Raw genomic sequence first — 113,169 nt, 5'->3', positions numbered from 1 at the left:
CGAGGACGAGCAGGGCGTGAGCCTCTGGAAGGAGGCGTTCCGCCGCCTGCGGCGCAACCCGGCGGCCATCATCGGCATGGTCATCCTGGCGGTCTTCGTCCTGGTCGCGGTGGTCGGGCCGTTCTTCGTCCCGTACAGCCCGACGGACTCGATCGGCATCCGCGAAGGGCTGGTCAAGTCCGGCCAGGGCATCATCCCGGGCGTCTCCGCCGACCACTGGCTGGGCTTCGACCACCAGGGCCGGGACGAGTTCAGCCGGCTGATCGTCGGGGCCCGGCAGACGCTGCTGGTCGGCGTGGTCTCCACCCTGATCGGCCTCGCGGTCGGCGCGCTGATCGGTGGCGTCGCCGGCGCGGCGGCCGGGCTGGGCGGCCGCTGGGGCCGCTGGATCGACACCATCCTGATGCGCTTCATCGACATGCTGCTGGCCATGCCGAGCCTGCTGCTCGCGGTGAGCATCGCGGCGCTGCTCGGCGCCAGCCTCACCACCGTGATGATCGCTGTCGGTGTGGTGTCCGTGCCGATCTTCGCCCGGCTGCTGCGCGGCTCGATGATCGCCCAGTCCAACAGCGACTACGTGCTGGCGGCGACGGCGCTCGGCGTGAAGCGGTCGAAGATCGCCCTCACCCACGTGGTGCCGAACTCGATCGCCCCGGTCATCGTCCAGGCCACGCTGACGCTGGCGACCGCGATCATCGAGGCCGCCGCGCTCTCCTTCCTCGGCCTCGGCAACCCCGACTCGGCCATCCCGGAGTGGGGCGTCATGCTCGCCGACGCGCAGCCGTACCTGGGCATCCGGCCCGGCCTGGCGATCTACCCGGCGCTCGGAATCATCATCACCGCGCTCGGCTTCACCCTGCTCGGCGAGGCGATGCGCGAGGCCCTCGACCCGAAGCTGCGGAAGTAGGTCAGTCAGTCATGGCACTGCTCGAAGTGGACGACCTCTCCGTCACGTTCGCCCGTCGTGGGCAGCGCACCGTGCACGCGGTGGACGGGGTGTCCTTCTCGGTCGACGCCGGTGAGGTGGTCGGCCTGGTCGGCGAGTCCGGCTGCGGCAAGAGCGTCACGTCGCTGGCGATCATGGGGCTGCTGCCCAAGCAGCCGGGCCTGCGGGTCGGCGGCAAGGCGGTCTTCGACGGCACCGACCTGCTCCAGCTCGACGACCGGTCCCGCCGCGACATCCGCGGCCGGGACGTGGCGATGATCTTCCAGGACCCGCTCTCCTCGCTGAACCCGGTCATCCCGATCGGGCTCCAGGTGACCGAGGTGCTGACCCGCCACCGGGGAATGAAGGGCGAGGCGGCCACCAAGGAAGCCGCCGCCCTGCTCGACCGGGTGGGTATCCCGGACCCGCGCCGCCGGCTCAAGGAGTACCCGCACCAGCTCTCCGGCGGCATGCGGCAGCGGGCGCTGATCGCCATGGCGGTCGCCTGCCAGCCCCGGCTGCTGATCGCCGACGAGCCGACCACCGCGCTCGACGTCACCATCCAGGCGCAGATCCTGGAACTGCTGAAGGACCTGGTCCGCGACTCCGGCACCGCGCTGGTGATGATCACCCACGACCTCGGCGTGGTGGCCGGCATGTGCGACACCATCAACGTGCTCTACGCCGGCCGGGTGGTGGAGACGGCCACCCGCCGTCCGCTGTTCCGCCAGCCCCGGCACCCGTACACCGAAGGTCTGCTCGGTTCGGTGCCCCGCCTGGACGCCGGCCGCGGCGAACGGCTCAACCCCATCCCCGGCTCGGTACGCGACGTGCTGCCCTGGCCGGACGGCTGCGCGTTCGCCCCGCGCTGCGCCCGCCGCGTCGACGAGTGCGTGGGCGAGCCGCCGGAGCTGGTGCTCACCCACGACGCGCGCAGCTACCGCTGCGTCAACCCGGTGCCGATCCCCGGCCTGACCCCGGAGGCGGACGTCCGCGCCACCGAGCCGACGCCGGCCGAGCCGGGTACGGTGCCGGCCCAGGCCGAGCCGGCCGACCCGCCCGCGGTGCCCGGCTTCGGACCGGCTCCGCGCGAGGAGGAGACCCCATGAGCGACAACGACATCCTCGTCGAGGTCCGCGACCTGAAGGTGCACTTCCCGATCCGGCGGGGCGTGTTCTTCGACCGGACCGTCGGGCACGTCAAGGCCGTCGACGGGGTCGACCTGAGCATCCCGCGCGGCAAGACGTACGGGCTGGTGGGCGAGTCGGGCTGCGGCAAGTCCACGCTCGGCCGGGCGCTGCTCCAGCTCACCCCGCCGACCGCCGGTGAGGTGAAGTTCGACGGCGTCGAGCTGACCACGCTGCCGGCCGGCAAGCTGCGGACGATGCGCCGCCGGATGCAGATGATCTTCCAGGACCCGATGTCCAGCCTGGACCCCCGGCAGAACGTCGAGTCGATCCTCACCGAGGGCCTCCAGACGCACGGCATCGGCGCCAACCGCGACGACCGGCGACGGATCATCGGCGAGACGCTGGACGCGGTGGGCCTGCCGAAGTGGGCGCTGTCCCGCTACCCGCACGAGTTCTCCGGCGGCCAGCGCCAGCGCATCGGCATCGCCCGCGCGGTGGTCCTCGGCCCGGAGCTGATCGTCGCCGACGAACCGGTCTCCGCGCTCGACGTGTCGATCCAGGCGCAGGTGGTGAACCTGCTGGACGAACTCCAGGAGAGCCTCGGCCTGACCTACCTGGTCATCGCGCACGACCTGGCGGTGGTGCGGCACATCTCCGACATCGTCGGCGTGATGTACCTGGGCGCGCTGGTCGAGGAGGCCCCGAGCGACCGGCTCTACACCGAGCCGCTGCACCCGTACACCCGGGCGCTGATGTCGGCGGTCCCGGTGCCGGACCCGGACGTGGAGGACCGGCGCGAGCGGATCCTGCTCGCCGGGGACCTGCCGTCGCCGGCCAACCCGCCGTCGGGCTGCCGGTTCCACACCCGCTGCCCCTGGGCGCAGCCGACCCGCTGCGCCGACGAGCGGCCGGAACTGCGCCAGATCGGCGCCAGCCGGGTGGCCTGCCACTGGGCCGAGCAGATCGCCGCCGGTGAGCTGCGCCCGCACGAGGTCACCGCGAAGATCACCCGGCCGGAGGGCGAGGGCGAGGAGCCCGGCGTGGTCTCCGCGCCCAGCGAGCCCGGCTCGTACGTCTGACACGACAAGCGCGTCCCCACCCGGGAAAGGTGGGGACGCGCTTGTTTGTCGGTCAGCCCTCGGGGCGGTTGAGCAGGCCCACCGCGATGGTGTGCACCGCGTCAAGCGCGGCCGGGTCGGCCAGCGGCGCGGAGCCGCCGGTGACCGCGTACCACTCGTCGGCGTCCTTGTACTGCACCCGCAGCGTCACCCGGCCGTCGGCGTGCTCGGTGCGCAGTGTCAGCTCGCCGGTCACCACGCCCACCTCGTCGGTCATGACCCCGCCCGGACCGGGGACGATGTCGGTGGTCCGGTCCGCCGGTCCGGCCGGCGCGCCCCCGGCCGGCGCCCCCGGCACCGCGTCGGCGGTCATACCCGCCCCGGCGACGTCGGCGGGCTCCGGCTGCCGCCCGTCCGCCGTCATCCCGGCCGAGGCCGGACCGGCCGCCGCCTCCGGGGCCGGTGTTCCGTCCGACCCGGTCACGGTTTGCTCGCCCATGTGCAGCCCTCCAGCATGTCGGTGAGAGCGGCCTTCTCGGCACTTGTCACAGTCAGCCGCCAGTAGTGCTTGACCGTCACCCAGTCCGCCGCGTACTGACACCAGGACGACCGGTTCGGTGGCTTCCACTGGGACGGATCCTGGTCACCCTTTGCCCGGTTGGACCGCGCCGAAACCGCGATGAGCTGCGGCCGGGTCAGGTCGTTGGCGAAGTCGCCGCGCTTCGAGTCGTCCCACTCGTCCGCCCCGGAACGCCACGCGGCGGCCAGCGGCACAGTGTGGTCGATGTCCACGCCCGACGGGTCGGTCAGCACCACCCCGTCGTAGACGCTCTCCCACCGGCCGCCCACCACGTTGCAGCCGGACAGCTTGATGCCCTCGCCGTCGCGCTGCAGCACGCTGTCGCGTACGTCGCAGTTCTTGCCGGTGCCCCGCCAGTGCGGGAAGCGCGAGCGGCTGTAGCCCTTCATCGAACCGGCGGTGGCCACGGTCAGCTCACTGAGCTGCTTGTTGACGTTCCCGGAGGCGCTCGGCGTCGCCTCCGGCTCGGTGACCGACACCTCGCAGCCGGCCACGCCGAGGGCGAGCACCGCGCTCAGCGCGGCGGCCAGCCCGGCTCGGGCTCCTGATCTCGTACGCACAGACGACACCTCTCCAGCTTGCGTGCTCCGGGCGAGTCCGCACAGTACCCGGCGGCGGTTTCTGCGATTCGTGGCGTCGAGGATGGGCGGCGGGCAGAGTGGTGAGACGTGACCGCACCCGCTCCCGCGCTGCGTACCGGCTCCGCCGCCGGACGCGGCACGCTGCTCGCCGCGATCCTCGCCTCCGGCATGGTGTTCCTGGACAGCACCGTGGTCAACGTCGCGCTGCCACGCCTCGGCGCCGAGCTGGACGCCACAGTCGCCGGTCTCCAGTGGACCGTGAACGGCTACCTGCTCATGCTTGCCGCGTTCGTGCTGCTCGGGGGCGCGCTCGGGGACCGGTTCGGCCGGCGGCGGATCTTCCTGCTCGGCGTGGTCTGGTTCGCGGTGGCGTCGGTGCTCTGCGGGCTGGCCCAGGACACCGGCTGGCTCGTCGCCGCCCGGTTCCTCCAGGGCGCGGGCGGCGCGCTGCTCACCCCCGGTTCGCTGTCGGTGCTCCAGGCCAGCTTCCACCCGGACGACAGGGGCCGGGCCATCGGTACCTGGTCCGGACTGTCCGGGGTGTCCACAGCGCTCGGCCCGCTGCTCGGCGGCTGGCTCATCGACACGCTCTCCTGGCGGTGGATCTTCTTCGTCAACCTGCCGCTGGCGGTCGGCGTGGTGCTCGCCGCGCTGCGGTGGGTGCCGGAGAGCCGCGACGAGGAGGTCTCGCGTACCGGAGGCGGTCGGCGGTTCGACGTGACCGGGGCGCTGCTCGGCGCGCTCGCGCTCGGCGGAGTCACGTACGCGCTGATCGACGCCCCGGCGCAGGGCGCCTCCCCGGCGGTGCTGGTCGCGGCCGTGCTCGGGGTGGTCGCCGTGGTGGCCTTCGTGCTGGTCGAGCGGCGGCGCGGCGACACCGCGATGCTGCCCACCGGGCTGTTCTCCAGCCGGCTGTTCTCCGTGCTGAACGTCTTCACGGTGGTCGTGTACGCCGCGCTCGGCGGGTTCACCTTCTTCCTCGCCGTCTACCTGCAGAACGTGGTCGGCTGGTCGGCGCTGCTCACCGGCCTGGCCACCGTGCCGATGACGGTGCTGCTGCTGGTCGGCTCGCCGCGCGCCGGCGCGCTGTCGGCCCGCATCGGCCCCCGCCTGCCGCTCACCGTCGGCCCGGTGATCGCCGCCGTGGGTCTGCTGCTGCTGCGCCGGGTCGGGCCGGGCGCGTCGTACTGGGTGGACGTGCTGCCGGGCGTGGCGCTGTTCGGCGCCGGGCTCACGCTCGTGGTGGCGCCGCTGACCACGTCGGTGCTCGGCGCGGTCTCCGACCGGTTCGCCGGGGTGGCGAGCGGCTTCAACAACGCCGCGTCCCGGGCCGGCGGCCTGCTCGCGGTGGCCGCGCTGCCGCTGCTGGTCGGGCTGTCGGGCACCGGGTACGAGCAGAAGGGCGCGCTCGCAGTCGCGTACCGGGGGGCGTTGGCGTGGTGCGCGGGGCTGCTGCTCGCCGGCGCGGTGCTCGCCGCCGTGCTCATCCACCGCCCCCGGCGCGGGCGTTAAGAAGGGCCCCCTCCTATGCAGAATGCGTTAAGAAGGGGCCCTTCCTTACACCTCAGGCGCGGGTGCGGTTCACCGCGCTCGTGACCGCCTTGATCGAGGCGGTGACGATGTTCGCGTCCACCCCGACGCCCCACACCGTACGGCCGTCCACCTCGCACTCCACGTACGCGGCGGCCTGCGCGTCCCCACCGGAGGACAGTGCGTGCTCGTGGTAGTCGAGCACCCGTACCGCCACGCCCAGGGACTGCAACGCGTTGACGTACGCGTCGATCGGGCCGTTGCCGACGGCGGTGAGCGCGCGGGTCTCGCCGCCGAAGCCGACGCGTGCGTCGATCTCGACCTTGCCGTCGACGGTGCCGATCGTGTACTCGGCCAGCTTCACGGCCGGGTCCACCTGGTGGTCGACCAGGTAGTTGCGGGCGAAGATCTCCCACATCGCGCCGGGCTCGACCTCGCCGCCGTCGTGGTCGGTGACCTGCTGCACCACGCCGGAGAACTCGATCTGGAGGCGGCGCGGCAGGTCGAACTGGTGCTCGGTCTTCATGATGTACGCGACGCCGCCCTTGCCGGACTGCGAGTTGACCCGGATGACCGCCTCGTAGGTGCGGCCCAGGTCCTTCGGGTCGATCGGCAGGTAGGGCACCGCCCAGGTGAAGTCGTCGACCGGCACCCCGGCCGCCGTCGCGTCGGCGTTCAGCGCGGCGAAGCCCTTGTTGATCGCGTCCTGGTGGGAGCCGGAGAACGCGGTGTAGACCAGGTCGCCCGCGTACGGGTGGCGCTCGTGCACCGGCAGCTGGTTGCAGTACTCGACGGCGCGCTTGATCTCGTCGATGTTCGAGAAGTCGATCATCGGGTCGATGCCCTGGGAGAACATGTTCAGGCCCAGCGTGACCAGGTCGACGTTGCCGGTGCGCTCGCCGTTGCCGAACAGGCAGCCCTCGATCCGGTCGGCGCCGGCCAGCAGGCCCAGCTCGGCGGCGGCCACGCCGGTGCCCCGGTCGTTGTGCGGGTGCAGGCTCAGCACCAGGCTGTCCCGCCGGGGCAGGCGCCGGTGCATCCACTCGATCGAGTCGGCGTAGACGTTCGGCATCGCCATCTCGACGGTGGCCGGCAGGTTGATGATCAGCTTGCGGTCCGGCGTCGGGTCGATCACGTCGATCACCGCCGAGCAGACCTCCAGCGCGTACTCCAGCTCGGTGCCCGTGTACGACTCCGGCGAGTACTCGTAGTGGATGTCGGTGTCCGGGGTGTGGATCTCGGCGTACTTCTGGCACAGCCGCGCGCCCTGGGTGGCGATGTCGGTGATGCCGTCGCGGTCCAGGCCGAAGACCACCCGGCGCTGCAGCGTCGAGGTGGAGTTGTAGAAGTGCACGATGGCCCGGCGGGCGCCGCGCAGCGACTCGAAGGTCCGCTCGATCAGGTGCTCCCGGCACTGGGTCAGCACCTGGATGGTGACGTCCTCGGGGATCAGGTCCTGCTCGATCAGCTGCCGTACGAAGTCGTAGTCGGTCTGGCTCGCCGACGGGAAGCCGACCTCGATCTCCTTGTAGCCCATCTGCACCAGGAGCTGGAACATCCGCCGCTTGCGCTCGGGCGACATCGGGTCGATCAGCGCCTGGTTGCCGTCGCGGAGGTCGACGGCGCACCAGCGGGGCGCGGCCTCGACGCGGCGGGTCGGCCAGGAGCGGTCCGGCAGGTCGATGCCGAACTGCCTGTCGTACGGGACGTAGCGGTGGACCGGCATCCGGCTGGGGCGCTGGCTGGCGAACGGATCGGTGGTGGTGACAGGTTGAGCCATCTCGGAGTGCTCCCTGGAACATGTGGCGTCAGCAGATCGGAAAGGTGTCGGCGGAATGCCGGGCGACGGTGCGCGGCGACGCCGAGAAGAAGATCGGATGTGCTGGACGGCGCGTAGCGACTCCGCGACGAGGTGCCGGCCGGTCAGGCCTCGTCGCGGCAGCCAAGGAGAAGGTACGCGCGCCACATGACAAGGTCACCCTACGTGGTGGGACGGGCGGTGGGAAGGCTGGTCCGGACTATGGGACCAGTGTCACTGATCCGGTGGACGCCGCCACTCCCGGTAGCCGGGGTGTCCGTTCCACCCGGGCCACCGCCGGCACGATCACCAGTCCGACCAGGGTGAAGATCGCCGCGGCCGGGTACCAGCCCCAGCCGCCGGTGCTCACGCCGAGCGCGGTCAGCCCGGCCGGCGCGATCAGGAGCTGCACCTGGGAGCCGAGCCCGAACGCGCCGACGTACGCGCCGCGGTGGGCGGCGGGCGGCAGCGTGGCGGTGAGTCCCCAGGTGCCCGCCGACTCGACCATCTCGGCCATGATGAGCACCGTCGCGGCGGCCACCAGCGCCACCACGGTGAGCGCTCCCCTGGTCGCGCCGGAAACCGGCAGGAGCACGCAGAACGCGGCGATCAGCACCGCGCCCCGGCGGGAGGCCCGGGCCGCGCCCGGCGCGGTGTCCGCGCCCCGGCTGGCCCGCACCTGGAACAGCACGATCAGTACGGTGTTGAGCAGCACCAGCGCGGCGATGATCGTCTTCGGAGCGTCGGTACAGGTGAGGATCCACAGCGGCAGCACCGTCACGTAGAGCGTCTGGTGCGCGCTGAGCAGCCCGGACAGCAGCGCGACAGTCATGAACGGCCGGTCCCGCAGCACCGCGAGCCGGCTCGTCGGCTCGGTCGGGCGGGTCACCTCCGGCAGCCGCGGCAGCCGGCGCACGAAGACGGCGGTCACCAGCAGGACCACGGCGATGAACCAGACCATCCCGCGGTACGCCCAGATCGTGTCGACGGCCAGCACCAGGCCGCTGATCAGCGCGCCCATCCCGAAGCCGACGTTCTTCGAGGAGCGCTGGTAGGCCATCGCGGTGACCCGTTCCTCCGGCCGCAGCACGTTGATCGAGTAGACCTGGCGGGCCACCCCGGTCGCCGCGCCCGTCACGGCCAGCGCCATCACCACGGCGAGGAACCCGGCGAAGCCGCCGGCGAACGGGTACGCCGCGAACAGCCCGGCGTCGAGCAGCAGGCAGACGACCCACACCCGCTGCGGCCCGTACCGGTCGGTGAGCCCGCCCAGCGGCACGGTGCCGAGCAGGGAGGCCCCGGCGGCGAGTGACAGGCCGAGCCCCACCTGGGCCGGACTCAGCCCGAGCGCGCGGGTGAAGAAGACGGTGCTGCCGGCCAGGAAGACGCCGTGACCGACGGCGAACACCATGGCCTGCACGGCCAGGGCGCGGGTCAGACCGGCCGGCGGTACGACGTGACGGACGGCGGTGCGGATGCTCTCTCTGGCCCCCATGACCGGTGAGCACATCGTGTTCCCCGCGCGCGGTCGAACCTTTTAGTCTGAGCCGAATCCCGGGGGGTGCGATGTCCGAGTTGCGGTTCACGCCGGCCGACGTCGCGGGCGTGCGGTTCGGTGTCTCGCCGGCCAACGAGACGGTGATGAGCATGTGGGCGCTCGCCGACCCGGCCCGCTATCCGGTGCACCTGCGGTGGATCGACCGGGCCCGGACGACGCTGCGCCGCCCGGAGGTGGTCGAGCGGGTCCGCCCGCTCGTGGAGCTGGCCTGGCCGCGTCGCTGGCTGCCGGACTTCCTCACCCCCGCCGCCCGGCCCGGGGTGGAGATGGACGGCCAGCTCGACCGGATCGCGGCGACGCCGCCGGACGTGGTGGTCGAGGACCTGCTGGCGACCGTCCCGCGCCGGCCGCTGGGCCGGTACGGGCAGGCGTTGCTCGCCGACCCGGCCGGGCTGCTGCCGCAGCTCGTCGAGGCGGTGCGGGTCTGGTACGACGAGGCGATCGCCCCCGACTGGCCGCGCATGCGGGCACTGCTCGACGCCGACGTGGCGTACCGGGCGGCCCAGCTCGCCGAGGGCGGCGCCGGGCAGCTGTTCGAGCGACTCCACCCCAGCCTGCGGTGGCTCGGTGACCGGGTGGTCAGCGACGACCCGTTCGAGCGGGACTTCGACCTGCGGGGGCGGGGACTGGCGCTGAGCCCGAGCGTGTTCAGCGACCGGCGGGTGCTGTGGAACCTGCTGGAGGATTCGCCACCCGTCGGGGCGTACCCGGTGCGGGCGGTCGGGACGCTGTGGGAGCGCGGACCCGAACCGGCCGGCGACGCGCTGGCCCGGGTGGTCGGCGGCGGCCGGGCCGCGTTGCTGCGCCTGCTCGACGCGGCGTGCACCACCACGGACCTCGCCCGGCTCACCGGGCTGTCCGCCGGGGCCGTGTCCCAGCACCTCTCCGCGCTGCATGCCGCCGGTCTCGTCACCCGCTCCCGGGTGGGGCGGCACGTGCTCTACCGCAACACCGAGGTCGGCGCCGCGCTGCTCCGCGCGGCGCGGGGCGGCTGAGCGCGCGGCGTCACGAGGTCGGCGGCGCGTCCTGCCCCACCGGGTCGCCCTCGGTCACCGCGCCCGCGAGTTCGACGGTGCCGGGCGCCGCGCCGGGCTCGCCGGTCAGCGTCAGCGTGCCGAAGCCGGCCCGGACCGCCGACGGTGTGCCGTCCTCCCGGAAGCAGTAGATGCCGACGTCCAGCGGGGCGTTCAGCGAGGCGGAGGTCGTGTCGACGGAGTAGCACCGGCCGGTGACGCCGGGCAGCGGCGCGGCGGGGGAGACCGCGAGCGGCGCGCGCCTGTCGGTCAGCACCTCCAGCCAGTCGGTGAACGGGTGCTGCACGCGGGGGTCGAGCCGGCGGGGTACCGCGTCGTCGGCGTCGCCGAGCCGGACACAGCTCGCCGCCTGCGTCCAGCCGGCCGAGGGCAGCGCGCACTGGAACAGCCCGTCGGAGGTGGCGGCGAGCGAGACGTCGACCGTGCCGTCCCGTCCCCAGCCGGGCACGTCGACCCGCCAGCTGCCGTCGTTGGCGCTGGTCACCGCCACAGTGCGGGGAGCGCCTTCGGCCGGGGTGAAGGAGTACGCGGCCGTGTGGTGCCGGTCCTGCGCGGCGGCGGCCAGCCCGGCCAGCTCGTCGCGGGCGGCGTCCACCTGCACCGGCACCGGGTCGGCGGAGCCGGTGGGCGCCGCCTCGGGACTGTCGTTCACACAGGCGGTCAGCAGCGTCGGCAGGATGAGCGCGAGCGCGCCGGTCACCCGGCGGGCCGCGCGACGATGAGCGTGCACCGGCTCATTCTGCGTCGTGCGGACGGTTGCGGACAGCCCACCGTACGGCTGTACCGCTTGGCGTGTCGCGTACTTCCGGGCTGGTGAGCCGCCCCACGCCGGGGCCGGATGGTGGGATCACCCGACCCGGCGTCGTGGCCCGCCCGATAGGCTGAGGCGGTCTGACACGCGCCGCCGGACCGAGAAACCCGGCGGCGTCGGCACGCTCAGGGTCGTCGCTGGGAGGGAGTGCACCGTCGTGGCACTCGTGGTGCAGAAGTACGGCGGGTCCTCCGTCGCCAACGCCGAGCGGATCAAGCGGGTGGCCGAGCGCATCGTGGCCGCGCGCAAGGCCGGCGACGACGTGGTCGTGGTGGTGTCCGCCATGGGCGACACCACCGACGAGCTGCTCGACCTCGCCAACCAGGTCAGCCCGCTGCCGCCCGGCCGCGAGCTGGACATGCTGCTCACCGCCGGGGAGCGGATCTCCATGGCGCTGCTCGCCATGGCCATCCACAACCTGGGGTACGAGGCCCGCTCGTTCACCGGTTCCCAGGCGGGCGTGATCACCACCTCGGTGCACGGCCGGGCCCGGATCATCGACGTGACCCCGGGGCGGCTCAAGGGCGCGCTGGACGAGGGCGCGGTGGTCATCGTCGCCGGCTTCCAGGGCGTCTCGCAGGACACCAAGGACGTCACCACGCTCGGGCGGGGCGGCTCGGACACCACCGCCGTGGCGCTCGCCGCCGCGCTGGAGGCGGACGTCTGCGAGATCTACACCGACGTGGACGGCATCTTCACCGCCGACCCGCGGATCGTGCCGAACGCCCGGCACATCACCCGGATCACCTACGAGGAGATGCTGGAGCTGGCCGCCTGCGGCGCGAAGGTGCTGCATCTGCGCAGCGTCGAGTACGCGCGGCGCGCGGGCTTGCCGATCCACGTCCGTTCGTCATACTCGACCAACACCGGCACGATGGTCACCGGATCGATGGAGGACCTTCCTGTGGAACAGGCACTGATCACCGGCGTCGCCCACGACCGCAGCGAAGCGAAGATCACGATCGTCGGCGTGCCCGACGAGCCGGGCGCCGCAGCGAGCATCTTCGACACGGTCGCCGGCGCGGAGATCAACATCGACATGATCGTGCAGAACGTGTCCACCGAGGGCACCGGCCGCACCGACATCTCGTTCACGCTGCCCAAGGCGGACGGCCCGACCGCGATGACCGCGCTCAGCAAGATCCAGGAGACGGTCAAGTTCAAGGGCCTGCTCTACGACGACCACGTCGGCAAGGTCAGCCTGATCGGCGCCGGCATGCGCTCGCACCCGGGCGTGGCCGCCGGCTTCTTCGCCGCCCTCGGCGCGGCCGGCGTCAACATCGAGATGATCTCCACCTCGGAGATCCGGGTCTCCGTGGTCTGCCGGGACACCGACCTGGACAAGGCGGTCCGCGCCATCCACGACGCCTTCGAGCTGGGTGGTGACACCGAAGCCGTCGTCTACGCCGGCACCGGGCGGTAACGCGCCGTGGCGTCGCTGCCCACCCTCGCCGTGGTCGGGGCGACAGGTGCTGTCGGCACGGTGATGTGCCAGATCCTCTCCTCCCGGCGCAACGTCTGGGGCGAGATCCGGCTGCTCGCCTCCGAGCGCTCGGCCGGCCGGCGCGTGCAGTGCCGGGGCGAGGAGCTGAGCGTCCAGGCCCTCACCGCCGACGCCCTCGACGGCGTCGACGTGGCCATGTTCGACGTGCCGGACGACGTATCGGCGCAGTGGGCGCCGGTCGCGGTCTCGCGCGGCGCGGTGGTCGTCGACAACTCCGGCGCGTTCCGGATGGACCGCGACGTGCCGCTCGTCGTCCCCGAGATCAACCCCGACCAGGTACGCAACCGGCCCCGGGGCATCATCGCCAACGCCAACTGCACGACGCTGGCGATGATCGTGGCGATCGCCCCGCTGCACCGCGAGTACGGCCTGCGCGAGCTGGTGCTCGCGTCGTACCAGGCGGTGTCCGGGGCGGGGCAGGCCGGCGTGGACGCGCTGCACCTGCAACTCGGCAAGATCGCCGGGGATCGGGTGCTCGGCTCCCGCGCCGGTGACGTGCGTCAGGCCGTCGGTGACGAGCTGGGCCCGTTCCCGGCGCCGCTGGCACTCAACGTCGTACCGTGGGCGGGCTCGCTGGCCGACGAGGGCTGGTCCACCGAGGAGATGAAGCTCCGCAACGAGTCCCGCAAGATCCTCGGGCTGCCCGACCTCAAGGTCTCCGCCACCTGCGTACGGGTGCCGGTGGTGACCGGCCACTCGGTCGCCGTGCACGCGGTCTTCGCCACCGAGGTGGACGCCGAGAGCGCCCGTGAGGTGCTGCGCAACGCGCCGGGCGTGATCCTGGTCGACGACCCGGCGTCCGGGGAGTTCCCGATGCCGATCGACGCGGTCGGCACCGACCCCTCATGGGTGGGCCGCATCCGACGCGCGGTGGACGACCCCCGGGCCCTGGACCTCTTCGTCACCGGAGACAACCTCCGCAAGGGCGCCGCCCTCAACACCGCCCAGATCGCCGAACTGCTGGCCAAGGATCTGACGCGCCCCTGAGCGGTGTCCGCTCAGGGGCCGGCGCGGTGCGTCAGCACGAACCGTTTACCGGGTTTGCCGATCCGGTGTACAGGTACGCGTCGGGGATCCAGGTGCCGTCGGTGAGCTTGTTCCACAGCGTGCTGGCGCCCCAGCGGCCGGTCACGGAGGTGCCGCTCGACGAGCAGGCGATGGCCGCCGTGGCGCCGTCCGCGATCGAGCCGACGACCCCGTACCCGGTGCCCGGCCCGGACCGCCGGCTGACCGACGTGCCCCCGTAGCTGTCGACGATGCCCTCGGTGAAGCCGAGCGCCCCGTAGTTGTACAGCGATCCGCCGACGTTGACACGTTTCGAGCCGTGCAGCGCGTAGCCCTCGTAGGCCGTGCTGCCCTCTCTCGGCACCCACTTGCCCAGATTGTGGGTGGCGATCGCCACGTACGCGCCGTTCTGCCGGAATCCCAGGTGCACGTGCCGGCTGCTGGCGGAGCCGCCGCAGGTGATGTCGGTGCCGGTGTCGCCGAGGTAGGAGCCCGCGCTGACCGATGCGCCGTCGACGTTGATGTTGTTCCACAGGTGGTAGTAGTCGGTGGTGTAGCCCCGGTCGTGGACCACCCGGATCCAGCCCTTGCACATCGTGTACGCGGTGCCGGCACGCACGGCCAGCACTCGCTGGTCACCGCCGAACAGGTCGATCGAGCTGAACGGTCGCGGGGAGCCGGACCAGCCGTGTGGGCCGCCCCTGAGGGTCCACGACTGGCCGAGGGCGAACGGCAGGCGCATGCCGGTGCGGTAGTCCCCGTTGGCGGACAGCGTGCCAATGGTGGTGAACGCGTCCCGCTCTCCACGGGCGAGGACGGACGCGGGGGCGGCCGTGGCCAGGTCGGCGAAGGTGGCCTCGCCCTCCAGAGCGACCTGCCAGTCGCCGCGTTGCTGGCGGGCGATGAAGATCCAGCCGGACGGGTACAGCCCTTCCTTCTGCGGGGCGACGAGCACAGCGGTGCCGAAGGCCCAGGCCCGGCCGTCGCGGCGGGTGACTGTCACCCGGGTGTCCGCCAACCCGGCAGCGCGGATCTCCTGGTCGGCCGCGGCCGCGGCTTCCTCGATCAGCCTGTGTCGTACGGCGGTGGTGACGTCGTCGGCCGGTGCGGCCTGGGCGCTGTTCGGCACCGTGCCGATCACTGCGGCAACTAGCAGGATCGCGGTGGCGGTGCCGAGTCGGCGTCGCGTGTCGATCATGTCCTCTCCCAGGGGGGTCGAGAGGCTGATGCATGTCCGACGGACGATATCCGAGTGATTTACATGTGTCTATCTTTTGTCAGGCGGCGGAGAGGTGGACGCCGTCTCGGCCGTGGCGCTTGACCGCGTACAGGGCCTGGTCGGCTCGGTGCAGGGTGCGTTCGGGGGACTCGCCGGGCCTCGGCAGCGCGATGCCGACGCTGATCGTCCGGCCGGTACGGCGGGCCGCCTCGGTGAGCCGTTCGGCGATCCGGACCGCCTCCTCCGGGCGGCTCACCTCGATCACGGCCACGAACTCGTCCCCGCCGGTCCGGTACAGCTCGTCGCCCTGGCGCAGCGCGCCTTCGAGGGCTCGGGCCAGCCCCACCAGCAGCCGGTCGCCGGCCTGGTGGCCGTACGTGTCGTTGACGTCCTTGAAGCCGTCCACGTCGATCGCCAGCAGCGCGGTACGCCCCGGCGTGGCGGTGGCGATCCGCTGCCCGAACGGGCCGGTGTGCCGCAGCCCGGTGAGCGGGTCGGAGCTGGCCTGCTCGCGCAGCCGGGCGAGCGTACGCAGCCGGTCCAGGCAGGTCCACGCCTGCCCGGCGAGCAGTTCGATCAGGTTGACAGTGGTCGGGTCGGGGCGCAGCAACCGCTCGTCGGCGACGAGCAGCACGCCACCGGCGGCCGGCGTGCCGACCGGCACCGCCACCAGGGTGCGTGCGCCCGCCCGGGTCAGCGGCAGGTACTCCTCGGTCGGCGGGTGCCCCGCCTCGCCCAGCGTGTACGCCGAGCCGTACCGGTGGGCCCGGTCGATCACGCGGTCCAGCGCGGCCGGGCCCGCCTCGGCCAGCTCGGCGCGGATGCGTGTCTCCAGCTCGCCGGGGGTGTCGGTGGGCGCGCCGAGGCGCGGGCCGCTCCGGCCGGTGAGGACCAGCACGGCGGCGGAGAGTTCGGACACGTCCCGGGCCGCGGCGAGCGCGGCGGTCATCAGGTCCCAGTCGGTCGGGGCGGCGGTGAACGCGGCGGCGTGCCGGAGCAGCTTCTCGCTGCGGCTCTCGGCCGGTGACCCGCCGAGCGCGGCGATCCGCCCGCCGAGGCGGTCGGCCACCAGCTCGGCGGTCTCCCGCCACGCCGCGAGCGGGACGGGCTCGCTCCACTGCAGGTCGAGCACGCCGATGGGCCGGCCGGCCGGGTCGCGTACCGGCACGCAGAGTTCGGCTGTGACGTCCGGCCGGACCGGCAGGTAGTCGGGGTCGGCGGTCACGTCGGGCACGACGGCTGTCACGCCGGAGGCGTAGACCCGCCGCACCACCGAGGGTTCGGGGCGGTGGCGGGCGGGCGCGTCAACTGTCGCCGGGACGTGCGAGAAGACCTGCCACGCGCCGGTGGCGGCCACGCAGCGCAGACGGTCGTGGACGCGGAGCAGGACGGCGGCGGTCGCCGGGGTGTGCCGGGCGAGCGCGGCGACGGTCCACTGGCACGCCTCCGGGACGGTGGACGCCGTGGGCAGGCGCACCGTGATGTCGCGGAGGACTCGCTCGTGATCCACGTCGTTCCTGCTCGGAGGGGGTAGGTCGCGATCAAGCGTACTCAGTGCGACCGCCACCGACCTTCGTACACATGTGCTATCCACAGGCTGTGGACACAGCCTGTGGGCGGGATCGGGCCTGCGCGAGGAGGGCGCGCGGCGATAGCGTGAGGGCCCGGGCACCCGAGGAGGCGCGCGATGCTCATCGCCCAGCTCAGCGACCCGCACGTGACCACCGGCCTGCTCGCGGCCGCCCCGGCGTCGGGGTTGCACCGGGCGCTCGGCGCGGTGCTCGCGCTGCGTCCCCGGCCCGACTGCGTGGTGATCACCGGCGATCTGACCGCCAACGGCCGGCCGGACGAATACCTCGCGCTGCGCGAGATCGTCGGCGCGTTCCCGCTGCCGGTGCACCTGGCCACCGGCAACCACGACGACCGCGAGTCGCTGCTCGACACGTTCGGCGGCACCCCCTACCTGGCCGGCGGTTTCTCGGCGCACTACCACGTCGACCTGCCGGACGCGACGCTCGTGGTGCTCGACTCGCTGACCCCGGGCAGCACCGGCGGGCGGCTCGGCGAGGAGCAGCTCGCCTGGCTCGACGGGGTGCTCGCCGGGCGTACCGACGCGCCCGCCGTCGTGTGCCTGCACCATCCGCCGGTCGCGGTGGGCGTGCCGGGCATGGACGCGATGGGCCTCGCCGACGCCGACGCGCTCGCCGCCGTGGTCAGCCGTCACCCCCATGTCGTACGCGTCGCCGCGGGGCATCTGCACCGCCCGGTGACGAGCGCGTTCGCCGGTACGGTGCTGACCGTCGCGCCGAGCACCTGGATCCAGGTGAGCCTGAGCATGACCGAGGAGGAGGAGCCGGGGTTCGTCGCCGAGCCGACCGCCTTCCTGCTGCACCGGATCGCCGACGGCGGCTGCGTGACGCACACGGTCCAGGTCAGCCACGCCGCCGGGCGCACCTGCTGGTTCTGACGCCGACGCCGATGCTCTGGTACGTCGCGTACGGCTCGAACCTGCACGCCGCCCGGCTCGACTGGTATCTGCGTGGCGGACGCCCACCCGGCGGGCTGCGCACGTACCCCGGCTGCCGGGACTGCCGGCCACCGCGCCGGACCGTCCCGGCGCTGATCCCCGGCGGGGTCTACTTCGCGGGCGAGTCGCGGGCCTGGACCGGCGGCATGGCGTTCTACGACCCGCAGCTGCCCGGCCGGGCGGCGGCGCGCGGCTACCTGGTGACCGTCGAGCAGTTCGCCGACATCGCGGCGCAGGAGATGTACCGGCCGCCGGGCGCCGACCTGGCCGGGATCCGCGCGGCCGCCGAGACCGGGCGGGCGAGGCTCGGGCCGGGCCGCTACGAGACGCTGCTGCGGGTCGGCGTCCGCGAGGGGCTGCCGATGCTCACGTTCACCGCGCCGCACCGTGCGGTGGAGGTGCCGTGGACCCGGCCCGCCCCGCTCTATCTCGGGATGCTGGCGCGCGGTCTGCGGGAGGCGCACGGCTGGGACACCGCGCGGATCGTCGGCTACCTGGCGGGTCGTCCGGGAGTCGCCGGGCGGTGGAGCCGGCGGGCGCTGCGCGGGCTCGTCGCCGCCACCCACAGCGGACTTTCGAACCGGCTCTCCGGGGCTTCGGTCGAATTCGGACAGTCCGTTGCGGATGTCGATCCGTCAGACGTGAACGACCGTTCGGCTCGCGATGGGTGTCCGCCAGGCGCGGATTCCGGTGAGGACGGTTGCCAGCGCAAGGAATTCCGCGTGACATGAGCGTCGGCGCCGGTTCCCTGTCCCTGGGAGCCGGCGCCCTTCACGATGCCAGGCATCGACAGCGTGCGCCGCGCGGAAATTCACCAGACCGTCATGTCCGACTCGTCCGGCGGACCGGTACGGCTCTCCCGCGACGTCGACGATTCCGAATGCCGCCCCGGTCGACCTGAGGGCCGGTGGATGAGAAGCTACCCCGGAGCGGGGTGGCGCCCCCCGACTGCCGCCTCCCACGATCGACCCCTGTCATGGCACGGACCAGGGCCACCGGGCGAACCATCGCCCGGACACCAGCATCGGTATCTCACGAGGAGTTCCATGTCCGTCACCGGGATGCGACGCCGGGCCGTAGTCGGCCTGGCCGCACTCGCCGCGACCGCGTTCACCGCTGTCGCCGTCACCCCCGACCAGGCCGAGGCGCGCCCGAAGCCGGTCGACGTCCAGTTGCTCGCGATCAACGACTTCCACGGCAACCTGGAGCCGCCGAGCGGGTCCAGCGGCACCATCGACGGCCAGCCGGCCGGTGGCGCGGAATACCTGGCCAGCCACCTGAAGGCGATGCGCGCCGCCGCCAAGAAGCAGGGCAAGGGCACCGTCACCGTGGCCGCGGGTGACCTGATCGGCGCCTCGCCGCTGCTCTCCGCCGCGTTCCACGACGAGCCGACCATCGAGGAGATGAACCTCGCCGGGCTGGAGTTCGCGAGCGTCGGCAACCACGAGTTCGACGAGGGCGCGGCCGAGCTGCTGCGCATGCAGCGCGGCGGCTGCCACCCGGTGGACGGCTGCGCCGACGGCACCCCGTTCGGCGGCGCCAAGTTCACGTACCTGTCGGCGAACGCGTTCAAGACCTCCACCGGCCTGCCGCTGATGCAGCCGTTCGGCATCAAGATCGTCAAGGGTGTGCCGATCGGCTTCATCGGGATGACCCTGGAGGGCACCCCGAACATCGTCAGCCAGCAGGGCGTCGCCGGGCTGCGGTTCACCGACGAGGCCGACACCGCCAACAAGTACGCCAAGATCCTGCGCCTGCTCGGGGTGAAGAGCATCGTCGTGCTGCTGCACGAGGGTGGCGTGCAGAACGGCGGCGGCATCAACGACTGCACCGGGTTCAGCGGCCCGATCGTCGACATCGCCAACCGGATGGACCCGTCCATCGACGTGATCGTCAGCGGGCACACCCACGCCGCGTACAACTGCAACATCAACGGCAAGCTGGTCACCAGCGCCAGCTCGTTCGGCCGCCTGGTCACCCAGATCGATCTGAAGATCGACCCGCGTACCCGCGACGTGGTCACCGCGTCCGCGAACAACGTCGTCGTCACCCGGGACGTCGAGAAGGACCCGGCCTCGACCGAGCTGATCAACCGGTACAAGACCGCGCTCGGCCCGGTGGCCGACCGGGTGGTCGGCGAGACCACCGCCGCGATCACCAAGACCCAGGAGAACCTGTACCAGACCGGGGTCGACGCCAACGGCAAGCCGACGTACCAGACCGGTGAGTCGCCGCTGGGCAACCTGATCGCCGACGCCCAGCTCGCCGCCACCGACACCGAGCAGAACGCGGTCGCCGCGTTCATGAACCCCGGTGGCGTACGCGCCGACCTCGACGCCGGCCCGGTCACCTATGCCGAGGCGTTCACCGTGCAGCCGTTCGCCAACAACCTGGTGACGCTCGACCTGACCGGCGCGCAGCTCTACTGCATGCTGGAGCAGCAGTTCACAGTGGCGCGCGTGCTCTACGCGTCCTCGACAGTTAACTACGTCGTGGACGTCGACGGCACCACCGCGCCGGTCGGCACGCCGTGCGCCGGCACCCGGGTGGTCCGGGGCAGCCTCACCATCAACGGCGCCCCGGTGACGGACACCGCCACCTACCGGGTCACCGTGAACAACTTCCTCGCCGGTGGCGGCGACGGCTTCAGCGTCCTGACCGGCGGCACCAACGCGGTGACCGGCCAGATCGACCTGGACGCCTTCACCGCGTACCTGACCGAGAAGTCGCCGGTCTCCCCGCCGGCGCTGGACCGGATCCGTACGACCACCGAGGTGGCCGCCGGCTGACGGCCGACCCGCACCGACGACGGGCCCCGGAGCGATGCTCCGGGGCCCGTTCGCGTGGTCAGGCCACCCGGGCTGGCTCAGAGGGCTTGGCGGCCGTCAGGCGGCCGTCCTGCGCGGCGGTGAGCAGCGGACGCAGCGACAGCGCGAGCACCGAGGCGGCCAGGCAGCCGCCCACCACGACCGCCACCCAGACCCGGCCGTGTGCCGCCCCGATCAGCGGGCCGGCGGTGACCGGGCCGACGACGCCGCTGATCCCGAAGATCATCGAACTCATCGCGTTGTACCGGCCGCGCAGCTCGTCGGTGGCGAGCGCGTTGGTGAGGGCGGGCATGACCGGCGACAGCATCGTCTCGCCGAACCCGAAGATCGCCGAGCAGGCCACCACGCCGAGCGCCGCGAGCAGCGCGTTGCCGCTGCCCACCACGCCCGCCGCGCCGAGCACCAGCCACGCGCCGGCGAAGACCGCGCCGACAGCGGCCAGCGCGCCGGTCCGGCTGCGCCCCTCCAGCCGCCGGATCACCAGCAGTTGGGAGAGCACGATCATCACGGTGTTCGCCGCGAGCGCCCACGCCACCACCCGGGGCGTCACCTCGACCACCCGCACCGAGTACGCCGCGAAGCCCACCTCGATCTGCGCGTACCCGCAGGTGGTGAGCACCAGGCCGAAGATGACCAGACGGCGGAACGGCCGGTCCCGCAGCACCGTGAGATAGCCGCCGGTCCTCTCGGCGGCCTTCGCCCCCGCGGCCGCGACCGGCCGACGCCCGACGTGCGGCAGCGTCAGCAGGATCAGGGCCGGCGTCAGGTAGCTCACCGCGTCCAGCAGGTAGATCGCCTCGAACGTGACCGGACGGGCCACGTCGACCACCGCGCCGGAGATCAGGCCGCCCGTGCCGATGCCGAGGTTGAGCAGCGCGAAGTTGAGGCCGAAGACGCGCTGCCGCTCGCCGTCACCGGTGAGCGAGGCGAGGATCGTGTTCTGCCCCGCCCAGATCGCCGAGCTGCCCACGGCGACCAGCGTCATCACGCCGAACGCCGAGGCGGTCGAGTCGACCAGCGCAAGCGAGCCGGTGCCGATCGCCTCGATCACCAGGCACGGCAACACGACCCGGCGCGCGCCGAACCGGTCGATGAACGTGCCGGCCAGCGGCGAGAGGGCCAGCGTGACCGCGCCGAACCAGCCGATCACCAGCCCGGCCCGGGTGTCGGTCAGGCCGCGTACGTCGGTGAGATAGATGAACAGGAACGGCAGGGTGAGGCCGCGCCCGACAGCGGAGAACAGCGTGCCGAGGAGGATCCGGCGGGCTTCGGGACGGGCGGGCAGGGCGCGGCGCAGCATGGCAGGGATTCTGTGCGGTGGGTACGACTACCGCGACCCGTTTACCCCTTACCGACGTGGACGCCGGGCCGGAAGGTGAGCGAGCACACGCGCTCTGCCATGCTGACCCGGTGACGACCACCTGGCGGCACCTGCCCGCACCGGCCCGCGAGATCGCCGAGACGGCCACCGACGCGGTGAGCGCCGCGCAGGCCCGCGACGCCGGGGCGTACGCCCCGGCCGTCGAGCGGCTGGCCGCCGCCGACCGGTCCGGGCTGGTCCTCGGCGGCGTGGTCCGGCTGCTGCTGGAGGAGGGGCACCCGGACGGGCTGGACGGCGACGACGTACGCCAGGTGCTGGAACAGTGCGTCCGGTCGGCCGCGTCCTGGTGGCCCGACGTCGACCCGCACGTGCTGCTGGTGCTGCTGGCCGGCGCGCTCGGCGTCTACGATCCGGGCGACGACGAGAACCCGCCCGACCCGGCGGCGATCGCCCGGCACGCGCCGCTGCTCGTGGCCGACCTGCTGGCGGTCACCGGACGACCGTTCGCCGAGTACCTGACCGCCGCGTTCGCCGAGGTGGCGCGGACCGAGACACACGACTGACGGCCTTGTTGGCCGGCGGCTTACGGCTGGCGGCTGGCGTGTCGGGCTTACGGGCTCGCGGCCAGGAAGACGAACGCGGCGAGCAGCACCAGGTGCACGCCGCCCTGGAGCACTGTGGCCCGACCCGGCACCACTGTGAGCACCGCTGTCACGGCGGTCAGCGCCAGCAGCGTCATCTGGGTGCCGCCCAGGCCCAGCATCAGCGGACCGTCCAGCCAGATCGAGGCGATCGCGATGGCCGGGATGGTCAGGCCGATGCTGGCCATCGCCGAGCCGAGCGCGAGATTGAGGCTGATCTGCACGCGGTCCCGCCGCGCCGCCCGGGCGGCCGCCAGCGTCTCCGGCAGCAGCACCAGCAGCGCGATGACCACGCCGACGAACGCCTGCGGCAGATTGGCGGCGCTGACCGCGGTCTCGATCGCCGGGGAGATCGTCTTCGCGTCACCGACCACCGCGACGAGCGCCACCACCAGCAGGGCCAGGCTGGCCAGGGCGGTACGCGTGGACGGCGGCTCGGCGTGCCCGTCGCCGGTCTTGTCCTCGGCGAGGATGCTGCCCTCCTGGGTGACCGGGAGGAAGTAGTCGCGGTGCCGACCGGTCTGCACCATCACGAACAGCAGGTAGAGGGCCAGCGAGGCGACCGCCGCGAAGGCGAGCTGGGCGGGGGAAAACTCCGGCCCCGGCCGGCTCGTGGTGAACGTCGGCACCACCATGCTGAGCGTGGCGAGCGTCGCCACTGTCGCCAGCGCCCCGCCGGTGCCCTCCGGATTGAACACCGCCACCTGCCGGCGCAGCGCGCCGAGCAGCAGCGACAGACCGAGGATGCCGTTACAGGTGATCATGACGGCGGCGAAGACGGTGTCCCGCGCCAGCGCCTGTGTCTTCTCCCCACCGCTGATCATCAGCGTGACGATCAGACCGACTTCGATCACCGTGACCGCCACCGCCAGCACGAGTGACCCGTACGGCTCACCGACCTTGTGCGCCACCACCTCGGCGTGGTGCACGGCCGCCAGCACAGCCGCCGCGAGCAGGGCCGCCACTACGAAGATGAGCGGGCCGGGCAGCTCCCGTCCCCAGGTCATCACGAGCACGAGCACGGCGACCAGGGGCGCGACGGTGGTCCAATCGGTCAGGCGGGATCGGATCATCGGCGGCATGCACATAACTTTGCCAGGGGGCAGCGTCAACGCCGCGTGGCGGGGTGGCTTCGGGCAGTCCTGTCGATCTATCCGGCCGTCGGTTCCGCCAAGTGGGCGGGCAGGTCGCGGAGGGCGGTGATGACGGGACCGGCCCAGCCCGGATCGGTGTCCTGGTGTTCCGTGGTCCGCAGCACCGTCATGCCCACCGCCGCCGCGCCGGCCAGCTCACCGTCCGCACCGTCGCCCACGTAGACGCAGTCGGCCGGCGCGACGCCGAGCCGGTCGGCTGCGGTGCGGTAGATCGCCGGGTCCGGCTTGGCCAGCCCGACCGCGCTGGAGAAGACCGCGACGTCGAACCGCCGGGCGAGTGGGCCGGCCGCCCACGCCTCGGCGGTCTCGGAGGTGGCATTGCTGATCAGCGCCAGCCGGTGCCCGCGCTCACGCAGCGCGTCGAGCACGTCCAGGGTGCCGGTCGGGACACGGCTCAGCACCCGGCGGGCCAGAGCACGCCGGTGCGCGGCGGCCATTGTCACCTGCTCGTCCGTCGGCGCGCCGCCGAGTCGTCCGGCGAGGGTGCGGACGGTCTCCTCCGCGCTCCACCGGACGAGGCGGTCCCGCCAGGTCGCGTGGTACGCGGCGACGAGCGCCGCCGGATCGACCCCGACCAGGAGCGCCATCTCGCCGACCACCCGGTCCCGCTCGTCGTCGGCGCCGTGGACCAGGGTGTGGAAGAGGTCGAAGACCACTGGCCGTGGCATGGCGGGATCCTACTGCGACGGTGATCGCGTACGGGCACGGTCCGTCAGCGTCCATGGGCGCCCATCCTTGCTCGCGTCGTCACCCAGATCGACCCGGCTCAGTGCCTCGACCGTGGGATCATCATGACGTGGGTCACGCGGACGAACTCGACGACAACTGGCTCAACGGCGAGGAAATCACCTGTTCGGAGTGCCACGAACGCCTCTACCGTCTCGATCACTCACCGCTGCTGGACTGCTACTTCCTCTATTGCGACAGCTGCCCGATGCGGGTGGATGTCAGTTACTACGACAGCATCTGTATCGCCATCGCGGATGCGCTTCCTGTCCAAAGCGAAAGGTATTCGGCGCTGATGGGCGCACTTGAAGCGCGACTACGACGCTGCGGCTGCGGCGGGCGGTTCCGGGACTCGGCTCCTCGGCGCTGCCACCGGTGCTCCGCCGTCCTGACAGCCATCAGTGCGCCCTCGGGTGTCGACGTGTGGCCAGGTTGGTGGACAGACGAGGCGGACACGGCCTCCCTGGAAGAGGAGTTCACCGCCAGGTACTTCCGCACGGAGGACCTCTGGAAGCACTAGCGGGCACACCCAACGATCGGATGTGCCCGCTTATCTCTGGTCGGGGTGGCCGGATTCGAACCGACGGCCTCTTCGTCCCGAACGCGGGCACGGCGCACCATCGCTTGTTAGGCGTTGTCGTCGATGCTACTCGGCGTGGCCGTCATGCTTAGCAGCGCCGGGCATTGTCAGCGACTGTCGCCGATTCGATGCCTCCGTCGACGCACCCCGCATCCGCGGCGTCATCCTCACCGGAGGAATCGATTACGCCGCAAGCGATGCTGTTGGGGAGACCGCCTGGAGAGACGTGGGGAGACTCTTAGGCCATCAGTCCCAGACCCAAGCCAGTCGGCTGCAACTCGCGCACGGTCCAGCATCACCTCGCGTGAGCACAAGGTGCTGACTTGATGGCATGATCTCCACTGTGGAGCCGAGCGCTAGCGGTGCGATGGTCGCTGTCGTGGGCACCTTTGCGGGCGTAGTAGGAGCAATCGCTGCAACTTTGCAGGTTCTAGAACAAAGGAGGCACCGCGGCAACACCGCACGGGCCACACGCCATCAGTCTGACCACCTTCAGCAAAACAGAGCAAGCCACGACAGATCCTCGTCGCTGCTGCGTTTTGCCGCGTCCGACGCCCTTGATTTCATCGTGAACGGGTTCAGGTACGCCGAAGCTTCCTCGCGAACGGCTTTTTGGGCCTCCCTGACTTCGGTATTTCTGGAATTGGTCGCATGGATTGTTCTAGTGGCTGCCGACGGCGAACAGGTAACCATAGCTGCCTGGTTCACCATCGTGGCACTTTACCTCACCCTTGCTTGCATTATCCTTATCGCCTCACTCTTTTTGACCTTTCTGGAGTTGACGGTCCCGGACGCAGCCAGCGCAGTGCTCGCCTTCATGGCGGCAGTCATATCTCTCATGGTGATACTTTCAAGTCTTGATATCTGGGGCGCCATTGACCTTTCGCGCGTTTGGTCCTGACCTAGACACCTTCTTTGCCATCCCGATGCTCCTATGGAGGTCAAGTGGTCAGGGCGGCGAAGTCGGTGCGTAGGGTGGTGTAGACGTCCCGGACGATGTAGCGCTTGAGGCAGCGGAGGATCTCCTGCTTGCTTAGGCCCTCTGCGATGCGTCGGTGCAGGTAGGCACGGGTGCGTGGGTCGTAGCGCATGCGACACAGGGCGATGGTGTGTAGGGCGTGGTTGGCGCCGCGGTCGCCTCCTCGGTGGAGGCGGTGGCGGCGTACCCGCCCGGATGCCGGTGAGTCAGACCACCCCGGCGACCCACCCCACCATCCTCACTGTCTGCCGCCGACCCACACACCCTGGCCCTGGTCTGCTCGGCTTGCCTGGGTCTGGCTGGCGGGATGGCCTCCCACCTCAACCACTTTCCGACCGGAACCGTTCGGCAACTCCATCTCGGAGTCGTCTGGCCCCTGCCGGAGGCACAGCTCTCACCCCGCCCTCGTTCTCAACTCACCACCCGCACACCACCTCCACCCTTCCCCACCCTGGGCTTGAGCGACCGTGCGGACCCGTTCGGCAACTTCGACCGCCGCGGTTGCCTGCCGGATCTCGTGCTGCTTCGAGATCGGCGGAACCGGGTGAAGGTGTCCGCCTGGCCTGGTCGTCCTTCGAGACTCGTCACCGGGTCACCTCACTGACCCAGTGGGACGCGCGGGGTGGGCGTGGGGTTCGGGCCGGCCTGCCGCTCGGGCTCCGGTTCCATGACCTGCGGCACTCCTACGCGACCTGGCTCGTCTCCGGCGGGGTACCGATCAACGACGTAGCCAAGGTGATGGGACACGAGCAGACGTCCACGACTCTGGACCGGTACACGCACTCGACCCCGGGACCGGGATCGCAGGGTGCTCGCGTCGTTCGCTGCCTTCTCGCTGCCTCTGTCGGAGCAATGATCGGCGGAAACGAATCAAGGCCCCTCCGCGGAGGGGCCTTGACCTTTACTTACCTCTGGTCGGGGTGGCCGGATTCGAACCGACGACCTCTTCGTCCCGAACGAAGCGCGCTACCAAGCTGCGCCACACCCCGAGGCGTGCCGACAAATAGTAGCCCACCCGCCCGCACGGTCAAACTCGGTACCCCCCGCCCGCGCACCCGGCAGATCTTGGTACGAACCGGCCCTCGGAGGGGCGGGCGCGTACCAAGATCTGCCGGGGAAGCGGGGAAGCCGGGTCAGCGGGAGATCAGCGTGAGGATGCTGGCCTCGGGCGGGCAGGCGAAGCGGATCGGGGCGGTGGGGTGGGTGCCGAGGCCGGCGGAGACGTGCAGCCAGGAGTCCGAGCCGGGCCAGCGGTGCAACCCGCGCGCCATCGAGCGGGGCAGCCCGCAGTTGGTGACCAGCGCGCCGTACCCGGGCACGCACACCTGGCCGCCGTGGGTGTGCCCGGCGAGCAGCAGGCCGAAGCCGTCGGCCGCCATCCGGTCCAGCACCGCCGGCTCGGGGGAGTGGGACAGCGCGATGGACAGCGCCGCGTCGCCGCTGACCGGCCCGGCCACGGCGTCGTAGTCGTCGCGTTCGATGTGCGGGTCGTCCACGCCGACCAGCTCGATCTCCCGCCCGCCGGCCTTGAGCGAGGTGCGCGCGTTGTTCATGTCCACCCAGCCGGCGCCGGTGAGGATGTCGCGCAGCTCCTCGTACGGCAGCGGCACGCCCTCGGTGTACTGCCGGTCGGGCAGGAAGTAGGTGAACGGGTTCTTGAGGACGGGGCCGGTGTAGTCGTTCGAGCCGAAGACGAACGCGCCGGGCAGGTCGAGCAGCGGTTGCAGCGCGCGCAGCACGCCGGCCACCGACTCCGGGTGCGCCATGTTGTCGCCGGTGACCACCACCAGGTCCGGGTCGAGCGCGGCCAGCGAGGCCACCCAGTCCTGCTTACGTTGCTGGCCGGGCATCATGTGCAGGTCCGAAAGGTGCAGCACCCGCAGCGGTTCGGCGTCGGTCGGGAGCGCCGGCACGTCGTACCGGCGCAGGGTGAACATGTTGCGCTCGATGAGCGACGCGTACGCGAGGGTGGCCGCCCCGGCGGCGACGGTTCCGGCCGCGAGACGGAATAGTGTGCGCTTTCGCATGGCGTTCAGGGTAGTTTCACCGTCCATGAGCACGCTGAAGGACCGCCTCACCGCCGACATGCGCGCCGCCCTCAAGGCGCGCGACGAACTGACCACCTCCACGCTTCGCATGGCCCTCGCAGCCGTGGGCAACGCCGAGGTCGCCGGCCGGGAAAAGCGCGAGCTCAGCGACGACGAGGTGCTCGTGGTGCTGACCAAGGAGGCGAAGAAGCGCCGCGAGGCGGCCGTGGCGTTCGCCGACGCCGGGCGCGCCGAGCAGGCCGGCAAGGAGACCGCCGAGGGTGAGGTGCTGGAGCGCTACCTGCCCAAGCAGCTCCCCGACGAGGAACTGGCCGAGCTGGTCTCGGGGGCGCTCGCCGCGGGCGGCTTCACCGGCAAGGCGCAGATGGGCCCGGCCATGAAGGCCGCTCAGGCCGCGGTGGCCGGCCGCGCCGAGGGGGGCCGGGTGGCTGCCGAGGTACGCCGCCAGCTCGGTCTCTGACCGTCCCGTAGACCCAAGAAGCGACGGCCACCCCTTCACGGAGGTGGCCGTCGCTCTGTCCGGGATCAGTTGCCTGGTCGTCCTGGTCGGCCGTTACCCGGTCCGCCCGGGCCACCTGGTCGGTCCGGCGTCGCGGTGCCGCCCTGGTCCGAATCGCCCTTGCCGGAGCTGACCTCGATCATGACGACGCCGCCCTTGATGGTGCGCCCGTTCGGGCTGGTGCCGGCCGCGGTGCCCGCCGGGCACTCCGACGCCACCTTGTTGCTGGAGACCACCGGCTCGAAGCCGGCACCCTTCAGCCGGGACTTCGCGCTCTCGATGGACGCGCACTTCACATCCGGGATGGACCGCTGGTCACCCAGGACGATCTTGCCGCTGGGCGGGGTGAAGTTCTTCCGGTCCTTGCCCTTCATGGCGTCCCGCAGCGTCTCGTAGACCGCCGGGTTGATGCCGGTGGGCACGTCGTGACCCATCTTCTGGTTGGTCTGCGGCCAGTCCGGGTCGGCCATGATGCCGGCCACCGCGTACTGCTTGGTCATCGCGACCAGCGAGGAGGTCTTCTCCGAGTCGGTGGTGCCGGACTTGCCGGCCACCGGCGCGTCGACGATGTTGCGGACGTTGCCGGCGGTGGGGGTGCCGCACTTCGTGGTCGAGGAGCGGTCACCCACCGGGCAGCGGGCGGCGTCCACGGCGGCCCGGGCCACCTCGGTGCTGACCCGCTGCTCGCAGCGCGGGTTCGCGACGTCGAGCTTCTCGCCCTCCGGGCCGCGGATCTCCTGCACCGGGATCGGCTCGCAGTACTTGCCGTCGGCGCCGAGCGTCGCGTATGCGTTCGCCAACTCCAGCGGCGTGGTCTGCGAGACGCCGAGGCTGAACGCACCCCACTGGTGCGGGTTGGCGGCGAGCAGCGCGTCGCCGGACGAGCGGAACGAGATGCCGAGCTTCTGCGCCGCCTTCACCACGTTCTCCGCGCCGACCCGCTGCTGGAGGTCGATGAAGAACGTGTTCACCGAGAAGCCGAAGCCGCTCCACATGTTGTGCATGCCGGCCATCGAGGCGTTGGCGTTCTTCGGGCAGTACTTGTTGGTGCCCGGGCAGGCGGCCGGCGAGTTGAACTCCACCGGGTAGTTCGACTTGAACACCGGCTGCGCGTTGATCGGGTAGCTGAGCGGGTAGCCCTTCTCCAGCGCGGCCACCAGCGTGAAGATCTTGAAGGTCGAGCCCGCCTGGTAGCCGGCGATGCCGGGGCCACCGGTGATCAGCGGGTTCACCGTGTTGGGGTAGTTGCCCCGGATCTTCTTCTTGGCCTTCTTCGGGTCGCTGGAGATCTTGTTCTGCGGGTCGTCCGGGTCGTCGAGCTTGAAGTTGCGGTTCACCGCGACGGCGCGCACCCGGCCGGTGCCGGGCTCGACAGCGGCCACCATCCGGGCCGCCTTGCTGCTCTCGCCCAGGTTCTTGCGGACGGCCTTGTCGGCGGCCTTCTGCGCCGGCACGTCGAGCGTGGAGACGATGGTGTAGCCGCCGCTCTTGAGCCGCCGCTCCCGGTCGTACGAGGTGGCGCCGAACGTCTCCTGCTGCAGCCACCAGCGGTAGAGGTAGTCGCAGAAGAAGCCCCAGGAGCGGGTGGTGGTCTGGGTGCAGCCGTTCGGGGTGCGCTTGCCCTTGACGACGAGCTTGATCTTCTTGGCGGCGTCCGCCTCCTGTTGGTTGATCGCGCCGATCTGCACCATGTTGCCGATGACGTAGTCGCGCCGGCCGACCGCCTCGGGGTAGCCGGCGGGGGTGGTCGGGTCGAACGCGGTGGGCGCCTTCACCATGCCGGCGAGCATCGCCGACTCCTGGATGTCCAGTTTGCTCGGCGGCTTGTTGAAGTAGACCTGGCTGGCCGCCCAGATGCCGTACGCGCCGTTGCCGAACGCGGCGATGTTCAGGTAGCGCTCCAGGATCTCGTCCTTGGAGAGCTCCTTGTCGATCTGCAGCGCCAGGCTCATCTCGCGGAGCTTGCGAGCGCTGGTGTCCTCGGTGGCGGCTACCACGTCGGCCGGGTGGGTGGCCGAGTAGGAGATGGCCAGCCGGACGTACTGCATGGTCAGCGTCGACGCACCCTGCCGCGAGGAGCCGGCGGCCTGGTTGTTGACGAACGCCCGGGCCACACCGTTGAGGTCCACGCCGTTGTGCTTGTAGAAGTCGTGGTCCTCGGCCGCGATGATGGCCTTCTGCATGTGCGGCGAGATGTCCTTGAGCTTGACGTCCTTGCGGTTCTCGTCGTACATCGTGGCCAGCACGGTCTTGCCGTCGGCCGCGAGCAGCCTGGTGATCTGCGGGGATCGGGCGACTGTCAGCTCCTTGGGCAGCGCGCCGAATGTCTCCGAGCCGGCCTTCGCGGCCAGTCCGGTCATCGCCACCGCGGGGAAGGCCGCCGCGGCGACCACCACTCCGGCCAACAGGCCGCAGATCAGCAGCGATGCGGCGTTGGTCAGCACGTTGTGGTCACGTTTCCGCATCCAGGTCACCTCGACAGGGTACGCGAGCAGGGATCGGCGGGCGCGCGGGGAACTTTCCCCATTTCCTGCATGCGCCGGCCTCGTTGTGCTAAACGCACGAGCCCTGGTCCGAGGTTGCGTGAGATCCGGCGGAAGTCTCTGCGAAGTCCGGGAGTAGCGCAGCGTTTTCACGTATCCGGGCGGGGTAGACGCGGGCGAAAGCCCGGGAAGCCGGGAGTGTCCGGAATGATGGATTTCGCCGACAACGTTGCGTAATCGGGCGACTACACAGCATGATGGTGGCGGCGAAGGCAGCCATGCGTCGTTCGTGCCGCCCTGGGGAGGCCGGCGCGAACGACCGGGGGGAGTTCGAGGGCTGCTCGCACGAAGTCGGTAGGTACTGCAAGGGGGGACGTGTACAGATGGGCATGATCACTGACTGGCCGTCACTGGCGGCATGTCAGAACGGAGACCCGGACGCGTTGTTCGTACAGGGCGCCGAACAGAACGTGGCGAAGAGGATCTGCCGGAGCTGCCCAGTTCGGTACGAGTGCCTGGCCGACGCGCTCGACAACCGGATCGAGTTCGGTGTGTGGGGTGGCATGACCGAACGCGAGCGCCGTGCGTTGCTGCGCCGTCACCCGCAGGTGACCAGCTGGCGCAAGATGTTCGAGGCGGCCATGAAGAAGAACGCCAAGGAGAAGGCCGGCAAGGACAAGGTCCTGGTGACCACTGCCACCTGACCGGCCGGTCAGCGCCGGCTGATCGCCTCGCCGATCGTCCGCAGCCCGTCGACGTCGTGCACGTCGGCGGGCTGCGCGGCCACCGACACCGCCGGCACCGCCGGGAACGCCTCGGTGAACCGCGCCGCCACCTGCTCCTCGCGTACCGCCTGCTGGGCCAGCGCGGCGTGCGCGCGCAGCACCTCGACGGTGCCCTCGTGCCCGCCCGCCGCGGCCAGCCGCTCCGCGGCGGCCAGGCTCTCCGCCGCGGACAGGTCCGCCGCCGGCCGGTGCACCCGGTTGAGCACCAGCCCGGCCAGCGGCATCTGCTCTTCCCGCAGGCGACCCGCGAAGTACGCGGCCTCCCGGACCGCGTCCGGTTCCGGCGCCGCGACCAGCAGGAACGCCGTCTCCCGGGCCTGCAGGATCCGGTACGTCTGCTCGGCCCGCTGCCGGAACCCGCCGAACATCGAGTCGAGGGCCGCGACGAAGCCGGACAGGTCGGTGAGCAGCTGGGCGCCGAGCACCTTCTGCACCACCTTGGAGAACATCCCGAAGCTCGCCGTCACCAGGTTGAACATGCTGCGTCCGCCGCTGCGCGCCGGGGCCAGCAGCAGCCGCAGCATGCGGCCGTCCAGGAACCGGGACAGCCGGGCCGGAGCGTCCAGGAAGTCGAGCGCGGACCGCGACGGGGGCGTGTCCACGACGATCAGGTCCCACTCGCCCCGGGCGTGCAACTGGCCCAGCTTCTCCATCGCCATGTACTCCTGCGTGCCGGCGAAGGTGGAGCTCATGGCCTGGTAGAACGGGTTGGCGAAGATTTCCGCCGCCTTCGCCGGGTCGGTGTGCTGGAGCACCACGTCGTCGAACGTGCGCTTCATGTCGAGCATCATGGCGTGCAGTTCGCCGCCGCTGGCCTCGACGTCGATGCCCTTGACCTGGCGAGGTGTGTTGTCCAGCTCCGTCAGGCCGAGCGACTGCGCCAGCCGGCGGGCCGGGTCGATGGTGAGCACCACGGTCCGGCGGCCGTGCCGCTCGGCGGCGCGCAGCGCCAGCGCCGCCGCGGTGGTCGTCTTGCCCACGCCGCCCGCCCCGCAGCAGACCACGATCCGTACGCCGTCGTCGGCGAGGATCTGGTCGACGTCAAGCGGAGGCGCCGCGTCTTCGGAAGGCACCAATCGAGCGTATCGGTCCCGAGGGGCACTCTGCTCCGTGCCGGTCGCAGGTGTGAGTCAATCCGCCCGGACGAGGGTCTCGGCGAACGTCCCCAACCCGGCCCGGTCGACTCCTCCGGGCAGCAGCGGCAGTTCGATCATGGGCAGGCCCAGCTCCACCAGGTCGCCCCGGAGCGAGTCCTCCAGCTCCCGGCGTACCCGCTGGTCGTGGGCCTCCTCGACGAGCCCGGCCACGGTCGGGCCGTCGGTCGGCAGGCCGGCGGCGGCCAGCCCGCGCTTCAGCTCGGCCGCGGTCACGGCCCGGCCGGCCGGCACCGGCGGGCGGACGCCGTTCACGATCACCCGGCCGACCGGGAAGCCGAGCTGGGTCAGCTCGGCGACCGCGTCGAGCGTCTCCTGGACCGGCATCTCCTCCAGCAGCGTGACCACGTGCACAGCTGTCATCGGCGACCGGAGCAGCGCGGAGACGCCCTCGCTCTGGGTCTTGATCGGGCCGACCTTGGCCAGCCGGGCGGTCTCCGCTGTCACGTTCAGGAAGCGGCCGATGCGTCCGGTCGGCGGCGCGTCCAGCACGACCGCGTCGTACGTCCGGCGCGAGCCGCTGGTGCGGGTGGTCGCCTCCTTGACCTTGCCGGTGAGCAGTACGTCGCGCAGGCCCGGCGCGATCGTGGTGGCGAAGTCGATCGCGCCGAGCTTGCGCAGCGCCCGGCCGGCCGCGCCGAGCTTGTAGAACATGTCCAGGTATTCGAGGAGCGCCGCCTCGGCGTCGACCGCCAGCGCCCGCACCTCACCGCCGCCGGGCGCGTCGGCGAGGTGCCGTTCCTCGTACGGCAGCGGGTCGGTGCCGAAGAGCTGGGCGATGCCCTGCCGGCCCTCCACCTCGACCAGCAGGGTGCGCCGGCCCCCGGCGGCCAGGCCGAGGGCCAGCGCGGCGGCCACGCTCGTCTTGCCTGTGCCGCCCTTGCCGGTCACCACATGCAGGCGGGCCGGCCATCTGCCGGCGGACTCGGCCGGCTGCTCACTCGCTGCCACCCGTCGAGCCTAACCAGCCGGCCGGATCAGCCGACCTCGCAGACCCACCAACCCGTCTTCCGCACCACCGTGAAGCGCAGGGACTGCTCGGCGACCTTCTCGTCGGCGGTGGTCATGGTCACCCGGGCGGAGACCGTGGCCCGGTCCCCGGTCTGGTTGTCGACGGTCGGGTTGCTCCAGCGGAACCGGGGGTTCTGGTACTGCCCGGCGTACTTCTGGACCTCGGCGACCTTGGCGGTGATCTTCTCGTCGTCGCGTGCGGCCGAGCAGACGAACGCGGCCGCCTTCTCGGCGTCCCGCTCCTGATAGACGGCCTTGAGGAAGCCGTCCACCGCGACCTGCGGCTCCTTCGCTCCCTGGCCGTCCTCGGTGTCGCGCAGGACGAGGAACGCGGCAGTGCCCCCACCGCCGCAGAGCAGGACCGCGGCGGCCAGCACCAGGGAGGCGATCAGCAGGGCGGGTCGCTTGCGTGGCTGGCCGCCCGGCGGACCGGGCGGATAGCCCGGTGGCCCGGCGGCGGGAACGGAGCCCGACGGTGTGCCGCCGTCGGGCGGTGTCTGTGGATGCGGGTCGCCGGGCATGCCGGTGTCGCCACCGGCGGGCGGTTGGGTCATCTGTCTCCCCCGGGTTGCGGCTCCCGTCGCCGCCCCAGGCGACGGGCACGGGTCGAGGTGGTCGGGCGCGCGTCCGCGCGTGCCCAGTCCGGAAGGGTAGCGGTCGGCGGGGCGCTTGCCAGCCCCGCGTACGCACCCGCCGCAGGTGAGTTCGCCGTCGCGTTCTGGACCAGGCTTGTGTCGCATATGTGACTGGGCGTGACGAAGCGTGCGCGTCCCGTTGCCGGGACTGGTTGGAGGTCCTACGTTCGTCCCGACACGGAGAGCCGGACCCGCCGGACGACGCCGAGGCGGATGGCGGTGTCAGTGAGCAGGTACGACGCCCGGAGGCGACGCATGCGCGACGCGGAGAACACCCCCCGAGCCCAGTTCCCCGGTGACCGGTCCGGACGGCCCGGCGACGCCGATGCGCCCGGCGAGGGCGCCTCGTTCAACGAGCGGTCGTACCGCCTTCCGGTCGAGGTGGTCCGGACGCTGTCCCGCCCCGGCGCGAAGGGGCGGGAGGAGGACGAGCCCGGCTACGTCATCCACCTGCCGGTCCGGGTGGCCGACCTCGCCGCGGCCACCGCGCTCGCCGGCACCGTGGCCACCTCGCTGGGCTTCCTGGTGGAGCTGGACGCGGGCGAGACCACCGTCTCCACCGCCGACGACCAGAACAACAGGCACCGGGTCTTCTGTGATCTGCTGCTGCCCGACCGCAGCCGGTGTCCGCAGCGCTTCGAGCACGAGGGCCCGTGCGGCGAGCCGCCGCCCGCTCCGGAGCCGCGTCCCGCGTCCTGGTGACGACGGCGGACCGTAGGCTGTGCCTGACCGAAGTCCAAGTCAGGCAAGGGAGCCCTCCTCCGATGCAGAAGTGGGAATACGCCACGGTGCCGCTGCTGGTTCACGCGACCAAGCAGATCCTCGACAACTGGGGCGAGGACGGCTGGGAACTGGTCTCGGTGGTGCCCGGCCCGAACCCGGAGCAGCTCGTCGCGTACCTGAAGCGGCCGAAGGGCTGAGCCGCATGAGCAACGGACCTCACGCCAAGCTCGCCGAGCTCGGCCTCGAACTGCCCGAGGTGGTGCCGCCGGTGGCCAGCTACGTGCCGGCCGTCCAGTCCGGGCAGCACGTCTACGTCTCCGGCCAGCTTCCGATGGCCGAGGGCAAGCTGCTCGCGACCGGCAAGGTCGGCAACGGCGTCTCCGCCGAGCAGGCGAAGGACCTGGCGCAGCGGTGCGCGCTGAACGCGCTCGCCGCGATCGACGCGCTGGTCGGGCTGGAGAACGTGGTGAAGGTCGTGAAGCTGACCGGCTTCGTGGCCAGCGCGCCCGGCTTCACCGGCCAGCCCGGCGTGATCAACGGGGCCTCGGACCTGTTCGGCGCCGTGTTCGGCGAGGCCGGCCGCCACGCCCGCAGCGCGGTGGGCGTAGCCGAACTCCCCCTCGACGCCCCGGTAGAGGTAGAGCTGATCGTCGAGGTCGCCTGACCCCACGCGTAGCCCGCGATCTTGCGGTTGCCGCCCTGACAGAAGCCCCAGACGGGGACAAACCAGCGGCGGGAACTGCAAGATCGCGGGGAGTGGCCGGGGGAGTCGTACGATCGCTGCCATGGGTGGGCGTATGGCCGGGGCCGCGGGGGCGCTTGCGGAGGAACTGCCGGGGTGGGTGACGCTGTTGCGCGCGCCCAATCCGGGGCCGATGACGCTCGACGGCACCAACACGTGGGTGCTGCGGGCCGGGCCGGACGCGCCGGCCCTGGTGGTCGACCCCGGACCGGCCGACGAGGGGCACCTGGCCGCGATCGCGGCGCAGGGCGGCATCGGGTGCGTGCTGATCACGCACGGGCACCCCGACCACACCGAGGGCGCGCCCCGGCTGCGTGAGCTGCTCGGCGACGTGCCGGTGCTGGCCGCCGACCCGATCCACACCGCCGGGGGCGAGCCGCTCACCGCCGACACGCGCCTCGACCTGGAGCTCGGCCTGCGGCTGCTGCCCACCCCCGGGCACACCGCCGACTCGGTCTGCCTCCTGGCGGAGCACGACGGCGATCGGGTGGTGCTGACCGGCGACACGATCCTCGGCCGGGGCACCACTGTGGTCGCCCACCCCGACGGGCACCTCGGGGACTACCTGTCGAGCCTGGAACTGCTCTCCACGTACCGGGAGATCCCGGTGCTGCCGGGCCACGGCCCGGCGCTCGCCGACTGCGGCGTCGCGGCCGACTACTACCTGGCCCACCGGCGGGCCCGGCTGGACCAGGTGCGCGCCGCAGTGGCCGCGGGCGCCACCACCGCGCCCGAGGTGGTCGCCGTGGTCTACGCCGACGTCGACAGGTCGCTGTGGTGGGCCGCCGAGTGGTCCGTCCGCGCCCAGCTCGAACACCTCGGGGTGGAGCAGCCGTGACCTGCCCGGTGTGCGGGACGGTAGCGGTACCCGGGGCGCGGTTCTGTCACAACTGCGGCGCGGCGCTGCCGGCCGCCGCCACGCTGCCCGCCGCCGAGCGCCGCGTGGTGACAGTGCTCTTCGGCGACCTGTCCGACTTCACCTCCTGGTCGGAGGACCTGGACCCGGAACGGGTCGGCGCGGTCACCGACCGGGTGCTCGCCGCGCTGGCCGGCGCGGTCAAGACGTTCGGCGGGCACGTCGACAAGCTCACCGGCGACGGGATCATGGCGGTCTTCGGCGCGCCGGTCGCCCACGAGGACGACGCCGAGCGCGCGGTGCGCGCGGCGTTGTCCATGCAGCGGGCGGTCCGGCGGGTGCTCGACGACGAGCGGGGCGGCGGCGCGCCGCTGGGCCTGCGCGTCGGCCTCAACACCGGCGACGTGATCGCCGGCATCCAGGCCGCGATCGAGTACACGGTCATCGGCGACACGGTGAACACCGCCGCGCGGCTGGCCGACGCCGCCGCGGTCGGCGCGGTCTACGCCGGGGCGCGGACGTCGGCTGCCACCCGGCACGTCGCCTCCTGGCGGGCGCTGCGCCCGCTGCGGCTCAAGGGCAAGCGGGAGCCGGTCGAGGCGTACGAGCTGCTGGGCCTGCTGGACGCGCCCGGCACCCGGTCCGGTCTCGGCGACGAGGCGCCGTTCGTGGGCCGGGAGACGGAGATCGGCCGGGTCGCCGGCCGGCTCGCCGAGGTGATCGACCGGGGCGAGCCCCGGGTGCTGCTGATGACCGCCGAGGCGGGGATCGGCAAGTCCCGGTTCGCGGCCGAGGTGGAACGCCTCGCCGCCGGCTACGACGTCGGCGCCGGCCGGTACGCGGCGCACACCGGCGCCCGGGTGCTCTCGGTGCGGTGCGCCGCGTTCGGCGAGCGCCGCCGCCTGGCCCCGCTCGCCGACCTGGTGCGCGCCGCCGTCGGCCTGCCCGGCGACGCCGCCACTGCTGTCACGCGCCCGGCCGTCGAGGAGCGGCTGCGCCGGCTCGGCCAGCGTCTGTCCCGGCTCCCCGGCGACCCGCCGCCGATCGCCGTGGACCAGCTTCTGGCACTGCTCGGGTACGCCGAACTGCCGCCCGCCACGGAGAACGGCGAGTGGAACGCGGCCGGACCGCCACCGGACGACGAAGCCGTGCCGACCGCTGTCGCCGACCTGCTCACCGCGCTCGCCCTGGAGGCGCCGCTGGTGATCGTGGTGGACGACCTGCACGACGCCACGGCCGAGACACTCAAGGCGCTGGCGCTGACCCTCAACCGGCTCAGCGGGCCGGTGCTCGTGCTGCTGCTCGGCCGGCCCGAACTGGTGCGGACCGCCGGCGCGCTGACCCGGGTCGCGGACGCCGAGGTGCACGCGCTGCCGCCGCTGCGCGGCGCGGACGCCTCCCGGCTGCTCACCAGCTATCTCGCCGGTGGCCGCATGCCCCAGTCCGACGCGGACCGGCTGCTCGCCACCGCTCAGGGCAACCCGTTCTACCTGGCCGAACTCGTGACGCTGCTGATGGAGCGCGGCGCGCTGACCGCCGGGCCGGGCCGGGGCGCGGACGTCGGCTGGCGGCTCGCCCCCGGCTCGCTCGGCAGCCGGCTGCTCTCCCGGGACCTCGCCGCGGTGCTCGCCGCGCGTATCGACGCGCTGCCGCCGGATGCCCGCTCGGCGCTGCGCGACGCCGCGGTGGTGGGCGACACCGTGCCCGCCGGCGCGCTGGAGGCGCTGCGGGAGCAGCGGATCGGGCAGGACGGCCGGCCCGCCGCGGTGGCCGCCGTCGAGCTGGACCGGGCCGTGGAGGAGCTGCTGCAACGCCGCATGCTGCACCGCACCCGCACCGGGTTCGCCTTCGCCACCCCGCTCATGCGGGAGGCCGCGTACGCCGGGGTGAGCAAGGCCGAGCTGGCCGAACGGCACGCGGCGCTGGCCCGCTGGGCCGCGCCGGAGAGCGTGGCCGAGACGGGCGGCGCCCCGGCGGGCGCCTTCACCGAGGCCGCCCGGGACGACTTCGTCGCCGAGCACGTCGAGCGGGCGACAGCGCTCGCCGACGCGGTCAAGCTGCGCCCGGACGCGCCGGCCCGGGCCGTCACCCCGCTGGGCGTGGCCGCGCTGGGCCGGGCCGCCCGCCGGTCACTGCGCTCGGGGGAGCCGGCTCTCGCGGTCGAGTACGCCGAGCGCGCGGCCGAGCTGGCCCGCGACGGCGTACCGCCGGCCGACCGGGTGACGCACGCCCGGGCGCTGCTCCAGATCGGCCGCCCGGCCGACGCGCTCGCGTTCGCCGAGAAGATCGCCGCGAACACCGGCGACCCGGCCACCCGGACCGCCGCGCTGCTGCTGGCCGGGCAGGCCCAGCAGACGCTTGGCGACGCCGAGCGGGCCGAGCGCAGCTGGCGGGAGGCGTTGCAGGTGGCCACCGACGCCGACCTGCCCACCATGCGGGCGTCGGCGATGCGGCGCCTCGGCATGGCCGACTTCATCGCCGGCCGGCTCGGGCAGGCGAGCAGCCGGCTGGCCGCGTCCTATCAGGTCAGCCTGGCCGCGCGGGACCCGCGCGGACAGGCCTGGTCGTTGCAGAACCTGGCGTGGGTGACCACCACCCGGGGCGACTTCGCCGGCACCGACGCGGTGCTCGGCCGGGCCGCCCGGCTCTTCGCCGAGCTGAAGGACCCGTACGGGCGGGCCTGGCTGCGCGGCACCACCGCGTTCGCCCGGCTGCTCGCCGGACGGCTGCGGGAGGCGTGCCGGTTGGCGCGGGTGTTCCTGCCGTTCGGGGAGCGGGTCGGCGAGGCGTGGGCGGTCGGTACGCTGCGCGCGGTCGAGGCGTACGCCACCGCCGAGCTGGGCGACCTGGCCGAGGCGGACCGGGCGGCGCGGCGCGCGTACCGGGACTTCGCCGAGGTGGGCGACGACTGGGGGCAGGGCTTCGCGCTCGTGGTGCGCGGGGTGGTGGCGCGCGGGCTGGGCGAGCCGGAACACGCGGCCGACCTGTTCACCGACGCGCTCGAATACGCCGACCGGACCACCCACCCGTTGCTCACCGGCATGGCCGGCACGCTGCGCGGCTTCGTCGCCCTGGACACGGGCGACCACGAGACCGCCGAGCGGGAGGCGCGGTCGGTGCTGACCCGGGTGGAGCCGCACAACCCGCAGGCGCCGGCCCAGGTCGCACCGCGGGTGCTGCTCGCCATGGCCCGGCTCGCGGCCGGTGACCCGGGCACCGCCGTGGGGCTGCTCGCCCCGGTCGCCACCGGCGCGGCGAACGCGCCCTCGCTGCTGTTCTCCCGGCGGCAGACGATGGCCCGGTACGCCGCCGCGCTGCTCGCCCACGGCCAGCGCGAGCAGGCCCTCGACTGGGCGCAGCGGTCGATCACCGCACCGGCCGAGGACGTGCGCAGCCAGGTGGTGGCGCAACTGGTGCTGGCCGAGGCGCTCGACGCCTGTGGCCGCCGGGCCGAGGCGCTGGCCAGCGCGGAGGAGGCGGTACGTCTCGCGTACGCCACCGAACAGCGCAGTGAGCGGATGGTCGCCGACGCGTTGCGGGTCCGTCTCTCCGGCGGCTGATCCGTTGTTGTTCTACCGGTTCCGGGGATGTGCTCGTCGGTGGGGCCGGTTAGCGTGGGGCGGCGTCCGTCGTGGGTCGACTGTCGCACACCGGTACGCGCGCGCGTCGCCGGCGGATCATGCTGGGGAGGGACGATGAGGCTGCCGCGCTCGGGCGCCGGCTGGACGATCGCGGTCTTCGGGCTCCTCGCGCTGCTGCTCGGCGCGCTCGGGTTGATCTGGCCGGAGACACAGCTTCGCCTGCTCGGCTTCGAGGTGCCGGCCGAACGCGCCCCGGGCGACTACACCGGCACGTTCCTCACCGCGTCGTCGATGGCCTCGTTCAACATGGGGGTCTACTACCTGCTCGCCGTCGCGACCGAGTGGCGGCCGTTCTACCGGTTCACGGTCTGGTTCCGCCTGGTCACGTTCACCGTCTTCACCATCGCGGTGCTGTCCGACGTCGCGCCGGACCGGTTCTTCGCGGTCGCCGCGTGGGAGGGGCTGGGCGCGGTCGCGACAGCTGTCGGCCTGTGGTGGGACGCGCGCCGGGCGGCTCCCGGCACGACCGGGCCCGGCGACTCCGCGCCGGATCCGGTGCCGGCCACCGACGCGGCCCGCTGACCGGCCGGACCAGTTGGGTATTTTCGAACCGTGACCGAGACCCCGCCCGGCGCCGTGCGGCTGCCAATCGTGCCCGGTCTGACCGATCTGCAGGTGTTCGCCCGGGGCGGCTACGCCACCATCTACCGGGCCACCCAGATCTCGGTGGGACGCGAGGTGGCGGTCAAGATCGAGAACCGGACGCTGGACAGCGAACGCGACCAGGCCCGCTTCCTGCGCGAGGCCCGCGCGGCCGGCCGGATGTCGTCGCACCCCCACGTGGTGGACCTCTTCGACGTCGGGGTCACCGTCGACCAGCACCCCTACCTCATCATGGAGCTGTGCGACGGCTCGTACGCGGAGCGGATGCGCACCTCGCCGCTGGGCCCGGAGGAGACCCGCGACCTCGGCGTGAAGATCGCCGACGCGCTGGTCCACTCGCACGCGGCGGGCGTGCTGCACCGGGACGTCAAGCCCGCCAACATCCTGCACTCCGAGTTCAACTCGGCGGTGCTCGCCGACTTCGGCCTGGCGGTGCTCGCCGAGTTCCGTGACTCCTCGGTCATGCTGGAGGCGCTCACGCCCGCGTACGCGCCGCCGGAGACGTTCAACCACAGCCCGCCCACCCCGGCCGTCGACGTCTACTCGCTGTGCGCCACCCTCTACGCGGTGATGTACGGCCGGCCGCCGCGCTGGCACTCGGAACGCAACCCGAGTCTGGTCACCGTGCTGGAGATGTTCCAGCAGCCCATCCCCGGGCTGCCCGGGGTCCCCGGCGAGCTGATCGACGTACTCCGGTTGGGGATGTCCAACGACCCGGGCGAGCGTCCCTCCGCTGTCGAGCTGCGCGGCCTGCTCGCCGGGCTGCCGCTGGACGGCGCTCCGGCCGGCGGCGTGCTCTACGACGGCGGCGAGCGCTACCGCCGCAGCGGGGGCCCGAACCCGCGCCCGCCCGCCGACGACGACCACCCGACCGTGGCGTCGCGGGCCCGGCGCTGGCCCAAGCGCTGGTTCCTCGGCGGCGCCGGGGTGCTCGCGCTGGCGGCGTCGGCAGGTGGCGGCTGGCTGGCCGCCGGTCACGCGCCGGCCGCCCCGCCGATCCCGGTGGCGAGTGGCGTGGCCGGCGGGCCGGTGCCCGGCTGCGCGTCCGCCGACGTGCGGCTCCCGGCCGGCGCGCGGTGCGCCTCCGAGCTGGAGTGCTTCGGTCCGGTACGGCTGCGCCGCGACCGGGCCGAGGCGAGCCGGGTGCCCTGCGACGGCCAGCACACGTGGGAGACCTACGCCGCGGGTGACCTGCCGGCCGGTCTCACCGGCGCCAAGCACGGCGCGGTCGCCGCCGACCCGGCCGTCGGCAAGGTGTGCAACGTCGACACGTTCCGGGTGGTCAGTGGCGCCGACCCGGCGAACGGATGGAACCTTGAGGTGTTGCCGCCGGAGACCGACGCCGACCGGACCTACCGGTGCCTGGCCGGCCGGGGCGTGAACGCGCTCGCCGGGCCCACCCTCACCGGTCGCTGACCCCTCGGCCCTGCCGTACCGCCCGCGGGTCGAGCGTCTCCAGCGTGTCCGCGTCCACCGCCGTCTGCGCCCGCAGGCCGCGTACCGCCCGCGGGTCCAGCGCCTCGAGCGTGTCCGCGTCGACCGGATGGCCGCCCGGGGCGCGCAGGTTCCGCACGGCCCGGGGATCGATCGCCTCGAGCGTGTCGGCGTCCACTCCGTACCCGGCCTCGGGCAGCCAGGTCTTGGGCGACGGGGTGTGCCCGCCGTCGTCGACGGGCTGGCGGGCCGCGGTGATCGTCACCCCGGCGATCATGCCCAGCACGACGCAGACCAGGGCCAGCACGACCGACAGGATGCCGGGCGGGCGCCACACCGCGAGGGCCACCACCGCCGCGACCGTCACCAGGGACGCGACGACGGCCTTCGCCCGCGCATCGGGCTTCGGGAACGATCTCACCCGACAAGCATGGCCCAGCGCGGCGACCTGTCAACCTGCGGGCCGAGACGGCTTCCCGTCAGTGACATTCCACTTCGGAGTGGCAGAAGCGTCGATCGAGCAAAAATCGTTACATCCGTTGGCCGACTGCCGTATCGCTCCGGGTTGGGGAGCCGCTACCGTGAGCGTCGATCCGGGAGTGGCGAGGCCGAGGTCTCCTCGACCACACCGCCCAAGGACGGACCCCCGGGGTACGGCAGGTGATCGGGCACCCGCCGTACCCCGGGCCGCCCCGCTCGCCAAGTGGTCCCCGCACGGCGGGCACGCGCGAACGGGCGGTTCAGTAGGACTTGTCCTGGCCCAGTACGTGCTGCGCGACGAAGTTGAGGATCATCTCGCGGCTGACCGGGGCGATCCGGCCGGCGCGTACCGCGCCGAGCAGCGTCGACACGCCGTACTCGGTGGTCATGCCGGCGCCGCCGAGCGCCTGGACGGCGGTGTCGACGGCGAGCGCGGCGGCCTCACCGGCCGCGTACTTGGCCATGTTGCCGGAGATGCCCGCTTCCAGGTCGCGACCCGCGTCGTACAGCGTCGCCGCCTTGTAGATCATCAGCCGGGCCAGCTCGACCTGCACTGCCGCGTGCGCGAGCGGGTGCGCCACGCCCTGGTGCGAGCCGATCGAGTTCCCGCCCCACACCTTGCGGGTGGCGGTGTAGTCGCTCGCCCTGTCGATCGCGTACCGGCCGGTGCCCGCGCCCATCGCGGCCACCGTGATGCGCTCCGGGTTGAGCCCGGCGAACAGCGCCGGCAGCCCGGCGTCGAGTGACTCGCCGACGAGCGCGTCGGCGGGGAGCCGGACGTCGTCCAGGAAGAGCAGGAACTGGTTCTCCGGCGACAGGATCTCCATGTCCAGCTTGGACTTCTCCAGGCCGGGCGCGTCGGTCGGCACGATGAACAGCGCGGGCTTGAGCTTGCCGGTGGACGCGTCCTCGGTGCGGGCGACCACTAGTACGTGCCCGGCCTCGTCGACGCCGGAGATGTAGATCTTCCGGCCGGTGAGCAGCCAGTCGTCGCCGTCGCGGCGAGCCACGGTGGAGAGGCGGTGGAAGTTCGAACCGGCGTCCGGCTCGGTGATCGCGAAGACGATCTTCTCGGAGCCGTCGGCGAGGCCGGGGAGGTGCTTCTTGCGCTGCTCCTCCGTACCGTGCCTGTTGATGATCGTGGCGGCGATGGCGGGGGAGACCACCAGGAGCAGCAACGGGCAGCCGGTCGCGGCCAGCTCCTCGCACACCAGCGCCAGGTCGGTGATGCCGCCGCCCCCGCCGCCGTACTCGGTGGGGATGTTGACGCCCAGGTAGCCCAGCCGGCCGGCCTCGTGCCACAGCTCGGTGGTGTGCTCGCCGGACTTGGCTTTCGACACGAAGTAGGAATGGCCGTACTTGCGTCCCAGCTCCCGTACCGCGTCGCGGAGCTGATCCTGTTCGGGGGTGAGGTCGAAATTCACTGCGGGTCCTCCTCGGGGTCCACCACGGCCAGTACGGCACCCGTCTCGACCTGACCGCCGGCGGGCACCGGCAGCTCCGTCACCACGCCGTCGGCGGGGGCGAGCACGGGATGTTCGAGCTTCATCGCTTCCAGCGTCAGCAGCAGGTCACCGGCGGCGACCCGCTGACCGACCTCGACGTGCACCCGGGTCACCGCTCCGGGCAGCGGCGCGAGCAGCGACCCGGCCGCCAGCTCCGCGGTGGGCAGGGGCAGGCGGGGCAGCTCGGTGAGGCTCGCCGCCCCGTCCGGGCCGTCCACGAAGACCGACGACCCCACCCGGTGTACGCGGAACGCCCGCCGTACCCCGTCGACGTCGAGCACCACCCGGTCCGGGGCGGCTGTCACCAGCTCGACCACCGGCAGCTCGGTGTTAACAGGGGACCCTTCCGCTACCGGATCCGTTAAGAAGGGGCCCTTCCTTCCCCACTCGGCGAGGCCGCCGGTGCGGTCGAGCCGGTAGCGGATCTCGATCTCCTCGCCGTCGCCGACTGTGAAGCTGGTGACCTGCGGGAAGGACGGCACGTTGCGCCAGCCCGACGGCAGCCCGGCCAGCACCGGGGCGGCGGCCCGGCGCGCGGCGGCGCCGGCCAGCGCCGCCGCCAGTGCCGCCACCGGAAGCTGCTCGGCCGGCAGCAGCGGCTCGAACACCTCCGGGTGCCGGTCCAGGAAACCGGTGTCCACGTCCATGGCGGCGAACTCCGGGCTGCGCAGCACACGCACCAGCAGATCCCGGTTGGTGGCCACGCCGTGCAGTTCGGCGCGGGCCAGCGCGCCGGCGAGCGCACGGGCCGCCTCGGTGCGGGTGGGCGCCCAGGCGACGAGCTTCGCCAGCATCGAGTCGTAGTGCACGCTGACCGTCGAGCCGTCCACCACACCGGAGTCCAGGCGCAGCCCGCGGGCCGGACCGAACTCGGCTGCGACCCCGGGGATCGCGAACCGGTGCAGCGTGCCGGTGGCCGGGCGGAAGCCCTGGGCCGGGTCCTCGGCGCACAGCCGTACCTCGATGGCGTGGCCGTCGGCCGGCGGTGTGGTGGCGACCGGCAGCGGCTCGCCCTCGGCGACGAGCAGTTGCAGCCGGACCAGGTCCAGCCCGGTGGTCAGCTCGGTGACCGGGTGCTCCACCTGGAGGCGGGTGTTCATCTCCAGGAAGTGCACCTGCCCGTCCGGCGCGAGCAGGAACTCCACTGTCCCCGCGCCGACGTAGTCGACAGCCCGCCCGGCCGCCACCGCCGCCTCGTGCAGCTCCGCGCGCACGTCGTCGGGCAGCACGCCGGGCGCCTCCTCGACGATCTTCTGGTGGCGGCGCTGGATCGAGCAGTCACGTACCCCGAGCGCCACGACGGTGCCGTGGGTGTCGCCGAAGATCTGCACCTCGACGTGCCGGCCGCGTTCCACGTACCGCTCGATGAAGACGGTGCCGTCGCCGAACGCCGCCGCCGCCTCGCGGCGCGCACCAGCGACGGCCTCGGCCAGCCCGGCCGCGTCGTGGACGATCCGCATGCCCCGGCCGCCGCCGCCCGCCGCGGCCTTGACCAGCACCGGGAAGGCGGTCACCTCGGCCGGGTCGGTCCAGGTGGGCAGCATCGGCACGCCCGCGTCGGCGAGCAGCGCCTTGGCGGCCATCTTGTCGCCCATCGCCGCGATCGCCTTCGCGGACGGACCGACCCAGGTCAGGCCCGCGTCGGTCACCGCCGCCGCGAACTCGGCGTTCTCGGCCAGGAAGCCGTAACCGGGGTGGACGGCGTCCGCGCCCGATCGGCGGGCCGCGTCCAGGACGGCGTCGATGCGCAGGTACGTCTCGGCCGGCGTGTTACCCGGCAGCCGTACCGCCTGGTCGGCGTCGGCGACGAACGGCGCGTCGGCGTCCGCGTCGGAGTGCACGGCGACGGTGGCCACGCCGAGGGCGCGGCAGGTGGCGAAGACCCGGCGGGCGATCTCGCCCCGGTTCGCGACCAGAAGCTTGGTGATCATTTTGAGCACGCCCCCTACATCCGGAAGACGCCGAAGCCGTCGGCGCCCTTCACCGGTCCGTTGTGGATCGCCGACAGGCACAGCCCGAGGACGGTACGGGTGTCCCGGGGGTCGATCACCCCGTCGTCGTAGAGCCGCCCGGACAGGAACAGCGCGCCGGACTGCGACTCGATCTGCTGCTCGACCATCATCCGCATGGCGGCGTCGGTGTCCTCGTCGTACTCGTGTCCCCGGGCGACGGCTGCCTGCCGGGCCACGATGGACAGCACCCCGGCGAGCTGCGCCGGGCCCATCACCGCCGACTTCGAGTTCGGCCAGGTGAACAGGAACCGCGGCTCGTACGCCCGGCCGCACATGCCGTAGTTGCCGGCGCCGTAGGAGGCACCCAGGTTGACGGTCAGGTGCGGCACCTTCGAGTTCGACACCGCGTTGATCATCAGGGCGCCGTGCTTGATGATGCCGCGCTGCTCGTACTCGGTGCCGACCATGTAGCCGGTGGTGTTCTGCAGGAAGACCAGCGGGGTGTCCGCCGCGTTGGCGAGCTGGATGAACTGCGCCGCCTTCTGCGCCTCCTCGCTGAACAGCACGCCCCGGGCGTTCGCCAGCACACCGACCGGATAGCCGTGCAGCTCGCCCCAGCCGGTCACCAGCGCGGTGCCGTAGCCGGGCTTGAACTCGTCGAACGCACTGTCGTCGAGCACCCGGGCCAGCACCTCGCGCGGGTCGAACGGCACCTTCAGATCGGCGCTGGCGATGCCGAGCAGCTCCTCCGGGTCGTACCGGGGTGGCAACGGGTGGGGGTTGCGCGGCGGCGGGCCGTGCTTGCGCCAGTTGAGCCTGCGGACGCACTGCCGGGCCAGCCGGATCCCGTCACGCTCGTCCTCGGCGAGGAAGTCGGCCAGGCCGGACGTGGTGGCGTGCATCGCCGCGCCACCGAGCGACTCGTCGTCGGTGACCTCGCCGGTGGCCATCTTCACCAGCGGCGGCCCGGCCAGGTAGACCTGCGAACGGTCCCGGATCATGATGGTGAAGTCCGACATGCCCGGTACGTACGCGCCGCCGGCGGTGGCGTTGCCGAAGACCACGCTCACTGTCGGGATCCGCTGCGCGGAGAGCCGGGTCAGGTCCCGGAACACCCGGCCGCCGGGAATGAAGATCTCCGCCTGGGTGGGCAGGTCCGCGCCGGCCGACTCGACCAGGTTCACCATCGGCAGCCGGTTGGCCGCCGCGATCTCACCCGCCCGCCGGGTCTTCGCCAGCGACCACGGGTTGATCGCGCCGCCGCGTACCGTCGGGTCGTTCGCCACGATCAGGCACTCCACGCCCTCGACCACGCCGATGCCGGTCACGGTGCTGGCGCCGACCGGGAAGTCGGTGCCGAACGCGGCCACCGACGACAGCTCCAGGAACGGGCTGTCCGGGTCGAGCAGCAGCTCGATCCGCTCGCGGGGAAGCAGCTTGCCGCGACCGTGGTGGCGGGTCACGTACTTCTCGCCGCCACCGCCCCGGGCCTGGTCGAGTGCCTCTTCCAGTTCGGCGAGGCGTTCCAGCAGCGCCTCCCGGTTGGCGGTGAAGGCGGGCGCGGACGGGTCGATCGTGCTCTGCAGAACTGTCGTGCTCACAGGCCCATGCCCTTCGCGATGATCTCGTTCATGATCTCGGTGGCGCCGCCGCCGATACCGAGCAGCCGGGCGTCGCGATAGTGCCGCTCCACCTCGGCGTCCCGCATGTAGCCGAAACCGCCGTGCAGTTGCAGCGCGGCGTCGACGACGAAGTCGCACGCGGACACCGCCACGTTCTTCGCGATCGCCACCTCGGTCACCACCGGCTGCCCGGCGGCGACCCGCTCGGCGACCTCGTGCACGTACGCCCGGGCCGCCTCGGTGCGGGAGTGCATCTCGGCCAGCCGGTGCCGGACGACCTGCCGCGCCACGAGCGGCCGGCCGAACGTCTGACGGTCCCGGGACCACCGCACGGCCAGGTCCACGCAGCGCTGCGCGGTCGCGTACGCCTGGGTGGCGAGCGAGAGCCGCTCGGCGGCGAACTGCTGCATGATGGCGAGAAAGCCGGTGTCCTCCGGGCCGACCCGGTTGCGCACCGGCACCCGCACGTCGACGAAGGACAGTTCGGCGGTGTCCGAGCAGTGCCAGCCCAGCTTCTCCAGCCGACGGCCCACTGTGAACCCCGGCGTGCCCTTGTCGATCACGAGCAGGCTGAGCGAGCCCGACCCGGGGAAATCAGTGCAGACCGCCGTGGTGACGAAGTCGGCCCGGACCCCGCTGGTGATGTACGTCTTGGCGCCGTTCACCACGTAGTGGTCGCCGTTGCGTACCGCGCAGGTGCGGATGCCCGCCACGTCCGAGCCGCCGTCCGGCTCGGTGATCGCCAGCGCGCCGATCATCGTCCCGGCGAGCGTCGGCCGCACGTACCGCTCGATGAGCGTCTCGTCCTGTGCCTGAACCATGTGCGGCAGCGCGATGCCGTGCGTGAACAGCGCGGCGATCAGCCCCGACGAACCGCCCGAGCGGATGATCTCCTCGGTGACCACCATCGAGTCGAGCAGGTCGCCGCCGCTGCCGCCGACCGACTCCGGGAAGCCGATGCCGAGCAGGCCGACCTTGGCGGCTGTTTCGTGCAACGACCGGGGCAGCTCGCCGGTCCGCTCCCAGTCGGACAGGTGCGGCAGCACCTCCCGGGTGACGAACGAGCGGGTCAGCTCGCGTAGTTGCCGGCGTTCCGGCGTGTCCACGATGGTCATGCCGGAACCTCCGTCGGAAGATCGACCACTCGCGAGCGCAGCAGCTCGCCGAGCGCCTTGGCCTGCGGGTCGAACCGGGTGGAGGCGGCCACGCCCTGCCCGAGCAGTCCTCGGATCACGAAGTTGACCGCGCGCAGGTTCGGCAGCTCGTACCGCTCGACGGTGAGCGCCGCCGTCTCCGGCAGCAGCTCCGCCAGCCGGTCCACAGTCAGCCAGTCGCGCAGCCAGGGCCAGGTGGCGTCGGTGCGGGCCCAGACGCCCAGGTTGGCGTCGCCGCCCTTGTCGCCGGACCGCGCGCCGACCAGCTCACCCAGCGGCCCCCGCCGGCTTGCAGGTAAGGAAGGGCCCCCTGTTAACGCCTCGTGTATTAAAGGGGCCCCCTGCAAACCGCTCGTCACCGTCGGCGGCGGGATCGGCACCCGTTCGCCGGAGGGCAGCACCGCCACGTGCTCGACCGCGTCCTGCGCGATCGCGTCGGCGGTGAACACCCCGTACGGTGTCGCGTCGCCGGGCAGCGTGGTCAGCGTGCAGCCCGGGTAGGAGGCCAGCGCCAGCTCCACCGCCGCCGCCGAGAATGCCCGCCCGGCCCGCGACTTGTCGCCGTCACGCATGTGTACGTGCAGCAGCGCGCTCGCCGCCTCGGTGTCGCCGGTGTCCGGGTGGTCGGTACGGGCCAGCGTGAACTCCAGCCCTTCCGTGCCGACCGACTCCTCGATCTGGGCGCGGACCAGTGCCGCCTTGGCCGGGATGTCCAGCCCGCACAGCACGAACGTCATGGAGTTGCGGAAGCCGCCCAGGTTGTTGACGCCCACCTTGAGCGTGTCCGGTGGCGGCGTGCCGCGTACCCCGGACACGCGTACCCGGTCCGGGCCCTCCTGCTCCAGCCGTACCGTGTCCAGCCGGGTCACCACGTCCGGCCCGAGGTAGTCCGGCCCGCCCACCTCGTACAGCAGCTGGGCGGTGACCGTCTCGACTGTCACCGCGCCGCCGGTGCCGGGGTGCTTGGTGAGCACCGACGAGCCGTCCGCGTGCAGCTCGGCGATCGGGAAACCGGGGCGGCGCCCGCCGTCCGGCAGCTCGGTGAAGAAGCTGAAGTTGCCGCCGGTGACCTGCGCGCCGCACTCGATCAGGTGCCCGGCCACAGTGGCCCCGGCCAGCGCGTCGAGGTCGTCGCGGGTCCAGCCGAAGCGGGCGATCGCCGGGCCGACAGCCAGCGAGGCGTCGGTGACCCGCCCGGTGACCACCACGTCCGCGCCCGCGTCCAGGCAGGCCGCGATCCCGAACGCGCCCAGGTACGCGTTCGCGGTCAGCGCGTCCGGCCGCTGGATCGCGTCGCCCTCGACGTACCCGACCCGCACCTGGACGCCGAGCCGGTCGCCGAGCGACCGGATCGCGTCGGCCAGCCCCGCCGGGTTGAGGCCGCCCGCGTTGGTGACCAGCGTGACGCCGCGCTCCAGCGCGGTGCCGAGCACGCCCTCCAACTGGCGCAGGAACGTCTTCGCGTAGCCCAGCGACGGGTCGCGCATCCGGTCCCGGCCGAGGATGAGCATGGTCAGCTCGGCCAGGTAGTCACCGGTCAGCACGTCCAGCTCGCCGCCGTCGAGCATCTCCCGCCAGGCGGCGAAACGGTCGCCGTAGAAGCCCGACGCGTTCCCGATCCGCAGCACGCTCATGAGGGGTCTCCGCTCGCCGGCTCACGCTTGTCGCCGGGCGGGCCGGCGAACGCCTGGGCCACGTCCAGCCACTCGTCGGCCACCGGCCCGGTGGCGGTCAGGGCCAGGTCGGCGCGGTTCCGGCGCTGGGTGACGAGCCAGCAGAAGTCGAGCGCCGGGCCGGTCACCCGGTCGGCCGCGTCGGCCGGCCCGAACTCCCACACGTCACCGCCCGCGGGTGCGGTCAGCTCCACCCGCACCGGCGCCGTGGGCACCGCACGGCCGTGGGCCGCGAAGCCGTGCCCGAGGGTACGGAAGCCGAGGTGCGCGATGTGCCGCAGGCGCTGCGTCGGGGTACGGCTGACGCCGAGCGCGTCGGCCACGTCCTCGCCGTGCGCCCACGTCTCCATCAGCCGCGCGGTCACCATCGAGGTGGGCGACATGCTGGTGCCGTACCAGGGGATCTTCTGCCCGGTTGGGACGGCGGCGACCGCCCCGGCGAGCGCCGACCGGCCCGCGCGCCAGCGGGCCAGCAGCGCGGCCGGGGGCGCGAGGAAGGACTCGGCGCCGTCCTCGACCAGGCGCGACGGGTCCGGAGCGGCCATCACCGAGGCGAAGAACGCGGCCTCGTCGGTGGCCGCCAGGTAGGCGACGTGGTCGGTCCAGGCCAGGTGCGCGATCTGGTGTGCGACGGTCCAGCCCGGGGCCGGCGTCGGCCGCTCCCATCCGTCCGGCGGCAGGTCCGCGACGAGCGCGTCGAGCTGTTCGGACTCGGCGGCCAGATCCGCGAGCAGGGCTGTCAGGTCGACCATTGTGCCTCCGGGCGGGGTGGGTCAGGGGATCAGTGCCGCTCGCTCTCGGGGGTGAGCAACGCGGCGAGCTGGCGTTTCCAGGTCTGCAGCAGGGCGGCGCGGCGGGGCGAGTCGTCGCTGAGCAGGTTGGCCACGCCGAGGCCGCGGAGCAGGTCGAGCGTGGCCTGCACCGACTCGCGTACGCCCGGCTTGCGTTCGTCCACGCCGAGCAGCTCGACGGTGAGCCGGTACATCTCGCGGCCGATCCGCGCCTCCAGCGGCACCAGCGCGGCCCGCAGCTCGGCGTCGGTACGGGCGGCGACCCACAGCTCCAGCGCGGCCGCGAACAGCGGGCCGGTGAAGGAGGCGGCGAGCAGGTCGACCACCCCGTCGAGCCGCTGCGGGCCGGAGGGCAGTGCCGCCGCCTCGGCGCGCAGCTCGGCCGCCCGGCGCTCGGTCAGGTGGGTGACGGCGGCGGTGACCAGCGCGGCCTTGGTGGGGTAGTGGTGCAGCTGGGCGCCCCGGGAGACGCCGGCGCGGGCCGCCACGACTGTCGTGGTGGTGCCGGACCAGCCGTGCTCCACCAGGCAGTCGACGGTCGCCTCCAGCAGCCGGGCCTGGGTGGCGCGGCTGCGCTCCTGCTGCGGGACGCGGCTCGGTGCGGTGGACACGCCAACAGCCTGCCGCCCACAAAACAAACAGTCAAGCCTGACTTTTTTTGAAAGGAGGGGGCCCTTCTTAACGCCTCCGGTAGAGGAAGGGCCCCTTGTTAACGCCTCAGCGGCCGTCGCGCGGGGCGAAGACCGTGAGCGCGTCGGCGTCCGAGTGGCGGGAGCGGACGTACTCGTCGGCCCAGGCCGCGGCGTCCGGGAACGCGGACTCGGCGGCGATCCGGGCGCACGCGGCGTCCACGTCGAAGCGCGTGCGGCGCAACTGCACGCCCGGTCCGAGCAGCGCCCACCAGGCGCCCGTGCCCCCGTACGGCATGCCGACGCTGCCCGGGTTCACCACCAGGCGACGGTCGACCAGCCGGGTGAACGGCATGTGCGTGTGCCCGCAGACCACCGTGCCGACCTCGGGCGGGAGGCCGGCGAAGACCTCGGCCCAGCGGTCGAGCCGCGAGTCGACGAGCACGACCTCCTCGTCGTCGCGCGGGGTCGCGTGGCAGAACAGCACCTCGCCCAGGCCGGTGACCGGCAGCGTGACGGACGGCGGAAGCGCGGCCAGCCGGGCCACCTGGTCGTCGCGGAGCTGCCCCGCGGCCCAGTTCGAGACCTCGATCGGGGAAGCCGACCCGGCACGCGCCTGCACCAGCTCCCGGTCGGCGTTCCCACCGACCCAGCAGGCCCGGTCACCGAGCGCGGCCAGCCGGTCCAGCACCTCGACCGGCTGCGGGCCGGCCGCCAGGTCACCGGTGAGGACGATCAGGTCGGCGGCGGCCACGTCCGGCTCGGCCAGCACTGCTTCCAGCGCGGGCAGCACACCGTGGATGTCGGAGAGGACGGCGACACGATCGGGCATCGCCCCAGCGTGGCGGCACCGGCCCGGAGGATCAAATGATTCTGCGGCGGGCAGAGACGGCATCGGCCCGGCTCCGCGCGGTGGCGGGCCGGGCCGGGAAGCCGGTACGGAGGTCAGACCCGCGCGCGGCGGGCCAGGCGCTCCGGGTCGAGGATTATGATGCTCTTGCCGTCCAGTCGCAGCCAGCCGCGCGAGGCGAAGTCGGCGAGCGCCTTGTTGACGGTCTCCCGGGAGGCGCCGACGAGCTGGGCGATCTCCTCCTGGGTGAGGTCGTGCGTCACGCGCAGCACGCCGCCGTCGCGGGTGCCGAAGCGGCCGGCCATCTGGAGCAGGTTCTTGGCGACCCGGCCCGGCACGTCCGTGAAGATCAGGTCGGCGAGCGAGTCGTTGGTCCGGCGCAGGCGTCGGGCCAGCACCCGCAGCAGCTGCTCGGCGATCTCGGGCCGGTTGTTCAGCCACGGCCGCAGGGCCTGCTTGCGCAGGCGTACGAGCCGGGTGTCGGTGACCGCGGTGGCGGTCGCCGTACGCGGACCGGGGTCGAAGAGCGACAGCTCGCCGACCATGTCCGACGGGCCCATCACGGCGATCAGGTTCTGCCGGCCGTCCGCCGCGCGGCGACCCACCTTGATCTTGCCGGACAGAAGGATGTAGAGACTGTCGCCGGGTTCGCCCTCGTTGAAGACGATTTCGCCCTTGCGGACCTCGATCGTCTCCATCTCCTTGGCGAGCGCCTCGGCAGCCTCCGGGTCGACACCCTGGAAGATCCCGCTGCGGGCCAGTACCTCGTCCATCGCGCACCTCCGCCTGCGCGTGCCGTCCGTCGGCCGGGTCCGCCGTCCGCTGATCCCTCGCGCGCCGCCAGTCTAGGCGCACATGAGTAGGAATCAGAGGTGCACCCCTGGAATCTTGATCGTTGGGCGTAACCCGCCCGACCCGGTGAGCAGCTAAGATCCCGCTTCCGGCCCGGCCCGGCGCCACCCGTTCCCACCTGTGATCGTAGGGTGACCGGCGTGCTGTGTGAGCCGTTCCTGACCACCCGGTCCGAAGCCGGGTGGGACATCCCCCTGCTGGTCTGGCGGGCCGAGAGACCCCTGCTGGCGGTCGGCTCCGCCCCGCTGGGCGGCGGCATCGGCGTCCGCGGGTGGGTGCTGAACGCGACGGTGCCCATGTCGTACCACCGGGATGACCCCGCCGCGCACCTGGCCGAGCTGGCGGACGGCCTCGACCTGGGCGGACCCGGCGTCGGGCTGCTGACCGGCGTGGACGTGACCGAGGTGGTGCGCCGCACCGACGGCGGCGTCCGGGTCTGGGCGACTGTCGGCCTGGGCACGCCGGTGTGGGCCGCCGCGCTCGAGCCGGCCCCGCCCGCAGCGCCCGAGCCGGCGCCGCCCGCGCAGCGCGTCGGCACGGTCAACATCGTCGCGTACGTGCCGGAGCGGCTCGGCGACGCCGCCCTGGTCAACGCCGTGGCCACCGCCACCGAGGCGAAGGCGCAGGCGATCTGGGAGCTGGGACTGCCGGCCACCGGCACCCCCACGGACGCGGTGACGGTGCTCTGCCCGGCCGACGGCGATCCGGCCCCGTACGGCGGGCCCCGGTCGGCCTGGGGCGCGCCGCTGGCCCGGGCCGTGCACGCCGCCGTCCGCGCTGGCGGCGCCGGAACCGTCGTGCCCTGGTCCGACCGGGTTGCGGGCTGACGTGCCGAGGCATTTCCGGCGGCCCCGGTTTTCCGACCGATCGGCCCTCGTCGCCGCGTCCCGGGGACGGTAGCGTCGCCGACGATGTACGCTCCCGCCCGTTCTGTGCCCCGTGCCCGCCGCGCCGCCGTCGCCGCGCCGCACACCGCCCTCGCGCCGCGCCCCGCCCTCCCCGGACCACGTCGTGGCGCCCTCGGGCGGCGCCTGGTCGCGCTCGCCGCGCTCGCCGCCGTCCTGTTCGTCACCGGTTGCGCCGGTGACACCGGTGGGACCGGCGCCGACGCGAGGTGGCAGGCCGGGCAGGGCGGCGGGTCGACCGGCGCGGCCGGACCCGCCACCGGTGACCAGCCAGCGGCGCCGGACGACGCCGGCGAGCCGTCGATCTCGCTGACCGCGACCGGCGACGTGATCATGGGCAACGCCCCGGACCGGCTGCCGCCCAACGGTGGCAAGGGCTTCTTCGACGACGTGAAGTCGGCGCTCAAGGGCGATCTGGTGATGGGCAACCTGGAGGAGCCGCTCACCGACGACACCGGCGCCGGCAAGTGCGGCCCGGAGCCGAAGAACTGCTATCAGTTCCGCGCGCCCCCCGGCTACGCCGCGCACCTGCGCTCGGCCGGGTTCCAGCTGCTCAACCAGGCCAACAACCACGGCTACGACTACGGGCGGCAGGGCTACGAGAACACCCAGTCGGCGCTGGAGGCGCACGGCCTCAAGCACACCGGCGCGCCCGGCGAGATCACCGTGGTGGACGTCAAGGGCATCAAGGTCGCCGTGGTGGGCTTCTCGTCGTACCCCTGGTCCAACAGCCTGGTCGACCTGAACGCCGCCAAGCAGGTGATCGAGATGGCCAAGGAGGCGGCCCAGATCGTCGTGGTGCAGGTGCACATGGGCGCCGAAGGGTCGGACAAGACCCGGGTGAAGCCCGGCACCGAGATGTTCTTCGGCGAGAACCGGGGCGACCCGATCCGCTTCTCCCGCACCGTCATCGACGCCGGGGCCGACCTGGTCATCGGCCACGGCCCGCACGTGCTGCGCGGGATGGAGTTCTACAAGGGGCGGCTGATCGCGTACAGCCTGGGCAACTTCGCCGGCGGCGGGAAGTCGCTGAACAGCACCGGGCGGCTCGGCTGGGGCGGCGTGCTCAAGGTGTCGCTCACCGCCGAGGGGAAGTTCGCCGGCGGCACGTTCACCTCCACCGTGATGAACGGCGTGGGACGCCCGTCGGTCGACCGGCAGAACCGCGGCCTCGGGCTGGTCCGCGAGCTGAACCGGGCCGACTTCCCGGACACCGGCGCGAAGCTCGACGCGACCGGCAGGATCACCGCACCGGCGGGTGGCTGAGCGCACGACCATCGCGCCGCGCGGCCGGAGCGTCGGCCCCGCGACGTAGGCTGGCCCACGTGACCACGCGCTCCCCCGAGACCGACCTCGGTCGTACGCGCCGCGCCCGGCGCATCGGCCGAGTGCTGACCGAGACGCACCCCGACGCGCACTGTGAACTCGACCACTCCAACGCGCTGGAGCTGGCAGTCGCGACCATCCTGTCCGCCCAGTGCACCGACAAGAAGGTCAACGAGGTCACGCCGAAGCTGTTCGCCCGCTACCGCAGCGCCGCCGACTACGCGGGGGCGGACCGCGCCGAGCTGGAGGAGCTGATCCGGCCCACCGGGTTCTACCGCAACAAGACCAGCTCCCTGATCAACCTCGGCCGGGCGCTCTGCGAGCGGTACGACGGCGAGGTGCCCGGCCGGCTCGACGACCTGGTGACCCTGCCCGGGATTGGCCGCAAGACCGCGAACGTCATCCTCGGCAACGCCTTCGACGTCCCCGGCATCACCGTCGACACGCACTTCCAGCGGCTGGTGCAGCGGTGGGCGCTCACCACCGAGACCGACCCGGTGAAGATCGAGCACGCGATCGGCGCGCTCTACCCGAAGCGCGACTGGACGATGCTGTCGCACCGGGTCATCTTCCACGGCCGCCGGGTCTGTCACGCCCGCAAGCCCGCCTGCGGTGCGTGCACGCTGGCGAAGCTCTGCCCCGCGTACGGCACCGGGCCGACCGAGCCGGCCGCCGCGGCCAAGCTGCTCAAGGGCCCCCGGGCCCGTGACCTGGCGGTGGCCGTCGGCCTCGACCCCGACCTCGTGCCGCAGCAGGCCGCGGCGGCGGACGTGCCATGACGCGCCGGCTCGCGTACCTGCTCGTCCCGCTGCTGCTCGCGGCGGCAGGCTGCACCGCCACGGCCGAGGAACCGGAGCGCCCCGCGCAGCCGGCCCGGGCCGAGCGTCCCTCGCCGTTCGCCGACTGCGCCCCGCTGACTGTCGCGCCCACCTCGGCGTCCCCGGCGCCCGCGGGGAAGGCCGGGGATCAACTGCCCGACCTGACGCTCAACTGCTTCACCGGCGGCGCGCCGGTGAAGCTGCGCGACGTCAAGGGCCCGGCGGTGATCAACGTGTGGGCGTCCTGGTGCCCGCCGTGCCGCAAGGAGCTGCCCGCGTTCCAGCGGCTCAGCGAGCGGGCCGACGGCCGGTTCCAGGTGATCGGCGTGAACAGCCGGGACAGCCGCGGCGGCGCGCAGTCGATCGGCGAGGACTACGGCGTCGACTTCCCGATGCTGCTCGACCAGGGCGACGCGTTCCAGCGCGCCCTGGAACGCAACGCGTTCCCGCTCACAGTGCTCGTCGACGCCGACGGGCGGATCCGGCACACCGACGCCACCGGCGCGCTCGACGACGCCCGCCTCGCCGCGCTGCTCCAGCGCCACCTCGGGGTGCGGGTATGACCCGACGGCCGCCGGGGTGGTTCGACCCGCTGCTGGGCCGGCTCGGCACCGCACGGGCGGAGGACTTCACCCGGATCGTCACGCCGGAAAGCGGCGGCCGGGAGAGCGCCGTGCTGGTGCTGCTCGGCGAGGAGCCGGACGCCGGGCCGGACGTGCTGGTCCTCCAGCGCGCCGCGACGCTGCGCAACCACGCCGGTCAGCCGGCGTTTCCCGGCGGCGCCGCCGACCCGGAGGACGCCGACGCCCGCGCCACCGCGCTGCGCGAGGCGAACGAGGAGGTCGGCCTCGACCCCGGCAGCGTCACGGTGCTGGCCGAGCTGCCCCGGCTCTGGATTCCGGTCAGCGACTTCGTGGTCACCCCGGTGCTCGCCTGGTGGCACGACCCGCACCCGGTGCACCCGCGCGAGCCGGCCGAGGTCGCGCACGTGGCCCGGCTCCCGGTCACCGAGCTGGTCGACCCGGCCAACCGGATGCGGGTCCGCCATCCGAGCGGCTGGATCGGCCCGGCGTTCTCCGTGCGCGGCATGCTGGTCTGGGGCTTCACCGCCGGCGTGATCGACCGCTTGCTGGAGATGGGCGGCTGGTCCCGGCCGTGGCCGCGCTCGCGCGTGGTGGAGCTGCCGCCGGTCGGCGCCACGCCCGCGCCGTCGGCGGGCACCGAACCGGCCGACGAGGCCCCCGTGCGTTGATCACCGGTACGCATCCTCGGGTCACGTTCCGCGAGCGCTGAGCCGAGCACGGGCCCGGTGCCCGTACCCTTGGGGCGTGTCCGCCGTGGATCTCGTCCTTCTCCTGCTCATGCTCGTGTTCGCAATCAGCGGATACCGTCAGGGTTTCGTCATCGGGGCCCTGTCGTTCTCCGGCTTCTTCCTGGGCGCGCTGCTCGGCCTCCAGGTCGGGCCGCTGATCGCCCAGCAGTTCACGGCGAGCGGCACACGCGTGCTGGTCTCCCTGGTGGCGATCTTCGGTCTCGCGGTGCTCGGGCAGGCGCTGGCCGGCTGGCTCGGCTCCAACCTGCGGGCGGCCATCACCGGGCCGGCCGGGCGGAAGGTCGACGACGTCGGCGGCGCGTTCATCTCGGTCATCGCGGTCATGCTGGTGGCCTGGCTGGTCGCCGTGCCGCTCGGCTCCTCCTCGGTGCCGTGGCTGGCCTCCTCGGTCCGCAACAGCGCGCTGCTCACCGTCGTCGACCAGGTGCTGCCGGACAAGGCGCAGGACCTGTCCACCGCGTTGCGCGACACCGTCGACACCAACGGCTTCCCGGACGTGTTCGGCGACCTCGCGCCGACCCGGGCCCGGCAGGTCGCCCCGCCCGACCCGGCGCTGGCCAACTCGCAGGTGGTGCAGAACAGCAGGCGGTCGGTGGTGAAGGTGCTGGGCTCCGCGCCGAGCTGCTCGCGCCGCATCGAGGGCTCCGGCTTCGTGTACGCCGACGACCGGGTGATGACGAACGCGCACGTGGTCGCCGGCACCCGTTCGGTGGCTGTGGAGCTGCGCGGCGAGCGCTACGACGGCGAGGTGGTGGTCTACGACCCGGACCGGGACCTCGCCGTGCTCTACGTACCCGGGCTGCCCGGCCCGTCGCTGAAATTCGCCGCTGGCCAGGCCGCCACCGGCGCGGACGCGATCGTGCTCGGATTCCCGCTCGACGGCCCGTACGACGCACGGCCGGCCCGGATCCGGGACGTCGACCGGATCACCGGTCCGGACATCTACTCGGCCGGGGACGTCACCCGGGAGATCTACACGATCCGGGCGCTGGTCCGCAGCGGCAACTCCGGCGGCCCGCTCGTCTCCTCGAACGGGCTGGTGCTCGGCGTGATCTTCGCGGCGGCGGCCGACGACCCGAACACCGGCTTCGCGGTGACCGCGGCCGAGGCGCGACCGGTGGCGCTGGCGGGCGCGGAGCGTACCCGGGGAGTGGCCACCGGCGAGTGCACCTGAGCCGGCCGGCGGCGCTCAGCCGCCCGCCGGTGCTCCCGCCGGTGTCACGTCGTCGCCGGAGCGGGACAGCGGCAGCCGGGCGCGACCCCAGGTGAGCGTGCGGTCGAGCACCGTCCGCGCCATGATCGCCACGCAGGCGCCGCCGTTGAGGAACGAGGCGACCACGTCGCTTGGGTGGTGCATGCCCCGGTACATCCGGGTGAGCGCCACGCCCACCGGCACCAGCACCAGCAGCGCCCACCAGCCCACCTTCGCGGGAGTGCTGCGGGCCCGCAGCGCCAGCAGCACCGCGAGACCGACGTAGAGGGCGGTGGCCGCCGAGGTGTGCCCGGACGGGAAGCTGGACGTCGGCGGGGAGGCGTCCATGTGCTCGACGGCCGGACGGTTCCGGTCGATCACCATCGTGGTGAACAGGAAGATCAGTGCCTGCGCTGTCACCGCCGCGCAGAGGAAGAGCGGCTCCCGCCAGCGGTGCAGCACCAGCCGCAGCACCAGCGCCGCCAGCACGGTGACCATGACGATCATCTGGGTGCTGGCGAGCGTGCTGAAGACGAGCGAGACGTCGTTCCAGCCCGGCGTGCGATCGCCGGCCAGCTCGCGGTTGACCGTGTCCTCCACGGTGAACGGCCAGGTGCGGGCCAGCACCCGGGTCACCAGCAGGCCCAGGCCCACCATCAGCGCGAAGAGCAGGCCCAGCGGCAGCAGGACACGCCGGGTGACTCGGATCACGACATCGGACATGGGCTCGCCTGTACCCCGTGGCGGGTGCGGCTACGCCCGCCCGTCCTCCGGCCGCTGGTCGGCCAGCTCCGGCTCGACGCCCTCGTGGAGCGGACGGGCGGACGGCCGCCCGGATCCGCTGCGCCAGGTGGCGAACGCGGCCGAGGTCGCGGCCACCACCGCGGCGCCGAGCACCCAGCCACCCACCACGTCGCTGGTCCAGTGCACGCCCAGCGCGATCCGGCTGAGCCCGGTCACCACAGTGACCAGCAGCGCGGCGGTCCACAGCAGGATCCGGCCGGGGCGGCTGTCCCGGGCGAACGGCAGGAACACCAGCAACAGCACCCCGGCCGCCAGCGCCGCGTTGAGCGCGTGACCGGACGGGAAGGAGTAACCGGCCGCCCGGGCCACCGGTTCGAGCAGGTCCGGCCGGTCCCGTCCGACCAGGAGCTTGAGCAGCGCGCCGAGCAGCCCACCGGCGATCATGGTGACCACCACCCAGGCCGCGAGCCGGGACGCGCCGCGCCGGAACAGCCACACCGCCACCACCGCGGCGGCCACCCGCAGCGGGCCGGGCCCGAAGACGTGCGTCCAGACCGTCATCACGCCGACCCAGGCGGGATGGTCCTGCGCGTACCCGTGGAACGCGTCGGTGATCGAGGCGTCCAGCCGGAGCAGGGGCGGCCAGGCGCCGAGCACCAGCAGCGCGAGCAGGGCGAACGGGATCAGCACCAGGAACGCGGCGGCGGTGGCCACGGAGAGCCGCAGACCCAGTGAGTGCTCCGGGTCGAGGCGGCGGCCCCGCCACGACCGGCGCCGCGTGGCAGTCGCACCGGTGGTGTCCATGGGCCCTTCCCTACCCAGGGAAGGGCCCGGTCAGACCGCCGTGTTCGTCAGCGACGGACCTGGCGGAACCGGCGCACCATCAGGGCGCTGCCGGTGATCAGCGCGACGAACAGGGCCAGGCCGCTCCAGAGCCGCTCCGGGGCGCCGACGACGGTCTGCCCCGCAGGCAGCGCCGACCAGTCCTCCGGCGCACGCCCCAGCGGGTCGCCGCCGCGGCCCGCCGCCGCGGCCCGGGTGTCCCGCCCCTCGCCCGGAGCCGGCCCGAAGCCCACCACGCCGGGGGAGTCGTTGTCGTCCAGCGGGTTGTGACCCACCGACGGCACGTCGGCGGTGAGCGCCGCCACCGGGTCCACCAGGCCGTAGCCGAACCGGTCGTCGCGCCCGGTCGGGCCGAGGTCCCGGGCCGTGCTGATCAGCCGGTTGACGACGTCCCCGGCGGACATCTTCGGGTACCTCGACCGGACCAGGGCGGCAGTCGCGGCCACGAGCGGCGCGGCGAAGCTCGTCCCCTGCACCCGCCAGTAGCCCCCCTCCGGCCGCGCGCCGTAGAGCGCGGTGGCAGGTGCGCTGAGGACCGTCTCGTGGCCGGTGATCGAGCCGGACCAGAGGTTCTCGCCGGAGCGTTCCAGGCCGGCGACGGCCAGCACGCCGGGCTCCCGGGCCGGGTACCAGACCTTGGTGGTCGTCGAGGTGGCCAGGTTGCCGGTGCAGGCGACCACCACCACGTCCCGGGCGAAGGCGTAGTCGAGCGCCGCGGCCAGGGCCGCGCTGTCGCTGCTGCCACCGAGCGACAGGTTGACCACCTGGGCGCCGTTGTCCACCGCCCAGCGCACCGCCTTGGCGATGATGAGCGCGTCGTCGTAGCGGTTCTCGGCGTCGAGCACCCGGACCGGGAGGATCTTGGCGTCCGGCGCCAGCCCCACCACGCCCCGGTCGTCGTCGGCCCGCCCCGCGATCAGTCCGGCCACAGTGGTGCCGTGCCCCACCGGATCGGGCCCGTCCGAACCGTCCGGCGCCACCAGGTCGAGACCGGGTAGCACCTGACCGGCCAGGTCGGGATGCGACGCGTCCACACCGGAATCGATCACCGCGACCACGACGCCACGCCCGGTCGAGGTGCGCCAGGCGGTCTTCGCCCGCAGCTTCTCCAACTGCCACTGCTCGTCGCGGACGTGGTCGCCGCGGAGCGCCCGGTCGGGAGCCGCCCGCTGCTGCTGCGCGGCGACCGGGACGGACGGCGCGGCCTGGGCCGGCAGCGTCAGCGGGCCGGCGACGACGACCAGCGCCGACGCGACCGCGAGCAACGCGCGTCGGGCGAGACGGGGCGGCCCACCGGGCAGGCCCTGCCGATCCCCTGTCACATTCCCCAGCCGTTCCGTCGCGTCAGACACATGCTGCTCGGAGATTACCGGTTGTCCCGGCCGTCACGGGTCAACTCCGCGCCTCGGATCACCCGGGCGGGAGATGCGCCAACTGCACCAGGCGCACCCCCTCACGACGGGTGACCAGACGGGCCCGGCCCGGCGGCAGCGGACCGGCCTTGACCTGACCGACGAGCGCGCCCTCCTCCGGGCCGCCCGACATCACCAGTCCGGCCGTGGACAACTCCCGCAACCGCTGCACGATCGGCTCGTACGCGGTCCGTCCCGCCCCGCCGGTCCGCCGTGCCAGCACCAGATGCAGCCCGACGTCCCGGGCGTGCGGCAGATGCTCCTCCAGCGCGCGCAGCGGGTTGGTCGGCCCACCGGCCACCAGGTCGTAGTCGTCCACCAGCACGAACAGCTCCGGCCCTTTCCACCACGACCGGCTGCGCAACTGGGCCGGGGTCACCTCCGGCCCGGGCTGCCGCCCCTGGAGGTAGCTGGCGGCCGACTCGATCAGCTCGGTGGTGTGCGGCGCCGCCGTGCCGTACCCGATCAGGTGTGGAGTGTCGATCACGCCCATCAGGCTGCGCCGGTAGTCCACGAGCATCACCCGGGCCTGCTCCGGGGTGAACCGGTTGACGATCGACGTGGCGAGCGCGCGCAGGAACGACGACTTGCCGCACTCGGCGTCGCCGAAGACCACGAAGTTCGGCTCGGTGGCGAAGTCCAGCACCACCGGGGCGAGGTCCGCCTCCGCGATGCCGATCGGGAACGCCAGCCCGGTCGTCGCGCTCTGGTCCAGCTCGGCGTACGGCAGCACCGGCGGCAGCAGCCGTACCCGGGGCGCCACCGGACCGGTCCACGCCCCGGCGACCGCCTTCACCAGATCGGCGGTCTCGCCGCCGAGCGCGTCCACCCGGGGTACGGCGGTGAGGAAGTGCAACCCGCCGGCGGTGATGCCCCGCCCCGGCCGCTCCTCCGGCACCGTCGCCGCCAGCGCGCGCTTGGCCACCACCGAGTCGGCCGGGTCACCCAGGCGCAACTCCAGCCGGGAGCCGAACAGGTCGCGGATCGCCGGGCGGAAGTCCGACCAGCGCAGCGCGCTCGCCACCACGTGCACCCCGTACGCCAGGCCCCGGGTGGCGAGTTCGGTGACGAGCGGTTCCAGATCCTCGTACTCACCTCGCAACGTGTTCCAGCCGTCCACGACCAGGAACACGTCGCCGAAGGCGTCGGTGGCGCCCGCCGCCCGGCGCCGTCGCCACGCGGCCATCGACTCCACGCCCGCCTCGGCGAAGCGCCGCTCCCGCTCGGCGAGCAGGCCGGCGACCTCGCCGACGGTACGGCGCACGGAGGTGCCGTCGGAGCGCCCGCTGACGCCACCCACGTGGGGCAGGTCGCGCAGCGCGCCGAGCGTCCCGCTGCCGAAGTCGAGGCAGTAGACCTGCACCTCGGCCGGGGTGTGGGTGAGCGCGAGCGCGCAGACCAGGGTGCGCAGCAGGCCGGACCGGCCGCTGCGGGTGGTACCGACGACCGCGACGTGCCCGGCCGCGCCGTCCAGGGCCAGCCAGAGCAGGTCGCGCCGCTGCTCGAACGGCTTGTCCACCACCGCCACCGGCACCTGGAGCGCCCCGTGCAGCTCCGGGTTGGCGACGGTGAGCCCGCGTACCGGGTCGACGCCGACCGGACCGAGCAGCTCGTCCAGGGCGGGCGAGGAGTCCAGCGGGGGCAGCCACACCTGGTGCGCCGGTGGGCCCTGCCCGGCCAGCCGGTCCACCAGCAGGTCGAGCAGCGTCTCGCCGCTGTCGTCCTTGGCGGGGAGCGCGGCGGGCGTGGCCGGCTCGGGCACCGGCACCAGATGGGTGGAGAAGGCGAGCACCCGTGCCTCACCGGCGCCGGCCGCGCCCGCCGGCCCGCCGCGGCGGCGGACCGCGCCGGATACGTACGCGGCCTTGAACCGCACCAGCGGGTCGGTGCCGGAACGCAGGTAACCGTGCCCCGGGCTGCGCGGCAGTTCGTGCGCGTCCGGCACGCCGAGCACCGTCCGGGACTCCAGCGCCGAGAACGTGCGCAACCCGATCCGGTACGACAGGTGCGTGTCCAGCCCGCGCAACCGCCCCTCCTCCAGCCGCTGGCTGGCCAGCAGCAGGTGCACCCCGAGCGAGCGGCCCAGGCGGCCGATCTGCACGAACAGGTCGATGAAGTCGGGCTTGGCCGACAGCAGCTCGGAGAACTCGTCGCAGATCAGCAACAGCGACGGCAGCGGGGCCAGCGGCGAGCCGGCCGCCCGGGCGCGCTCGTAGTCGCGCACGCTCGCGAAGTTGCCCGCCCGGCGCAGCAACTCCTGCCGGCGCATCAGCTCACCGTTTATCGCGTCCACCATCCGGTCCACCAGCGGTAGCGCGTCGGCCAGGTTGGTGATCACCGCGGCGGTGTGCGGCAGCCGCTCGAACGGCGCGAACGTGGCGCCGCCCTTGAAGTCGACGAGCACGAAGTTGAGCTGCTCCGAGCTGTGCGTGGCGGCCAGGCCGAGCACGAGCGTGCGCAGCAGCTCCGACTTGCCCGAGCCGGTCGCGCCGATCAGCAGGCCGTGCGGGCCCATGCCGTCCTGCGCCGACTCCTTCAGGTCGAGGTCGATCGCGCCACCGTCGGCGCCCACCCCGATCGGCACCCGCAGCCGGTCCCGCGCCGCCCGGGGCGCCCAGCCCTGCTCGGCGGTGAAGCCGTCCGGGTCGCCGAGCCCGAGCAGCTCCGGCAACCCGGGTTCGGCGCCGGGCGGCGCGTCCGGCCCGCGTACCGGGCCGGCGAGCCGCAGCGGCGCGAGCCGCCGGGCGACCGCCTCGGCGTCGGCGGCCGGCAGCGCGTCGGCGGCGCCCACCTCGGCGTGCCCCTCGGCGGAATGCGAGTGCAGCCGGCCGTCGACCAGGTCGAGCAGGAGCGCGTACCGGTCGAGCAGCCGGGGCGGCGGGGTGTCCAGGTCGAGCACGGTGACCGCGTCGATGCCGCCGTCGCCGGCCAGGTCGGTGGCCCCGGTCAGGTCGCCGCCGTCGAGCACCACCACGACGTGCGGCCCGTCCGTGGCCACGCCGTGCGGACTGAACCGCGACCGGGCGCCGAGCACGTCGTGGAGCAGCCGTTCCAGGTCGGCGGCGGAGCTGGTGACCAGCCGCACCGGCCCGAGCGCGTCGGTGCGGCTCGGGTGGTGGACGTGCGGCAGCCACTTGACCCACTCCCAGGCGGCCCGGCGTTCCGGCCCGGAGCAGACCGCGATCAGCAGCTCGTCCGGGGCGTGGAAGACGGCGAGCTGGGTGAGCACCGCGCGGGCCAGCGCCTGCGCGGCGGGCGACCCGGCGCCGCGTACCGGGCCCGCCGGGCCGCGCACGAAGACCCGGGCGAAACTGCGCAGCGACAGCGCCACCGGCAGGTCCGGCACCACCGAGTACGCGTCCAGGAAGCGCCGCAGCGCCCCGGCCGTCATCGGCTCCAGCTCCTCCAGCGGGCGGGTGACCGGCGGCACCAGCGGGGTGGCCAGCGTCTGCGGCCCGACACCGACCCGGACCACGGCGAAGTCCGCGTCGCCCGGCCGCCGCTCCCAGACCCGGTGGCTGTCGACTGTCGACCAGAGCCGGCCCGGGTCGGGGTGTCGGTAGGACAGCCCGGCCCGCTGCGCGCCGGCGGTCTCCCGCACCCGGCGGCGCAGCGTGGCCAGGTGCCGCAGGTACTCCCGGCGGGCGGCCATCAGCTCGGACTTCTTCGGCCCGGCACTGCCCCAGGTGGTCACCAGCATCGCCAGCGAGGAGAGGCCGAACATGCCGCCCACCACGTACGAGTAGGCCCCGCCGCCCCGGCCGAACATCATCGCCATGGCCACCGTCCCGCCGAGCATCGGCAGCACCATCAGCGCCTGCTGCCAGCGCCCGCCGGTCGCCACCGGGATCTCCGGCGGCGCCTCGACCGGCAGCTCGCCGACCGGGATCTCCGGCGCCGGGCGGCGTGGCGGCCGCTTGATGACGACAGTGGACACTCACCCTCCCCCAAGTGGCTCTGGGTAACCCGAGCCTGGCTCATCGTAGGTAAAGTCCTCTCGTCCGTCAGCCCACTGCTGCCGATCGATATGGAGATGCCTCGATGACAAGCGGGCTCGCCCGGGTCACCATCAGCGCGCCCCGGCGGCGGGTCGACGTGGCCCTGCCGGAGCAGGTCCCCCTGGCCGAGCTGCTGCCCGAGGTGCTCCGGCACGCCGGGGAAGGGCTGGCCGACGACGGTGAACGGCACGGCGGGTGGGTGCTGCGCCGTACCGACGGCGGGGTGCTCGCCACCGCGCAGGCGCTGCTGCCGCAGGGCGTCCGCGACGGCGAGGTGCTGCACCTCGTGCCGGCCCGTGCCGAGTGGCCCGAGCTGGAGTACGACGACGTGGTCGAGGCGATCGTCGACGGGGCCCGGCGCCGGGGCGCCGCCTGGTCGGCCCGCGCCACCCGGGCCGCCGCGCTGGGCGGCGCCGCCGTACCCCTGGCGGTCGGGCTGGTCGCCGTGGTCGCGGCCGGTCCGGGCGAACGCGGCTGGCCGGTCGCCGCCGCGGTCGCCCTGATCCTGGTGCTCACCGCCACCGCTGCCTCCCGGGCGTACGGGGACGGTGCCGTCGGCGCCACCCTCGGCGGGTACGCGCTGCCCTGGGCGGCGACGGCCGGCGCGCTCGCCGTCGCCTCCGGCGATCCGGTCGGCCCGATTCCCGGCCTGCGCTGGGTGGGCGCACCGGAACTGCTGGTCGGCTCGGTGGCGCTGCTGCTGGTGGCGGTGCTCGGGCTGCTCGGCGTGGCCAGCCGGTCCCGGGTCTTCGTGGCCGGGGTGACGGTGGGCGTGGCCGGTGTGGTGTCCGCGCTCGGCGGGCTGCTGCTCGACCCGGCCGGCGCCGCCGCAGTCCTGCTCGCCGTGCTGGTGTTCGCGCTCGGCGGGCTGCCGCTGCTGGCGATCCGGGTCGGCAAGCTGCCGCTGCCGCCGCTCACCCTGCCCAGCCCGGCCGGCACCCGGGACCTGCCGGACCGGGGCCGGGTGCACGCGGCGGTGGCGCGCGCCGAGGAGGTGCTGACCGGGATGCTGCTCGGCCACGCGCTGCTCGCGGTCGGCGCGGTCGCGGTGCTCGTCGCCACCGGCCGGACCGCCGGGTTGCTGCTGGCCGCCGTCGCCGCCGGGGTGCTGCTGCTGCGCTCCCGGCTGTTCGTGGCCGTACGCCACCGGGTGCCCGCCGTCGTCGCCGGGCTCGCCGGGTACGCCCTGCTCGGCGCGGTGCTGGCCGAACGCGCCGGTCCGGCCGGCCGGTTCGCGCTGGCCGTGGGCGGGCTGGCGCTGGCCCTGGCGGCGGTCACCGCGGGCGCCACGTACGCCCGGCGACCGGTCTCCCCGTACCTCGGCCGGCTGGCCGACCTGACCGACACCACGCTGGTGGTCGCGGTCGTGCCGGTGGCCTGCGCGGTGCTGGGCCTCTACGACCGGGCCCGCGACCTGCTCGCCTGAGACGCGCGAAGGCCCGGGTCGCGAAGCGCGACCCGGGCCTCCGGCGAAAGCGTGGGCGTCAGTGCAGCGTCTCGCCGCGCTCCTCGGCCTCCTTGGCCCGCCGGTACGAGGCGGCGATCTCCGCCTCGGCCTCGACGCGGCCGACCCAGGTCGCGCCCTCGACCGACTTGCCCGGCTCCAGGTCCTTGTAGACCTCGAAGAAGTGCTGGATCTCCAGCCGGTCGAACTCGCCCAGGTGGTGGATGTCGCGCAGGTGCTCCTGGCGCGGGTCCTCGTAGGGCACGCAGAGGACCTTGTCGTCGCCGCCCTTCTCGTCCGTCATCCGGAACATGCCGATGGTGCGGCAGCGGATCAGGCAGCCGGGGAAGGTCGGCTCGGGCACCAGCACCAGCGCGTCCAGCGGGTCGCCGTCCTCGCCGAGGGTGCCCTCGATGAAGCCGTAGTCAGCCGGGTACTGCGTGGAGGTGAAGAGGGTACGGTCCAGCCGGATGCGGCCGGTCGCGTGGTCTACCTCGTACTTGTTGCGGTGACCCTTGGGGATCTCAACCGTGACGTCGAAATCCATCTTCCACGCTCCCTCGTTTGCCCACGCTGGCTAACGGAAACCAGCGGCTCACCCCCGGCGCGGGGGGAACGCCCCCCGCCGGCCTCGGCCGCCGCATAGTGTTCGGACCGAAGTAGTGTCGCCCAAGGCGATTTCGAGCGGGGAGGAGGGGGCCGTGGGGAGGGAAGATTCACACTACCGCCCCGAGAGGGTTGACGGGTCCGCTTCCGGGGGTTCCGGTTCCGGTGGCGCCACCGGCCGGGTGTCCGTCCCGGGTGCGAACGTCCCCCACCGTCCGGCTCCGGCCACCGGCTCCGCTTCCGTCGGCCGCCCGCACGACGGGCCCGGCCAGGCTCGTTTCGGCCAACCGCAGGACGGCGCCCGCTTCGGGCAGCCGCACGACGGCCCCGGCGGCGCGACCGGATCGGCCCGCGTCGGCCCGGCGCACGATCCCGCGACCGGGTCGGCCCGTGTCGGCCCGGCGCATGATCCCACGGCGCCGGTGAGCTGGCCCGGTGCGCCGGGTCCGATCCCGGTGAGCCCGCCGGTCCCGCCGGCCGGCGCCGCGCCGCCCCCGCCCTCCCCGCCCCCGGCCTCACCGCGCCGCCGCTTCCGGCTGGTCGCGGCGCTCGCGTGCGTGCTGGTGCTGGTCCTGGCGGTCGCCGGGCTGGCCGTGTTCCGGCCCGGTCCGGTCGCGGGCTGGCTGGGCGACGACGACGCTTCGGGTACGGCGGTCGCCGCACCGCCCGAACCGACCCCGCCGGCCGTGCTGGCCGGGCCGGACGGCAACGCCCCGCTGCCCACCGAGGCCGGAATCCGCGCCGCCCTGGACCCGCTGGTACGCGCCGCCGCGCTCGGCGACCGGGTCCACCTGTCGGTGGCCGACGTGAGCACCGGCCAGGCGCTCTACGGCAGCGGCCAGGACACCCCCACGGTGCCCGCCTCGGTGACCAAGCTGGCGACCGGCGTGGCGGTGCTCGCGGCGCGCGGCCCGGCCTACCGGATTCCGACGAAGGCGGTGGCCGGCGCGAACCCGGGCGAGGTGGTCCTGGTCGGCGGCGGTGACCCCACGCTCGCCGTGGACAAGGACGGCTTCTACCCGGGCGCGGCCCGGCTGGACGACCTCGCCGCCCAGGTGCGCAACGCGCTCGGCGGCACCGCGCCGACCGAGGTGATCGTCGACTCGTCGCTGTTCACCGGCCCGGTCTTCGAGCCCGGCTGGGACTCGGACATCCCGACCGGCGGGTTCGGCGCGGCGATCACCGCGCTGATGACCGACGGCGCCCGGAAGAACCCGGCAGAGGCGCGACGCACCGCCGAGCAGACCAACCACGCCGCCGAACGGGTGCCCCAGCCCGACCTGACCGCCGGGCGGCAGTTCGCCAAGCTGCTCGGGCTCACCGGCGGCGCGGCCCAGGTGACCCGGGGCACGGCACCGGCCGCGTCCGGCGCCACCGGTACGGCCCCCGGCGCCGAACTGGGCACCGTCGAGTCGCTGCCGATGATCCGGCTGGTCGACATCATGATCAGCGACAGCGACAACGTGATCGCCGAGGCGATGGCCCGCCAGGTGGCGCTCGCCAAGGGCAAGCCCGGCTCGTTCGCCGGCGGCGCGGCGGCCACCGGCCAGGTGCTCGGCGAACTGGGCCTGCCGGCCGGCGAGATCAGCCTGGCCGACGGCAGCGGCCTGTCCCGCACCAACCGGATCAGCCCTTCGCTGCTCACCGACCTGATCACGCTCGCCGGCAACGGCAGTCACCCCGAACTCGCCGCGATCTTCGGCGGCCTGCCGGTCGGCGGCTGGTCCGGCACGCTCGACGAGCGCTACCGGGCGGCGGCGACAAGCGCCGGCGCGGGCGTGGTGCGCGCCAAGACCGGCACGCTCAGCGGGGTCAACGCCATCGCCGGCACGGTCACCACCGCCGACGGCCGGCTGCTCACGTTCGCCGTGCTCACCGACCGGACGCAGGGCTCGCTGGACGAGACCCGGGCGGCCCTGGACCGGATCACCTCCGCGCTGGCCGGGTGCGGCTGCCGCTGACCGACGGGCGTCGATCGGCGGGCGCGAGCCCGGGTAGGGGTGTTCCGGCGCGGGTACGGTGGGTTCATGGCGCAGTTCGTGGACTGGGATCTGGCCGCCGCGACAGCGGGGGCGCTGAGCAAGTCGGGCCCTCGGGTGTCGTACGCCGAGGCCACCGACGTCGTCGGCGACCTGCGTCGGCTGACCGACGAGGCGGCCGGGCACGTCGCCGACTACACCGGCCTGCGCGCGCAGGTCGCCCACCCGCCGGTACGCGTGGTCGACCGCCGGGACTGGGCCGCGGCGAACATCGCCGGGCTGCGTGAGGTGGTGTCCCCGCTCGTCGAGCGCCTCTCCGGCGACAAGCGACCGGGCGCGCTCACCGAGGCGATCGGCTCCCGCGTGACGGGTGTGCAGGCCGGGACCGTGCTGGCGTACCTGAGCGGCCGCGTGCTCGGCCAGTACGAGGTCTTCGCCGGTGACCCCGGTCAGCTGCTGCTGGTGGCCCCGAACATCCTCGAGGTCGAGCGGAAGCTCGGCGCGAACTCGCGCGACTTCCGGCTCTGGGTGTGCCTGCACGAGGTCACCCACCGCACCCAGTTCACGGCCGTGCCGTGGATGCGCGCGTACTTCCTCGGCGAGGTGCAGGCGTTCGTGGACGCCTCCCAGGGCGGCGAGCACCTGCTGGAGCGACTGCGCCGCGGCGTGGCGACGCTCTCCGACGCGATCAAGGACCCGGAGAGCCGGGCCAGCGTGCTGGACATCGTGCAGACCCCGGCGCAGCGCGCCGTGCTGGACCGGCTGACCGCGCTGATGACGCTGCTGGAGGGGCACGCCGAGTTCGTGATGGACGGCGTGGGCCCGCAGGTCATCCCCAGCGTCGAGTCGATCCGGGCGGCGTTCAACCGCCGCCGCGAGTCCGGCAACCCGCTGGAGAAGGCGATCCGGCGGCTGCTCGGCATCGAGGTCAAGATGCGCCAGTACGCGGAGGGCCGCAAGTTCGTGCACGGCGTGGTGGACCGGGTCGGCATGGCCGGCTTCAACAAGATCTTCTCGTCTCCGCTGACGCTGCCCCGCCTGGACGAACTGGGCGACCCGGACGCCTGGGTGAACCGCGTACACGGGCCCGCCGGTGCCACCCCGCCCGTCGGCTGACCCGCCCGGCCCGGCTGGTCCGCTGGGCTCGGCTGATCCGGTCTGCTCGGTGGATCGCCCTGGCCGGGCCGACTCCGGCGCTCGATCGCGCCGTTCTCCGTCGCCCGCTCCCGCCGTCGCCGCCGTGCGGCTCGCCGTGCGCCGGATGCTGACCGGCCTGCCCGGCACCGGCCCGGTGCTGGTCGCCTGCTCCGGTGGCGCGGACTCGCTCGCGCTCGCCGCCGCCACCGCGTTCGTGGCTCCCCGCCTCGGCCGCCCGGCGGGCCTGGTGACAGTCGACCACGGCCTGCAACCCGGGTCCGCCGAGCAGGCCGAGGCGGTCGCCGAGTGGGCCCGTGCCGCAGGGCTCGACCCGGTCGAGGTGCTTCCGGTACGCGTGGACGGCCGGCCCGGCGGCCCCGAGTCCGCCGCCCGCGAGGCCCGGTACGAGGCGCTGGTCGCGGCCGCCCGCCGGCACCACGCGGCCGGGGTGCTGCTCGGGCACACACGCGACGACCAGGCCGAGACTGTCCTGCTGGCGCTGGCCCGGGGCGCCGGACCGCGAGGGCTGTCCGGCATGCCGCAGCGGCGCGACGTCGACGGGGTACCCCTGTTGCGCCCGCTGCTCGACCTCGCGCGTGCCGACACCCGGGCCGCCTGCGCCGCGCTCGGGCTCGACCCGTGGGCGGACCCGCACAACGTCGATCCCGCGTACGCCCGGGCCCGGGTCCGAGCCGACGCGCTGCCGGCACTCGTCGACGCGCTCGGACCGGGGGTGGTGGCGAACCTGGCCCGTACCGCCGGACTGCTCGCGGCCGACAACGCCGCGCTCGACGCGATCGCCGACACCGCGCTCGCCGACGTCCGGACCGAGGGTGGTGGGCTGTCCGTGCCCGGGCTCGCCGAGTTGCCGGCTGCCGTGCGTACCCGGGTGTTGCACGCCTGGGCCCGCGAGCTGGGCGCGGCGCCGGCCGCGCTGTCCCACACTCACGTGGCAGCGCTGGACGCCCTGGTCACGGCCTGGCGGGGGCAGGGCCCGGTGTACCTCCCCGGCGGCCACCAGGTACGCCGCCAGGCCGGTCACCTCCTGCCCTGACCGGTGATCCAGCCGGCTGCCCCCTGACCGGTGAGCCAACTGATTCGCGCCGCCACTTCGGGGAGGTGGCGGCATCACCCACGCCCTGATGCCGCCACTCCGGCGACCTGGCGCCCCGCGGCGTTCGCTCCTCCCGCCTCGCCCTTCCTGGCCCCGTCCCGCCTCACCTCGCCCGGCTTCGCCCCGCCCCGCCTCACCTGGCGGTGATCAAGGGCTTTGTGTCCACTTCACGCCTCTGGCAGCCCGCAAACTCCTTGATCACGGTTGCGGGGCGGGGAGAGGACCCACCGGGGTGGTGATCATGAGGTTGGCGGGGAGGAAACGGACGGAACGCACGGTCAACCTCATGATCGCCCGGGCCGGGCCGGGCCGGGCCGGGCCGGATCGGGCCGGGCCGGATCGGATCGGGCTGGGGTGGCCAGGGTGGGCAGACCAGGGCGGAGCGAGCGGACCAGGGGAAGCGGGGTGGACCGAGCGCGGAGCGTCAGGCGGTTGTGCGTTCGCGGAAGGTGGTGCGGTAGGCGAGCGGGGTGGTGCCGACCCGGCGGGTGAAGTGGTGGCGCAGCGCCGCCGCGTCGCCGAAGCCGGCCTGCTCGGCGACGCCCTCCACGCTCAGCGTGGTGTCCTCCAGCAGGTGCCGGGCCAGCAGCACCCGCTGGTTGGTCACCCAGTCGTGCGGGGTGGTGCCGGTCTCGGCGCGGAACCGGCGGGCGAACGTACGCGGGGCCATTCCGGCGCGCGCGGCCAACTCGTCCACTGTCACCGGCCGGCGGAGGTGTCCCATCAGCCACTCCAGCACCGGTTCCAGGGTGGGCGCCTCGGGCGCCTTCGGGATCGGCGCCTCGACGTACTGCGACTGGCCGCCGTCGCGGTGCGGCGGCACCACCATCCGGCGGGCCAGCCGGGTCGCCACGGCCGAGCCGTGCTCCTGGCGTACCAGGTGCAGGCAGGCGTCGATGCCGGCGGCGGTGCCGGCGCTGGTGAGCAGCCGGCCGTCCTGCACGTAGAGCGAGTCGCACTGCACCCTGGCGGCCGGGAAGCGCCGCTGGAGCTCGTCGGTGTACCGCCAGTGGGTGGTGCAGTCGCGTCCGTCGAGCACGCCGGCCTCGCCGAGGACGAACGCGCCGGCGCAGACGCTGAGCAGCCAGGCGTCCCGGTCGGCGGCGCGGCGCAGCGCGGCGAGGACCGGCTCGGGTATCGGGGCGCCGTCGGCGTGTGCGGGCACCGCCACCAGGTCGGCGTCCTCGACCACTGTGAGGTCGGCGGTGGGGGTGAGCAGGAATCCGGAGCGGCTGCGGGCGGGGCTGCCGTCGGCGGTGCAGACGTCGAACCGGTAGCTGGGGAAGCCGTCGGCGGTGCGGTCGGTGCCGAAGACCTCGGCGAGCACGCCGAGCTCGAACGCGGCGACCTGGTCCATGACGATGACGGCGACCGAGCGGAGCATGTGACGAGGGTAACCCGACAGGTGGCAGGAAATCGATGCCCAATGACATTCCTGCCACTGTCCCCATCGGTCGATTCCTCGCAGAATCAATGGTGTCCGGTGCGCACCGGCGGCGAAAAAGGTCTCAACCATACGAAAGTGAGCGCCGCCATGACCGTTCTGTTGTTCCTGGTTTTCCTGCTTCTCCTCATCGGTGCCAGCGCCTTCGGGCTCACCGCCGACACCCGCGACTCGGCCGACTGGAAGCCGAGCGACGACGGGCAGCGCTGGCGCTCCCGTACCTGCTGAGGTGATTTGTTCAGATCGCGCCGAAAATCCCCGGCGGGACCGCGCCAAAAGGGGCGGCCCCGCCGACGACGGCCGTGGGGCGTACGGCAGGCTAGGAGCATGGCTGACGGCTCCTGGTACGACGCCGACATCGACCACGTGATCATCTCGGAGGCCCAGATCCGCGACAAGACCGCGGAGCTGGCCAAGCAGGTCTCGGCGGACTACGCGCACGTCGAGGACGGCCTCCTGCTCGTCTGTGTACTGAAGGGCGCGGTCATGTTCATGGCCGACTTCGCCCGCGCGCTGGGCCGCCAGGGCCCGCCCGCCGAGCTGGAGTTCATGGCCGTCTCCTCCTATGGCCAGGGCACCACCTCGTCCGGCGTGGTTCGCATCCTCAAGGACCTGGACCGGGACATCGCCGGCCGGCACGTGGTGGTGGTCGAGGACATCGTCGACTCCGGCCTGACGCTGTCCTGGCTGCTGCGCTACCTGGAGTCGCGCTCCGCGGCGAGCGTCGAGGTGGTCGCGCTGTTCCGCAAGCCGGACGCGGTCAAGGTGCAGGTCCCGGTCAAGTACGTCGGATTCGACATCCCGACCGAGTTCGTAGTGGGCTACGGCCTCGACTTCGGCGAGCGCTACCGCGAGGTGCCCTACGTCGGGGTGCTCAAGCCCGAGGTGTACGCCCGGGCGTGAGGCCCGCCGAGCGCTTCGTCAGCGGACATTCAGCGGGCTCTCAGCCTTCCGGTCTACGGTAGGGGCCGGTGACGTGGAGGCACCCTCCACGCCCGACCCCCTGAACCGCTGACCGTGCGGTGTGGGTGGGCCGGGTGCGGAGCTCCCCGCCACGCCGGCCCCAAACCCGGGTTCGCCCTACGCGTAAGTGCCGGGCTCGCAAGCTCACGCGTCGCGCGCGCCGAGGTTTCGAATGTGCGCGACTGCGGGGCTCGCAAGCTCACTCCTCGCGCGCACGGTGTACCGTCGAATGACCGTGGTGCGGCAGTTTGCGTGCCCCGGGGGTCGGGCCGGCCCGCACGGCGGCCCCGGCCGCCGCTCAAGGCGGCGACACCATTCAGACGGTCAGGACGTCGATCAGGAGGATGCGGGCGCCTCGGCACCCGACAACAGCATGGAACGTACGCGTTTCTTCCGCCGACCGGTGGTCTGGATCATCCTGGTCATCCTCGGCGCCGTCGTGCTCAGTCAACTGTTCACCGCTGGTCCCAGCTACCACCGGGTGGACACTTCCGTCGCGCTCGACCAGCTCAACAAGGGCGGCATCGAGAAGGTCGTCTTCCAGGACAAGGAGCAGACGCTCCAGCTCGACCTGAAGGACAAGGCCAAGTTCGGCGACGACACCACCACCGACAAGATCGAGGCGCAGTTCCCGTACGAGGTCGGCGGCCAGGTCTGGAACCAGGTCCGCGAGGCCGAGGCGGCGGACCGGATCACCGGCCCGGTCGACACCAAGGTGTCGTCGGACAGCATCTGGGTCAGCCTGCTGGTCAACCTGCTTCCCATCGCGCTTCTCGTGCTCCTGCTGCTGTTCTTCATGTCGCAGATGCAGGGTGGCGGCTCGCGGGTGCTCAACTTCGGCAAGTCCAAGGCGAAGATGATCACCAAGGACACGCCGAAGACCACCTTCGCGGACGTGGCCGGGGCCGAGGAGGCCGTCGAGGAACTGCACGAGATCAAGGACTTCCTGCAGAACCCGGCGAAGTACCAGGCTCTCGGCGCCAAGATCCCGAAGGGCGTGCTGCTGTTCGGCCCGCCCGGAACCGGTAAGACGCTGCTCGCCCGCGCGGTGGCCGGCGAGGCCGGGGTGCCTTTCTACTCCATCTCCGGCTCCGACTTCGTGGAGATGTTCGTCGGTGTCGGCGCCAGCCGGGTCCGCGACCTGTTCGAGCAGGCCAAGTCGAACGCCCCGGCGATCGTCTTCGTCGACGAGATCGACGCGGTCGGCCGGCACCGTGGCGCCGGCATGGGCGGCGGCCACGACGAGCGGGAGCAGACGCTCAACCAGCTCCTGGTCGAGATGGACGGCTTCGACACCAAGGGCGGCGTCATCCTGATCGCCGCCACCAACCGGCCGGACATCCTCGACCCGGCGCTGCTGCGCCCGGGCCGGTTCGACAGGCAGATCCCGGTCGACGCCCCCGACATGGAGGGCCGCAAGGCGATCCTGCGGGTGCACGCCAAGGGCAAGCCGTTCACGCCCGACGTCGACCTCGACGCGGTCGCCCGGCGTACCCCGGGCTTCAGCGGCGCCGACCTGGCCAACGTGATCAACGAGGCCGCGCTGCTCACCGCTCGTAAGGAGCAGCGGGCGATCACCAACGACTCCCTGGAGGAGTCGATCGACCGGGTGATCGCCGGTCCGCAGCGCCGGACCCGGGTGATGAGCGACCAGGAGAAGAAGATCACCGCGTACCACGAGGGTGGGCACGCGCTGGTCGCCTGGGCGCTGCCGCACGCCGCGCCGGTGCACAAGGTGACCATCCTGTCCCGGGGTCGCTCGCTGGGTCACACGCTCGTCCTCCCGACCGAGGACAAGTACACCCAGACCCGGGCCGAGATGATCGACACCCTGGCGTACGCGCTGGGTGGCCGGGCGGCCGAGGAACTGGTCTTCCACGAGCCGACCACCGGCGCCGGCAACGACATCGAGAAGGCCACCCAGCTGGCCCGCGCGATGATCACGCAGTACGGCATGAGCTCCAAGCTCGGTGCGATCAAGTACGGCACCAGCGGCGACGAGCCGTTCCTCGGCCGCAACATGGGCCACGAGCGGGACTACTCCGACGCGGTGGCCGCCGAGATCGACGGCGAGATGCGTGCGCTGATCGAGCTGGCCCACGACGAGGCCTGGGAGATCCTGGTGGAATACCGGGACGTCCTGGACAACATGGTCCTGGAGCTGATGGAGAAGGAGACGCTCTCCACCGCCGACATGGCCCGCATCTGCGCGCGCGTCGTGAAGCGCCCGCCGATGGCGCCGTACCACGGCTTCGGCAAGCGTCTGCCCTCCACCGAGCCGCCGGTGCTCACCCCGGCCGAGAAGGAGGCGCTGAAGGCGCAGGCCCAGGCCGATGGCGCCTCCGTCGGCGGGTCCAGCAACAACTCGGACGGTACGCACTGAACAGCGATCCGACGACGGCCGGCTCCCCGCACAGGGAGTCGGCCGTCTCCGCGACCGAGCCCGACGGCGACGACGCGCTCGACTACGTGGCCGCGCGCCTGATCAGCGGCAAGCTGACAGGTGGCCCGGTGGAAGACAGCGTCGACCTCGCCCGGATCGAGAAGGCCGTCCGCGAGATCCTCATCGCGGTCGGCGAGGACCCGGACCGCGACGGCCTCCAGCAGACCCCGGCCCGGGTCGCCCGTGCGTACGCCGAGCTCTTCGCCGGCCTGCGGGTCGACCCGGCGCAGGTGCTGCGTACCACCTTCGAGGCCAACCACGAGGAACTGGTGCTCGTCCGGGACATCGACGTGATGAGCCTCTGCGAGCACCACCTGCTGCCGTTCCGGGGCAGCGCGCACATCGGCTACATCCCCGGCCCGGACGGCCGGATCACCGGCCTGTCCAAGCTGGCCCGGCTGGTCGAGGTGTTCGCCCGGCGGCCGCAGGTGCAGGAGCGGCTCACCTCGCAGATCGCCGACCTGCTGATGTCCAGCCTCGCCCCGCGCGGCGTCATCGTGGTGCTGGAGTGCGAGCACATGTGCATGGCGATGCGCGGCATCCAGAAGTCCGGCGCGAAGACGATCACCTCGGCGGTGCGCGGCGGCCTCCAGAACGACGCCAAGTCCCGGGCCGAGGCGATGGCACTGATCATGGCCCGCTGACCCGGCAATCCACCGACGGCCGCGTACTCCCGCCCGGGAGGCGCGGCCGTCGTCAGTTCGGCAGCATGGCCAGCAGCAGGCCGGCGGCGGTGAGCACCGCCGGGATCAGGCAGACCAGGGCGCCGAACCGGGGCGTGCGGTCCACCCGGTCGGTCGGACGCGGGCGGAAGATCCGCCCTACCGCCAGCCAGCCCAGCATGAACGCGACAGCCGGCAGCGGCAGCCCCACCAGCAGCGCCAGCACCGTCACCGCCCCCGGCCCGGCGACCGCGTAGAGCGCCAGCTGGAGCAGCGGCACCACGAGCGCCAGCGGCCCGTACACCAGCAGGTTGCGCGGCCGGGACGGCCAGCGCGCCAACCGGGGCAGGCCACGTGCGGCGAGCGTGTCGTCCGCCGCGTCCGCCCAGTCCCCGGCCGCGCGCAACGCCGCCAGCACCGCCGATGGCCCACCCGCCATCGACCGGGCCGCCTCGGTCACCTCCGGCGGCGTCGGAACCAGCGACAACGCCGGTACGCCCAGCTCACGCAGCCGGGACTGCTGCGGCGCCAGCCGTTCACGTACCGCTGTCAGCTCCTCGCGGGCCGCCGCCACCGACCGCGCCTGCTCCCCGGCGGCAGTGGCCGCCGCCCGGCGTACGCCGTCGAGCGCCCGCGCGGCCGCCACGTACTCCGCCCAGGCCGACTCGGCGGGGTCCGCCGCGGTTGTCGGTTCGCCGTTGCGGGGCCCGGGCACAGTCGTGCCGGTCTCACTCATGCCGACCCCTCCCCGGCGCCGAAGGGCACGAAGACGGTGCCCTGCTCGTCCGGGCCGTCCCAGAGCATCGCGCGTCCCGGCCGGGGCCGCCACCAGACCGGACGGTCGAAGAGTTGCTCCAGCCGCCCGCCCGGCACGTCGGTGACCGCCACGGCGGTGAGCTTGTCCACCTCGCCCTCCGGGCCGAGCAGCCCGGCCAGCGGCGCCGGCGTACGCCACCAGCCGAGCAGGTGCCGCCCGGCCGGCGGCCCCTCCAGCAGCAGCGACCGCAGCAGCTCCGGCGGCAGTTCCTCGGCGTCCGGCACGTCCAGCCCGAACACCACCAGGTAGCCGGGCTCGTCCGACGTCATCGCGGTTCGCAGCCCGGCCGCGTCGACGGTCTCCACCCGGTGCCGCCCGGCCAACTCCGCGGCGAGTACCCCGGCCGGCTCGGCCGACCCGTTCGCCAGCGGCGCCAGCACGAACCGGGCCGTGCCCGGATGCGCCACGGCCGCGCTGCGCACCGCCGTCACCAGCAGCCGCTCGGCCTCCTCGTCCCGGCCCAGGACGGCCAGGTTGCGCCCCGCGCCCGGCCCCAGCGGCACCGCCACCGTGGACCGCCGCACGTCCACCGCCCGGCCCAGCAACGCGGCGGGCGCGTGGGCCCGCCCGGCCAGCGCGGCCCGGTGCCGGGGGTCGTTGGCGAGCAGCGGACGGGCGTACCCGGCGAACACCACCGGCGGCGTCGCCGACTCGCCCCGTGCCTCCCAGAGACGTCGCCGCAGGCCGGCCAGGACATCCGGGTCCTCGTACGGGTCCGGGAAACGGATCATCCGTTCATGTCCCCGGGTCGCGCCGCGCGGGCCGCCCAGACCGCCCGCCGTGTTCACCACGGCGCTACCGACCGGCAGTCCGGCCGCCGAGTCGTTCGCCGGCTCCAGCACCGCCGAGCCGCCGGGCAGCGCCACCCGGACCGGGAACTGGCCGAGCAGCGGGTCACGCGGACCGCCGATGCCCAGGTCACCCTCGCCCGCGAGCACGAGGTGGATGCCGTACGACCGGCCGGCCCGGGCCAGCGCGTCCAGCCGGGTCAGCAGGTCGGTGGCGAGCCGGTCCCGCTCGCGCAACACCAGCGGAAAGTTGTCGATCACGCAGACGATCCGGGGCAGCGGCTGGTGCTGCCGCAGCTCGGCGTAGCGCTGCCCGCCGGCCCGCCGGGACGCCTCCTCGCGGCGGCGCAACTCCGCCTCCAGCTCGCCGAACAGGTCGGCCACGTACTCCCGGTCGGCCGCCATCCCCGCGGCGCGTACCTGCGGCACCCAGGAACGGTCCCGCTCGGTCTGGAGGAACTCCACGAAGGACTCACCGTCGGCCAGGTCGGCCAGGTAGAGCGCCAGCTCGTCCGGGCCGTACCGGGCGGCGAGCCCGAACAGCGCGTCGGTCAGGAACGCCGACCGGCCCGCCTGGCCGCGGCCACTGACCAGCCAGTGCGGGGTCAGCTCGGCAAAACCGAGGCTGACCGGGCGCCCAGCGGCGTCACCCACAGTGGTGCTCAGCCCGTCCGCCGAGCCGTCCGTCCAGAAACCGTCCGCCGGGAGCAGGTCACCCAGCGAGAGACGGGAGCCGTCCTCGATCTGCCGGACCAGCCGCGCGCACACAGCGGCGACCAGCTCGGCGGGCGGATCCTCGTCCAGGAACACCGGCGAGTTCAGCCCGCCCGGCGGCTCGGCGCCGGGACTGCTGAACCCGGCGCCGGGCGGATCGCCGACGAGCGCGTACGCGGTACGGACCGTGACCGCCGTGGCGCGCGGCAGCGCACCGCCGTCCGGCCAGCCGGCCACCACCAGATGCAGCCCGGCCCGGGGCCCGCCCTCGGCCAGGCCGGCGAGCCGGTCCAGGTCGGCTGTTGTCGTGCCCTCCGGCAGCGCGGCCACCACGAGCAGCAGCGTCCGGTCGTGCGCCCGCTGCCGGGCCGTGCCGGCTGCTACCCACTGCTCCGCCTCGGCCAGCACCGCGCGCATCCCCGCGAGGTCGGTGGCGGGCGGAGGGAGCAGACCCGCGTCGGCGAGCGTCGCGTACCCGGCGAAGGTCGCACCGGAACCGCCGTCCACCGCACGGGCCAGCAGCGCGCCCGCCGGCGTCGCCGCGAACACGCGCAGCAGCAGCGCCCGGAGCAGCCCGGCCACCCGAGGGTCCGAGGCGTCGGTGTCGAGGCTCACGTGGCCGCTGCCGAACAGGGGCGCGAGCGCGGGGAACCGGGCGTCGTCGAGCGGCGCGGCGGAGCCCACCCGGACCAGTGGCGGCGGGCCGTCACCGGGTGGCGTCGCCGCGGTCAACGTCTCCAGCGGACCGCCGGCCCAATCCGGCGCCGCCAGTTCGGCCGCCGCGCGCAGGCGCTCGGCCAGCTCGTACTGCCGGTGATGGTCCGCCGGCGCGGGCCGGATCTCGTCGAGGATGCCCGCCGCCGCCGTCGCGGCGGCCTCGGCCCGGCGGTGCAGCGCGGCGGCCCGGCCGGCGCGCGCCTTCGGAGTCGCCACCGCGTCCACCTCTCTTCCCGAGGCCGACATCTCCTCCCCGAGGTGTGACGGTAACCCAGCCGGGGGCCGTCCACCGGGATGTCGGTCGGCGCGGTGAGCTGACCGGCGGTGAGCAGCCTCACCCCGCCGCCGGGCGGCGTCCGCCCGGCGGTTCGCCACGATCCGCCGGTTCCAGGCATTGGGTACGCGACGCGCAGCCGATAGCCTCAGGAGGTGGAATCAGTGCAGCCCCCCGCCGGTTCCCAGGTGTCCCGAGTACCGGCGCAGCGGACCCCGCCGGAGCAGTTGGCGCCCTTCGCGCCCGCTCCCGCACCGGTACGCCCCAAGCGTTCGCTGCGTACCGTGATCGCCGTCGTCGCGGGGGTGCTGGCGCTGCTGTGCACGGGTGGCGCGGTGGTCGGTTTCGTGCTGTACGACCGCGCGACGGCCCCGGACCGAAGCACCCCCGACGTCGTGGTCGACAACTATCTGCGAGCTTTCCTCGTGGACCGCAACGACACGAGAGCTGAGGAATTCGACTGCGCTGGGAGAGCGGACGCTGACGCATTGCGTGCGCTTCGCGAAGACCTCGTAGCCCGAGAGCAGCGCTTCAACACGACGATCTCGGTGAGCTGGGGCCCGCTGGCCGTCCAGCAGTCCGGGGAGTCCGCAGTGGTCGAGGTTGAACTCATCATCTCCGCCTCCGTCGAGGGCATCTCACAGAGAGATCGACAGAGGTGGCGGTTCGAGACGAGGCGCGACGACGGCTGGGGCGTCTGCTCCGCGCAGCGTGCCGACTGACTTCCGGCTATTCCAGCCAGAGCAGGTGCACCGGTATCTCAAGCGTGGTCGGTGCCTGGCCGCGCCAGGCCCACCGGTACCACTCCAGCTCCGGGGCCACCCGGACGCAGATGTCGCCGTCCGCCCCGGAGTAGGTCTCCGTGACGGCGCGCAGGTCACGCCGTTCCACGCCGCTGTCCACATGCACCACGCGCCGGCCGGTCACCGCGTCGGCCTCGAACACCGGGGTGGGCGGCCGGCGGTTCGGGGCGTCCAGCGAGACCAGCCGGATTCCCGAGGCGGTCGGCGCGGTCGGCGAGGGCCGCTCGCCGATCGTCTCCACCCAGACCCGTTCCACTGGGACCAGCGGGGCGAACACCTCCACCTGCTCGGATTCGGCCCGGTACCACTCGTGCTCGGGGATGACCGGCACGTAGGTGCGGCTGCCCTGCACCACCCGTTCGTCGGCCCGCAGGTCGCCGCGCCAGCCGAGACCGGGCAGGCCGACGAGCACCCGGCGGCCGCGCAGCTCGGCGCCGCCGGTGGCGGGAACGGTCTCGACCGGTCGGGGCGGCAGTGGCGCCCAGTCCGGCCGGTCGGCGAACGGGTCGGGCAGGGGATTGCTCATCCGCCCGGCCTCACTCGGTCTCGCCGAGGGGCGCGCCCCGCTTGCGCATGAAGGGCACCGGGTTGTCCGCGCCGTTGCTGGACCGGTCGCCGTTCCTGTGCACCTCGAAGTGCAGGTGCGGGCCGGACGAGTTGCCGCTGCTACCGGAGAGCCCGATGACCTCGCCCGCCGCGACCGACTGACCCGGCACCACCCGGGGTCGCTCGACCATGTGGCAGTAGCGGGTGATGAACCCACCGGCGTGCAGGATGTCCACGAACCATCCGCAGCCGCCCTTGTTCGGCCAGCCGTCCCGGTCGCAGTCCTTCCGCCCGGAGCGGTCGGGGTCGCAACGGGCCACCAGCACCCGGCCCGCCGAGGCGGCGTGGATCGGCGTGCCCTTCGAGGCGGCCAGGTCCACGCCGTGGTGGCTGGGACGGGCGGTGGTGCGGAAGCCGGAGACCACGCCGCCGGGCAGCGGCGCGGTCCAGCCGGAGGCGGCGATCCGGTCTCCGGCAGCCGCGTCGCACACCGCCTTGCCAGCGATCTCCACGGTCCGGGCGGCACCGCCGGCGAGCGCGTCGACGATGCGTCCGGCCAGTTCCTCGTGCTTGGCGTAGGCGTCGGGGTAGGCGCTCACCTGGACCCGCTGGGCCACGACGGTGAGCGGGCGCTGCTGCCAGTTCGGCACCTTCACCATCTTCTGGTAGAACTTCCGGGCCGTGTACGAGGGCGTCATCCGCTGCTCGACGCTGCCCCACCCGGGCCGCTGCTGGAACAGGCCGAGCGAGTCGTGGTCGGCGCCGACTCCCTCGTGCGGGAGCGCGAGCGACGCCGGGACCGTGCTGTTCGCCAGGTTGCGCAGTGCTGATTCCTGCATCGCGGTGGCGAGCGCGATCACCCAGCCGCGGGCGGGGACCTTCATGTCCTGGCCGACCTTGATGATGACCGCGGCGTTACGCAGCTGGCCCTCGCCGTACTCGGCGAAGCGCGGCATGTCCCCGGTCGGGTTCACCTGGTAGGCCGGGTCACAGTTCAGGGCCGCGAGCTTCGGGTCGTCCTCGTCGCCGCCCAGTTCGGTGAGGAAGAAGGCGCCGGCACCGCCGACGCAGCAGAGCAGGGCGAGTGCCGCCGTGATGGCGGTGGCGAGCACGCCGACCCGCAACTTCCGGCGGACCTGTCCGGCGACCGCCGGGCCGCCGGTCATGACCGCTCCCAGTCGACGGCGTCGACCAGCCAGGGGCCGTCCGGCGCGACGAGTTCGAGCCGGAGCGTGCCGTTGTCCAGCGGAACGAGCGCCTCCACGAAGGACTCGGTCCGGGGCCGGAGCGTGGGTGCGCCTGTCGTCTTCCGTGCCGGCACCGTCTCCGGGTCGGAGTCTGTCATCTTCTCCGCCAGCGCCGGGGTGGAGAGCGGTCGGAGCCGGGCCTGCCAGGCGTCGCCGGTGCTGCCCGGGCCGCTCAGCCATGCGGTGGTGAACCGTCCGGCGACCTGCTCCGGCGTGGCCTCGCCCGGCCGGGTCTTGGGGGCGACAGCGGTCGGCGGGCTGGCCAGCACGCCGTCGTCACCAGCCTCCGGATCCGCGGTGCTGATCGGCTGGCTGGGGCGGCTGGTCAGGCCGAGACCCGAGTCGACGGGGCCGCCGACCAGGCGGGCCGCGCCGATCACCCCGAAGACCAGCACGGCGATCACCAGGGCGATCCCGAGCCTCGACCGGAGGATCCGGGTGAAGAGGAACTCCAGCGCGCGCCGCACCGGACTCACCGGGCCTCGGAGCGGATGCGCGGCGCCGGCCGGGCCGGGGCGGTGCCGCGGCCCGCCGAGTCCGGCCGGTAGACGGCGTAGGAGGGTGCCTCCTCCGGCACGTCCGGCTCGGTCCAGGTCGACGGCGCGCGCCGGGGTCGGGGCGCACCGGTCGGACTCCCGCCCGGCCGTCCGCTCGCGGGCGCCCCCTCCGGCCGTTCCCGCCCGTCCGGTCGCTCCCGTCCGGCGGGTGTGGCGCTGTGCGCCGGATCCTCGTGCCGGGCCTCCGGCCGGAGGCTGCGCTGGTCGGCCGTGACGGTGCGGCGCTTGCCGATCGTCGGCTCGTTGGTGCCGCCGGGCTCGGCCACGTCCAGCCGGGCGGCGATCCGCATGTCCCGGAAGAACCGCCGGTGCCAGGAACCGGCCGAGCTGACCGCCTCGCTGCTGTCCTTGCCGCCGAGCTGGGTGATCCGCCGGTACGGCCGCAACAGCAACCAGCCGACCACCCCGCAGAGCCAGACCAGCACCACCTGGAGCCAGCCGGGCAGCGTGGCGGTGTTCATGATCAGGTCGACGGCGAAGAGGTAGATGGCCGCGCCGGTGCCGAAGATGGCGATGTTGAAGACGGCCGCGACCACCGCGTTCGCCAGCCGCCGGAGGCCGGCGCTGGCCGGGCGCATCAGGCCGACCGTGCCGAGGATCGGCGCGGCGATCACCGCCCAGCGGAAGATCAGGAAGCCGAGCAGCACCAGCAGCGACGCGGTCAGGTCGAACATCGCGAAGAGCACCGAGGCCAGCACCGCGATGAACCCGGCTCCGATCCGGTCCATGTCCCGCGTGCCCTGGAGGTACTCGTACGCCTCCGGGTCCTCGGTCTTGATCTGCTCGGCAACACGGGCCCACTGCTGCTGCTTGGCCTTGATCGTGCCCTCGCGGGTTGCCGGATTCTGGCGGAGCTTTTCCGACTCCTCCCAGGTCAGGGACTTCGCGTCGTAGAGCGCTTCGCCGTACTTCTTCGCGGTCTCGCTGTCCGCCGAGCCGAGCACACCGCGCAGCCAGTTCCGGTACAGCATCGTCTCGGTAGCCGTGTCGCTGGCGCGCACGGCGGGTGGCCGCTTGTCGACACAGGCGCTCGGGTTCGGCAGTACGCACTTGTCCGGCGGAACGGTCTTGGAGGTGGGGCCGACCGCGTCGTGCACCACGCCCAGCGTGGTGATCAGCGTGTTGTCGGCGATGTTCGCGGACTTGACCGGCCAGGCGGCCAGCGCGGTCACCGCCACCATCACCAGCAGGGCCCAGCCCGCCGTGGTCATCGCGTTGCTCATGTCCGACTGGCGGGACCGCCAGAGCAGGTAGAGCCCCACCACGCAGACGGTGATGATGCCGAAGACGCTGAAAACCTTCTGGTAGACGGCCTTCGTGGCCTGCTCCACCAGCGGGTCCGCCCAGCTCCACATCGTTCGCGGGTCCCAGGCGCGCTCGCGCAGCGCGTTCGACGCGCCGATCATCGCATTAGCGAACATGAACTCGCCGTTGGCGACCATCGTGGTGAAGCGGTAGTCCGGATGGAGCACGGAGGAGGCGCAGCCGCCGTCGACGTCGTACGTGTTGTAGCTGTATCCGGCGTAGCCGTAGTGGCTGTAGAGGCCACTCGGCCCGAGCTCCTTCGCCGAGTCGGGCCGGGACGCGAACCAGCCGGCCAGGCCCGAGTCCGGCGCGGCGGGCACCGGGGCGTTGCGGCACTCGACCTGGTCCTCGCTCACCGCCTTGAGGCGGCCGACACAGGCACGGAAGTCGGCCTGCCACTCCTTGGTGCTGCACAGCTCGGCCCGCGCCTGGGTGACCGGCGCGGCGGCGTACGCGGGTGTGGCCGCCCCGATCACCGGCCAGGAGATCGTGGCCCCGGCGAGTACGCCGAGCGCGAGGAGGAGCGCCGCGATCCGTGCCCGGGCCCTCGCCATGTCACGCCTCCAGATCAGCCAGGACGGTCGGCAGTATCCCGGCGGCCTGGGCGACCGCGGCGGGGGTGGTGTCCAGGTGCTCCAGCAGCCCGTCGACGTACGACACGTCGACCCGGACCTTCTGCACGCGCCCGTCGACGTCGCGCATGACGAACTCACGGAAGCCGAGCCGGTTGGCCGATCCGCTGTCGGCCTGGGAGAGCGAGGCGAGCGTCGCTTCGTACCCGTCGTCGACAGGCACCCGCAGCAGCCGCAGCGCCTCGGAGGCGATCTCGCTGTCCTCGGCGATCCGGCCGACGAAGACGGTGGAGACGAGGTTCTGCACGTCGAGGCCGAGGATGTCCTTCGGGTTCTGCGAGGCGACGAGCGCGGCGAGGTTCCACTTGCGGGAGTCGCGGGCGAGCCGGACCAGGAATGACCGGCCGGAGCGCCAGCCCTCCATGAAGTGGGCCTCGTCGAGGCCGACCAGCTTCCGGGAGGACATCGACCCGCCGTAGCAGCGGCGTACGGCGAGCCGGTGCGCGGTGTGCAGCATCGGCAGCGCGAGCGCCTCCTCGGCCGACCAGTACTCCCGCTCGATCTTGAGGTCGGGGAGCCGCAGGCCGGCCATGGTGATGACGGTGAGGGCGGCGTCGGCGCCGAGCAGCCCCTCCGGCGGCCGGCCGAAGAACAGCATGGCCAGCGGCATCTCGGCGGTGTCGAGCAGCAGGTGGGCCAGTTCCCGGCCGGCGTCGTCGTCGAGCCCCTGGAGGCAGGTCACCACGTCGTCGAGCGTCGAGGTCTCCTCGGCGGGCACCTGGCGTACGGCGTGCCGGAACAGTGTGGCGGTGGACGCCTCCCGGGCCACCTGCGGCGGCACCAGCATCATGCAGATGTCCTGCACCAGCATCCGGCGCTCGGCGCGGGCGTTCGACACGGCGATCTCGAACTCGCGGTCACCGGCCGCCCCGGCGCCGAACTCGGTGCGCAGCGGTGTCGGGATCAGCGCGTACGGCGCCAGCGTGCCCTGCTCCGAGCCGGTCAGGTTGAGCACCCGGGAGTACGGGGCGAGTTCGGGCATGGCGCAGAGCCGGGCCAGTGGGCCGGACGGGTCGAGCAGCGTCACCTGCACGCCGCGCCGCGCGGACAGGTAGCCGAGCGCGCCGAGCAGCGTCGACTTGCCACCACCGGGTTCGGCGACGAAGACGGCGAGGCCGGAGCGTTCGCGTACCTCCATCGGGAAGTGCAGGTCGAGGAAGACCGGCCGGCGGCAGGTGCCGGCGGTCCGGCCGATCAGGTCGCCCCGCCGGTCGCCCACAGTGGACGCTGCTTGCGGCAGCGCGGCGGCGAGCAGGTTGACCGGCATCCGCCGGACGTAGCCGGTGTTGGCGATCGGCTCGCCGGGGATGAACTCGCGGGCCAGCCAGTCCTGGTTCTTCGGATGCTGGAGCGAGATGCGCAGCTCACGGGAGTAGAGCTGGATGAGCCGCCGGGCCCGCTCCAGGCACTCCTCCCGGGTCCGGCCGCCGACCGCGATGCGGTGCCAGCCGTGTGCCCGGGCCGAGTCGACGGGCAGGCCGGTGGTCATCTCGTCGCCGATCACCAGCGCGCGCTTGGCCAGGCGTTCCAGCTCCGGCGGGGCGTCGATGCCGTGCTCGGCGTAGTCGAGCTGCTGGGAGCGGATCATCCGCAGCCGGTGTTCGAGGTTCCGGAAGGAGTCGTTGGGGCCGAGGATGTCGACCCGGGTGGACAGCTCCATCGGCCACGGCAGCCGCTCGTGGAAGTGCAGCCAGGGCTCGTGCCGCTCGGGGATCTCCAGCGGCTCCATCCGGCCGACCGCGAGCACGGCGACGTGCCGCTCCTCGCCGGTCATCCGGTTGACCAGCTTCACCGTCGAGCCGTACGGGGTGCGGTAGCGCTCGACCTGCTCGGTGAGGGCCAGCAGGTCGCCGCGTTCCCACCGGCCGTTGGTGATCGGGGACAGGACGCCGGGCGGCGCCATGCACAGCGCCACCGAGCGGTAGAGCAGCCATTCCAGTTCGGGCGCGGTGACCCGCCGCCCGCGCATGCCGAACGCGCCGAGGACCTCGTCGAACTGCTCGACGGTACGGCTCAGCCGGCGCCGCTCGCCGTCGGCGGTGCCCCGGCCGAACGTGCGGAGCAGGCGTTCGGTGAGCGAGTCGCCGAGCGACCGGCGGGCGAACGTGACGCCGAGGTAGGTCTGGCCCTCGGCGTGGTTGACCGCCATCAGGTGCCGCTGGGCGGCGACCAGGTGGTCGGCCCAGCCGGTGGTGCCTGGCACGTCGGGCAGCGGGGCGGCGGTGTGCGCGTCGATGGTGCGGGCCCACTCGTCGGCCGGGAACGGCCGGGTGGTGCGGCGCAGGTGCAGCCGGAAGCCGGCGAGTCCGGCGTACTGCTCGGAGATCGCCGAGAGCAGCGCCTCGCGTTCGGCGTCGGGCCGGAACGCCCACCGCACCTCGGGCAGCCAGTACCAGGCGGTGACGGTGTTGGGGGTGAAGGTGAGGTGGCCGGCGATCTCGGTGATGGCCAGCTCGACCGACGGGTCCCGGTCACCGAACTTGATCTTCGGGGCGCGAACCCGGACCGGCTTCGCCGGCCGGTTCCGGCGTTCCGGCGTGCGCTGCCGGGGCGGCGCGATCTCGCGGTGTTCCGGACGGCCGACCTCCCGCGCCGGCGCTGCGCCGGTCGCGAGCGGTTCCGCCGGAGCGAGGTCCGCTTCCCGGTACTCGGCGGGTGCGGGTCCGGGCGCGGCGATCTGCGGGGGCGGCGGGAGTGCCGGCTCCGGCTCGGCCGGGGGCCGGAGCGCGGGCAGCCGGTCACCGGCCTGCTGCGGCACCCGGCTCCGGGACGGCGGCGGCGGGGCGAGCGCGGCAGGCGGGTCGGGCAGGGGCGGCTCGACGGGCAGGGGCACGGCGCGCACCGGCTCGGGCCGGGGACGCCCGATCGCGCGTACGCCGGGAGCCTGCTGGCGGGCCGGTGGCTCCGGCTCGGCCCGGGGCGCGGGCTCGACCGGCGCGGCGTGCTGGTGCGGGATCGGCAGGGGCTCACGGCCGACGCCGCGGCGGGGCGGCGCCACCACCGGCTCGACCGGCGGGGGCGGCGTGGGGGCGGCGGGTCGCCGGACCCGGGGCTGCGCGCCGCCGAACAGGTCGAGGAAGGGCGAGTCGATGTCGCCGTCGGGGCGTACCGGCTCGCGGGGGGTGATCGGTCGCGGTGGTTGGAAGACACCGACCCGGCCGTGGCCCGGGCTGGTGACGAGCGCGCCGTCCAGGACGACCTCGTCCAGATCCTCGTCCGGTGGGTAGTCGAACGATCGCTGACGGTTACCGTTCGGCCCGGCCGGACGCCCGGCCGGGGGACCCGGCGTGGAAGAGCGACTCATGCGACCGCCTCACCCGCGTCGTTCGTCTGCACGGTTGTCGTACGCCCGGTCATGCCAGTTCCTCCCGGATCCTGATCCGGCTCGCGACGAGCCGCGGGTCCCGCTGCTCGGTGGCCGGTTCCCGGGTGCGTCGCCAGTCGGTCAGCGCGGTCCGGATGACCATGCGCGCGGGCCGGTCCGGGTCGACGTACCGGAAGATGAACGAGGTGGTCACGATCGCCAGCGAGATCTCCCAGGCGGGGAAGAGCTCGACCTGGAGCGTGAACAGCCAGTGGATGAACATGTAGAGGGGTACGAGCAGCATGAACAGGCCGTACTGGGCGTACGGCAGGTGAACGGGAAGGGTGTACCCGGGCGGCCCCAGGTAGACGAGGCGTGCCCGGTAGATGTCGTCGTCGGTGCGCAGCCGCATCGTCGCCCAGCGTCCTACTCGAAGATCAGGTTGATCAGGTAGTCGCCGACGAAGAAGAGCGTGGCGGCGCCGGCGATGAAGGCCAGGCCGATGATGGCGATGGCCGAGCTGGTCAGCACCTTGGAGATCTCACCCCGGCTGGCCCGGCCGATGAAGATCACCCCGAGGACGGCGAGCAGGATCGGCGCGATCTTGCTGGCGAAGAAGGTGACGACGTTGTCGGTGTCGATGCCCTTCGGAGCCGGCTCGGCGAGTGGAGTCGACGCCAGGGTGTGGAGCGCGTGGTCCACGGCGCTCGACGCCGTTGCCATGAGCTCGATGGCGATCACTGGAAACCTCCCCAAGGTCGCGGCCGGCGGTGCCGCGTTGGTGCAAGTAGGCAAGCCTGGCGGGATGGTGCTCGGCGGACACGGCAGTCATCGACGCTGTGTCCGTGACCCACCACGCTGGGTGGTGAGTTATGGGCGGATTCTTCCCGCTTCGGCCCTCCCTCCAGGCTTCGTCATCTCGATGCTGGGCAATTCCAAAGCGTACGGCCCGGCCACCTTTGCGACAAGCCGTGAAGAGTCGACCCCGAATCGCCCGGAAGACCGATCGTACACCTGTTCCAATCCGCATGTCAGGGCTGCTGCGTCGGCGGCTCGCCCGGTCGCCGGAAGCCCTGCCGGCGACCGGTACTGTCGGCTCCGTGACCGATCTGGTATGGGCGGAGACCCCGGTGGTGATGGGCGTCCTCAACGTCACGCCCGACTCCTTCTCCGACGGCGGCAGATACGCCGATCTGGAGGCGGCCGTCGCACACGGGGTGCGACTGCGCGCCGACGGCGCCGACCTGATCGACGTGGGCGGCGAGTCCACCCGGCCCGGCGCCGACCGGATCGACGCGGCCACCGAGACCGCCCGGGTGCTGCCGGTGGTCCGTGAGCTGAGCGCCGCCGGCATCCGGGTCAGCATCGACACCAGCCGGGCCCGGGTCGCCGAGGCGGTCCTCGCCGCCGGCGCGTACGTGGTGAACGACGTCTCCGGCGGCCTCGCCGACCCGGACATGGCCCGGGTGGTCCGGGACGCCGGCTGTCCCTGGGTGCTCATGCACTGGCGGGGGCACTCCCGGGAGATGCGCGACCTGGCCACGTACACCGACGTGGTGGCCGAGGTCCGGGACGAGCTGAGCCGGCGGGTCGACGCCGCGCTCGCCGCCGGGGTGGCCGCCGACCGGATCATCGTCGACCCGGGCCTGGGCTTCGCGAAGACCGCCGCGCACAACTGGGCTCTCAGCGCCCGCCTGCCCGAGCTGGTCGACCTGGGCTTCCCGGTGCTCTTCGGGGCCAGCCGCAAGTCCTACCTGGGCCGGCTGCTCGCCGACGCGGCGGGCGAGCCCCGGCCCACCGCCGGGCGGGAGGCCGCCACGGTCGCGACGAGCGTGCTCGCCGTCGCGGCCGGCGCCTGGGGGGTACGCGTGCACGACGTTCGCGGCACCGCCGACGCGCTCGCCGTCTGGCGGGCCACCGGTAGCCCGCGACTCGCCACCGCGACCGGCCCACGGCGCGCGACCGCGTCGCCGCCGGCAGCGGCCGCCGGCAGGCAGCAGACGGAAGCGGCGACCGGCGGCACCCGGGCGGCGGAAGCGGCCACCGGCACGAGCGGAGGCGACAGATGACCGACCGGATCGAACTGACCGGCCTGCGGGCGCACGGACGGCACGGCGTCTACGACTTCGAGCGCGCCCAGGGGCAGGAGTTCGTGGTCGACGCGGTGCTCGAACTGGACCTGGGACCGGCCGCCCGCTCCGACGAGGTGACCGACACCGTGCACTACGGCGAGCTGGCCGAGCGGCTGGTCGCGGTGATCACCGGCGAGCCGGTGAACCTGATCGAGACGCTCGCCGACCGGCTGCTCGCGGTGTGCCTGGCCGAACCGCTGGTGGCCGCCGCGACGGTGACGGTGCACAAGCCGGAGGCCCCGATCCCGCACGCCTTCCGGGACGTGGCGGTCACCATGCGGCGTACCCGGTGACCCGGGCCGTGCTGTCGATCGGCAGCAACCTGGGTGACCGCCTCGGCCACCTGCGCGGCGCGGTGGCCGCGCTCGGCGACCGGGTGCTGCTGGTCTCCGGCGTCTACGAGACTCCACCGTGGGGGGACGCGGACCAGCCCGCGTACCTGAACGCGGTGGTGATGGTCGCGGACCCGGCGGCGGCGCCGGAGGACTGGCTGGCCCGCGCCCGGGCCGCGGAGGCGGCGGCCGGGCGCGCCCGCGACCCGGAGCGGCGGTACGGGCCGCGCACGCTCGACGTGGACGTGATCGCGGTCTGGGACGACGCCGGGCAGCCGGTGCTCCGCGACGACCCCGAGCTGACAGTGCCGCATCCCCGGGCCCACCTGCGCGCGTTCGTGCTGCGCCCGTGGATCGACATCGAGCCGCACGGCCGGCTCCCCGGGCACGGCTGGCTGACCGATCTGCTCAACGCCGAGCCGCTGGCCGGTGACGCCCTGGAACTGAGCCCGCGACCCGATCTGACGCTAGAGTCGGACACATGACCCGGTGGAGCGTGGCCCGGCAGTGGCGAGCTGAGGAGGTGCGGTGAGCACCGACCGCTCCCCGCAGGGGCCCGACCGCTTCCGGATGGGTCCGACCCGGGCGTCCACGCTCGTGGTGGCCGGCCTGGCCGCCGCCGCGGTGGCCTGGCTGCTGATCAGCGGCTTCTACTACGACTTCGCGCCGGACCTGCCCTGGCTTCCGGTGATCACGCTGGCCGGCCTGGCCGTGCTGGAGGGCTACGCGGCGGTAAACACCCGCAGCCGGATCGAGCGGCGGCCCGGCCGGGAGCCGGTGAACCCGCTGCTGGTCGCCCGGTTCGTGGTGCTGGCCAAGGCGTCCGCGCTGGCCGGGGCCATCTTCGCCGGCTTCTACGCCGGCCTGACCGGCTGGCTCTTCGTGGAGCGGACCAACGCCGCCCAGGGCGATCGCCCCGCCGCGCTCGGCGGTCTGATCGCGTCGCTCGCGCTCGTCGCCGCCGCGCTCTGGCTGGAACGCTCCTGCCGGGTGCCGGAGCAGGAGGACGACGAGGACCGCGAGCCGGGCGACCGCGAGACGCCGCGCGGGCGTCTCTGATCCGGGGTTCCCCACACCCCGGCCCGGCGGTACCGTCCCTGGCGACCGGAGAGCGACGGCCGCCACGGTCCGCCCGCCCGTGGGCCGGACGCGGCCACCTGGGAGGCGCGGGTCTATGGCGTACGACGACGCGGGTCGGACAACGCCGCCGGAGACATCGTCCGGCGTGCCCGCCGCCGTACTGGAGCACGTCTTCGACGACCCGGCGCACGGCGAGCCCGGCCGGGACCGCATCGCGGTGCACGTGCTCTGGGAGTTCGTGCTGCTCGCCGCGCTGGTGGCGGTGACCTGGCTGCTCTGGCGGGAGGACGCGGACGCGCTGCGCGGCGGCTCTCTGAAGACGCTGCTCGTCGACGTGGCCGCGCTCGGCCTGCTCACCCTGGCCGCGGGCCTGAGCATGCGGGCCGGCGCGGTGAACCTGGCGGTCGGCCCGGTCGCGCTGGCCGCCGCGCTGCACTTCGCCGAGCAGGGCGACCGGGGCATGCGGGAGGCGCTGCTGCCGGCGCTCGCGATCGCGGCGGCGGCCGGGCTGGCGCTCGCGCTGGCCGTGGTGGTGCTGCACGTGCCCGGCTGGGCGGCGAGCCTGGCCGGGGCGGCCGGCGTGATCGTCTACCTGGAGCGCCGGAGCGTGCCGGTCGCGGTCCAGGGTGACTACGACCCCCGCCGCAACGCGCTGTACCTCTTCGTCGGCTTCGCCGCGGTGGCCGTCCTCGGTGGCCTGTTCGCCGCGATGATGCCGGTGCGCCGGCTGATCGGCCGGTTCCGGCCGGTCGTCGACCCGGCCCGCCGCCGCGGCGCGGTGGCCGCCACGGTGACCGCGCTGGCGCTCGTCGGGTCCACGGTGCTGGCGACGCTCGGCGGGGTGCTGATCGCCGCGAACGGGGACGGCGCTGTCGGGCCCGGCACCGGCCTGGACTGGACCGTGCTGGCGGTCGGCACGGTGATGCTCGGCGGCACCAGCGCGTACGGGCGCCGCGGCGGCATCTTCGGCACCATGCTCGCGGTCTGCCTGGTGGTTATGTTCCTGGCCTGGACCGTCCCGCAGGGCTGGTCGATCGGCCGGTGGGCGCTGGGCGGCGCCACGCTCGGCGCCGGGCTGCTCGTCACCCGGCTGGTGGAGACGTTCGGCCGGCCCCGCCCGGCGCCGCCGGCGGCCGTGGTGCCGGGGCCGGCCCGCCCGCTGCGGGACGGCGCGACAAGCGGCGGCTGGGGGATGACCCCGGCGCCCGAGCCGGCCGACGCCTGGCCGTCGGTGCTGCCGGTACGGCAGAACGACACCCCGGTGGAGGCGTGGGAGGCCCCGCGCTGGGAGAGCGAGCCCCGGCGCTGGGACGCGGACGAGCGCTGACCCGACGGGGCCGTGCGTCCGGCGCGCCGGAGCTGATCTCGCCGGTTAGGCTCGGCGGCATGACCGAGACTCCTGCCTCCGGCGGCCGCACCTTCGACGAGCTCGACAAGCTCTCCACCGAGGAGTTGCGCGAGCAGGCGTTCAACCTGGCCCGCGAGCGTCGCGACGTGGGCTTCTTCTGGTCGGTCCTGCGGCACCTGCCCAACGCGGACGAGGCCGCCGCGCTGGACGGCGCGCCGAACTCGATCGGCCCGACCATCGACGAGGCGAACGCGCTCTGGCGCGAGCTGACCGGGCACGGCTACGAGGAGTCCGCGCCGCTGCTGCGCGCCGCCTTCATCGACTACCTGATGAAGCACTGACGTCGATGACGGCCCGCCGGCCGGCGCCGGCCGGACGGTTGCGCAGGTTTGCCCGGCGCGACCGGCCGGGAACTGACCGCCGCATGGCTCTGAGCAACCGCCCCCGCGCCGTCTCCCGGTACGGCACGGCCGCCGGCACCGGCGCCCTCGCCGCGTTCCTGCTGGTCGCCGTCGGCGGCAGTCCGATGTACGTGGACTGGGCGCAGCGCGCCACCGACCCGACCGGAGCGGGCGGCTGGTTCCTGCGGCTGCTCGCCTGGCCGTCCTGGCGGTGGCACGCCGACGAGGGCGTGTTCGCCACCAACCTGCGTGCGATCCTGCTGATCGTGCTGGCCGCGGCGCTGCTCTACCTGCTGCCCGGCCCGCAGGTCGACCGGGTGGCGTCCTCGGGCAGCCAGTTCCTCTCCGGCTGGGGCGCGTTCGTGCTCGCCGCCGGGCTCAGTGCCCTGCTCGCCACGCTTCTCGGCCCGCACGGCTCGCTGTTCGCCGCGTTCCAGTCCGCCAGCACCGGCGTCACGTACGGCTTCTTCGCGGGCTGGATCGTCGGGCTGGCCAGCCTGGGCGGCCGGGCCTGATTCCGCTCAGTCCACCGCGCCCAGGGTCAGCACCCGGGTGCGGGCGAGCAGGCCCACCGCCCGTCCCTCCTCGGTCACCACGGCGTGCTCAGCGCCGGAGGTGAGCAGCGCGCCGAGCGCGTCGTACGCGGAGTCGCCGAGCGCCACAGTGGGCAGACCGGCGCCCCCGTCGGTCGGGAGTGGGTCGAGCACCGCGCGGGTCACCGGGGTGACGGCGAGCCGCCGGATGCCCCGGTCGGCGCCGACGAACTCGCGGACGAAGTCCGAGGCGGGCGAGCCGAGCAGTGCGGCGGGCGTGTCGTACTGCTCCAGCCGGCCGCCCTCGGAGAGCACCGCGATCCGGTCGCCCAGCCGGACCGCCTCGTCGAGGTCGTGCGTGACGAGCACGATGGTCTTGCGTACCTCGGCCTGCAACCGCAGGAACTCCTCCTGCAGGCGGGTACGGACGATCGGGTCCACCGCCGAGAACGGCTCGTCCATCAGCAGCACCACCGGGTCGGCGGCGAGCGCCCGGGCCACGCCGACCCGCTGCCGCTGCCCGCCGGAGAGTTCGTGCGGGTACCGCCGGCCGAACTGCGCCGGGTCGAGACCGACCAGCTCCAGCAGCTCGCCGACCCGGGAGCGGGTGCGCTGCTTCGGCCAGCCCAGCAGCCCCGGCACCGTCGCCACGTTCGCCGAGACGGTCTGGTGCGGGAAGAGGCCGACGTTCTGGATGACGTACCCGATGCGGCGGCGCAGCGCCACCGGGTCGACCCGTGTGACGTCGTCGTCGCCGAGCAGGATCCGCCCGCCGGTCGGCTCGATCAGCCGGTTGATCATCCGCAGCACCGTCGACTTGCCGCAGCCGGACGGGCCGATCAGGACCACCAGCTCACCGGCGCCGACCTGCAGGCTCAGCTCGCGTACCGCCTCGGTGCCGTCCGGGTAGCGCTTGCGGATGCGCTCCAGGGTGATCGACGCCGCGCCGCCTCCGGCGGTGCTCCCCGGGGTACCGTCCACGTGTGTTCCTCCACCTGAGCTACCGGGCCGACCCGGGTAATCCGTGGTTCTCCTGGCAGTACGTGCGGGACAACTCTGACACGATCCTCGCCGCGCTGCGGGAGCACACCTGGCTGACCGCCCGGGCCGTGGTGATCGCCGCGCTGGTGGCGCTGCCGCTCGCCGTGCTGGCGTACTGGTTCCGGTCGCTGTCGGCCTCCATCCTGGCGGTGACCGGGGTGCTCTACACCGTCCCGTCGCTGGCGCTGTTCGCCTTTCTCGCGCCCTACCTGGGCATCGGCGCGATCACCGTGCTCACCGTGGTGGCGCTGTACGCGCTGCTGGTCATCGTGCGCAACGCGCTGGCCGGGCTGAACCAGGTGCCGCCGGAGGTGCGGGAGGCCGCCGAGGGCATGGGGTACGGCCGGTGGGGCCGGCTGTTCCGGATCGAGCTGCCGCTGGCGCTACCCGGCATCCTCACCGGCGTACGGCTCGCCACGGTGTCGACTGTCGCGCTGGTCACGGTCGGTGTGGTGGTCGGCCGGGGCGGGCTCGGCCAGCTCATCTTCGCCGGCTTCCAGAACAACTTCTACAAGGCACAGATCATGACCGGCACGGTGCTGTGCGTGCTGCTGGCGCTGGTGCTCGACCTGGTGCTGGCCGGCGCGGGCCGCCTGCTGACCCCGTGGCTGCGTGGGAGGTCCGCCCGGTGAACCCCGTCGAGCAGGCGGTCGTCTGGCTGAACGACCCGCTGAACTGGACCAATCCCGGCGGCGTGCTGGACCGTCTCGGCGAGCACCTGAGCATGTCCGCCCTGGCGGTGCTGCTCGGGTGCCTGGTGGCCTGGCCGATCGGTCTCTGGCTCGGGCACAGCGGCCGGGGTGGCGGGCTGGTGCTGCTGGTCTCCAACGTCACGCTGGCGATCCCGACCCTGGCCCTGCTGACCATCCTCCCGCTGACCTTCCTCGGCTTCGGCCGGCCCGCGGTGGTGGTGGCGCTCGCGGTCTTCGCGGTGCCGCCGCTGCTGGCGAACGCGTACACCGGGGTGCGGCAGGCCGACCCGGAGGCGCGGGACGCCGCGCACGGGATGGGGCTGTCCGGCGCGCAGGTGCTGCGCCGGGTGGAGCTGCCGCTTGCCGTGCCCTACTTGGCGGCCGGTTTCCGCACCGCGGCGGTGCAGGTGGTGGCCACCGCCGCGCTCGCGTCGTTCGTCAACGGCGGCGGGCTGGGCCAGATCATCCGGGCCGGCTTCGGGCTCGACATCGCCGCCGGCGGCGGCCAGATCATCGCCGGCGGGGTGCTGGTGGCCGGGCTGGCGCTCCTGGTCGAGGGGCTGCTCGCGATCGTGGAGCGGGTGGTCACGCCGCGCCCGCTGCGCCCGGCCCGCCGCCGGGCGAACCGTCGCGCGACGGCGGCCACGACCGGAAGTTGAGCCGCCGGTGACGATCGGGTGACGAAAACCGCTCCGGGTTTGTCGGTCGCCTCTGGAAGATATTGGCTGGAGTCGCGGGTGGCCGTCCGGTTCGCCCGTCGGACACGCGGCCGGCCCGATCGGGTCGCGCCGGGACACGGAAGGCGGGCACTCATGCGCGCGCGTACACGACTGGCCGCCGGGGCGCTCGGCGCACTCACCGCGGCCGCTCTCCTCACCGGCTGCGGTGACGCCGGCTCGTCCGGCACCGACGCGCCCGAGCAGGGCGCCTCGGGGGCCGGCTGCGCCCCGGTGGCGGGCGACCAGCTTGTCGTCCTGACCGACGACAAGAAGCTCCAGAACACCGACAACGTCATCCCGGCGATCAACGCGAAGGCGGCCACCCCGCAGCTCGTCGCCGCGCTGGACAACGTCTCCGCGAAGCTCGACACCCCCAAGCTGATCCAGCTCAACCGGGCGGTAGACGTCGACCGCAAGACGCCCCAGGCGGCGGCGAAGGAGTTCGCGTCCGCCAACGGCGTGACCGACGGGATCGCGAAGGGGCCGGGCGGCCAGATCACCGTCGGCGCCGGCAACTTCAGCGAGAGCCAGACCATCGCCGAGCTCTACAAGATCGCGCTGGAGGCGGCCGGCTACCAGGTCAAGGTGCAGACCATCGGCAACCGCGAGCTCTACGGGCCGGCCCTGGAGAAGGGGCAGATCCAGGTCGTGCCGGAGTACGCCGCCACCATGGCGGAGTTCCTCAACACCAAGGCCAACGGCAAGGACGCCCAGCCCGTCTCCTCCCCGGAGCTGGACAAGACGGTCGCGGCGCTGAAGACCGAGGGGGACAAGGCCGGCCTGGTCTTCGGCCAGCCGTCCCAGGCGCAGGACCAGAACGCGTTCGCGGTGACCAAGGCGTTCGCCGACAAGTACGGCGTGTCCACGCTCTCCGAGCTGGCCGCGAAGTGCTCCGGGCAGGCCACCGTGCTCGCCGGGCCGCCGGAGTGCCCCCAGCGCCCGAAGTGCCAGGCCGGTCTGGTCGAGGTCTACGACTTCAAGGCGGGCTCGTTCAGCTCGCTGGACGCGGGCGGCCCGCAGACCAAGAACGCGTTGAAGACCGGCGCCGCGAGCGTCGGCCTGGTCTTCTCCTCCGACGCCGCGCTGGCCACGAGCTGACGCGCCGCCACCGGCCGGCGCCACGCGCGCCGGCCGGTGGCGCACCCCGAGCGGTTGCCTGCTCAGCAGGCCCGCACATCGAGTCACGCCGACCCGTTCCCCTCAGGTGGAACTCTCGGTACTGTGCTCAGCCATGCCCGCCTCGGTCGCTCCCGCCGACAAGCGCAACCCCACTGTGCTGACCGTCCTGTTCTGGGCCGGTGTGGGGCTCGCGCCGCTGGCGGCGCTCATCCTGCTGGTCGCCGACGGCAACGGCTCGCTTCGCCTCGGCGCCGTCCTGGCGATCATGGCCGTCGTGCTGATCGGTCTCTCCGTCGCGCTGCGGCCGGAGGGCGGTTCGGGTGGCGCGGCGTCCGAGGAGTTGCGCGAGGAGCTGGAGCAGCTCCGGCGGGAGCTGCGGGCCGAGATCGTGGCCGCCGCTCAACGTGGCAACCAGGCGCTGGACCAGGCGCGCCGGGCGGAGGAGGTCGCCGGGGCGGTGCGGCACCGGCTCGACGCGGCCGCCGCCGGACTGGCCTCCGCGCCCGCCCAGGAGCGCCCGAGCGGCGCGGCCCGGGTGCCGGCCGCCGGGGCGTACGAGGCGGATCGGGGCCATCCGGGCGGCCGTGACGAGGACGAACCGGCGCGCCCGGCGTACTCCGGTGGCCGTTACGGAGGCGAGCACGACGGCGAACCGCCACGGGCGGGCCGCCACGACGCCGAGCCGGCGCGGGCGGCGGTACGCCCGCCGGACCGGCCCGCGAGCGGCGTGTACGGGTCGGCGCGCGTGTCCGGGCCGGCCGCCCGGCCGGAGTCCCGCCCGGTGGGCGTGGTCCACCACACCGAGACCGTGCACGTCACAACCCGGCACACCATCGTCGGCGGTGGCGCCGAGCCGACCGGGTCCCGGTACGGCGGATTCCCCGGCGGCTGGTCGGACGAGGACCGCGCCCGGGGCGGCGACCCGGCCGATCACCGGGGCGCGGCGCATCGCGAGCGGGGCCGTGAGGACCGGGCCGATGCCGGGTGGACCGGCACGGACGAGAGCGGTTGGGGCGCCCCGGCCGGCGGCGGTCGCTCCGGGCACGGCCGCCGGGACGGGGATTCGCGGGACGACGGCTCGCGGCCGCGCGACGGGCACCCGTGGACCGATGCCGGACGTGCGGGCGCCGAGCATCCGTGGGCGGGTGTCGGCGGGGAGCAGGGCTGGTCCGCGGGCGGCCGTCTGTCGAACGACCAGGGCCGGGCTGTGGCGGAGGAGCAGCGACAGTGGCCGGGCGACGACCGGGCCGGCTGGGCGCCGGGCGGCGCGACCGACGCTCCGGCCTGGTCACCGGCCGCGCGGCACAGTGAGCCCGCCGCGCCCGGGGCCCTGGACGCGCCGGCCGGCCGGGACCCGGCGGACGGCGACCACTGGTCCGAGCTGCGTGCGGGTAACCGCTGGGCGGCGGTCCGCGACGACGGGGTGGGCCGGGAGATCCGCCTCGGGGAGCGGCGGGCCGCTGTGCACGCCGACAGCGCGGGCACGGAGTACCGGATCGAGGACCGGTGGGCGTCGGTGCGCGGCGGCGGGGCGGACGCGAGCGGGCCGGGTGACGGCCGCCGGCCGGGGGAGAGCCACCCGGCGTTGCCGGCGGGCGGGGTGCCGGTGCCGGACGAGTGGCGCCCACCGACCCAGCGCAGCGGCCAGCCGGAGTGGCGCCAGCCGCCCCCGGAGTGGCGTCAGCCCGAACCGGAGCGCCGCGAGCCCGAGCCGCAGTGGCGTCAGCCGGAACCGCAGTGGCGTCAGCCGGAGCCGGAGTGGCGTCCGGCCGAGTCGCAGCGCCGCGAGCCCGAGCCGGACTGGCGTCAACCCGAGCCGGAGTGGCGCCAGGGCGAGTCCCAGTGGCGTCCGGCCGAGCCGGAGTGGCGTCAGCCGGAACCGGAGTGGCGCGGCCCGGAGCGCGGCCGGCCGCAGTGGGACACCGCCGACCGCTGGCGCTGAGCGCCGGCCGCCCGTATGCGGACGGCTGTCACTTGTCGATGTCGCCGACCACGAAGAACATCGAGCCGAGGATGGCGATCAGGTCGGGCACCAGGCAGCCGGGCAGCAGCGACGACAGCGCCTGCACGTTCGCGTACGAGGCGGTGCGCAGCTTCATCCGCCACGGCGTCTTCTCGCCCCGGGAGACCAGGTAGTAGCCGTTGATGCCGAGCGGGTTCTCGGTCCAGGCGTACGTGTGCCCCTCGGGCGCCTTCAGCACCTTCGGCAGCCGCGTGTTCACCGGGCCGCTGATCCGGTCCACCCGGTCCAGGCACTGCTCGGCGAGGTCGAGCGAGACGTACACCTGGTCGAGCAGCACCTCGAAGCGGGCGTGACAGTCCCCGGCGGTCTTCGTCACCACCGGCACGTCGAGCTGGTCGTAGGCCAGGTAGGGCTCGTCGCGGCGCAGGTCCAGGTCGAGCCCGGAGGCGCGGGCGACCGGCCCGGACGCGCCGAACGCGGCGGCGTCGGCGGCGGACAGCACACCGACCCCGACGGTACGGGCCAGGAAGATGTCGTTGCGCCGGATCAGGTTGTCCAGGTCCGGCATCCGGCGGCGCACCTCGGCGATCGCAGCGCGGGCGCGCCCGGTCCAGCCGGACGGCACCTCCTCCTTCAGGCCGCCGACCCGGTTGAACATGTAGTGGATCCGGCCGCCGGAGACCTCCTCCATCACCGCCTGGATGGTCTCCCGTTCCCGGAACGCGTAGAACATCGGCGTGATCGCGCCGATCTCCAGCGGGTACGAGCCGAGGAACATCAGGTGGTTGAGCACCCGGTTCAGCTCGGCCAGCGCCATCCGCAGCCAGGTGGCGCGCTCCGGCACCTCCATGCCCATCAGCCGCTCGACGGCGAGCACCACGCCCAGCTCGTTGGAGAACGCCGACAGCCAGTCGTGCCGGTTCGCCAGCACGATGATCTGCCGGTAGTCGCGTACCTCGAAGAGCTTCTCCGCCCCCCGGTGCATGTAGCCGACGATCGGTTCGGCGGCGACCACCCGCTCCCCGTCGAGCACCAGGCGCAGCCGCAGCACGCCGTGCGTCGAGGGGTGCTGCGGCCCGATGTTGAGCACCATGTCGGTGCCGAGCTGCTCACCGCCGGCGCCGGTGCCGACTGTGAGCTCGCGGAGGTCGGCGGCGTCCGTGGTCATGCCCGTCATCGTGCCACGACCGCGTCGAGCGCGACGCCGACCGGCTGGCGCAGCCACAGGTGCCCGCCGAGCCCGGCCGGGTCGGTCAGCTCGGCCGCCGCCGACGCCGCGGCGAGCGCCCGCAGGTAGCCGGCCGGGTCGCGGGGGGCGAGGCTCAGCGGCGGTCGCCCGCCGTCGGCCCCGAGCGCCCGCAGCGCCTCCCGCTGTGAGACCAGGGAGTACGCGCACCGCGCGACCCGTTCACCGGCGGAGGCGACCGAGTCCATGGCGACGTGCGCCGTCACGTCGCACGACCCGTCCGGCACCGGCGGCACCTGCCGCCCACCCCGATACCCGGTCAACGTCCCGTCCAGGGGACGCGACTCCCGCACATGTCCGTAGTCCACGGCAAGCGCCAGCCCGCGCCGGATCCTTCCCACCGCCTCAGCCCACGCCGAATCCCGCCCCGACCCGATCTCCCCCCGCACGCCGCCCACGAACCCGCCCTCCGCCTCCGTGATCAAGGAGTTCGTGTCCCGATCCGGGCCCTCGGCCGACGCAAACTCCTTGATCACCGGGGTGGTAGGCAGGGCGGCCGGGGGCCACCAGTGGGTGAGCCAGGTGGTGTCGGCGGGGGCCGGGGCCGGGCCCACCGTCTCCTCGCCGGTTCTCGGGTTCACCAGGAGGAGGCGCCAGCCTGCGGGCGTGTGGACTGCCACGTCGAGCGGGACGTTGTCCAGCCATTCGGTGGCCAGGAGAAGGCCGGTGATGTCCTCGGGGATGTCGCGGCGCCAGTCGATCTCGGGCGGCAGGTCCGGTGGGCGGACCGACAGTTCCACGGCTACCGGGTGGAGCCGGGCGGCCAGGTCCGGCGCGGCCTGCGCGAGCAGCGCTCGGAGCAGCTCGCCCCGGCCCGCGCCCACGTCCACCACGTCCAGCCGGTCCGGGTGCCCCAGCGCCACGTCCACCGCTTCGAGCTGCCGCAGCACGCAGGCGGCGAAGACGGGTGAGGCGTGCACGCTGGTGCGGAAGTGCGCGGCGGGCCCGGCGCCGGAGACGAAGAACCCCTCCGGCCCGTACAGCGCCTGCTCCATCGCGTCGCGCCAGCGCAGCGGGGTGGTCACCCGCCGACCCTACGGGACGTACCCGAAAGGGCGGTTTGCCTGCCACCGCAGCGGCCCTTTCGGGCGGCCGGTGAAGGTTTTCACACCTTCTTGTTTCGGGTCTGTCACCCGGGCGCATACTTGCCATCGACCGGTACCCCCTTCGAGGACTGGATCGCTGCCATGAGCGCACCGCTGCGCCACCGGGCCACCGCCGGCCCGCTCGTCTTCCCGCGTACCCTCGCCGTCGGCGTGCTCGGCGCCGGCCGGGTCGGCGCCACGCTGGGCGCGGCCCTCGCCGCCGCCGGTCACCGCGTGGTCGCCGCGTCCGGCACCTCGGGCGCGACAGGGGCCCGGCTCGCGCTGCTGCTGCCCGAGACCCCGCACCGCGCCGCGTCCGAGGTGGCGCGTGCCGCCACCGACCTGCTGATCGTCGCCGTTCCGGACGACGCGCTGGCGGGCGTGGTCGCCGACCTGGCCGCGAGCGGCGCGCTGCGCCCCGGCCAGGTGGTGGCGCACACCTCCGGCGCGCACGGGCTCGCGGTGCTCGCCCCGGCCGCCGAGGCCGGCGCCCGGCCGCTCGCGCTGCACCCGGCGATGACCTTCACCGGTACGCCGGACGACCTGTCCCGCCTGCCCGGCATCTCGTACGGGGTGACCGCCCCGGCGGAGCTGCGCGCGTTCGCGGCCCGGCTGGTGGCCGACCTGGGCGGCGTACCGGAGTGGGTAGGTGAGAACGACCGGCCGCTCTACCACGCGGCGCTCGCGCACGGCGCCAACCACCTGGTGACGCTCGTCAACGAGGCGTCCGACCGGCTGCGTGACGCCGGGGTGGAGCGGCCGGAGAAGGTGCTCGCCCCGCTGCTGCGAGCCGCGCTGGAGAACGCGCTACGGCTGGGCGACGACGCGCTGACCGGGCCGGTGTCCCGGGGCGACGCGGGCACCGTACGCCGGCATCTGGACCGGCTGGCGCGGACCGCGCCGGAATCCGTACCCGCGTATCTGGCGTTGGCACGACGGACGGCGGACCGCGCCGTCGCGGTCGGCCGCCTCCGCCCGGCGGACGCGGCCGCGCTACGGGACGTGCTGGACGGAATCGAGGTGGCGGCCTGATGGCCGAGGTGCTGCACACGCGCAAGGAACTGGCGGCGGCCCGTGAGGCGATGACCGGCACGGTCGGCGTGGTGATGACCATGGGCGCGCTGCACGCCGGGCACGAGATGCTGCTGCGGGCCGCCCGCGAGCGGGCCGACCACGTCGTGGTCACGATCTTCGTGAACCCGCTGCAATTCGGCCCGAACGAGGACTTCGACCGCTACCCGCGCACGCTCGACACGGACCTGGAGATCTGCCGCCGGGTGGGGGTGGACGCCGTGTTCGCGCCGTCGGTGACCGAGATGTACCCGGAGGGGCAGCCGGCGGTACGGCTGAACCCGGGGCCGCTCGGCGAGGACCTGGAGGGCCTGAGCCGTCCCGGCTTCTTTCACGGCGTGCTCACGGTGGTCATGAAGCTGCTCCAGCTCACGCAGCCCGACCTGGCCTTCTTCGGTGAGAAGGACTACCAGCAGCTCACCCTGATCCGCCGGATGGTCCGCGACCTCGACGTGCCGACCGAGATCGTCGGCGTGCCGACCGTACGGGAACCGGACGGCCTGGCCCTGTCCAGCCGCAACCGTTACCTGTCGGACGCGGAGCGGCAGGCCGCGCTGAGCCTGTCCGCCGCGCTGTGGGCCGGCGCGACGGCGGCGGAGCGGGGCGAGGACGCGGGCGCGGTGCTCGCCGCCGCCCACCGGGCCTTCGACACTCCGGACGCCCGCCTCGACTACCTGGTGCTCACCGACACCGAGTTGGAGCCCGGCCCGGTCACCGGCCCGGCCCGGCTGCTGATCGCGGCCTGGGTCGGCGCCACCCGCCTGATCGACAACACGGCCGTCCACCTCGCGCCGCGTCCCTGACCCCACCACGAATGCGGAAAGGCACCCCGATGTTCCGGACCATGCTCAAGTCGAAGATCCACCGCGCCACAGTGACCCAGGCCGACCTGCACTACGTCGGCTCGGTGACCGTGGACGAGGATCTGCTCGACGCGGCGGACCTGCTCCCCGGTGAGCAGGTCGCGATCGTGGACATCACGAACGGCGCGCGGCTGGAGACGTACGTGATCCCGGGGCGGCGGGGCAGCGGCGTGATCGGCATCAACGGCGCTGCCGCGCACCTGGTGCACCCCGGTGACCTGGTCATCCTGATCTCCTACGGGCAAATGGACGACGCCGAGGCCCGCACGTACCGCCCGAAGGTGGTCCACGTCGACGCCGACAACAGGGTGGTAGACCTCTCCACGGACCCGACCACGGCCGCCCTCGGCACCGCAGGCGCCCCCATCCCCAACCCCCTCGCCGCTTCTCTCCGTTGATCTTGCACTTCCGGCCCTCCCGTCATCCCTTTCAGGCGGTTTGTCGGGGCGGTTAGTGCAAGATCGACGGGGCGGGCGGGCAGGGAACGCGGTCTGTCACCGGAAGGTCATTTTCGGCTACCCTGGGCGGACCGTCGGGGATCGACGGTCGTCGGCTGGGGGAGGCCGCGATGCGCCGTGCGATGAGCTTCCTGGTCGCCGCGATGGTCGCGAGCGCCGCACTGACCGGCTGCGCCGGCACCGGCGGGCTGGACGGCGACCTCACCGACGAGTGGGCCGCGATGGCCGCCCCACTGCCGTTCACCCCGGCGGCCGAGGTCTGCCAGGTCGCCGACTTCACAGCGAGCGTCGGCCTGGCCGCGTACGCGCCGGTCGGCTGCGACCTGCCGCACCGCGTGGAGACCGTGCACGTCGGGGCGTTCACCGCCGACCGGGCCACCCCGCCGGCGCTCGGCTCACCGGAGATGCGTACCGCCTTCGCCGACTGCGACAAGCGGGCCGGCGGATACGTGGGTGACGACTGGCGCGCCGGACGCCTCCGGCTGGCGGTGGCGGTGCCGACCGGCGTCGGCTGGACGGCCGGCTCCCGCTGGTACCGGTGCGACCTGACCGAGCTGAACACCGTCGAGGCGGCGGCCACCGTGGTCACCCGCACCGGCAGCCTGCGCGACGCGCTCAAGACGCCCTCCCCGCTGCGGCTGGGCTGCCAGCGCACCACGCGGGACGCGGGCCGGGTGCAGCGGCTCACCCCTGTCGACTGCGCTGTCGCGCACGACGCGGAGTTCGTCGGCGTGTGGGCCGCGCCGGATCGCCCGTACCCGAAGAAGCCGGAGGACTGGGTCCCCCTCTACGACGGCTGCTTCGGCGTGATCGCCCGCTACGCAGGGGTGCCCGCCGACGCGTTCCTGCGTTACCGCAGCGACGTGGTGGTCCGCCCGCCCGCCGCCGGTCGCTGGGCGATCGGCGACCGGGGCGTGCGCTGCTACCTGTGGCTCAGCGACCGTACGGTGACCACCTCACTGAAGGGCGCCGGACCGGCCGCCCTGCCGCGCCGCACGAGGTAGCGGAGCGCACTGGTCACGCCCCCCGCGCCCGAGCCGAGTTCGCTTCGGGTTGACTGTGCTCATGGACCTACCCACCGTCGACCTGCCGACGCTGCCCCGGCTGCTCGCCGCGCCCGCCCCCGGGTGGGTGGAGACGACAGACGTGATCGTGGTCGGCTCCGGCGTGGCCGGGTTGACCGCGGCGCTGCACCTGCGCGAGGCGGGCCTGCACGTCACGGTGGTCACCAAGGTCGACATGGACGAGGGCTCGACGCGCTGGGCGCAGGGCGGCATCGCCGCCGTGCTGGACCCGGCGGACACCCCGGCCGCGCACGCGTACGACACCGAGGTGGCCGGGGTCGGCCTCTGCGACCCGGCGGCGGTCCGCGCGCTCGTGGCCGAGGGCCCGACCCGGCTGCGCGAGCTGATGCGGATCGGGGCGGAGTTCGACCGCAACCCGGACGGGTCGCTGATGCTGACCCGGGAGGGCGGCCACCGCGCCGACCGGATCGTGCACGCGGGCGGCGACGCCACCGGCGCGGAGGTGCAGCGGGCGCTGCACGACGCGGTACGCCGCGACCCGTGGATCCGGCTGGTCGAGCACGCCCTGGTGCTGGACCTGCTGCGCGCCCCCGGTGACGGCCCGGGCGGGCTCGGCAGGGCCTGCGGCATCACGCTGCACGTGCTCGGCGAGGGCAGCGAGGACGGCGTCGGCGCGATCCTCGGCCGCGCGGTGGTGCTGGCCACCGGCGGGATGGGGCAGATCTTCGCCGCCACCACGAACCCGGCGGTCTCCACCGGCGACGGGGTGGCGCTGGCGCTGCGCGCCGGGGCGGCGGTCACCGACGTGGAGTTCGTGCAGTTCCACCCGACCGCGCTGATCGTGCCGCCCGGCGGACCGGGCGCGGGGCTGGCCCAGCAGCCGCTGGTCTCCGAGGCGCTGCGCGGCGAGGGCGCGCACCTGGTCGACGGCGACGGCAAGCGGTTCATGGTCGGCCAGCACGAACTGGCCGAGCTGGCGCCCCGGGACGTGGTCGCCAAGGGCATCCACCGGGTGCTGCTCGCCAGCGGGGCCGACCACGTGTTCCTGGACGCCCGGCACCTGGGCGGCGACTTCCTGGCCCGGCGGTTCCCCACCATCGTGGCGTCCTGCCTGGCCATCGGCGTGGACCCGGCCACCGACCTGATCCCGGTCGCGCCGGCCGCCCACTACGCCTCCGGCGGCGTCCGGACCGACCTGCGCGGACGCACCTCCATCCCCGGCCTGTACGCCTGCGGCGAAGTCGCCTGCACCGGCGTGCACGGCGCGAACCGGCTGGCCAGCAACTCCCTGCTGGAGGGACTGGTCTTCTCCCGCCGGATCGCCGAGGACATCGCCGCCGGGCTGCCCGAGCAGGCTCGCCCCGCCGAGACCGGCGCCTGGGTGGGCGGTCCCGGCGCGCTGGTGCCGGCGACCGGCACGGCGGAACTGCAACGGGCGATGACGCGGGGCGCGGGCGTGCTCCGGTCGGCGCGGACGCTGGAAGCCACCGCCGCCACGCTCACCGCGCTGGGCGCGGGGCAGGGCGTGCCGCGTACCGCCGACTGGGAGGCGACGAACCTGCTCACAGTGGCGTCGACGCTGGTCGCCGCCGCGTACGCCCGGCAGGAGACGCGGGGCTGCCACTGGCGGGAGGACTTCCCGACCGCCGACGACAGGTGGCTGGGCCACATGGTGGCCGAGGTGGGCACGGACGGCATTGTGGCCGAGCGCTGGGAGGAGATCCAGTGAGCGCGAGGAGTGAGCCGGTCTTGCGAGCCCCGCAGTCGCGAACGAAGGAGGCACAGCAGATGAGGGAGTCGACGGAGCAGGCGCTGCGCGACGGTGGCCTGGACCCGGAGCGGGTCCGGCGGATCATCCTCGACACGCTGCACGAGGACCTCGGGCCCGACTTCCTCGACGTCACGAGCGTGGCCACCATCCCGGCCGAGCAGCAGGACACGGCCGATCTGGTGGCGCGCGCCGACGGCGTGGTGGCCGGGCTGCCGGTGGCCGCCGCCGTGTTCGAGATGGTGGCCGAGGTGACCGGCGCGGGGCGTACGGTCGAGGTTGAGCTGGTGGCGCACGACGGGCAGCGGGTGGCCCGCGGCGACGTGCTGGCCACGGTGACCGGGCCGACCCGGCTGCTGCTGACCGGCGAGCGGACGGCGCTGAACCTGCTGTCCCGCATGTCCGGGGTGGCGACGCACACCCGGGCCTGGGCCGACGAGCTGGCCGGCACGAAGGCGACGGTGCTGGACACCCGCAAGACCACGCCGGGCCTGCGGGCGCTGGAGAAGTACGCGGTCCGGGCCGGTGGCGGCACCAACAAGCGGATGGGCCTGTACGACGTCGCCATGATCAAGGACAACCACAAGGTCGCCGCGGGCGGGATCAGCGCCGCGTTCCGCCGGGTCCGGGAGGCCTTCCCCGACGTCGCGGTGCAGGTGGAGGTGGACACGCCGGCCGAGGCGGTGGAGGCGGTCGAGGCGGGCGCCCGCTTCCTGCTGCTGGACAACATGACCCCGGCGCAGCTGCGCGAGGTGGTGGCGTCGGTGGGCGACCGGGCGGAGCTGGAGGCCACCGGCGGGCTGACGCTGCCGATGGCCGCCGAGTACGGCGCCACGGGCGTCGACTTCCTCTCCGTCGGCGCGCTCACCCACTCGTCGCCGATCCTGGACATCGCCCTCGACCTGCGCGACGTCTAGGCTGCCGCTGTGCTGCTCTGCATCGACATCGGAAACACGAACACCGTGCTGGCGACCTTCGACGGCGACAAGCTGGTGCATTCGTGGCGCATCAAGACCGACGCCCGCTCCACCGCGGACGAACTGGGCCTGATGTTCCGCGGGCTGCTCGCCGGTGACGCCGTGGAGATCACCGGGGTGGCTGCCTGCTCGACAGTGCCGGCGGCGCTGCGCTCGTTGCGCACCATGCTCGACAGGTACTACGCCGACCTGCCCAGCGTGATCGTCGAGCCGGGCGTCCGTACCGGCGTCCAGCTCGCCATCGACAACCCGAAGGAGGTGGGCGCGGACCGCGTGGTGAACACGCTTGCCGCGTACACGCTCTACGGCGGGCCGTCGATCGTGGTGGACTTCGGCACCACCACCAACTTCGACGTGATCAGCAGCCGGGGGGAGTTCCTCGGCGGGGCGTTCGCGCCCGGCATCGAGATCTCCTTCGACGCGCTGGCCGCCCGCGCCGCGCAGTTGCGCAAGGTGGAGGCGACCCGTCCGCGCTCGGTGATCGGCAAGAACACCGTCGAGTGTCTTCAGGCCGGGCTCTACTTCGGCTTCGCCGGTCAGGTGGACCGGATCGTCGAGCGGATGTCCGAGGAGCTGGGCGGGGTCAAGGCGGTCATCGCCACCGGTGGCCTGGCGTCGCTGGTGCTCGGTGAGTGCCACACCATCACCCACCACGAACCGATGATCACGCTGATCGGCCTGCGGATGGTCTACGACCGCAACACCTGAGGTGTAAGGAAGGGCCCCCTTTTAACGCCTCCGGTAGAGGAGGGGCCCCTTCTTAACGCCCTTAACGCCGGCGCTTCAACGCCGCCCCGCCCGGAGCACCATCGTGCGGTACGGCAGCTCCACGGCGTCCCGGCCGGCCAGGTCGGGGTGGGTGGCGAACAGCTCCGCCAGCTCCGCATCCACCCGTCGCCGCTCGTCGGCGTCGGCGGTCAGCCAGAACGAGCGGGTGTGCAGCATGCCCACCACCTCGTCCGGCGTGAGCGTGGTCGCGTGCGCGAACTCGCCCACCTCGACCGCGGTGAAGGCGGCGCCGAAGTCCGCGTACCGCTGCGTCACGTCGCCGGCGTTGTCGCCGAGGTGTGCGATCCGGGTCAGCTCCGCGACCCAGCCCACCCGCTCGTCCCGGATGTTCCAGATCGGCGCGAACGTGCCGCCCGCGCGCAGCACGCGCGCGATCTCCGCGTGTGCCGGTCCCCTGTCGAACCAGTGGTAGGCCTGCCCGACCAGCACCGCGTCCGCCGACCCGTCCGGCAGCGGCACGGCCTCGGCGCTCCCGGCGAGCGCCGTCGTGCCCGGCGTGGCGTCGGCCAGTTGCGCCCGCATCCCGGGATCCGGCTCCACGGGTACGACCTGCGCCACCGTCCGGTCGGCGGTGAGCTCCAGCAGTCCCCGGGTGAGGATGCCCGTGCCGGCGCCGAGGTCCACCACCCGGGCTCCGGACAGTCCGTCCAGCGCCCAGCGCAGCGCGGCCTGGGGATAACGGGGACGGAACCGGTCGTACTCGGCCGCGGCGGCGCCGAACGAGAGCGCCGCAGTGGGGTCGGTCATGACGGGCAGGTTATCCCGTAACGGCCGTCAGGCCGCTTGAGTACGCTCATGTGCTGACCCCGCCGATGTTCCCAAGGCCTGAGGAAGCGTGCCGTGACCGAGCAGAACGCCCTGCCAGCAGACCCCGCCGACGACCTTCCCGAGCAGATGAAGGTCCGCCGGGAGAAGCGGGACCGGATGCTCGCCGAGGGCATCGAGCCGTACCCGGTGGGTTTTCCGCGCACCACCACGCTGGCGCTGCTGCGCGAGCGCTACGCCGACCTGCCCACCGACACCGCCACCGGCGACCGGGCCTCGGTCACCGGCCGGGTGATCTTCATTCGCAACACCGGCAAGCTCTGCTTCGCGACGCTCCGCGACGGTGACGGCACCGAACTCCAGGCGATGCTCTCGCTGGACCGGGTCGGGCCGGAGCGGCTGGCGGACTGGAAGCGCCTGATCGACCTCGGCGACCACGTCGGCGTGACCGGCGAGGTGATCACCAGCCGGCGCGGCGAGCTGTCCGTGCTCGCCGAGGAGTGGGCGGTCACCGCCAAGGCGCTGCGCCCGCTGCCGGTGGCGCACAAGCCGCTGAGCGAGGAGTCCCGGGTCCGCCAGCGCTACGTGGACCTGGTGGTCCGCCCACAGGCCCGGCAGATGGTCCGCACCCGGGCCACCGCCGTCCGCAGCCTGCGGGACACCCTGCACGGGCAGGACTACATCGAGGTCGAGACCCCGATGCTGCAACTGCTGCACGGCGGCGCGGCGGCCCGCCCATTCGTGACCCACAGCAATGCGCTCGACACGGATCTGTATCTGCGAATCGCGCCGGAACTATTTCTCAAGCGCGCGGTGGTCGGCGGCGTCGACCGCGTCTTCGAGATCAACCGCAACTTCCGTAATGAGGGCATCGACTCTTCGCACTCGCCGGAGTTCGCGATGCTGGAGGCGTACCAGGCGTACGGCGACTACGACACGATGGCCGAGCTGACCCGAAATCTCGTACAGCAGGCCGCAGTCGCGGTCGCCGGATCGACCGTGGTGACCCACGCGGACGGGCATGAGTTCGATCTGGGTGGCGAGTGGCGCTCGGTGACGCTGTTCGGTGTTCTTTCCGAAGCGCTCGGTGAGGAGGTCACCGTCCGCACCGAAAGGGCACGCCTGGTCGAGTACGCGGACAAGGTCGGTCTCTCCGTCGACCCGAAGTGGGGCCCGGGCAAGCTGGCCGAGGAGTTGTTCGAGGAACTCGTGGTGCCGTCGCTTCAAGCGCCCACGTTCGTCCGCGACTACCCGGAGGAGACCAGCCCGCTGACCCGGGCCCACCGCAGCGAGCCGGGCCTGGCCGAGAAGTGGGACCTGTACGTGCTCGGATTCGAGCTGGGCACCGCGTACTCGGAGCTGGTCGACCCGGTTGTGCAGCGGGAGCGGCTGATGGCCCAGGCGCAGCTCGCGGCGCGCGGCGACGACGAGGCGATGCGGCTGGACGAGGATTTTCTCCGAGCGATGGAGTATGGAATGCCGCCCTCCGGTGGCATGGGAATGGGAATCGATCGCCTGCTGATGGCGCTGACCGGGCTGGGAATTCGGGAAACGATCCTGTTCCCGTTGGTCCGGCCGGAGTAGGCGCTCCCGCAAAGCTTCTCCGGCTCGTTACCCCGTCCTATTGACGGAACAAGCGCCGGACGGGTTATTGTGCTCTTGGAGTATTGCAGGAGTACCACCCTGCTCGAAAGGAATGTGGGACGTGGCCAAGCAGATCATTCACAAGCTGGTCGATGACCTGGACGGCGGGGACGCTGACGAGACCGTCAAGTTCGCGCTCGACGGCGTGCAGTACGAGATCGACCTCTCCGCACCCAACGCGGAGAAATTGCGTGACGTATTCGCGCCGTACATCGCGAACGGAACGAAGGTCGGTCGCGGGGGTGTGGTCGTGGGCGGCCGGGCCGCTCGGGGTCGAGGCGGCGCGACCGCGGACCGCGAGCAGAACCGGGCCATCCGCGAGTGGGCCAAGAAGGCCGGCAAGGACATCTCCGACCGGGGTCGTATCCCGCAGGAGATCGTGGACGAGTACCACGCGAAGGCGGGGCACTGACCCCAGCCTCGCCACGGGCGACACGACG

Annotated in this window: 101 protein-coding genes, 1 tRNA gene and 2 pseudogenes (1 of these 104 running past the window's edge); 58 read left to right on the top strand and 46 right to left on the bottom strand. The window is 73.3% G+C overall.

The genetic code is table 11. The annotated features are described in order from the left end of the window. The 3 genes in view from AMK25_RS16915 to AMK25_RS16905 are tightly spaced (at most 11 nt apart) and all read left to right on the top strand, a layout consistent with a single transcriptional unit that may run on beyond the window. A protein-coding gene (locus AMK25_RS16915; protein WP_073829283.1) for an ABC transporter permease crosses the window boundary here: on the top strand, positions 1-907 show its 3' portion. It extends 62 nt beyond the left edge of the window; the window shows 907 of its 969 coding nt (coding positions 63-969); the start codon falls outside the window, past its left edge; the stop codon is at positions 905-907. An 11-nt stretch (positions 908-918) separates the two neighbouring features. Further along, positions 919-2,034, top strand: a complete 1,116-nt coding sequence (locus tag AMK25_RS16910) for an ABC transporter ATP-binding protein (protein WP_073829282.1) — start codon at positions 919-921, stop codon at positions 2,032-2,034. Next, on the top strand, positions 2,031-3,134 hold the full coding sequence (locus AMK25_RS16905; RefSeq protein ID WP_073829281.1) for an ABC transporter ATP-binding protein: 1,104 nt from the start codon (positions 2,031-2,033) through the stop codon (positions 3,132-3,134). Before AMK25_RS16910 ends, AMK25_RS16905 begins: the two co-directional genes overlap by 4 nt. Before the next feature lie 52 nt (positions 3,135-3,186). Here the strand turns inward: AMK25_RS16905 and AMK25_RS16900 are convergent, their stop codons facing one another. Both AMK25_RS16900 and AMK25_RS16895 read right to left on the bottom strand, forming a co-directional pair. Beyond that, positions 3,187-3,612: a hypothetical protein gene (locus tag AMK25_RS16900; RefSeq protein WP_073829280.1), complete on the bottom strand. Its 426-nt coding sequence runs from the start codon at positions 3,610-3,612 to the stop codon at positions 3,187-3,189. Then, positions 3,594-4,253: an HNH endonuclease family protein gene (locus AMK25_RS16895; RefSeq protein WP_073829279.1), complete on the bottom strand. Its 660-nt coding sequence runs from the start codon at positions 4,251-4,253 to the stop codon at positions 3,594-3,596. The genes AMK25_RS16900 and AMK25_RS16895 overlap by 19 nt, the downstream gene beginning before the upstream one ends. Before the next feature lie 108 nt (positions 4,254-4,361). Between AMK25_RS16895 and AMK25_RS16890 the strand changes: the two genes are divergently transcribed. Further along, positions 4,362-5,786 carry an MFS transporter gene (locus AMK25_RS16890; protein WP_073829278.1) on the top strand — a complete coding sequence of 475 codons (1,425 nt, stop codon included), beginning with the start codon at positions 4,362-4,364 and terminating at the stop codon, positions 5,784-5,786. Between the two features lie 52 nt (positions 5,787-5,838). Here the strand turns inward: AMK25_RS16890 and leuA are convergent, their stop codons facing one another. Continuing rightward, the gene (leuA, locus tag AMK25_RS16885; protein ID WP_073829277.1) at positions 5,839-7,584 is read right to left on the bottom strand and encodes a 2-isopropylmalate synthase; all 1,746 of its coding nucleotides are present in this window, start codon (positions 7,582-7,584) and stop codon (positions 5,839-5,841) included. 238 nt (positions 7,585-7,822) lie between these two features. Next, complete coding sequence (locus AMK25_RS16880) at positions 7,823-9,097, bottom strand: MFS transporter (RefSeq protein WP_073829276.1); 1,275 nt, start codon at positions 9,095-9,097, stop codon at positions 7,823-7,825. 71 nt (positions 9,098-9,168) lie between these two features. Between AMK25_RS16880 and AMK25_RS16875 the strand changes: the two genes are divergently transcribed. Beyond that, complete coding sequence (locus AMK25_RS16875; protein ID WP_073829275.1) at positions 9,169-10,155, top strand: ArsR/SmtB family transcription factor; 987 nt, start codon at positions 9,169-9,171, stop codon at positions 10,153-10,155. Positions 10,156-10,165: 10 nt separating this feature from the next. On the opposite strand, the gene AMK25_RS16870 is transcribed toward AMK25_RS16875, so the two are convergent. Beyond that, positions 10,166-10,924, bottom strand: a complete 759-nt coding sequence (locus tag AMK25_RS16870) for a hypothetical protein (RefSeq protein WP_241826375.1) — start codon at positions 10,922-10,924, stop codon at positions 10,166-10,168. 238 nt (positions 10,925-11,162) lie between these two features. On the opposite strand from AMK25_RS16870, the gene AMK25_RS16865 reads away from it, so the two are divergent. Then, positions 11,163-12,428: an aspartate kinase gene (locus tag AMK25_RS16865; RefSeq protein ID WP_073829273.1), complete on the top strand. Its 1,266-nt coding sequence runs from the start codon at positions 11,163-11,165 to the stop codon at positions 12,426-12,428. A gap of 6 nt (positions 12,429-12,434) precedes the next feature. Beyond that, complete coding sequence (locus AMK25_RS16860) at positions 12,435-13,496, top strand: aspartate-semialdehyde dehydrogenase (RefSeq protein ID WP_073829272.1); 1,062 nt, start codon at positions 12,435-12,437, stop codon at positions 13,494-13,496. Positions 13,497-13,527: 31 nt separating this feature from the next. Here the strand turns inward: AMK25_RS16860 and AMK25_RS16855 are convergent, their stop codons facing one another. Next, entirely contained in the window at positions 13,528-14,712 is a 1,185-nt protein-coding gene (locus AMK25_RS16855; RefSeq protein WP_073829271.1) for a peptidoglycan DD-metalloendopeptidase family protein, read from the bottom strand. A 79-nt stretch (positions 14,713-14,791) separates the two neighbouring features. Continuing rightward, positions 14,792-16,243: a GGDEF domain-containing protein gene (locus AMK25_RS16850; RefSeq protein ID WP_073829270.1), complete on the bottom strand. Its 1,452-nt coding sequence runs from the start codon at positions 16,241-16,243 to the stop codon at positions 14,792-14,794. A 177-nt stretch (positions 16,244-16,420) separates the two neighbouring features. Here AMK25_RS16850 and AMK25_RS16845 point away from each other — a divergent pair, with 177 nt between their 5' ends. The 3 genes from AMK25_RS16845 (at position 16,421) to AMK25_RS16835 (ending at position 20,049) form a co-directional block, all read left to right on the top strand. After that, positions 16,421-17,200, top strand: coding sequence for a phosphodiesterase (locus AMK25_RS16845; protein WP_073829269.1), 780 nt, complete (start codon positions 16,421-16,423; stop codon positions 17,198-17,200). 11 nt (positions 17,201-17,211) lie between these two features. Next, positions 17,212-17,991: a histone deacetylase gene (locus tag AMK25_RS16840; protein WP_241826374.1), complete on the top strand. Its 780-nt coding sequence runs from the start codon at positions 17,212-17,214 to the stop codon at positions 17,989-17,991. Positions 17,992-18,306: 315 nt separating this feature from the next. Next, positions 18,307-20,049 carry a bifunctional metallophosphatase/5'-nucleotidase gene (locus AMK25_RS16835; protein ID WP_073829268.1) on the top strand — a complete coding sequence of 581 codons (1,743 nt, stop codon included), beginning with the start codon at positions 18,307-18,309 and terminating at the stop codon, positions 20,047-20,049. A 58-nt stretch (positions 20,050-20,107) separates the two neighbouring features. Here the strand turns inward: AMK25_RS16835 and AMK25_RS16830 are convergent, their stop codons facing one another. Continuing rightward, positions 20,108-21,388 (bottom strand): MFS transporter, encoded by a 1,281-nt coding sequence (locus AMK25_RS16830; protein WP_073829267.1) that lies wholly within the window; start codon positions 21,386-21,388, stop codon positions 20,108-20,110. A gap of 110 nt (positions 21,389-21,498) precedes the next feature. Here AMK25_RS16830 and AMK25_RS16825 point away from each other — a divergent pair, with 110 nt between their 5' ends. Continuing rightward, complete coding sequence (locus AMK25_RS16825; RefSeq protein WP_073829266.1) at positions 21,499-21,972, top strand: hypothetical protein; 474 nt, start codon at positions 21,499-21,501, stop codon at positions 21,970-21,972. A gap of 47 nt (positions 21,973-22,019) precedes the next feature. On the opposite strand, the gene AMK25_RS16820 is transcribed toward AMK25_RS16825, so the two are convergent. Continuing rightward, positions 22,020-23,123, bottom strand: coding sequence for a calcium:proton antiporter (locus AMK25_RS16820; protein WP_073829374.1), 1,104 nt, complete (start codon positions 23,121-23,123; stop codon positions 22,020-22,022). 77 nt (positions 23,124-23,200) lie between these two features. Next, positions 23,201-23,872: an HAD family hydrolase gene (locus AMK25_RS16815; RefSeq protein WP_073829265.1), complete on the bottom strand. Its 672-nt coding sequence runs from the start codon at positions 23,870-23,872 to the stop codon at positions 23,201-23,203. A gap of 128 nt (positions 23,873-24,000) precedes the next feature. Here AMK25_RS16815 and AMK25_RS16810 point away from each other — a divergent pair, with 128 nt between their 5' ends. Both AMK25_RS16810 and AMK25_RS31950 read left to right on the top strand, forming a co-directional pair. Continuing rightward, complete coding sequence (locus AMK25_RS16810; protein WP_073829264.1) at positions 24,001-24,450, top strand: hypothetical protein; 450 nt, start codon at positions 24,001-24,003, stop codon at positions 24,448-24,450. A gap of 391 nt (positions 24,451-24,841) precedes the next feature. After that, positions 24,842-25,411, top strand: coding sequence for a hypothetical protein (locus tag AMK25_RS31950; protein WP_143194745.1), 570 nt, complete (start codon positions 24,842-24,844; stop codon positions 25,409-25,411). Positions 25,412-25,451: 40 nt separating this feature from the next. Here the strand turns inward: AMK25_RS31950 and AMK25_RS16800 are convergent. Continuing rightward, a pseudogene (locus AMK25_RS16800) lies at positions 25,452-25,706 on the bottom strand (transposase); the annotation flags it as partial. Between AMK25_RS16800 and AMK25_RS33245 the strand changes: the two are divergent. Continuing rightward, positions 25,685-26,266 (top strand): annotated as a pseudogene (locus AMK25_RS33245) (tyrosine-type recombinase/integrase); the annotation flags it as partial. The pseudogenes AMK25_RS16800 and AMK25_RS33245 sit on opposite strands and share 22 nt — an antisense overlap. Before the next feature lie 135 nt (positions 26,267-26,401). On the opposite strand, the gene AMK25_RS16790 reads toward AMK25_RS33245, so the two are convergent. Together AMK25_RS16790 and AMK25_RS16785 are read right to left on the bottom strand one after the other, a co-directional pair. Further along, positions 26,402-26,478: transfer RNA gene (locus AMK25_RS16790), tRNA-Pro, on the bottom strand. A 144-nt stretch (positions 26,479-26,622) separates the two neighbouring features. Continuing rightward, complete coding sequence (locus tag AMK25_RS16785; RefSeq protein ID WP_073829262.1) at positions 26,623-27,516, bottom strand: metallophosphoesterase; 894 nt, start codon at positions 27,514-27,516, stop codon at positions 26,623-26,625. A gap of 25 nt (positions 27,517-27,541) precedes the next feature. Here AMK25_RS16785 and AMK25_RS16780 point away from each other — a divergent pair, with 25 nt between their 5' ends. Beyond that, positions 27,542-27,997, top strand: coding sequence for a GatB/YqeY domain-containing protein (locus AMK25_RS16780; protein ID WP_073829261.1), 456 nt, complete (start codon positions 27,542-27,544; stop codon positions 27,995-27,997). Between the two features lie 65 nt (positions 27,998-28,062). On the opposite strand, the gene AMK25_RS16775 is transcribed toward AMK25_RS16780, so the two are convergent. Beyond that, the gene (locus AMK25_RS16775) at positions 28,063-30,501 is read right to left on the bottom strand and encodes a transglycosylase domain-containing protein (protein ID WP_073829373.1); all 2,439 of its coding nucleotides are present in this window, start codon (positions 30,499-30,501) and stop codon (positions 28,063-28,065) included. A gap of 401 nt (positions 30,502-30,902) precedes the next feature. On the opposite strand from AMK25_RS16775, the gene AMK25_RS16770 reads away from it, so the two are divergent. Then, positions 30,903-31,223 (top strand): WhiB family transcriptional regulator, encoded by a 321-nt coding sequence (locus tag AMK25_RS16770; RefSeq protein ID WP_043327856.1) that lies wholly within the window; start codon positions 30,903-30,905, stop codon positions 31,221-31,223. A gap of 8 nt (positions 31,224-31,231) precedes the next feature. Here AMK25_RS16770 and AMK25_RS16765 read toward each other — a convergent pair whose 3' ends face one another. From AMK25_RS16765 to AMK25_RS16755, 3 genes are read right to left on the bottom strand one after another with little or no spacing between them, the layout of a single operon-like run. Next, positions 31,232-32,380 (bottom strand): ArsA family ATPase, encoded by a 1,149-nt coding sequence (locus AMK25_RS16765; RefSeq protein ID WP_198937535.1) that lies wholly within the window; start codon positions 32,378-32,380, stop codon positions 31,232-31,234. 54 nt (positions 32,381-32,434) lie between these two features. Further along, entirely contained in the window at positions 32,435-33,409 is a 975-nt protein-coding gene (locus AMK25_RS16760) for an ArsA family ATPase (RefSeq protein ID WP_073829260.1), read from the bottom strand. Positions 33,410-33,435: 26 nt separating this feature from the next. Further along, the gene (locus AMK25_RS16755) at positions 33,436-34,023 is read right to left on the bottom strand and encodes an Rv0361 family membrane protein (protein ID WP_073829259.1); all 588 of its coding nucleotides are present in this window, start codon (positions 34,021-34,023) and stop codon (positions 33,436-33,438) included. Between the two features lie 336 nt (positions 34,024-34,359). Here AMK25_RS16755 and AMK25_RS16750 point away from each other — a divergent pair, with 336 nt between their 5' ends. From AMK25_RS16750 to AMK25_RS16725, 7 genes are all read left to right on the top strand, one after another. Further along, the gene (locus AMK25_RS16750) at positions 34,360-34,806 is read left to right on the top strand and encodes a hypothetical protein (RefSeq protein ID WP_073829258.1); all 447 of its coding nucleotides are present in this window, start codon (positions 34,360-34,362) and stop codon (positions 34,804-34,806) included. A 62-nt stretch (positions 34,807-34,868) separates the two neighbouring features. Beyond that, positions 34,869-35,024: a DUF4177 domain-containing protein gene (locus tag AMK25_RS31945; protein WP_013289021.1), complete on the top strand. Its 156-nt coding sequence runs from the start codon at positions 34,869-34,871 to the stop codon at positions 35,022-35,024. A gap of 5 nt (positions 35,025-35,029) precedes the next feature. Continuing rightward, complete coding sequence (locus AMK25_RS16745; RefSeq protein WP_030502086.1) at positions 35,030-35,491, top strand: RidA family protein; 462 nt, start codon at positions 35,030-35,032, stop codon at positions 35,489-35,491. A 121-nt stretch (positions 35,492-35,612) separates the two neighbouring features. Then, complete coding sequence (locus tag AMK25_RS16740; protein WP_073829257.1) at positions 35,613-36,407, top strand: MBL fold metallo-hydrolase; 795 nt, start codon at positions 35,613-35,615, stop codon at positions 36,405-36,407. After that, positions 36,404-39,985, top strand: coding sequence for an adenylate/guanylate cyclase domain-containing protein (locus tag AMK25_RS16735; protein WP_073829256.1), 3,582 nt, complete (start codon positions 36,404-36,406; stop codon positions 39,983-39,985). Before AMK25_RS16740 ends, AMK25_RS16735 begins: the two co-directional genes overlap by 4 nt. A gap of 135 nt (positions 39,986-40,120) precedes the next feature. Continuing rightward, on the top strand, positions 40,121-40,588 hold the full coding sequence (locus AMK25_RS16730; protein WP_073829255.1) for a hypothetical protein: 468 nt from the start codon (positions 40,121-40,123) through the stop codon (positions 40,586-40,588). 30 nt (positions 40,589-40,618) lie between these two features. Then, positions 40,619-42,085 (top strand): serine/threonine-protein kinase, encoded by a 1,467-nt coding sequence (locus AMK25_RS16725; protein WP_073829254.1) that lies wholly within the window; start codon positions 40,619-40,621, stop codon positions 42,083-42,085. Here AMK25_RS16725 and AMK25_RS16720 read toward each other — a convergent pair. The 10 genes from AMK25_RS16720 to AMK25_RS16675 all read right to left on the bottom strand — a co-directional run bounded on the left by AMK25_RS16720 (position 42,072) and on the right by AMK25_RS16675 (position 53,532). After that, positions 42,072-42,524, bottom strand: coding sequence for a hypothetical protein (locus AMK25_RS16720; RefSeq protein ID WP_073829253.1), 453 nt, complete (start codon positions 42,522-42,524; stop codon positions 42,072-42,074). The genes AMK25_RS16725 and AMK25_RS16720 overlap by 14 nt on opposite strands. A 319-nt stretch (positions 42,525-42,843) precedes the next feature. Next, a complete protein-coding gene (locus AMK25_RS16715; RefSeq protein WP_073829252.1) occupies positions 42,844-44,007 on the bottom strand; it encodes an acyl-CoA dehydrogenase family protein in 1,164 nt (387 codons plus the stop codon). After that, positions 44,004-46,019, bottom strand: coding sequence for an ATP-binding protein (locus tag AMK25_RS16710; protein ID WP_073829251.1), 2,016 nt, complete (start codon positions 46,017-46,019; stop codon positions 44,004-44,006). The genes AMK25_RS16715 and AMK25_RS16710 overlap by 4 nt, the downstream gene beginning before the upstream one ends. 14 nt (positions 46,020-46,033) lie before the next feature. After that, positions 46,034-47,641, bottom strand: a complete 1,608-nt coding sequence (locus AMK25_RS16705; protein ID WP_073829250.1) for an acyl-CoA carboxylase subunit beta — start codon at positions 47,639-47,641, stop codon at positions 46,034-46,036. Continuing rightward, positions 47,638-48,777, bottom strand: a complete 1,140-nt coding sequence (locus AMK25_RS16700; RefSeq protein WP_073829249.1) for an acyl-CoA dehydrogenase family protein — start codon at positions 48,775-48,777, stop codon at positions 47,638-47,640. The genes AMK25_RS16705 and AMK25_RS16700 overlap by 4 nt, the downstream gene beginning before the upstream one ends. Further along, entirely contained in the window at positions 48,774-50,450 is a 1,677-nt protein-coding gene (locus tag AMK25_RS16695; protein WP_073829248.1) for an acyclic terpene utilization AtuA family protein, read from the bottom strand. Before AMK25_RS16695 ends, AMK25_RS16700 begins: the two co-directional genes overlap by 4 nt. Then, a complete protein-coding gene (locus AMK25_RS16690) occupies positions 50,447-51,241 on the bottom strand; it encodes a TIGR03084 family metal-binding protein (protein WP_073829247.1) in 795 nt (264 codons plus the stop codon). The genes AMK25_RS16695 and AMK25_RS16690 overlap by 4 nt, the downstream gene beginning before the upstream one ends. Positions 51,242-51,270: 29 nt before the next feature. After that, complete coding sequence (locus AMK25_RS16685; protein ID WP_073829246.1) at positions 51,271-51,891, bottom strand: TetR/AcrR family transcriptional regulator; 621 nt, start codon at positions 51,889-51,891, stop codon at positions 51,271-51,273. A gap of 106 nt (positions 51,892-51,997) precedes the next feature. Next, positions 51,998-52,741: a metallophosphoesterase family protein gene (locus AMK25_RS16680; protein WP_073829245.1), complete on the bottom strand. Its 744-nt coding sequence runs from the start codon at positions 52,739-52,741 to the stop codon at positions 51,998-52,000. 113 nt (positions 52,742-52,854) lie between these two features. Then, a complete protein-coding gene (locus tag AMK25_RS16675; protein WP_007466162.1) occupies positions 52,855-53,532 on the bottom strand; it encodes a Crp/Fnr family transcriptional regulator in 678 nt (225 codons plus the stop codon). Between the two features lie 219 nt (positions 53,533-53,751). Between AMK25_RS16675 and AMK25_RS16670 the strand changes: the two genes are divergently transcribed. The 6 genes from AMK25_RS16670 (at position 53,752) to AMK25_RS16645 (ending at position 59,167) form a co-directional block, all read left to right on the top strand. Next, positions 53,752-54,438 (top strand): adenosylcobinamide amidohydrolase, encoded by a 687-nt coding sequence (locus AMK25_RS16670; RefSeq protein WP_073829371.1) that lies wholly within the window; start codon positions 53,752-53,754, stop codon positions 54,436-54,438. 204 nt (positions 54,439-54,642) lie between these two features. Further along, positions 54,643-55,782, top strand: coding sequence for a CapA family protein (locus AMK25_RS16665; RefSeq protein ID WP_073829370.1), 1,140 nt, complete (start codon positions 54,643-54,645; stop codon positions 55,780-55,782). Between the two features lie 59 nt (positions 55,783-55,841). Continuing rightward, positions 55,842-56,621, top strand: a complete 780-nt coding sequence (gene nth / locus AMK25_RS16660) for an endonuclease III (protein WP_073829244.1) — start codon at positions 55,842-55,844, stop codon at positions 56,619-56,621. Then, the gene (locus tag AMK25_RS16655) at positions 56,618-57,223 is read left to right on the top strand and encodes a TlpA family protein disulfide reductase (RefSeq protein WP_073829243.1); all 606 of its coding nucleotides are present in this window, start codon (positions 56,618-56,620) and stop codon (positions 57,221-57,223) included. Before nth ends, AMK25_RS16655 begins: the two co-directional genes overlap by 4 nt. Continuing rightward, a complete protein-coding gene (locus AMK25_RS16650) occupies positions 57,220-57,912 on the top strand; it encodes an NUDIX hydrolase (RefSeq protein ID WP_073829242.1) in 693 nt (230 codons plus the stop codon). Before AMK25_RS16655 ends, AMK25_RS16650 begins: the two co-directional genes overlap by 4 nt. Before the next feature lie 76 nt (positions 57,913-57,988). Beyond that, entirely contained in the window at positions 57,989-59,167 is a 1,179-nt protein-coding gene (locus AMK25_RS16645) for a MarP family serine protease (RefSeq protein ID WP_073829241.1), read from the top strand. Between the two features lie 15 nt (positions 59,168-59,182). On the opposite strand, the gene AMK25_RS16640 is transcribed toward AMK25_RS16645, so the two are convergent. From AMK25_RS16640 to eccCa, 4 genes are all read right to left on the bottom strand, one after another. Then, positions 59,183-59,908: a phosphatase PAP2 family protein gene (locus AMK25_RS16640; protein ID WP_073829240.1), complete on the bottom strand. Its 726-nt coding sequence runs from the start codon at positions 59,906-59,908 to the stop codon at positions 59,183-59,185. A 30-nt stretch (positions 59,909-59,938) separates the two neighbouring features. Then, positions 59,939-60,733 carry a phosphatase PAP2 family protein gene (locus AMK25_RS16635; protein ID WP_073829239.1) on the bottom strand — a complete coding sequence of 265 codons (795 nt, stop codon included), beginning with the start codon at positions 60,731-60,733 and terminating at the stop codon, positions 59,939-59,941. Between the two features lie 47 nt (positions 60,734-60,780). Beyond that, positions 60,781-62,073, bottom strand: a complete 1,293-nt coding sequence (gene mycP, locus AMK25_RS16630; protein WP_083664749.1) for a type VII secretion-associated serine protease mycosin — start codon at positions 62,071-62,073, stop codon at positions 60,781-60,783. 109 nt (positions 62,074-62,182) lie between these two features. Next, positions 62,183-66,121, bottom strand: coding sequence for a type VII secretion protein EccCa (gene eccCa, locus AMK25_RS16625; RefSeq protein ID WP_073829237.1), 3,939 nt, complete (start codon positions 66,119-66,121; stop codon positions 62,183-62,185). 104 nt (positions 66,122-66,225) lie between these two features. Between eccCa and eccD the strand changes: the two genes are divergently transcribed. Continuing rightward, a complete protein-coding gene (gene eccD / locus AMK25_RS16620) occupies positions 66,226-67,608 on the top strand; it encodes a type VII secretion integral membrane protein EccD (RefSeq protein ID WP_073829236.1) in 1,383 nt (460 codons plus the stop codon). Between the two features lie 58 nt (positions 67,609-67,666). On the opposite strand, the gene AMK25_RS16615 is transcribed toward eccD, so the two are convergent. Continuing rightward, positions 67,667-68,173 (bottom strand): inorganic diphosphatase, encoded by a 507-nt coding sequence (locus AMK25_RS16615; protein ID WP_013288994.1) that lies wholly within the window; start codon positions 68,171-68,173, stop codon positions 67,667-67,669. 154 nt (positions 68,174-68,327) lie between these two features. On the opposite strand from AMK25_RS16615, the gene dacB reads away from it, so the two are divergent. From dacB to tilS, 3 genes are all read left to right on the top strand, one after another. Further along, positions 68,328-70,193, top strand: coding sequence for a D-alanyl-D-alanine carboxypeptidase/D-alanyl-D-alanine endopeptidase (gene dacB, locus AMK25_RS16610; RefSeq protein ID WP_073829235.1), 1,866 nt, complete (start codon positions 68,328-68,330; stop codon positions 70,191-70,193). Between the two features lie 66 nt (positions 70,194-70,259). Continuing rightward, positions 70,260-71,327: a zinc-dependent metalloprotease gene (locus AMK25_RS16605; protein ID WP_073829368.1), complete on the top strand. Its 1,068-nt coding sequence runs from the start codon at positions 70,260-70,262 to the stop codon at positions 71,325-71,327. A 145-nt stretch (positions 71,328-71,472) separates the two neighbouring features. Next, positions 71,473-72,402 carry a tRNA lysidine(34) synthetase TilS gene (gene tilS, locus AMK25_RS16600; RefSeq protein ID WP_073829369.1) on the top strand — a complete coding sequence of 310 codons (930 nt, stop codon included), beginning with the start codon at positions 71,473-71,475 and terminating at the stop codon, positions 72,400-72,402. Between the two features lie 484 nt (positions 72,403-72,886). Here the strand turns inward: tilS and AMK25_RS16595 are convergent, their stop codons facing one another. Further along, entirely contained in the window at positions 72,887-73,846 is a 960-nt protein-coding gene (locus AMK25_RS16595) for a GlxA family transcriptional regulator (RefSeq protein WP_073829234.1), read from the bottom strand. 150 nt (positions 73,847-73,996) lie between these two features. On the opposite strand from AMK25_RS16595, the gene AMK25_RS32425 reads away from it, so the two are divergent. The 4 genes from AMK25_RS32425 to folE all read left to right on the top strand — a co-directional run bounded on the left by AMK25_RS32425 (position 73,997) and on the right by folE (position 77,956). Then, on the top strand, positions 73,997-74,134 hold the full coding sequence (locus AMK25_RS32425) for a hypothetical protein (RefSeq protein WP_198937533.1): 138 nt from the start codon (positions 73,997-73,999) through the stop codon (positions 74,132-74,134). A 99-nt stretch (positions 74,135-74,233) separates the two neighbouring features. Further along, positions 74,234-74,809: a hypoxanthine phosphoribosyltransferase gene (gene hpt, locus AMK25_RS16590; protein WP_013288988.1), complete on the top strand. Its 576-nt coding sequence runs from the start codon at positions 74,234-74,236 to the stop codon at positions 74,807-74,809. Between the two features lie 433 nt (positions 74,810-75,242). After that, positions 75,243-77,252 carry an ATP-dependent zinc metalloprotease FtsH gene (gene ftsH, locus AMK25_RS16585; RefSeq protein ID WP_073829233.1) on the top strand — a complete coding sequence of 670 codons (2,010 nt, stop codon included), beginning with the start codon at positions 75,243-75,245 and terminating at the stop codon, positions 77,250-77,252. Positions 77,253-77,338: 86 nt separating this feature from the next. Next, positions 77,339-77,956, top strand: coding sequence for a GTP cyclohydrolase I FolE (folE, locus tag AMK25_RS16580; RefSeq protein ID WP_013288986.1), 618 nt, complete (start codon positions 77,339-77,341; stop codon positions 77,954-77,956). A 52-nt stretch (positions 77,957-78,008) separates the two neighbouring features. Here the strand turns inward: folE and AMK25_RS16575 are convergent, their stop codons facing one another. Together AMK25_RS16575 and AMK25_RS16570 are read right to left on the bottom strand one after the other, a co-directional pair. Then, positions 78,009-78,710: a hypothetical protein gene (locus AMK25_RS16575; protein WP_073829232.1), complete on the bottom strand. Its 702-nt coding sequence runs from the start codon at positions 78,708-78,710 to the stop codon at positions 78,009-78,011. After that, positions 78,707-81,235 (bottom strand): FtsK/SpoIIIE domain-containing protein, encoded by a 2,529-nt coding sequence (locus AMK25_RS16570; protein WP_198937532.1) that lies wholly within the window; start codon positions 81,233-81,235, stop codon positions 78,707-78,709. The genes AMK25_RS16575 and AMK25_RS16570 overlap by 4 nt, the downstream gene beginning before the upstream one ends. Positions 81,236-81,448: 213 nt before the next feature. Between AMK25_RS16570 and AMK25_RS16565 the strand changes: the two genes are divergently transcribed. Further along, positions 81,449-82,006 carry a hypothetical protein gene (locus AMK25_RS16565; RefSeq protein ID WP_073829230.1) on the top strand — a complete coding sequence of 186 codons (558 nt, stop codon included), beginning with the start codon at positions 81,449-81,451 and terminating at the stop codon, positions 82,004-82,006. A gap of 7 nt (positions 82,007-82,013) precedes the next feature. Here AMK25_RS16565 and AMK25_RS16560 read toward each other — a convergent pair whose 3' ends face one another. From AMK25_RS16560 to AMK25_RS16530, 7 genes are read right to left on the bottom strand one after another with little or no spacing between them, the layout of a single operon-like run. Then, the gene (locus tag AMK25_RS16560) at positions 82,014-82,613 is read right to left on the bottom strand and encodes a hypothetical protein (protein WP_073829229.1); all 600 of its coding nucleotides are present in this window, start codon (positions 82,611-82,613) and stop codon (positions 82,014-82,016) included. A 10-nt stretch (positions 82,614-82,623) separates the two neighbouring features. Further along, positions 82,624-83,799, bottom strand: coding sequence for a M23 family metallopeptidase (locus AMK25_RS16555; RefSeq protein WP_073829228.1), 1,176 nt, complete (start codon positions 83,797-83,799; stop codon positions 82,624-82,626). Further along, on the bottom strand, positions 83,796-84,356 hold the full coding sequence (locus AMK25_RS16550; RefSeq protein ID WP_073829227.1) for a hypothetical protein: 561 nt from the start codon (positions 84,354-84,356) through the stop codon (positions 83,796-83,798). The genes AMK25_RS16555 and AMK25_RS16550 overlap by 4 nt, the downstream gene beginning before the upstream one ends. Beyond that, positions 84,353-86,296, bottom strand: coding sequence for a hypothetical protein (locus tag AMK25_RS16545; RefSeq protein ID WP_073829226.1), 1,944 nt, complete (start codon positions 86,294-86,296; stop codon positions 84,353-84,355). The genes AMK25_RS16550 and AMK25_RS16545 overlap by 4 nt, the downstream gene beginning before the upstream one ends. A gap of 1 nt (position 86,297) precedes the next feature. Beyond that, positions 86,298-89,678: an ATP-binding protein gene (locus tag AMK25_RS16540; RefSeq protein ID WP_073829225.1), complete on the bottom strand. Its 3,381-nt coding sequence runs from the start codon at positions 89,676-89,678 to the stop codon at positions 86,298-86,300. A gap of 49 nt (positions 89,679-89,727) precedes the next feature. Then, positions 89,728-90,090 (bottom strand): hypothetical protein, encoded by a 363-nt coding sequence (locus tag AMK25_RS16535; RefSeq protein WP_013288977.1) that lies wholly within the window; start codon positions 90,088-90,090, stop codon positions 89,728-89,730. 14 nt (positions 90,091-90,104) lie between these two features. Further along, positions 90,105-90,419: a hypothetical protein gene (locus AMK25_RS16530; RefSeq protein WP_013288976.1), complete on the bottom strand. Its 315-nt coding sequence runs from the start codon at positions 90,417-90,419 to the stop codon at positions 90,105-90,107. Positions 90,420-90,778: 359 nt separating this feature from the next. Here AMK25_RS16530 and folP point away from each other — a divergent pair, with 359 nt between their 5' ends. From folP to AMK25_RS16495, 7 genes are all read left to right on the top strand, one after another. Beyond that, on the top strand, positions 90,779-91,747 hold the full coding sequence (gene folP, locus AMK25_RS16525; protein WP_241826373.1) for a dihydropteroate synthase: 969 nt from the start codon (positions 90,779-90,781) through the stop codon (positions 91,745-91,747). Beyond that, positions 91,744-92,103 (top strand): dihydroneopterin aldolase, encoded by a 360-nt coding sequence (gene folB, locus AMK25_RS16520; RefSeq protein ID WP_043327897.1) that lies wholly within the window; start codon positions 91,744-91,746, stop codon positions 92,101-92,103. Before folP ends, folB begins: the two co-directional genes overlap by 4 nt. Continuing rightward, a complete protein-coding gene (gene folK / locus AMK25_RS16515) occupies positions 92,100-92,627 on the top strand; it encodes a 2-amino-4-hydroxy-6-hydroxymethyldihydropteridine diphosphokinase (protein WP_073829224.1) in 528 nt (175 codons plus the stop codon). Before folB ends, folK begins: the two co-directional genes overlap by 4 nt. An 85-nt stretch (positions 92,628-92,712) precedes the next feature. Then, positions 92,713-93,201: a DUF3180 domain-containing protein gene (locus AMK25_RS16510; RefSeq protein WP_104114026.1), complete on the top strand. Its 489-nt coding sequence runs from the start codon at positions 92,713-92,715 to the stop codon at positions 93,199-93,201. A 115-nt stretch (positions 93,202-93,316) separates the two neighbouring features. Beyond that, entirely contained in the window at positions 93,317-94,549 is a 1,233-nt protein-coding gene (locus AMK25_RS16505; protein ID WP_073829223.1) for an ABC transporter permease, read from the top strand. Between the two features lie 59 nt (positions 94,550-94,608). Then, positions 94,609-94,911 carry a hypothetical protein gene (locus AMK25_RS16500; protein WP_073829222.1) on the top strand — a complete coding sequence of 101 codons (303 nt, stop codon included), beginning with the start codon at positions 94,609-94,611 and terminating at the stop codon, positions 94,909-94,911. 83 nt (positions 94,912-94,994) lie between these two features. Further along, entirely contained in the window at positions 94,995-95,486 is a 492-nt protein-coding gene (locus AMK25_RS16495; RefSeq protein ID WP_073829221.1) for a hypothetical protein, read from the top strand. 6 nt (positions 95,487-95,492) lie between these two features. Here AMK25_RS16495 and AMK25_RS16490 read toward each other — a convergent pair whose 3' ends face one another. Beyond that, positions 95,493-96,485, bottom strand: coding sequence for an ABC transporter ATP-binding protein (locus AMK25_RS16490; protein ID WP_073829220.1), 993 nt, complete (start codon positions 96,483-96,485; stop codon positions 95,493-95,495). Between the two features lie 2 nt (positions 96,486-96,487). Here AMK25_RS16490 and AMK25_RS16485 point away from each other — a divergent pair, with 2 nt between their 5' ends. From AMK25_RS16485 to AMK25_RS16470, 4 genes are all read left to right on the top strand, one after another. Next, on the top strand, positions 96,488-97,177 hold the full coding sequence (locus tag AMK25_RS16485; RefSeq protein ID WP_073829219.1) for an ABC transporter permease: 690 nt from the start codon (positions 96,488-96,490) through the stop codon (positions 97,175-97,177). Next, a complete protein-coding gene (locus AMK25_RS16480; protein ID WP_073829366.1) occupies positions 97,174-97,896 on the top strand; it encodes an ABC transporter permease in 723 nt (240 codons plus the stop codon). Before AMK25_RS16485 ends, AMK25_RS16480 begins: the two co-directional genes overlap by 4 nt. 153 nt (positions 97,897-98,049) lie before the next feature. Further along, positions 98,050-99,054, top strand: a complete 1,005-nt coding sequence (locus AMK25_RS16475) for a glycine betaine ABC transporter substrate-binding protein (protein WP_073829218.1) — start codon at positions 98,050-98,052, stop codon at positions 99,052-99,054. A gap of 133 nt (positions 99,055-99,187) precedes the next feature. Further along, positions 99,188-101,017, top strand: coding sequence for a hypothetical protein (locus tag AMK25_RS16470; protein WP_073829217.1), 1,830 nt, complete (start codon positions 99,188-99,190; stop codon positions 101,015-101,017). Positions 101,018-101,045: 28 nt separating this feature from the next. Here the strand turns inward: AMK25_RS16470 and AMK25_RS16465 are convergent, their stop codons facing one another. Together AMK25_RS16465 and AMK25_RS16460 are read right to left on the bottom strand one after the other, a co-directional pair. Next, positions 101,046-102,215 (bottom strand): NADH-quinone oxidoreductase subunit D, encoded by a 1,170-nt coding sequence (locus AMK25_RS16465; RefSeq protein ID WP_184679779.1) that lies wholly within the window; start codon positions 102,213-102,215, stop codon positions 101,046-101,048. Further along, positions 102,212-103,279, bottom strand: coding sequence for an SAM-dependent methyltransferase (locus AMK25_RS16460; RefSeq protein ID WP_073829365.1), 1,068 nt, complete (start codon positions 103,277-103,279; stop codon positions 102,212-102,214). The genes AMK25_RS16465 and AMK25_RS16460 overlap by 4 nt, the downstream gene beginning before the upstream one ends. A 192-nt stretch (positions 103,280-103,471) precedes the next feature. Here AMK25_RS16460 and AMK25_RS16455 point away from each other — a divergent pair, with 192 nt between their 5' ends. The 7 genes from AMK25_RS16455 to AMK25_RS16425 all read left to right on the top strand — a co-directional run bounded on the left by AMK25_RS16455 (position 103,472) and on the right by AMK25_RS16425 (position 110,239). After that, positions 103,472-104,401 carry a Rossmann-like and DUF2520 domain-containing protein gene (locus tag AMK25_RS16455; protein ID WP_073829215.1) on the top strand — a complete coding sequence of 310 codons (930 nt, stop codon included), beginning with the start codon at positions 103,472-103,474 and terminating at the stop codon, positions 104,399-104,401. Beyond that, the gene (gene panC / locus AMK25_RS16450) at positions 104,401-105,243 is read left to right on the top strand and encodes a pantoate--beta-alanine ligase (protein WP_073829214.1); all 843 of its coding nucleotides are present in this window, start codon (positions 104,401-104,403) and stop codon (positions 105,241-105,243) included. The genes AMK25_RS16455 and panC overlap by 1 nt, the downstream gene beginning before the upstream one ends. Before the next feature lie 29 nt (positions 105,244-105,272). After that, positions 105,273-105,701 (top strand): aspartate 1-decarboxylase, encoded by a 429-nt coding sequence (gene panD / locus AMK25_RS16445; protein ID WP_073829213.1) that lies wholly within the window; start codon positions 105,273-105,275, stop codon positions 105,699-105,701. A gap of 170 nt (positions 105,702-105,871) precedes the next feature. Then, complete coding sequence (locus tag AMK25_RS16440) at positions 105,872-106,765, top strand: septum formation family protein (protein WP_073829212.1); 894 nt, start codon at positions 105,872-105,874, stop codon at positions 106,763-106,765. A 61-nt stretch (positions 106,766-106,826) separates the two neighbouring features. Beyond that, positions 106,827-108,515 (top strand): L-aspartate oxidase, encoded by a 1,689-nt coding sequence (locus AMK25_RS16435; protein ID WP_073829211.1) that lies wholly within the window; start codon positions 106,827-106,829, stop codon positions 108,513-108,515. A gap of 59 nt (positions 108,516-108,574) precedes the next feature. Then, the gene (gene nadC / locus AMK25_RS16430) at positions 108,575-109,471 is read left to right on the top strand and encodes a carboxylating nicotinate-nucleotide diphosphorylase (protein WP_073829210.1); all 897 of its coding nucleotides are present in this window, start codon (positions 108,575-108,577) and stop codon (positions 109,469-109,471) included. Positions 109,472-109,480: 9 nt separating this feature from the next. Further along, positions 109,481-110,239 (top strand): type III pantothenate kinase, encoded by a 759-nt coding sequence (locus AMK25_RS16425; protein WP_030504826.1) that lies wholly within the window; start codon positions 109,481-109,483, stop codon positions 110,237-110,239. Between the two features lie 75 nt (positions 110,240-110,314). On the opposite strand, the gene AMK25_RS16420 is transcribed toward AMK25_RS16425, so the two are convergent. Then, positions 110,315-111,067, bottom strand: a complete 753-nt coding sequence (locus tag AMK25_RS16420; protein ID WP_073829209.1) for a class I SAM-dependent methyltransferase — start codon at positions 111,065-111,067, stop codon at positions 110,315-110,317. 93 nt (positions 111,068-111,160) lie between these two features. Here AMK25_RS16420 and lysS point away from each other — a divergent pair, with 93 nt between their 5' ends. Continuing rightward, complete coding sequence (lysS, locus tag AMK25_RS16415; protein WP_073829208.1) at positions 111,161-112,669, top strand: lysine--tRNA ligase; 1,509 nt, start codon at positions 111,161-111,163, stop codon at positions 112,667-112,669. Positions 112,670-112,790: 121 nt separating this feature from the next. Further along, complete coding sequence (locus AMK25_RS16410; protein WP_198937531.1) at positions 112,791-113,141, top strand: histone-like nucleoid-structuring protein Lsr2; 351 nt, start codon at positions 112,791-112,793, stop codon at positions 113,139-113,141. Positions 113,142-113,169: the final 28 nt, after the last annotated feature.

It is taken from the genome of Micromonospora sp. TSRI0369 (genome assembly GCF_001905625.1).
Classification (GTDB): Bacteria; Actinomycetota; Actinomycetes; order Mycobacteriales; family Micromonosporaceae; genus Micromonospora; species Micromonospora echinospora_A.
This window is presented reverse-complemented; position numbering and strand designations above follow the sequence as displayed.

Excerpts from the sequence above, each read along its gene's own strand:
- AMK25_RS16910 (WP_073829282.1), top strand. The coding sequence starts at position 919 with ATGGCACTGCTCGAAGTGGACGACCTCTCCGTCACGTTCGCCCGTCGT.
- AMK25_RS16905 (WP_073829281.1), top strand. The coding sequence starts at position 2,031 with ATGAGCGACAACGACATCCTCGTCGAGGTCCGCGACCTGAAGGTGCAC.
- AMK25_RS16900 (WP_073829280.1), bottom strand. The coding sequence starts at position 3,612 with ATGGGCGAGCAAACCGTGACCGGGTCGGACGGAACACCGGCCCCGGAG.
- leuA (WP_073829277.1), bottom strand. The coding sequence starts at position 7,584 with ATGGCTCAACCTGTCACCACCACCGATCCGTTCGCCAGCCAGCGCCCC.
- AMK25_RS16880 (WP_073829276.1), bottom strand. The coding sequence starts at position 9,097 with ATGGGGGCCAGAGAGAGCATCCGCACCGCCGTCCGTCACGTCGTACCG.
- AMK25_RS16875 (WP_073829275.1), top strand. The coding sequence starts at position 9,169 with ATGTCCGAGTTGCGGTTCACGCCGGCCGACGTCGCGGGCGTGCGGTTC.
- AMK25_RS16855 (WP_073829271.1), bottom strand. The coding sequence starts at position 14,712 with ATGATCGACACGCGACGCCGACTCGGCACCGCCACCGCGATCCTGCTA.
- AMK25_RS16845 (WP_073829269.1), top strand. The coding sequence starts at position 16,421 with ATGCTCATCGCCCAGCTCAGCGACCCGCACGTGACCACCGGCCTGCTC.
- AMK25_RS16840 (WP_241826374.1), top strand. The coding sequence starts at position 17,212 with ATGCTCTGGTACGTCGCGTACGGCTCGAACCTGCACGCCGCCCGGCTC.
- AMK25_RS16835 (WP_073829268.1), top strand. The coding sequence starts at position 18,307 with ATGTCCGTCACCGGGATGCGACGCCGGGCCGTAGTCGGCCTGGCCGCA.
- AMK25_RS16830 (WP_073829267.1), bottom strand. The coding sequence starts at position 21,388 with ATGCTGCGCCGCGCCCTGCCCGCCCGTCCCGAAGCCCGCCGGATCCTC.
- AMK25_RS16820 (WP_073829374.1), bottom strand. The coding sequence starts at position 23,123 with ATGATCCGATCCCGCCTGACCGATTGGACCACCGTCGCGCCCCTGGTC.
- AMK25_RS16815 (WP_073829265.1), bottom strand. The coding sequence starts at position 23,872 with ATGCCACGGCCAGTGGTCTTCGACCTCTTCCACACCCTGGTCCACGGC.
- AMK25_RS31950 (WP_143194745.1), top strand. The coding sequence starts at position 24,842 with ATGATCTCCACTGTGGAGCCGAGCGCTAGCGGTGCGATGGTCGCTGTC.
- AMK25_RS16785 (WP_073829262.1), bottom strand. The coding sequence starts at position 27,516 with ATGCGAAAGCGCACACTATTCCGTCTCGCGGCCGGAACCGTCGCCGCC.
- AMK25_RS16780 (WP_073829261.1), top strand. The coding sequence starts at position 27,542 with ATGAGCACGCTGAAGGACCGCCTCACCGCCGACATGCGCGCCGCCCTC.
- AMK25_RS16775 (WP_073829373.1), bottom strand. The coding sequence starts at position 30,501 with ATGCGGAAACGTGACCACAACGTGCTGACCAACGCCGCATCGCTGCTG.
- AMK25_RS16770 (WP_043327856.1), top strand. The coding sequence starts at position 30,903 with ATGGGCATGATCACTGACTGGCCGTCACTGGCGGCATGTCAGAACGGA.
- AMK25_RS16755 (WP_073829259.1), bottom strand. The coding sequence starts at position 34,023 with ATGACCCAACCGCCCGCCGGTGGCGACACCGGCATGCCCGGCGACCCG.
- AMK25_RS16750 (WP_073829258.1), top strand. The coding sequence starts at position 34,360 with ATGCGCGACGCGGAGAACACCCCCCGAGCCCAGTTCCCCGGTGACCGG.
- AMK25_RS31945 (WP_013289021.1), top strand. The coding sequence starts at position 34,869 with ATGCAGAAGTGGGAATACGCCACGGTGCCGCTGCTGGTTCACGCGACC.
- AMK25_RS16745 (WP_030502086.1), top strand. The coding sequence starts at position 35,030 with ATGAGCAACGGACCTCACGCCAAGCTCGCCGAGCTCGGCCTCGAACTG.
- AMK25_RS16740 (WP_073829257.1), top strand. The coding sequence starts at position 35,613 with ATGGGTGGGCGTATGGCCGGGGCCGCGGGGGCGCTTGCGGAGGAACTG.
- AMK25_RS16730 (WP_073829255.1), top strand. The coding sequence starts at position 40,121 with ATGAGGCTGCCGCGCTCGGGCGCCGGCTGGACGATCGCGGTCTTCGGG.
- AMK25_RS16710 (WP_073829251.1), bottom strand. The coding sequence starts at position 46,019 with ATGATCACCAAGCTTCTGGTCGCGAACCGGGGCGAGATCGCCCGCCGG.
- AMK25_RS16700 (WP_073829249.1), bottom strand. The coding sequence starts at position 48,777 with ATGACCATCGTGGACACGCCGGAACGCCGGCAACTACGCGAGCTGACC.
- AMK25_RS16695 (WP_073829248.1), bottom strand. The coding sequence starts at position 50,450 with ATGAGCGTGCTGCGGATCGGGAACGCGTCGGGCTTCTACGGCGACCGT.
- AMK25_RS16690 (WP_073829247.1), bottom strand. The coding sequence starts at position 51,241 with ATGGTCGACCTGACAGCCCTGCTCGCGGATCTGGCCGCCGAGTCCGAA.
- AMK25_RS16680 (WP_073829245.1), bottom strand. The coding sequence starts at position 52,741 with ATGCCCGATCGTGTCGCCGTCCTCTCCGACATCCACGGTGTGCTGCCC.
- AMK25_RS16675 (WP_007466162.1), bottom strand. The coding sequence starts at position 53,532 with ATGGACGAGGTACTGGCCCGCAGCGGGATCTTCCAGGGTGTCGACCCG.
- AMK25_RS16655 (WP_073829243.1), top strand. The coding sequence starts at position 56,618 with ATGACGCGCCGGCTCGCGTACCTGCTCGTCCCGCTGCTGCTCGCGGCG.
- AMK25_RS16650 (WP_073829242.1), top strand. The coding sequence starts at position 57,220 with ATGACCCGACGGCCGCCGGGGTGGTTCGACCCGCTGCTGGGCCGGCTC.
- AMK25_RS16640 (WP_073829240.1), bottom strand. The coding sequence starts at position 59,908 with ATGTCCGATGTCGTGATCCGAGTCACCCGGCGTGTCCTGCTGCCGCTG.
- AMK25_RS16635 (WP_073829239.1), bottom strand. The coding sequence starts at position 60,733 with ATGGACACCACCGGTGCGACTGCCACGCGGCGCCGGTCGTGGCGGGGC.
- eccD (WP_073829236.1), top strand. The coding sequence starts at position 66,226 with ATGACAAGCGGGCTCGCCCGGGTCACCATCAGCGCGCCCCGGCGGCGG.
- AMK25_RS16615 (WP_013288994.1), bottom strand. The coding sequence starts at position 68,173 with ATGGATTTCGACGTCACGGTTGAGATCCCCAAGGGTCACCGCAACAAG.
- AMK25_RS16605 (WP_073829368.1), top strand. The coding sequence starts at position 70,260 with ATGGCGCAGTTCGTGGACTGGGATCTGGCCGCCGCGACAGCGGGGGCG.
- tilS (WP_073829369.1), top strand. The coding sequence starts at position 71,473 with ATGCTGACCGGCCTGCCCGGCACCGGCCCGGTGCTGGTCGCCTGCTCC.
- AMK25_RS16595 (WP_073829234.1), bottom strand. The coding sequence starts at position 73,846 with ATGCTCCGCTCGGTCGCCGTCATCGTCATGGACCAGGTCGCCGCGTTC.
- AMK25_RS32425 (WP_198937533.1), top strand. The coding sequence starts at position 73,997 with ATGACCGTTCTGTTGTTCCTGGTTTTCCTGCTTCTCCTCATCGGTGCC.
- hpt (WP_013288988.1), top strand. The coding sequence starts at position 74,234 with ATGGCTGACGGCTCCTGGTACGACGCCGACATCGACCACGTGATCATC.
- ftsH (WP_073829233.1), top strand. The coding sequence starts at position 75,243 with ATGGAACGTACGCGTTTCTTCCGCCGACCGGTGGTCTGGATCATCCTG.
- AMK25_RS16575 (WP_073829232.1), bottom strand. The coding sequence starts at position 78,710 with ATGAGTGAGACCGGCACGACTGTGCCCGGGCCCCGCAACGGCGAACCG.
- AMK25_RS16560 (WP_073829229.1), bottom strand. The coding sequence starts at position 82,613 with ATGAGCAATCCCCTGCCCGACCCGTTCGCCGACCGGCCGGACTGGGCG.
- AMK25_RS16555 (WP_073829228.1), bottom strand. The coding sequence starts at position 83,799 with ATGACCGGCGGCCCGGCGGTCGCCGGACAGGTCCGCCGGAAGTTGCGG.
- AMK25_RS16545 (WP_073829226.1), bottom strand. The coding sequence starts at position 86,296 with ATGGCGAGGGCCCGGGCACGGATCGCGGCGCTCCTCCTCGCGCTCGGC.
- AMK25_RS16540 (WP_073829225.1), bottom strand. The coding sequence starts at position 89,678 with ATGAGTCGCTCTTCCACGCCGGGTCCCCCGGCCGGGCGTCCGGCCGGG.
- AMK25_RS16535 (WP_013288977.1), bottom strand. The coding sequence starts at position 90,090 with ATGCGGCTGCGCACCGACGACGACATCTACCGGGCACGCCTCGTCTAC.
- folB (WP_043327897.1), top strand. The coding sequence starts at position 91,744 with ATGACCGACCGGATCGAACTGACCGGCCTGCGGGCGCACGGACGGCAC.
- AMK25_RS16510 (WP_104114026.1), top strand. The coding sequence starts at position 92,713 with ATGGGTCCGACCCGGGCGTCCACGCTCGTGGTGGCCGGCCTGGCCGCC.
- AMK25_RS16505 (WP_073829223.1), top strand. The coding sequence starts at position 93,317 with ATGGCGTACGACGACGCGGGTCGGACAACGCCGCCGGAGACATCGTCC.
- AMK25_RS16500 (WP_073829222.1), top strand. The coding sequence starts at position 94,609 with ATGACCGAGACTCCTGCCTCCGGCGGCCGCACCTTCGACGAGCTCGAC.
- AMK25_RS16495 (WP_073829221.1), top strand. The coding sequence starts at position 94,995 with ATGGCTCTGAGCAACCGCCCCCGCGCCGTCTCCCGGTACGGCACGGCC.
- AMK25_RS16475 (WP_073829218.1), top strand. The coding sequence starts at position 98,050 with ATGCGCGCGCGTACACGACTGGCCGCCGGGGCGCTCGGCGCACTCACC.
- AMK25_RS16470 (WP_073829217.1), top strand. The coding sequence starts at position 99,188 with ATGCCCGCCTCGGTCGCTCCCGCCGACAAGCGCAACCCCACTGTGCTG.
- AMK25_RS16465 (WP_184679779.1), bottom strand. The coding sequence starts at position 102,215 with ATGACGGGCATGACCACGGACGCCGCCGACCTCCGCGAGCTCACAGTC.
- AMK25_RS16460 (WP_073829365.1), bottom strand. The coding sequence starts at position 103,279 with ATGGAGCAGGCGCTGTACGGGCCGGAGGGGTTCTTCGTCTCCGGCGCC.
- AMK25_RS16455 (WP_073829215.1), top strand. The coding sequence starts at position 103,472 with ATGAGCGCACCGCTGCGCCACCGGGCCACCGCCGGCCCGCTCGTCTTC.
- panC (WP_073829214.1), top strand. The coding sequence starts at position 104,401 with ATGGCCGAGGTGCTGCACACGCGCAAGGAACTGGCGGCGGCCCGTGAG.
- panD (WP_073829213.1), top strand. The coding sequence starts at position 105,273 with ATGTTCCGGACCATGCTCAAGTCGAAGATCCACCGCGCCACAGTGACC.
- AMK25_RS16440 (WP_073829212.1), top strand. The coding sequence starts at position 105,872 with ATGCGCCGTGCGATGAGCTTCCTGGTCGCCGCGATGGTCGCGAGCGCC.
- AMK25_RS16435 (WP_073829211.1), top strand. The coding sequence starts at position 106,827 with ATGGACCTACCCACCGTCGACCTGCCGACGCTGCCCCGGCTGCTCGCC.
- nadC (WP_073829210.1), top strand. The coding sequence starts at position 108,575 with ATGAGGGAGTCGACGGAGCAGGCGCTGCGCGACGGTGGCCTGGACCCG.
- AMK25_RS16420 (WP_073829209.1), bottom strand. The coding sequence starts at position 111,067 with ATGACCGACCCCACTGCGGCGCTCTCGTTCGGCGCCGCCGCGGCCGAG.